The organism is Pseudomonas sp. FG98, assembly GCF_057808595.1.
In genome coordinates this window covers 52615-164495 of record NZ_JBMDIJ010000007.1, presented here as the reverse complement: position 1 = coordinate 164495, position 111881 = coordinate 52615, and the positions used below count along the sequence as shown (strand labels likewise).

General features: G+C 63.8%; 110 protein-coding genes and 1 riboswitch (2 of these 111 only partly in view). Of the genes, 61 read left to right on the top strand and 49 right to left on the bottom strand.

Annotated elements, in window-relative coordinates:
• The 4 genes in view from ACODSK_RS07985 to glnT are tightly spaced (at most 40 nt apart) and all read right to left on the bottom strand, a layout consistent with a single transcriptional unit that may run on beyond the window.
• Positions 1-153, bottom strand: the 5' portion of a protein-coding gene (locus ACODSK_RS07985) for an FMN-binding glutamate synthase family protein (RefSeq protein WP_489015147.1). It extends 1170 nt beyond the left edge of the window; 153 of the gene's 1323 nt are visible here — the first part of the coding sequence; it begins with the start codon at positions 151-153; its stop codon lies beyond the left edge, outside the window.
• A gap of 21 nt (positions 154-174) precedes the next feature.
• On the bottom strand, positions 175-849 hold the full coding sequence (locus ACODSK_RS07980; RefSeq protein ID WP_330073127.1) for a GltB/FmdC/FwdC-like GXGXG domain-containing protein: 675 nt from the start codon (positions 847-849) through the stop codon (positions 175-177).
• A gap of 11 nt (positions 850-860) precedes the next feature.
• Positions 861-1760 (bottom strand): class II glutamine amidotransferase, encoded by a 900-nt coding sequence (locus tag ACODSK_RS07975; protein WP_489015145.1) that lies wholly within the window; start codon positions 1758-1760, stop codon positions 861-863.
• Between the two features lie 40 nt (positions 1761-1800).
• Positions 1801-3135, bottom strand: coding sequence for a type III glutamate--ammonia ligase (glnT, locus tag ACODSK_RS07970; RefSeq protein WP_489015143.1), 1335 nt, complete (start codon positions 3133-3135; stop codon positions 1801-1803).
• Between the two features lie 297 nt (positions 3136-3432).
• Between glnT and ACODSK_RS07965 the strand changes: the two genes are divergently transcribed.
• The 10 genes from ACODSK_RS07965 to ACODSK_RS07920 all read left to right on the top strand — a co-directional run bounded on the left by ACODSK_RS07965 (position 3433) and on the right by ACODSK_RS07920 (position 15353).
• Positions 3433-4026 (top strand): helix-turn-helix domain-containing protein, encoded by a 594-nt coding sequence (locus tag ACODSK_RS07965; protein ID WP_489015141.1) that lies wholly within the window; start codon positions 3433-3435, stop codon positions 4024-4026.
• Positions 4027-4349: 323 nt separating this feature from the next.
• Positions 4350-5216 carry a formyltetrahydrofolate deformylase gene (purU, locus tag ACODSK_RS07960; protein WP_489015139.1) on the top strand — a complete coding sequence of 289 codons (867 nt, stop codon included), beginning with the start codon at positions 4350-4352 and terminating at the stop codon, positions 5214-5216.
• The gene (gene folD, locus ACODSK_RS07955) at positions 5213-6106 is read left to right on the top strand and encodes a bifunctional methylenetetrahydrofolate dehydrogenase/methenyltetrahydrofolate cyclohydrolase FolD (protein ID WP_489015137.1); all 894 of its coding nucleotides are present in this window, start codon (positions 5213-5215) and stop codon (positions 6104-6106) included. The genes purU and folD overlap by 4 nt, the downstream gene beginning before the upstream one ends.
• Positions 6088-7329, top strand: a complete 1242-nt coding sequence (locus tag ACODSK_RS07950) for an FAD-dependent oxidoreductase (RefSeq protein WP_330073133.1) — start codon at positions 6088-6090, stop codon at positions 7327-7329. Before folD ends, ACODSK_RS07950 begins: the two co-directional genes overlap by 19 nt.
• A 10-nt stretch (positions 7330-7339) precedes the next feature.
• On the top strand, positions 7340-7642 hold the full coding sequence (locus ACODSK_RS07945; protein ID WP_489015135.1) for a sarcosine oxidase subunit delta: 303 nt from the start codon (positions 7340-7342) through the stop codon (positions 7640-7642).
• A complete protein-coding gene (locus tag ACODSK_RS07940; RefSeq protein ID WP_489015133.1) occupies positions 7639-10536 on the top strand; it encodes an FAD-dependent oxidoreductase in 2898 nt (965 codons plus the stop codon). The genes ACODSK_RS07945 and ACODSK_RS07940 overlap by 4 nt, the downstream gene beginning before the upstream one ends.
• Positions 10537-10539: 3 nt before the next feature.
• Positions 10540-11109 carry a sarcosine oxidase subunit gamma gene (locus ACODSK_RS07935; protein WP_489015131.1) on the top strand — a complete coding sequence of 190 codons (570 nt, stop codon included), beginning with the start codon at positions 10540-10542 and terminating at the stop codon, positions 11107-11109.
• 116 nt (positions 11110-11225) lie between these two features.
• The gene (locus ACODSK_RS07930) at positions 11226-11996 is read left to right on the top strand and encodes an IclR family transcriptional regulator (protein WP_489015129.1); all 771 of its coding nucleotides are present in this window, start codon (positions 11226-11228) and stop codon (positions 11994-11996) included.
• A gap of 284 nt (positions 11997-12280) precedes the next feature.
• Positions 12281-13633: an APC family permease gene (locus ACODSK_RS07925; protein ID WP_489015127.1), complete on the top strand. Its 1353-nt coding sequence runs from the start codon at positions 12281-12283 to the stop codon at positions 13631-13633.
• A gap of 193 nt (positions 13634-13826) precedes the next feature.
• On the top strand, positions 13827-15353 hold the full coding sequence (locus ACODSK_RS07920) for a Fic family protein (protein ID WP_489015125.1): 1527 nt from the start codon (positions 13827-13829) through the stop codon (positions 15351-15353).
• A 16-nt stretch (positions 15354-15369) separates the two neighbouring features.
• Here ACODSK_RS07920 and hrpB read toward each other — a convergent pair whose 3' ends face one another.
• Positions 15370-17889 carry an ATP-dependent helicase HrpB gene (gene hrpB / locus ACODSK_RS07915; RefSeq protein ID WP_489015123.1) on the bottom strand — a complete coding sequence of 840 codons (2520 nt, stop codon included), beginning with the start codon at positions 17887-17889 and terminating at the stop codon, positions 15370-15372.
• 119 nt (positions 17890-18008) lie between these two features.
• Between hrpB and ACODSK_RS07910 the strand changes: the two genes are divergently transcribed.
• Positions 18009-18428, top strand: a complete 420-nt coding sequence (locus ACODSK_RS07910; protein WP_489015121.1) for a polyribonucleotide nucleotidyltransferase — start codon at positions 18009-18011, stop codon at positions 18426-18428.
• A gap of 1 nt (position 18429) precedes the next feature.
• On the top strand, positions 18430-19302 hold the full coding sequence (locus ACODSK_RS07905) for a cation diffusion facilitator family transporter (protein ID WP_489015119.1): 873 nt from the start codon (positions 18430-18432) through the stop codon (positions 19300-19302).
• A gap of 116 nt (positions 19303-19418) precedes the next feature.
• On the opposite strand, the gene ACODSK_RS07900 is transcribed toward ACODSK_RS07905, so the two are convergent.
• A complete protein-coding gene (locus ACODSK_RS07900) occupies positions 19419-20237 on the bottom strand; it encodes a DUF6515 family protein (protein ID WP_489015117.1) in 819 nt (272 codons plus the stop codon).
• 398 nt (positions 20238-20635) lie between these two features.
• Between ACODSK_RS07900 and ACODSK_RS07895 the strand changes: the two genes are divergently transcribed.
• On the top strand, positions 20636-21112 hold the full coding sequence (locus ACODSK_RS07895) for an Lrp/AsnC family transcriptional regulator (RefSeq protein ID WP_489015115.1): 477 nt from the start codon (positions 20636-20638) through the stop codon (positions 21110-21112).
• A 44-nt stretch (positions 21113-21156) separates the two neighbouring features.
• The gene (locus ACODSK_RS07890) at positions 21157-21363 is read left to right on the top strand and encodes a DUF2788 domain-containing protein (RefSeq protein WP_489015113.1); all 207 of its coding nucleotides are present in this window, start codon (positions 21157-21159) and stop codon (positions 21361-21363) included.
• A 3-nt stretch (positions 21364-21366) separates the two neighbouring features.
• On the opposite strand, the gene ACODSK_RS07885 is transcribed toward ACODSK_RS07890, so the two are convergent.
• From ACODSK_RS07885 to ACODSK_RS07870, 4 genes are all read right to left on the bottom strand, one after another.
• Complete coding sequence (locus ACODSK_RS07885; protein WP_489015112.1) at positions 21367-21996, bottom strand: rRNA large subunit pseudouridine synthase E; 630 nt, start codon at positions 21994-21996, stop codon at positions 21367-21369.
• Positions 21997-22002: 6 nt separating this feature from the next.
• The gene (amn, locus tag ACODSK_RS07880) at positions 22003-23475 is read right to left on the bottom strand and encodes an AMP nucleosidase (RefSeq protein WP_489015110.1); all 1473 of its coding nucleotides are present in this window, start codon (positions 23473-23475) and stop codon (positions 22003-22005) included.
• A gap of 67 nt (positions 23476-23542) precedes the next feature.
• Positions 23543-25195: an acyl-CoA dehydrogenase family protein gene (locus ACODSK_RS07875; protein WP_489015108.1), complete on the bottom strand. Its 1653-nt coding sequence runs from the start codon at positions 25193-25195 to the stop codon at positions 23543-23545.
• An 81-nt stretch (positions 25196-25276) separates the two neighbouring features.
• Positions 25277-27247, bottom strand: a complete 1971-nt coding sequence (locus ACODSK_RS07870) for a sensor histidine kinase (protein ID WP_489015106.1) — start codon at positions 27245-27247, stop codon at positions 25277-25279.
• A gap of 260 nt (positions 27248-27507) precedes the next feature.
• Between ACODSK_RS07870 and ACODSK_RS07865 the strand changes: the two genes are divergently transcribed.
• The 4 genes from ACODSK_RS07865 to ACODSK_RS07850 all read left to right on the top strand — a co-directional run bounded on the left by ACODSK_RS07865 (position 27508) and on the right by ACODSK_RS07850 (position 31009).
• Positions 27508-28305: a hydroxymethylpyrimidine/phosphomethylpyrimidine kinase gene (locus ACODSK_RS07865; protein ID WP_489015105.1), complete on the top strand. Its 798-nt coding sequence runs from the start codon at positions 27508-27510 to the stop codon at positions 28303-28305.
• Positions 28306-28332: 27 nt separating this feature from the next.
• Complete coding sequence (gene thiE / locus ACODSK_RS07860) at positions 28333-28959, top strand: thiamine phosphate synthase (protein ID WP_489015103.1); 627 nt, start codon at positions 28333-28335, stop codon at positions 28957-28959.
• A 16-nt stretch (positions 28960-28975) separates the two neighbouring features.
• Positions 28976-30259: a glutamate-1-semialdehyde 2,1-aminomutase gene (gene hemL / locus ACODSK_RS07855; RefSeq protein ID WP_489015101.1), complete on the top strand. Its 1284-nt coding sequence runs from the start codon at positions 28976-28978 to the stop codon at positions 30257-30259.
• Positions 30260-30457: 198 nt separating this feature from the next.
• Complete coding sequence (locus ACODSK_RS07850) at positions 30458-31009, top strand: tetratricopeptide repeat protein (protein WP_489015099.1); 552 nt, start codon at positions 30458-30460, stop codon at positions 31007-31009.
• A gap of 3 nt (positions 31010-31012) precedes the next feature.
• Here the strand turns inward: ACODSK_RS07850 and ACODSK_RS07845 are convergent, their stop codons facing one another.
• The gene (locus tag ACODSK_RS07845; protein WP_009394940.1) at positions 31013-31339 is read right to left on the bottom strand and encodes a DUF1820 family protein; all 327 of its coding nucleotides are present in this window, start codon (positions 31337-31339) and stop codon (positions 31013-31015) included.
• A gap of 276 nt (positions 31340-31615) precedes the next feature.
• Here ACODSK_RS07845 and ACODSK_RS07840 point away from each other — a divergent pair, with 276 nt between their 5' ends.
• From ACODSK_RS07840 to lnt, 4 genes are read left to right on the top strand one after another with little or no spacing between them, the layout of a single operon-like run.
• Complete coding sequence (locus ACODSK_RS07840) at positions 31616-32614, top strand: PhoH family protein (protein WP_489015097.1); 999 nt, start codon at positions 31616-31618, stop codon at positions 32612-32614.
• A complete protein-coding gene (gene ybeY, locus ACODSK_RS07835; RefSeq protein WP_489015095.1) occupies positions 32607-33101 on the top strand; it encodes an rRNA maturation RNase YbeY in 495 nt (164 codons plus the stop codon). The genes ACODSK_RS07840 and ybeY overlap by 8 nt, the downstream gene beginning before the upstream one ends.
• Positions 33102-33106: 5 nt before the next feature.
• A complete protein-coding gene (locus tag ACODSK_RS07830; RefSeq protein ID WP_489015093.1) occupies positions 33107-33946 on the top strand; it encodes a CorC family transporter in 840 nt (279 codons plus the stop codon).
• Between the two features lie 8 nt (positions 33947-33954).
• Positions 33955-35472, top strand: a complete 1518-nt coding sequence (gene lnt / locus ACODSK_RS07825) for an apolipoprotein N-acyltransferase (RefSeq protein WP_489015091.1) — start codon at positions 33955-33957, stop codon at positions 35470-35472.
• 354 nt (positions 35473-35826) lie between these two features.
• Here the strand turns inward: lnt and ACODSK_RS07820 are convergent, their stop codons facing one another.
• Together ACODSK_RS07820 and ACODSK_RS07815 are read right to left on the bottom strand one after the other, a co-directional pair.
• Positions 35827-36588 carry a YdcF family protein gene (locus tag ACODSK_RS07820; RefSeq protein WP_489015089.1) on the bottom strand — a complete coding sequence of 254 codons (762 nt, stop codon included), beginning with the start codon at positions 36586-36588 and terminating at the stop codon, positions 35827-35829.
• A gap of 123 nt (positions 36589-36711) precedes the next feature.
• Positions 36712-37029 carry a hypothetical protein gene (locus ACODSK_RS07815; RefSeq protein ID WP_489015087.1) on the bottom strand — a complete coding sequence of 106 codons (318 nt, stop codon included), beginning with the start codon at positions 37027-37029 and terminating at the stop codon, positions 36712-36714.
• A 239-nt stretch (positions 37030-37268) separates the two neighbouring features.
• Here ACODSK_RS07815 and leuS point away from each other — a divergent pair, with 239 nt between their 5' ends.
• The 5 genes from leuS (at position 37269) to ACODSK_RS07790 (ending at position 43232) form a co-directional block, all read left to right on the top strand.
• Complete coding sequence (leuS, locus tag ACODSK_RS07810; RefSeq protein WP_489015084.1) at positions 37269-39875, top strand: leucine--tRNA ligase; 2607 nt, start codon at positions 37269-37271, stop codon at positions 39873-39875.
• Positions 39876-39941: 66 nt separating this feature from the next.
• A complete protein-coding gene (locus ACODSK_RS07805; protein ID WP_489015082.1) occupies positions 39942-40547 on the top strand; it encodes an LPS-assembly lipoprotein LptE in 606 nt (201 codons plus the stop codon).
• Between the two features lie 35 nt (positions 40548-40582).
• The gene (holA, locus tag ACODSK_RS07800; RefSeq protein WP_489015080.1) at positions 40583-41620 is read left to right on the top strand and encodes a DNA polymerase III subunit delta; all 1038 of its coding nucleotides are present in this window, start codon (positions 40583-40585) and stop codon (positions 41618-41620) included.
• Positions 41621-41695: 75 nt separating this feature from the next.
• Positions 41696-41860 carry an alternative ribosome rescue factor ArfA gene (gene arfA / locus ACODSK_RS07795; RefSeq protein ID WP_489015078.1) on the top strand — a complete coding sequence of 55 codons (165 nt, stop codon included), beginning with the start codon at positions 41696-41698 and terminating at the stop codon, positions 41858-41860.
• Between the two features lie 61 nt (positions 41861-41921).
• Complete coding sequence (locus ACODSK_RS07790) at positions 41922-43232, top strand: lytic murein transglycosylase (protein WP_489015076.1); 1311 nt, start codon at positions 41922-41924, stop codon at positions 43230-43232.
• Between the two features lie 531 nt (positions 43233-43763).
• On the opposite strand, the gene lipA is transcribed toward ACODSK_RS07790, so the two are convergent.
• The 12 genes from lipA to ACODSK_RS07730 all read right to left on the bottom strand — a co-directional run bounded on the left by lipA (position 43764) and on the right by ACODSK_RS07730 (position 55025).
• Entirely contained in the window at positions 43764-44762 is a 999-nt protein-coding gene (gene lipA / locus ACODSK_RS07785; RefSeq protein WP_489015074.1) for a lipoyl synthase, read from the bottom strand.
• A gap of 2 nt (positions 44763-44764) precedes the next feature.
• Complete coding sequence (gene lipB, locus ACODSK_RS07780; protein ID WP_489015221.1) at positions 44765-45412, bottom strand: lipoyl(octanoyl) transferase LipB; 648 nt, start codon at positions 45410-45412, stop codon at positions 44765-44767.
• Positions 45409-45684, bottom strand: a complete 276-nt coding sequence (locus ACODSK_RS07775) for a DUF493 domain-containing protein (RefSeq protein WP_489015072.1) — start codon at positions 45682-45684, stop codon at positions 45409-45411. Before ACODSK_RS07775 ends, lipB begins: the two co-directional genes overlap by 4 nt.
• A gap of 74 nt (positions 45685-45758) precedes the next feature.
• On the bottom strand, positions 45759-46919 hold the full coding sequence (locus ACODSK_RS07770; protein ID WP_489015070.1) for a D-alanyl-D-alanine carboxypeptidase family protein: 1161 nt from the start codon (positions 46917-46919) through the stop codon (positions 45759-45761).
• 148 nt (positions 46920-47067) lie between these two features.
• Positions 47068-48066 carry a septal ring lytic transglycosylase RlpA family protein gene (locus ACODSK_RS07765; RefSeq protein ID WP_489015068.1) on the bottom strand — a complete coding sequence of 333 codons (999 nt, stop codon included), beginning with the start codon at positions 48064-48066 and terminating at the stop codon, positions 47068-47070.
• Positions 48066-49076, bottom strand: a complete 1011-nt coding sequence (gene mltB, locus ACODSK_RS07760) for a lytic murein transglycosylase B (RefSeq protein WP_489015066.1) — start codon at positions 49074-49076, stop codon at positions 48066-48068. Before mltB ends, ACODSK_RS07765 begins: the two co-directional genes overlap by 1 nt.
• Positions 49077-49093: 17 nt before the next feature.
• Positions 49094-50197 carry a rod shape-determining protein RodA gene (gene rodA / locus ACODSK_RS07755; RefSeq protein ID WP_489015219.1) on the bottom strand — a complete coding sequence of 368 codons (1104 nt, stop codon included), beginning with the start codon at positions 50195-50197 and terminating at the stop codon, positions 49094-49096.
• 38 nt (positions 50198-50235) lie between these two features.
• Entirely contained in the window at positions 50236-52131 is a 1896-nt protein-coding gene (gene mrdA / locus ACODSK_RS07750; protein ID WP_489015064.1) for a penicillin-binding protein 2, read from the bottom strand.
• A gap of 17 nt (positions 52132-52148) precedes the next feature.
• Complete coding sequence (gene rlmH / locus ACODSK_RS07745) at positions 52149-52616, bottom strand: 23S rRNA (pseudouridine(1915)-N(3))-methyltransferase RlmH (RefSeq protein ID WP_009397919.1); 468 nt, start codon at positions 52614-52616, stop codon at positions 52149-52151.
• Positions 52617-52625: 9 nt separating this feature from the next.
• Positions 52626-53048: a ribosome silencing factor gene (rsfS, locus tag ACODSK_RS07740; RefSeq protein WP_489015062.1), complete on the bottom strand. Its 423-nt coding sequence runs from the start codon at positions 53046-53048 to the stop codon at positions 52626-52628.
• 50 nt (positions 53049-53098) lie between these two features.
• Positions 53099-53752, bottom strand: coding sequence for a nicotinate-nucleotide adenylyltransferase (gene nadD / locus ACODSK_RS07735; RefSeq protein ID WP_489015060.1), 654 nt, complete (start codon positions 53750-53752; stop codon positions 53099-53101).
• A 1-nt stretch (position 53753) separates the two neighbouring features.
• Positions 53754-55025 (bottom strand): glutamate-5-semialdehyde dehydrogenase, encoded by a 1272-nt coding sequence (locus tag ACODSK_RS07730; RefSeq protein WP_489015058.1) that lies wholly within the window; start codon positions 55023-55025, stop codon positions 53754-53756.
• Positions 55026-55316: 291 nt separating this feature from the next.
• Between ACODSK_RS07730 and ACODSK_RS07725 the strand changes: the two genes are divergently transcribed.
• Positions 55317-56009 carry a DNA-3-methyladenine glycosylase gene (locus tag ACODSK_RS07725; protein ID WP_489015056.1) on the top strand — a complete coding sequence of 231 codons (693 nt, stop codon included), beginning with the start codon at positions 55317-55319 and terminating at the stop codon, positions 56007-56009.
• Between the two features lie 4 nt (positions 56010-56013).
• Positions 56014-57330, top strand: coding sequence for a bifunctional DedA family/phosphatase PAP2 family protein (locus ACODSK_RS07720; protein ID WP_489015054.1), 1317 nt, complete (start codon positions 56014-56016; stop codon positions 57328-57330).
• A gap of 3 nt (positions 57331-57333) precedes the next feature.
• Here the strand turns inward: ACODSK_RS07720 and ACODSK_RS07715 are convergent, their stop codons facing one another.
• Genes ACODSK_RS07715 through ACODSK_RS07705 form a run of 3 tightly spaced genes read right to left on the bottom strand, consistent with a single transcriptional unit; the run spans position 57334 to position 59009 of the window.
• Positions 57334-57924, bottom strand: coding sequence for an LON peptidase substrate-binding domain-containing protein (locus ACODSK_RS07715; RefSeq protein WP_489015052.1), 591 nt, complete (start codon positions 57922-57924; stop codon positions 57334-57336).
• Between the two features lie 9 nt (positions 57925-57933).
• Positions 57934-58650, bottom strand: a complete 717-nt coding sequence (locus ACODSK_RS07710) for an LrgB family protein (protein ID WP_489015050.1) — start codon at positions 58648-58650, stop codon at positions 57934-57936.
• Positions 58647-59009: a CidA/LrgA family protein gene (locus ACODSK_RS07705; RefSeq protein WP_489015048.1), complete on the bottom strand. Its 363-nt coding sequence runs from the start codon at positions 59007-59009 to the stop codon at positions 58647-58649. Before ACODSK_RS07705 ends, ACODSK_RS07710 begins: the two co-directional genes overlap by 4 nt.
• Before the next feature lie 171 nt (positions 59010-59180).
• Between ACODSK_RS07705 and ACODSK_RS07700 the strand changes: the two genes are divergently transcribed.
• From ACODSK_RS07700 to ACODSK_RS07690, 3 genes are all read left to right on the top strand, one after another.
• Positions 59181-59636 carry a MaoC family dehydratase gene (locus ACODSK_RS07700; RefSeq protein ID WP_489015046.1) on the top strand — a complete coding sequence of 152 codons (456 nt, stop codon included), beginning with the start codon at positions 59181-59183 and terminating at the stop codon, positions 59634-59636.
• Between the two features lie 89 nt (positions 59637-59725).
• The gene (locus tag ACODSK_RS07695) at positions 59726-61447 is read left to right on the top strand and encodes a C13 family peptidase (RefSeq protein WP_489015044.1); all 1722 of its coding nucleotides are present in this window, start codon (positions 59726-59728) and stop codon (positions 61445-61447) included.
• A 26-nt stretch (positions 61448-61473) separates the two neighbouring features.
• Positions 61474-62115: an oxidoreductase gene (locus ACODSK_RS07690; RefSeq protein WP_489015042.1), complete on the top strand. Its 642-nt coding sequence runs from the start codon at positions 61474-61476 to the stop codon at positions 62113-62115.
• Between the two features lie 37 nt (positions 62116-62152).
• Here ACODSK_RS07690 and ACODSK_RS07685 read toward each other — a convergent pair whose 3' ends face one another.
• The gene (locus ACODSK_RS07685) at positions 62153-62440 is read right to left on the bottom strand and encodes a YceK/YidQ family lipoprotein (protein ID WP_489015040.1); all 288 of its coding nucleotides are present in this window, start codon (positions 62438-62440) and stop codon (positions 62153-62155) included.
• 602 nt (positions 62441-63042) lie between these two features.
• On the opposite strand from ACODSK_RS07685, the gene ACODSK_RS07680 reads away from it, so the two are divergent.
• The 6 genes from ACODSK_RS07680 to ACODSK_RS07655 are packed head-to-tail and all read left to right on the top strand — an operon-like array spanning position 63043 to position 67572.
• A complete protein-coding gene (locus ACODSK_RS07680; protein ID WP_489015038.1) occupies positions 63043-63216 on the top strand; it encodes a hypothetical protein in 174 nt (57 codons plus the stop codon).
• Positions 63217-63270: 54 nt separating this feature from the next.
• A complete protein-coding gene (locus ACODSK_RS07675) occupies positions 63271-64152 on the top strand; it encodes an McbB family protein (protein ID WP_489015037.1) in 882 nt (293 codons plus the stop codon).
• Positions 64133-64927: a nitroreductase family protein gene (locus ACODSK_RS07670; RefSeq protein ID WP_489015035.1), complete on the top strand. Its 795-nt coding sequence runs from the start codon at positions 64133-64135 to the stop codon at positions 64925-64927. The genes ACODSK_RS07675 and ACODSK_RS07670 overlap by 20 nt, the downstream gene beginning before the upstream one ends.
• 1 nt (position 64928) lies before the next feature.
• Positions 64929-66131, top strand: a complete 1203-nt coding sequence (locus ACODSK_RS07665) for a YcaO-like family protein (protein ID WP_489015033.1) — start codon at positions 64929-64931, stop codon at positions 66129-66131.
• Positions 66128-66868, top strand: a complete 741-nt coding sequence (locus tag ACODSK_RS07660; protein ID WP_489015031.1) for an ABC transporter permease — start codon at positions 66128-66130, stop codon at positions 66866-66868. Before ACODSK_RS07665 ends, ACODSK_RS07660 begins: the two co-directional genes overlap by 4 nt.
• Positions 66868-67572, top strand: coding sequence for an AAA family ATPase (locus tag ACODSK_RS07655; RefSeq protein ID WP_489015029.1), 705 nt, complete (start codon positions 66868-66870; stop codon positions 67570-67572). The genes ACODSK_RS07660 and ACODSK_RS07655 overlap by 1 nt, the downstream gene beginning before the upstream one ends.
• A gap of 50 nt (positions 67573-67622) precedes the next feature.
• On the opposite strand, the gene ACODSK_RS07650 is transcribed toward ACODSK_RS07655, so the two are convergent.
• The 4 genes from ACODSK_RS07650 to ACODSK_RS07635 form a co-directional block, all read right to left on the bottom strand.
• Positions 67623-67910 (bottom strand): YceK/YidQ family lipoprotein, encoded by a 288-nt coding sequence (locus ACODSK_RS07650; RefSeq protein ID WP_489015027.1) that lies wholly within the window; start codon positions 67908-67910, stop codon positions 67623-67625.
• The gene (gene ubiX, locus ACODSK_RS07645; RefSeq protein WP_489015025.1) at positions 67907-68536 is read right to left on the bottom strand and encodes a flavin prenyltransferase UbiX; all 630 of its coding nucleotides are present in this window, start codon (positions 68534-68536) and stop codon (positions 67907-67909) included. Before ubiX ends, ACODSK_RS07650 begins: the two co-directional genes overlap by 4 nt.
• Positions 68533-69885: a UDP-N-acetylmuramate:L-alanyl-gamma-D-glutamyl-meso-diaminopimelate ligase gene (mpl, locus tag ACODSK_RS07640; RefSeq protein WP_489015023.1), complete on the bottom strand. Its 1353-nt coding sequence runs from the start codon at positions 69883-69885 to the stop codon at positions 68533-68535. The genes ubiX and mpl overlap by 4 nt, the downstream gene beginning before the upstream one ends.
• A 66-nt stretch (positions 69886-69951) precedes the next feature.
• Complete coding sequence (locus ACODSK_RS07635; protein WP_489015021.1) at positions 69952-71874, bottom strand: sigma-54-dependent Fis family transcriptional regulator; 1923 nt, start codon at positions 71872-71874, stop codon at positions 69952-69954.
• 267 nt (positions 71875-72141) lie between these two features.
• Here ACODSK_RS07635 and exaC point away from each other — a divergent pair, with 267 nt between their 5' ends.
• From exaC to ACODSK_RS07590, 9 genes are all read left to right on the top strand, one after another.
• On the top strand, positions 72142-73662 hold the full coding sequence (gene exaC / locus ACODSK_RS07630; protein ID WP_489015019.1) for an acetaldehyde dehydrogenase ExaC: 1521 nt from the start codon (positions 72142-72144) through the stop codon (positions 73660-73662).
• A gap of 174 nt (positions 73663-73836) precedes the next feature.
• Complete coding sequence (gene eat, locus ACODSK_RS07625; protein WP_489015017.1) at positions 73837-75285, top strand: ethanolamine permease; 1449 nt, start codon at positions 73837-73839, stop codon at positions 75283-75285.
• Between the two features lie 48 nt (positions 75286-75333).
• Positions 75334-76728: an ethanolamine ammonia-lyase subunit EutB gene (locus tag ACODSK_RS07620; protein ID WP_489015015.1), complete on the top strand. Its 1395-nt coding sequence runs from the start codon at positions 75334-75336 to the stop codon at positions 76726-76728.
• Positions 76729-76740: 12 nt separating this feature from the next.
• Positions 76741-77559 carry an ethanolamine ammonia-lyase subunit EutC gene (eutC, locus tag ACODSK_RS07615; RefSeq protein WP_489015013.1) on the top strand — a complete coding sequence of 273 codons (819 nt, stop codon included), beginning with the start codon at positions 76741-76743 and terminating at the stop codon, positions 77557-77559.
• 109 nt (positions 77560-77668) lie between these two features.
• On the top strand, positions 77669-78121 hold the full coding sequence (locus tag ACODSK_RS07610; protein ID WP_489015011.1) for a GNAT family N-acetyltransferase: 453 nt from the start codon (positions 77669-77671) through the stop codon (positions 78119-78121).
• Between the two features lie 281 nt (positions 78122-78402).
• Complete coding sequence (locus ACODSK_RS07605) at positions 78403-79053, top strand: DedA family protein (RefSeq protein ID WP_489015010.1); 651 nt, start codon at positions 78403-78405, stop codon at positions 79051-79053.
• A gap of 9 nt (positions 79054-79062) precedes the next feature.
• Positions 79063-79878, top strand: coding sequence for a M90 family metallopeptidase (locus ACODSK_RS07600; RefSeq protein WP_489015009.1), 816 nt, complete (start codon positions 79063-79065; stop codon positions 79876-79878).
• A 91-nt stretch (positions 79879-79969) separates the two neighbouring features.
• On the top strand, positions 79970-80497 hold the full coding sequence (ppa, locus tag ACODSK_RS07595) for an inorganic diphosphatase (protein ID WP_489015008.1): 528 nt from the start codon (positions 79970-79972) through the stop codon (positions 80495-80497).
• A gap of 211 nt (positions 80498-80708) precedes the next feature.
• Positions 80709-81422, top strand: coding sequence for a LexA family transcriptional regulator (locus ACODSK_RS07590; RefSeq protein WP_489015007.1), 714 nt, complete (start codon positions 80709-80711; stop codon positions 81420-81422).
• A gap of 255 nt (positions 81423-81677) precedes the next feature.
• Here the strand turns inward: ACODSK_RS07590 and ACODSK_RS07585 are convergent, their stop codons facing one another.
• From ACODSK_RS07585 to ACODSK_RS07575, 3 genes are read right to left on the bottom strand one after another with little or no spacing between them, the layout of a single operon-like run.
• Complete coding sequence (locus ACODSK_RS07585; RefSeq protein WP_489015006.1) at positions 81678-81965, bottom strand: HigA family addiction module antitoxin; 288 nt, start codon at positions 81963-81965, stop codon at positions 81678-81680.
• A 55-nt stretch (positions 81966-82020) separates the two neighbouring features.
• Positions 82021-82494: a DUF6882 domain-containing protein gene (locus ACODSK_RS07580; RefSeq protein WP_489015004.1), complete on the bottom strand. Its 474-nt coding sequence runs from the start codon at positions 82492-82494 to the stop codon at positions 82021-82023.
• 45 nt (positions 82495-82539) lie between these two features.
• Positions 82540-82821: a hypothetical protein gene (locus ACODSK_RS07575; protein ID WP_489015003.1), complete on the bottom strand. Its 282-nt coding sequence runs from the start codon at positions 82819-82821 to the stop codon at positions 82540-82542.
• 155 nt (positions 82822-82976) lie between these two features.
• Here ACODSK_RS07575 and ACODSK_RS07570 point away from each other — a divergent pair, with 155 nt between their 5' ends.
• The 3 genes from ACODSK_RS07570 to ACODSK_RS07560 all read left to right on the top strand — a co-directional run bounded on the left by ACODSK_RS07570 (position 82977) and on the right by ACODSK_RS07560 (position 85734).
• Positions 82977-83888: a LysR family transcriptional regulator gene (locus ACODSK_RS07570; protein ID WP_489015002.1), complete on the top strand. Its 912-nt coding sequence runs from the start codon at positions 82977-82979 to the stop codon at positions 83886-83888.
• A gap of 139 nt (positions 83889-84027) precedes the next feature.
• The gene (locus ACODSK_RS07565; protein WP_489015000.1) at positions 84028-85227 is read left to right on the top strand and encodes an NAD-dependent formate dehydrogenase; all 1200 of its coding nucleotides are present in this window, start codon (positions 84028-84030) and stop codon (positions 85225-85227) included.
• Between the two features lie 6 nt (positions 85228-85233).
• Positions 85234-85734: an HPP family protein gene (locus ACODSK_RS07560; RefSeq protein WP_489014999.1), complete on the top strand. Its 501-nt coding sequence runs from the start codon at positions 85234-85236 to the stop codon at positions 85732-85734.
• Here ACODSK_RS07560 and ACODSK_RS07555 read toward each other — a convergent pair.
• From ACODSK_RS07555 to ACODSK_RS07540, 4 genes are all read right to left on the bottom strand, one after another.
• Positions 85722-86903: a PepSY-associated TM helix domain-containing protein gene (locus tag ACODSK_RS07555; RefSeq protein WP_489015217.1), complete on the bottom strand. Its 1182-nt coding sequence runs from the start codon at positions 86901-86903 to the stop codon at positions 85722-85724. The genes ACODSK_RS07560 and ACODSK_RS07555 overlap by 13 nt on opposite strands.
• 62 nt (positions 86904-86965) lie before the next feature.
• The gene (locus ACODSK_RS07550) at positions 86966-89440 is read right to left on the bottom strand and encodes a TonB-dependent siderophore receptor (protein WP_489014998.1); all 2475 of its coding nucleotides are present in this window, start codon (positions 89438-89440) and stop codon (positions 86966-86968) included.
• Positions 89441-89553: 113 nt separating this feature from the next.
• Positions 89554-90492: a FecR domain-containing protein gene (locus ACODSK_RS07545; protein ID WP_489014997.1), complete on the bottom strand. Its 939-nt coding sequence runs from the start codon at positions 90490-90492 to the stop codon at positions 89554-89556.
• 4 nt (positions 90493-90496) lie between these two features.
• Positions 90497-91009 carry a sigma-70 family RNA polymerase sigma factor gene (locus ACODSK_RS07540; RefSeq protein ID WP_489014995.1) on the bottom strand — a complete coding sequence of 171 codons (513 nt, stop codon included), beginning with the start codon at positions 91007-91009 and terminating at the stop codon, positions 90497-90499.
• A gap of 296 nt (positions 91010-91305) precedes the next feature.
• On the opposite strand from ACODSK_RS07540, the gene ACODSK_RS07535 reads away from it, so the two are divergent.
• The gene (locus ACODSK_RS07535; protein WP_489014993.1) at positions 91306-91962 is read left to right on the top strand and encodes a TetR/AcrR family transcriptional regulator; all 657 of its coding nucleotides are present in this window, start codon (positions 91306-91308) and stop codon (positions 91960-91962) included.
• Here ACODSK_RS07535 and ACODSK_RS07530 read toward each other — a convergent pair.
• From ACODSK_RS07530 to ACODSK_RS07515, 4 genes are all read right to left on the bottom strand, one after another.
• Entirely contained in the window at positions 91948-92814 is an 867-nt protein-coding gene (locus ACODSK_RS07530; RefSeq protein ID WP_489014991.1) for an SMP-30/gluconolactonase/LRE family protein, read from the bottom strand. The genes ACODSK_RS07535 and ACODSK_RS07530 overlap by 15 nt on opposite strands.
• A gap of 3 nt (positions 92815-92817) precedes the next feature.
• The gene (mntP, locus tag ACODSK_RS07525; protein WP_489014989.1) at positions 92818-93384 is read right to left on the bottom strand and encodes a manganese efflux pump MntP; all 567 of its coding nucleotides are present in this window, start codon (positions 93382-93384) and stop codon (positions 92818-92820) included.
• A gap of 9 nt (positions 93385-93393) precedes the next feature.
• A riboswitch (yybP-ykoY riboswitch) is annotated at positions 93394-93558 on the bottom strand.
• 137 nt (positions 93559-93695) lie between these two features.
• The gene (locus ACODSK_RS07520; protein WP_489014988.1) at positions 93696-94595 is read right to left on the bottom strand and encodes a proline iminopeptidase-family hydrolase; all 900 of its coding nucleotides are present in this window, start codon (positions 94593-94595) and stop codon (positions 93696-93698) included.
• 97 nt (positions 94596-94692) lie between these two features.
• Entirely contained in the window at positions 94693-95454 is a 762-nt protein-coding gene (locus ACODSK_RS07515; protein ID WP_489014987.1) for a LuxR family transcriptional regulator, read from the bottom strand.
• 204 nt (positions 95455-95658) lie between these two features.
• On the opposite strand from ACODSK_RS07515, the gene ACODSK_RS07510 reads away from it, so the two are divergent.
• The 6 genes from ACODSK_RS07510 to ACODSK_RS07485 are packed head-to-tail and all read left to right on the top strand — an operon-like array spanning position 95659 to position 101877.
• Positions 95659-96546 (top strand): proline iminopeptidase-family hydrolase, encoded by an 888-nt coding sequence (locus tag ACODSK_RS07510; RefSeq protein ID WP_489014986.1) that lies wholly within the window; start codon positions 95659-95661, stop codon positions 96544-96546.
• A gap of 3 nt (positions 96547-96549) precedes the next feature.
• The gene (locus ACODSK_RS07505; protein ID WP_489014984.1) at positions 96550-97497 is read left to right on the top strand and encodes an ABC transporter permease; all 948 of its coding nucleotides are present in this window, start codon (positions 96550-96552) and stop codon (positions 97495-97497) included.
• Complete coding sequence (locus tag ACODSK_RS07500; RefSeq protein ID WP_489014982.1) at positions 97494-98351, top strand: ABC transporter permease; 858 nt, start codon at positions 97494-97496, stop codon at positions 98349-98351. Before ACODSK_RS07505 ends, ACODSK_RS07500 begins: the two co-directional genes overlap by 4 nt.
• Positions 98348-99334, top strand: coding sequence for an ABC transporter ATP-binding protein (locus tag ACODSK_RS07495; protein ID WP_489014980.1), 987 nt, complete (start codon positions 98348-98350; stop codon positions 99332-99334). The genes ACODSK_RS07500 and ACODSK_RS07495 overlap by 4 nt, the downstream gene beginning before the upstream one ends.
• The gene (locus tag ACODSK_RS07490) at positions 99331-100305 is read left to right on the top strand and encodes an ABC transporter ATP-binding protein (RefSeq protein ID WP_489014978.1); all 975 of its coding nucleotides are present in this window, start codon (positions 99331-99333) and stop codon (positions 100303-100305) included. Before ACODSK_RS07495 ends, ACODSK_RS07490 begins: the two co-directional genes overlap by 4 nt.
• 30 nt (positions 100306-100335) lie before the next feature.
• A complete protein-coding gene (locus ACODSK_RS07485) occupies positions 100336-101877 on the top strand; it encodes an ABC transporter substrate-binding protein (protein WP_489014976.1) in 1542 nt (513 codons plus the stop codon).
• A 130-nt stretch (positions 101878-102007) separates the two neighbouring features.
• Here the strand turns inward: ACODSK_RS07485 and ACODSK_RS07480 are convergent, their stop codons facing one another.
• The 3 genes from ACODSK_RS07480 to ACODSK_RS07470 are packed head-to-tail and all read right to left on the bottom strand — an operon-like array spanning position 102008 to position 105594.
• On the bottom strand, positions 102008-103147 hold the full coding sequence (locus ACODSK_RS07480; RefSeq protein ID WP_489014974.1) for an SGNH/GDSL hydrolase family protein: 1140 nt from the start codon (positions 103145-103147) through the stop codon (positions 102008-102010).
• 10 nt (positions 103148-103157) lie between these two features.
• Positions 103158-104243: an SGNH/GDSL hydrolase family protein gene (locus ACODSK_RS07475; RefSeq protein WP_489014972.1), complete on the bottom strand. Its 1086-nt coding sequence runs from the start codon at positions 104241-104243 to the stop codon at positions 103158-103160.
• Positions 104230-105594: an MBOAT family O-acyltransferase gene (locus tag ACODSK_RS07470; RefSeq protein WP_489014971.1), complete on the bottom strand. Its 1365-nt coding sequence runs from the start codon at positions 105592-105594 to the stop codon at positions 104230-104232. The genes ACODSK_RS07475 and ACODSK_RS07470 overlap by 14 nt, the downstream gene beginning before the upstream one ends.
• Positions 105595-105782: 188 nt before the next feature.
• Between ACODSK_RS07470 and ACODSK_RS07465 the strand changes: the two genes are divergently transcribed.
• The 4 genes from ACODSK_RS07465 to ACODSK_RS07450 all read left to right on the top strand — a co-directional run bounded on the left by ACODSK_RS07465 (position 105783) and on the right by ACODSK_RS07450 (position 110950).
• Complete coding sequence (locus ACODSK_RS07465) at positions 105783-106025, top strand: exodeoxyribonuclease VII small subunit (RefSeq protein ID WP_064302083.1); 243 nt, start codon at positions 105783-105785, stop codon at positions 106023-106025.
• Entirely contained in the window at positions 106022-106909 is an 888-nt protein-coding gene (ispA, locus tag ACODSK_RS07460; RefSeq protein ID WP_489014969.1) for a (2E,6E)-farnesyl diphosphate synthase, read from the top strand. The genes ACODSK_RS07465 and ispA overlap by 4 nt, the downstream gene beginning before the upstream one ends.
• A 167-nt stretch (positions 106910-107076) precedes the next feature.
• Positions 107077-108975, top strand: coding sequence for a 1-deoxy-D-xylulose-5-phosphate synthase (dxs, locus tag ACODSK_RS07455; RefSeq protein ID WP_489014967.1), 1899 nt, complete (start codon positions 107077-107079; stop codon positions 108973-108975).
• A gap of 97 nt (positions 108976-109072) precedes the next feature.
• Entirely contained in the window at positions 109073-110950 is a 1878-nt protein-coding gene (locus tag ACODSK_RS07450) for a TonB-dependent receptor domain-containing protein (RefSeq protein WP_489014965.1), read from the top strand.
• Here the strand turns inward: ACODSK_RS07450 and ACODSK_RS07445 are convergent.
• Both ACODSK_RS07445 and ACODSK_RS07440 read right to left on the bottom strand, forming a co-directional pair.
• On the bottom strand, positions 110928-111734 hold the full coding sequence (locus tag ACODSK_RS07445; RefSeq protein ID WP_489014964.1) for a cobalamin-binding protein: 807 nt from the start codon (positions 111732-111734) through the stop codon (positions 110928-110930). The two genes, ACODSK_RS07450 and ACODSK_RS07445, sit on opposite strands and share 23 nt — an antisense overlap.
• Positions 111734-111881, bottom strand: partial view of an MFS transporter gene (locus ACODSK_RS07440; RefSeq protein ID WP_489014962.1) — the 3' end only. 272 nt of this gene lie beyond the right edge of the window; the window shows 148 of its 420 coding nt (coding positions 273-420); the start codon falls outside the window, past its right edge; the stop codon is at positions 111734-111736. Before ACODSK_RS07440 ends, ACODSK_RS07445 begins: the two co-directional genes overlap by 1 nt.

Genomic DNA, 111881 nt, shown 5'->3' with positions numbered 1-111881 from the left:
CAGCAGCAGGTCGTCGAAGTGCGGCAGCTTGCGCTTGGTGCCGCCGCCACGGATGTCATAGATGCCGGTTTCGGCAGCGCGCTGGATTTCCTGGATGGTCAGGCGGTCGAAGGTGGCCGACTCGCGCAGCACGGGGGTGTGTTTTTCGCTCATGGGAATACTCCTGGCCGCGGATCAGTAGGCGGACGCGTTGTCGACTTTGAAGTTGTACAGCTGGCGTGCCGAGCCGTAGCGCTTGAAGCTGGCCGGGTCTTCGTCGAAGCCGGCGCGGTTGAGCAGCTCGGCGACCTCGGCGATATGCTCGGCGCGCATCTCTTTCTCGATGCAGTCCGAGCCCAGCGACTTGACCGTGCCCTTCACGTAGATACGGGTCTCGTACAGCGAGTCGCCCAGCGCATCGCCGGCATCGCCGCAGACCACCAGGCGCCCGGCCTGGGCCATGAAGCAGCTCATGTGGCCGATGCTGCCGCCAACCACGATGTCGACGCCCTTCATGGAAATCCCGCAACGGGCACCGGCATCGCCGTCGATCACCAACAGGCCGCCATGGGCGGTGGCACCGGCGGCCTGGGAGGCGCTGCCCTTGACCCGCACCGAGCCGGACATCATGTTTTCCGCCACGCCGACGCCGACGTTGCCGTGCACGGTGATGCTCGCCTTCTGGTTCATCCCGGCGCAGTAGTAGCCGGCATGACCCTGGATATCGATGCTCACGGCCTGGTTCAGGCCTACCGCCAGGTTGTGCTTGCCGTCGGGGTGGGTGACCACCCACTCGCGGTCCTGCACTTCGCCGTGCAGGGTCTGGTTCAGTTCACGCACCGAGGCGCTGGACAGGTCGATGGTTTTCATATGAATGCTCCTCAGGCACGTTCCCAGATGTACATGGTGGCGGGTTCGGGTTCCCAGACTTTCGCCTTGTCGATGCCCGGCAGGCTGGCCAGTGCCTGGTATTCGGAGGCCATGGCGACGTAGTCCTCGGTTTCGGCGAGGATCGCCGGCTTGCACGCGATCGGGTCGCGGATCACGGCAAAGCCGTTGCGGGTGCCGATGGCGAAGGTGAAGAAGCCGTCGAGGTCTTCCAGCGACTTGTCCAGGGCTTCCTTGAGGCTGTCGCCCTGGCGCAGGCGCCAGGTCAGGTAGCCGGCGGCGACTTCGGTGTCGTTGTCGGTCTCGAAGGTGATGCCTTCGCGCTTGAGTTCCTGGCGCAGGCGGAAGTGGTTGGACAGCGAGCCGTTGTGCACCAGGCACAGGTCGGCGCCGGTGGAGAACGGGTGGCTGCCTTCCATGGTCACGGCGCTTTCGGTGGCCATGCGGGTGTGGCCGATGATGTGGCTGCCCTTCATGCCTTTGAGGCCGAAGCGCTCGGAGATTTCTTTCGGCAAGCCCATGCCCTTGAGGATTTCGATGCTCTGCCCGGCGCTCATGATGCGCACGTCCGGGGCCAGTTCGGCGAGGGCGGCACGTACCGGCTCTTCGGCGCTGTGGGCCTTGAGCACGGCGGCGCTGGCGTTCTGGAACCAGTCCAGCGAGCAGCCCAGGCGGCCTTCCAGCGCGCCCATCAGGGCTTTCCAGTCGTAGCCGATGTCGCTGGCCTGCAGGGTCAGCTTGACCCAGCCGTCGGCCACTTCATCGCCGTAGATGGCGAAGCCGGCGCTGTCCGGGCCGCGATCGGTCATGGCTTCGAGCATGGGTTCGAACAGTTTGCCGAGCTGGCTTTCGAGCTCGGGCTTCTTCAGGTAAAGACCAACGATTCCGCACATGGGATGTCTCCTTGGGGCAGATGAAACGGGAATAGGTTTGTCAGAAGAATTCGGTGTAGCGCTGGATCTCCCAGTCGGAGACATGCCGGCTGTACTCCACCCACTCCATGCGTTTCTGGCGGATGAACTCGTCGACGATCTCGGCGCCCAGCACCTCGCGGAACAGCGGGTTGGCGGCCAGGGCGTCGGTGGCTTCCTTGAGCGACTGCGGCAGGGTCTTGATGCCGCGCGCGGCGATCTCTTCGAGGCTGAGGGTGTAGAGGTTTTCGTTGCAGACGAAGTCCGGCTCCAGTTGGCGCTCGATACCGTCGAGGCCGGCGGCGATGATCGCGGCGGTCACCAGGTACGGGTTGCAGCCGGCGTCCGGCAGGCGGAATTCAAGGCGGCCATAGGGCACGCGGACCATGGCCGAGCGGTTGTTGGAACCGAAGGCGACGAAGGCCGGGGCCCAGGTCGAACCGGACAGCGAGCGGCCCACCACCAGGCGCTTGTAGGAGTTGACGGTCGGCGCGGCGAAGGCGCACAGGGCCGGGCCATGGGCCAGCAGGCCGGCGGCGAAGTGGTAGGCCATCTTCGACAGGCCCATGCCGCTCGGGTCGCTGGCGTCATGGAACAGGTTCTTGTTGGTGGCGCTGGCGATCGACAGGTGGAAGTGCATGCCGTTGCCGGCGCGCTTCGGATCAGGCTTGGGCATGAACGAGCAGATCATGCCCATGTCGTTGGCGATCTCGCCGGCGGCCATGCGGAAGAAGGTGAAGCGGTCGGCCGACTCCATGGCGTCGCTGTAGGTGTAGTTGATCTCGAACTGGCCGTTGGCGTCCTCGTGGTCGATCTGGTAGATGTCGAAGCCCACCGGTTGCAGGGCTTCGGTCAGGCGTTCGAGGAATTCGCGGGAGCGCGACAGGCCCTTGTAGTCGTAGCAGGGCTTGTCGAGGTTGTCGGAGGCGTCCACCAGTTGCAGCTTGCCCGCGGCATCGCGGCGGAACAGGCTGAATTCGGGCTCCAGGCCGGTGTTCAGGGTCCAGCCCTTGTCCTTCAGGCGCTGTACCTGCTGTTGCAGGACGTAGCGGGTGTCGTAGGGCCATGGCTGGCCGTTGACGTGGCCGATGCAGACGATGCGGCCGTAGCCTGGCTGCCATGGCACCGGAATCAGCGTGGAGAGATCGCCGCGGGCCATGAAGTCCGGGCCGTGGGGTTCCATGCCCATGCCGCAGATGGCGAACCCGGCAAAGCCGGCACCATCCTCGGCGACCGCCTTGAGCCCGTTGACCGGCACCGACTTGGTCTTCGCGGCGCCATGGATATCGACGAACTGGGCGAGCACGTACTTGATGCCGTGCTGTTCGATGATGCGCTGCGTTTCAACTGGCAACATGTTTCTTCACTCCTGGAAAAGGGCAAGGCGGTCGAATAAGGCAGGAGAACAAGGTGGTCAGGTACGTCTAATTCCATCAAGGAAATTTAGTTTCCTGACAGGAATGCAAGGCGCTTGCCAGTTTTCAAGACACAGGAAGAAATGGCCCCGGCATTGCACCGGCCTGCTGTTTATATGGGAAACTCTCTTTCATCCGAGGAAAGTCCCGACCTTGATCCACCCCAGGTCGGGATTTTTTGCACTTTCTCAGTGCGAAATTAATTTTCCTGAACCGAAAACAAGCAGGATTGACCGACCGTGACCACCGACACCCCTCCCCGCCTGCGCCTGGAGCAGTACCTGGGCATGCAGATCCGCCGCGAGCGCCAGGCCCAGGAACTGAAACTGGCCGATGTGGCGCGCATCGCCGGGATCAGCCAGGGCATGCTGAGCAAGATCGAGAACGCCCAGGTCTCCACCAGCCTGGATATCCTCAGCCGCCTGTGCGACGTGCTGGGCATGCCCATGTCCAAGCTGTTCAGTCAGTACGACCAGCCGGACGGCAGCGCCATCCTGGTCAAGGGCGGCGAAGGCATGGAAGTGGTGCGCCGCGGCACCGAGAAGGGCCACACCTATCACCTGCTCAACCACACCCGCGGGCCGAAGAAGAACTTCGAGGCATACATGGTGAGCATGGATGACGCCAGCGAGGAGTTTCCGACCTTCGCCCATCCGGGCACCGAGTTCCTGCATCTGCTGGAGGGTGAACTGGTGTACCGGCATGGCAACCAGCTCTATCACATGCAGGCGGGCGACAGCCTGACCTTCGACGGCGATGTGCCCCATGGGCCGGAGAAGCTGGTGCAGGTGCCGATCAAGTTGTTGTCGATCATGAACTATGGGAATGACTGAAGTTCTCTAGTGCTCTTCAGGGCCCTATCGCTGGCAAGCCAGCTCCCACAGGATGCACATGGCTCAAGACCTGCGCTGACCTTGTGGGAGCTGGCTTGCCAGCGATGAAGCCATCAGCCTCCCCCCAAAATCCCCTGCCCTGAAGTTTCCTCCCAAGATAAAAATTTTCCCCACAGGCTAGACCTGCACCTTCCTTTCGCCTATAAAAGCGCAAAAGGAATATTTTATTCCCACCAATAAATAATCTTCACCGACAAAACATCGCTTCACCGCTGAAATTTCCGCCTTGCGACCGCTGCCGCCACTTCATCCGAGGACCCGAAATGCATCACGCCACCAGCCACTACATCCTCAAGATCAGCTGTCCGGCCACCTCCGGCATCGTCGCGGCGGTAACCACCTACCTGGCGGAAAAAGGCTGCTACATCAGCGAGATGTCGCAATTCGACGACGACACCAGCGGGCGCTTCTTCATGCGCGCGGTGTTCCGCTTCAACGACCACTACGAAGGCGACATCGACGAAGTCGAGCAAGGTTTCGACGCCGTGGCCAAGCGCATGGCCATGGACTGGAGCCTGCACGGCAGCAACCAGCCGATGCGCGTGCTGCTGATGGTCAGCAAGTACGACCACTGCCTGGCCGACCTGCTCTACCGCCACCACAAGGGCGAGATGGACATGCAGATCACCGCCATCGTCTCCAACCACCTCGACCTGCGGCCCATGGCCGAGCGCGAGGGCATCCGCTTCATCTACCTGCCGGTGACCAAGGACACCAAGTCCCAGCAGGAGTCGGCGCTGCTGCAGATCGTCGAGGAAACCGGCACCGAACTGGTGGTGCTGGCCCGCTACATGCAGATCCTCTCCGATGACCTGTGCAAACAGCTTGCCGGCCGCGCCATCAATATCCACCACTCGTTCCTGCCCGGCTTCAAGGGCGCCAAGCCGTACCACCAGGCCTATGCCCGTGGCGTGAAACTGATCGGCGCCACCGCCCACTACGTCACCTCCGACCTCGACGAGGGCCCGATCATCGAGCAGGAAGTGCAGCGCGTGGACCACGCCTACCTGGCCGACGATCTGGTCAGCGTCGGCCGCGATACCGAAACCGTAGCCCTGTCCAAGGCGGTGAAATACCACCTCGAGCACCGGGTATTCCTCAATGGCGACCGCACGGTGATCTTCCGGTGAATACTCCAGCCCCCATCAAGTTGATCGACGGCAAGGCCGCCGCCGCCCGCGTGCTCGCCGAAGTGAAGGCCCAGGTCGCGGACATGAAGACCCAGGGCATCGCCCCGGGCCTGACCGTGGTGCTGGTCGGCGACGACCCGGCCAGCCATGTCTACGTGCGCAACAAGGTGCTGCGCGCCGAGGAATGCGGCATCCAGTCCCGCGAACACCGCCTGCCGGCGGACACCAGCGAGGCCGTGTTGCTCGGCCTGATCGGCGAACTGAATGCCGACGCCAGCGTCCACGGCATCCTCGTGCAGTTGCCGCTACCGGGCCATATCAATGAAACCCGCGTGCTCCAGGCCATCGACCCGCTCAAGGATGTCGACGGTTTCCACGCCGAGAACGTCGGCGGCCTGAGCCAGGGCCGCGATGTACTGACGCCCTGCACCCCCGCCGGCTGCATGCGCCTGCTGGAAGACTGCATGGGCGATATCAGCGGCAAGCACGCGGTGGTGATCGGCCGCTCGAACATCGTCGGCAAGCCGATGGCCGCCCTGCTGCTCAAGGCCCATTGCACGGTGACCGTGGTCCACTCGCGCAGCGCCAACCTGAAAGAGCTGTGCCGCCAGGCCGACATCGTCATCGCCGCCGTCGGCCGTCCGCGCCTGGTGGATGCCGACTGGCTCAAGCCCGGTGCGGTGGTGATCGATGTCGGCATCAACCGCATCACCGAAGGAGAGCGTTCGCGCCTGGTCGGCGACGTGGACTTCGACAGCGCCCTGCCCAAGGTCGCGGCCATCACCCCGGTGCCCGGTGGCGTCGGCCCGATGACCATCGCCTTCCTGATGAAAAACACCCTGACCGCCGCGCGCCTGCAACAGGAGGCCACATGCCCTTCAATCTCCTGAAATACGGCCTCAGTTCCGAGTATCCGGCGGAAGTCGACCTGCCGCCGCCGACCGAACTGAAGTCCTCCTACGACGTGGTGATCATCGGCGCCGGCGGCCATGGCCTGGCCATCGCCTACTACCTGTCGAAGTACCACGGCATCACCAATGTCGCGGTGCTGGAGAAGTCCTACCTGGGCGGCGGCAACACCGCGCGCAACACCGCGGTGATCCGCTCCAACTACCTGACCAGCGAAGGCGTGCGCTTCTATATCGAGTCGGTGCGGATGTTCCAGGAGCTGTCCAACGAGTTCGATTTCAACATCATGTATTCCGAGCGCGGCCAACTGACCCTGGCCCACACCGACGCCACGGTGCGCGCCTTCCGCCAGCGCGCCGAAGTGAACAAGCACTTCGGCGGCCGTACCGAGATGATCGACCGCCAGCAGATCCGCGAACTGGTGCCGACCCTCAACCTCGACCCCGGCCACATCCCGGTACTCGCCGGGCTCTGGCACATCGACGGCGCCACCGCCCGCCACGACGCCGTGGCCTGGGGCTACGCCAAGCAGGCGGCCAAGCGCGGGGTGGAGATCCACCAGCTCACCGAGGTGCAGGACCTGGTGATCGAGAACGGCCGCATCACGGCGGTGAAGACCAACCGCGGTACGGTGAAATGCGGCTGCGCGGTCCAGGCCATCGCTGGCGCCAGCTCGCTGATGCTGAAGAAGGCCGGGATCCGCGCACCGATCCACACCTACCCGCTGCAAGCCATGGTGACCCAGCCGTTCAAGCCGTTCCTCGACCCGCTGGTGAGCTCGTCGGCCCTGCACTGCTACGTGCAGCAGACCAGCCGCGGCGAGATCGTCTTCGGCGGCGGCTCCGACCCGTACCCGCTGTACAACACCCGCTCGACCCTGGACCTCAAGGAAAGCCTGCTGGCTCACGCCATCGAGATGTTCCCGTTCATGGCCAACGCCAAGCTGATGCGCCAGTGGGCCGGGATCACCGACATGACCCCGGACTACAGCCCGATCATGGGCCTGTCGCCGGTGAAGAATTACTACCTCGACGCCGGCTGGGGCACCTGGGGCTTCAAGTCGACGCCGATCTGCGGCAAGACCATGGCCGAGCTGGTCGCCAGCGGCGGCCGCGTGCCGGAGCTGATCAAGCCGTTCGCCCTCGAACGCTTCAGCACCTTCCAGCAGGTCAACGAGATGGGCGCCACGGCGGCCAGCCACTAAGGGGAATGCCATGAAGATCATGAATTGCCCGCTCAACGGGCCGCGCAATATCAGCGAGTTCACCTACGGTGGCGAGTTCAAGGTGATGCCCGACCCGGCCACCTGCACCGACGCCGAATGGGCCGACTACGTATTCAACAGCGACAACGAGGCCGGGGTGGTCCGCGAGTGGTGGATGCATAACGCCTCCAGCTACTGGTTCCTCGCCGAGCGCCACACCGTCACCGACCAGATCCTGCGCACCTTCGATGCCAAGGAAATCTTCAACCAGCGCGTCGACTTCGCCGCCCCCGTCCAGGAGATCGCCGGATGAGCCGCCTTCCCGCCCCCATGGGCCTGCTGATCGACCGCCAGCAGCCCCTGCGTTTCAGTTTCGACGGCAGCGATTACCAGGGCTTTGCCGGCGACAGCATCGCCAGCGCCCTGCTCGCCAACGGCCGCTGGCTGCTTTCGCGCTCGTTCAAATACCACCGCCCGCGCGGCCCGCTGACCATGGCCGGGCAGGATGCCAACACCCTGGTGCAACTGCCGGACGAACCCAACGTGCTGGCCGACGCCCAGGTGCTTGCCGCCGGCATGACCGTCACCGGGCAGAACTTCAACGGCTCGCTGGACAGCGACCGCGACGCCTACCTCGGCAAGTTCTCGCGCTTCATGCCGGTGGGTTTCTACTACCGCTCGTTCTTCAAGCCCAAGGGCATGTGGAAGATCTGGGAACCGCTGATCCGCAAGAAAGCCGGCCTCGGTGTGCTCGACCTGAACTTCAAGCCGCAGTACTACGACAAGGCCTACCTCTTTGTTGATGTGGCAGTGATCGGCGCGGGCCCGGCCGGTCTCAGCGCCGCCCTCACCGCCGCCAATGCCGGCGCACGGGTGCTGCTGATCGAACAGCAGACGGTACTCGGCGGTTCGCTGACCTACGCCCGCTTCGATATCGAAGGCCAGCGCGCCGACGCCCTGCGCCGCGAACTGCTCGCCGCCGTGCAAGGCCACGCCAATATCCAGGTGCTGACCCAGGCCACCTGCAACGCCTGGTTCACCGACAACTACCTGCCGGTGATCCAGGGCAAGCGCATGTACAAGGTGCGCGCCACACAGTGCATCGTCGCCGCCGGCTCGTTCGATCAGCCTGTGGTGTTCCGCAACAACGACCTGCCGGGGGTGATGCTGGCCAGCGCCGCGCAGCGCCTGATGAAGCTGTACGCGGTGAAACCGGGCAAATGCGGCGTGGTGCTGACCGGCAACGACGACGGCTACCTGGCCGCCCTCGACCTCGCCGACCAGGGTGTGCAGGTCGCGGCGCTGGTGGACATGCGCCAGCAGCCGGCCGACATGGCCCTGAAAGTCGCCCTGGAAAAGCGCGGAGTCCCGGTTCATCTCGGCAGCACCGTGTACGAGGCGCTGCACGAGAAAGGCATGCGCCATGTCAGCGGCGTGGAGATCCGCCGCATCACCGCGCAAGGCAAGGTGGCCGAGCAGGGCCTGACCCTGGCTTGCGACCTGCTGTGCATGTCCGCCGGCTACATGCCGGTGTACCAGTTGCTGTGCCAGGCCGGGGGCAAGCTGGCCTATGACGAGCAGCGCGCCGAGTTCGCCATCAGCGGGCTGCCGGAGGGGCTGCGGGTCGCCGGCTCGGTGAACGGTCGCCATCAGTTGGATAACGTGCTGCTCGATGGCAGCCGGGTCGCCGCTGCCGCCGTGCAGGCGCTGGGACTGGAGCCGGGTGTCGGCGCCGTCGAGTTCGCCGGCGAGGCGCGGGTCAACTTCGAATGGCCGATCTTCGCCCACCCGAAAGGCAAGGATTTCGTCGACTTCGACGAAGACCTGCAGGTGCGCGATATCGTCAACGCCACCCGCCATGGCTATCGCGACGTGCAACTGGTCAAGCGCTTCTCCACCGTCGGCATGGGGCCGTCGCAAGGCCGTCACTCGGCACTGCCGACCGCGCGCCTGGTCGCCCAGGCGACTGGCCGCAGCATCAGCGAAACCGGGGTGACCACCGCGCGTCCGCCGTTCGAGGCGGAGAAGCTGGCGCATGTCGCCGGACGTGCCTTCGACCCGTATCGGCAGACCGCCATGCACAGCCGCCATGTCGCCGCCGGCGCCAAGCTGATGCCGGCCGGCATCTGGCAGCGCCCGGCCTACTACGGCAAGCCGGATGAGCGTGAGCGCTGCATGCAGGAAGAGGTTCTTCATGTGCGGGAGAAGGTCGGCATCATCGATGTCTCGACCCTCGGCGGCCTCGACGTGCGCGGGCCGGATGCCGCCGAACTGCTGGAGCGCATGTACACCATGCCGTTCGCCAAGCAGCCGGTGGGCCGTACCCGCTACGGCCTGATGACCAACGAACACGGCGTGGTGATCGACGATGGCGTGATCGCCCGCCTGGCCGAGCGGCACTTCTACGTGACCGCCACCACCAGCGGCGTCGACCGCATCTACCAGCAGATGCTCAAGTGGAACGCGCAATGGCGCCTGGACGTGGATATCGCCAACGTCACCGCAGCGCTGGCGGCGGTGAACGTGGCCGGACCGCTGTCGCGCAAGGTGATGGAGAAGGTGTGCAGCGACGTCGACCTGTCCGCCGAGGGCTTCCCTTATCTCGGTGTGCGCACCGGCAGCGTGGCCGGGATTCCGGCGCGGCTGATGCGGGTCGGTTTCGTCGGCGAGCTCGGCTATGAAATCCACGTGCCTGCGCGGCACGGCGGCAAGCTCTGGGATGTGCTGATGGAGGCCGGGGCCGAGTTCGGTATCCGCCCGTTCGGCGTGGAAAGCCAGCGCCTGCTGCGTCTGGAAAAAGGCCACGTGATCATCAGCCAGGACACCGACGGCATGACCCACCCGGGCGAGATCGACATGCAATGGGCGATCGGTCGCAAGAAGCCGTTCTTCGTCGGCAAGCGCTCCATCGAGATCCTCGAACGCCAGCCGCTCAAGCGCAAACTGGTGGGCTTCAGCCTGCCCAAGGGCAGCAGCCAACCGCTGGAAGGACATCTGGTGCTCAAGGGTGCGGACATCAGCGGCAACGTCACTTCCTGCGAGTACTCGGCGACCCTCGGCCAGATCATCGGCCTGGCCTATGCCGGCGCCGACCAGGCCGAGCCGGGCACGCGCATTCCGATCCGCGTCGAAGGCGGTGAAATAGTGCAGGCCACGGTGGTGAAACTGCCGTTCCTCGATCCCGACAACCAGCGCCAGGAGCTGTGAGCCATGACCAGTCTCAATCCTATCGAGCGCTGTGCGCTCATCGACCTGACCGACCTGCCACGGGTCGGTTTCCGTGGCGTGGACGCCGCCGGCTGGCTGACGGCGCGCGGTTATGCGCTGCCGGAGGCGCCCAACCGGGCGGTGCTGGGTGACGACGGCACCCTGGTGGCGCGGTTGTCGCAGACCGAGTATTTCCTGCTGGGCAGCCTGGCGGATCGGGGGCAGCGGATTGCCGCCGAAGAAGCCGGCTGGGAGCTCGGCGAGCAACGCAACTATCTGCTGCCACGGCAGGACAGTCATGCCTGGGTGCAGTTGTCCGGCCGGCATATTGCCGAGGTGATGGCCAAGGTCTGTGGCGTGGACCTGCGCCCGCAGGCCTTCCCCGTCGGCAGCGTGGCGCAGACTTCGGTAGCGCGGCTGAATGCCATCGTGATCAATGCCGGGAGCGCCGAGTTGCCGCGCTTCCACATCCTGTTCGACCGGGCGTCGCTGGAGTACTTCCAGGCGGCGCTGCTGGATGCCATGGGCGAGTTTGGCGGGTTGCCGGTGAGCCTGGAGACCTTGCTCGCCTGACCCGGCCCCATCGCCGGCAACGCCGGCTCCCACAAGGATCGCGTACACCGCAGAACCCTGTGGGAGCTGGCATTGCCAGCGATAGGGCCGTCCCAGCCACCACAGGACTTCAATCCATGACCGCCATCGAACCCCTCGACTACCGCGTCCCCGCCCTCCAGCGCGGCCTGACCATCCTCGGCATGTTCAACGCCCGCCAACGCAGCCTGAGCATGCAGGACATGGCCGAGCGCCTGGAGATCAGCCCGTCCGCGGTCTACCGCATCGTCCAGACCCTGGTCGACATGGGCTACCTGCGCAAGGCCGGGCGCAGCGATTTCGAGCTGGGCAGCCGGGTCATCTCCGACGGCTTCGCCTACCTCGCCAGCCGTGACATCGTCGAAGTGGCCATGCCGCACCTCAACGACCTGCGCGACCGCACCTCGCTGTCCTGCCACCTGAGCATCCGCGAACAGACCGACAGCCTCTACGTCTACCGCGCCTTCGCCCCGCAACGGCTGACGGTGAATATTCCCATCGGCACCCGCCTGCCCTGCCACGGCACGGCGCTGGGCCGGGTGTTGCTGACGGGGTTGAGCGAGGGCGCCTTGAGCCAGCTGTACCAGCATGTGCGCCTGGATGATTACCCACCGCCCGCACCGCGTACCTTGCCGGAGTTGCAGCAGCTGATTGCCGAGGACCGCCAGCGTGGCTGGGTGCTGCACCGCTCGGACTACTCAACGGCGATTGCCGCCGGGATTCGTGATCACAGTGGCGCGATCACCGCGGCGATCAACCTGTCCGGGCCGGATGCGGTGATGGATACGCCGGTGGCGCAGGAGGCATTCCTGCAGGCATTGCTGGCGGCGAGCCGGGAGATCTCGGCGGCGTTGGGTTATCGAGACTGAGATTGCTCTTTCGGGCCCTATCGCTGGCAACGCCAGCTCCCACAGGTACCGAGTACACCGCCAATGCATGTGGGAGCTGGCGTTGCCAGCGATGAGGCCCGAAAGAACAACATCCAGGAGAGCCAATCTGGCAATTCGGCAATAACACCTTGCAGCGCTGCAATGTTCTTTCCCCGTCCACCCCGCTAGCCTAGGCCGCAAACACGGACCCACCGGCAGGTATCGCCACCTCATCCATTCGCGATTCGCGCGTGCAGCCCTATAAAAAATACAAAGGGACATCCATGACCAAGCAGCACTCCACGACAGCGGCCGCTGGCGACGATCAACTTCGCCGCGTGCTCGGCCTTCCGGCCCTGGTTTTCTTCGGGCTCGTCTACATGGTCCCGCTGACCATCTTCACCACCTACGGCATCGTCACCGAAACCACCGGTGGCCGTACCGCCGGGGCCTACCTGGTGACCCTGCTGGCGATGCTGTTCACCGCCGCGTCCTACGGGATCATGGTCAAGCGCTTTCCGGTGGCCGGCTCGGCGTACTCCTACACCAACATCGCCTTCGGCCCGAATGTCGGCTTTCTCGCCGGCTGGTCGTTGCTGCTCGATTACCTGTTCATCCCGATGATCAACTACCTGTTGATCGGGCTGTTCCTCAATATCGCCTTCCCCGCCATCCCGGCCTGGGTCTTCGTGCTGGCGTCGATCGCCCTGGTGACGGTGCTCAACGTGATGGGCATCCGCTCGGTGGCCAAGGCCAGCAACCTGATCGTCGGCGCGCAGATCATCTTCATCGTGGTGTTCGTCGCGCTGTCCTGCCAGACCCTGGGCAGCGGCCCGATCGACTGGCTGGCGCCCCTGCGCGGCGATGGCAGCCAGCCAGGCTTCAACCCGCTGATGGCCGGCGCGGCGATCCTGTGCCTGTCGTTCCTCGGCTTCGATGCGGTGTCCACCCTCGCCGAGGAAACCCGCGACGCGCGCCGCACCGTGCCACGGGCGATCATGCTGACCACCCTGGCCGCCGGCGTGCTGTTCACCCTGCTCGCCTACCTCAGCCAGCTGGCCTACCCCGGCAGCCATTTCGACAACACCGACACAGCCGCAAACGAAGTGATGGTCAGGATCGGCGGGCAGTTCCTCGCCAACTTCTTCACCGCCGCCTATGTCGCCGGCAGCCTCGGCTCGGCCCTGGCCTCGCAGGCGGCGGTATCGCGGATCATCTACAGCATGGGCCGCGACCGGCTGCTGCCGGAGCGTTTCTTCGGCACCCTGTCGCCGCGCTTCGGCACGCCGGTCAATGCCACCCTGCTGGTCTCGCTGATTTCCCTGGTGGCGCTGGTCATCGACCTCGGCACCCTGGCCTCGCTGATCAGCTTCGGCGCGCTGGTGGCCTTCTCGGCGGTGAACATGGCGGTGCTGCGCACCCACCTGCTGGCCAAGGTCGAAGGCAAGAGCCTGCTGCTGCACGGCCTGGTGCCGCTGGTCGGCCTGGGCCTGACCCTGTGGCTGTGGACCAGCCTGTCGGCCCTGACCCTGAGCATCGGCCTGGGCTGGTTCGCCATTGGCCTGGTGTACCTGCTGGTGCTGACCGGCGGGCTGCGTCGCAACGTCAAGGTTGCCGACTTCTCCGAAGCGGGCTGACACCTGCTCAACCCCCTCAGCCTCTTCCGAGCTTTACTTTTCGTTCATGCTATCTGGCGGATCACCTGGTCCGCCCCTCTTCACAGCCTTGCTGGAAAGTGAAGAAAAAGTAGGCACAATCGCCATAACTGAAGATTTTCTTCGCTCAGTGAAGAAAATCCTGGCGAAAAAGAACAAATGAGAGGAAAAGCTCATGCGATATGCAGGGTATGCAGTGCTGCGGGATCGACCGGGTATCACGGCATTGCCGGTAAGACGCCCGGCCATTGTGCAGCCAGTTACCCGAATCAAGGAAATCGGGCTTACCCTGGCAGTACCATCGAAAATGGCGCCAGATCCGGACGACCTGCTTGGAAACTCCCTCTTCGCCCTGAAACATGAAGGCGTGAATCTCTCGCTTCTCGCTCAAGTGCTGCCGCAGATACCTGCTGCCGAGCTCGAAACAGCTCTTGCTCATTCTCCGAACGGGGTCTATATCCGCAAAGCCTGTTATCTCTGGGAAACCTTCACGGGCCAGGAGATAACACAGCACGCTCCTGTACAAGGACGATTCGTCCAGCTTTTCGACCCCAAGCACTACATCACACGCCCCGGCAACCGGAACTCGAAATGGCGGGTCGAGTTCAATGGCCTTGGAGAACCGGGTTACTGCGTCACTGTCGAGCGCACAGTAGCGATTACCGATTTGCTGACCCACGACATCCTCGGCAGAGCCAAGGCATTCATTGCCTCACTACCTCCGCTGATGATGGACCGGGCGATCAACTGGGCCTATCTGCACGAGACCCAGGACTCGTTCGCAATCGAACGCGAAGCCCCAACGCAAGACAAGTCCAAGCGCTTTATCCAGTTACTTCGGCAAGCCCATGACCGCCAGCCGCTGACCGAGGACTATCTGGTCGGGTTGCAAAACTCCACCGTAACGAACCCCTTTGATCTGGCGGCGACCTTCCGTCACCAACAAAACCATCTCGGAACCAATGGAATGCGGGGGGCAGCGGGAATCACCTATGTGCCGCCGCCTCCCGAGCTATGCCGGGAGCTCATGGAAAGCCTGATGCGCTTTGCCAATGACGCGCCCTCTCAAATCGACCCGCTGATCGCAGCCGGTATCATTTCATTCGGCTTCGTCTTTCTTCATCCATTCATGGATGGCAATGGGCGCTTGTCCCGCTTTCTCATCCATCAGGCCCTATGTCGAGCTGGCGCCCTCGAAAACGGCTTGCTTCTGCCCGTCTCGGTAGCAATGAAAAATGCCGAGTTGCTCTATCTCGAAACACTGCAAAGCTTCTCGCGACCGACAAGGGAGTTCTGGGATGTGCGCTGGATCGATGCCGACACCGTTACCCTCGACTTCAAGGGATCCAGTGCCCTTTACCGGTATTGGGACGCTACACCGTGCGTGCTGTTTACACTCCAGATGGCCAGACAGGCTCTGGAGGTCGACATGCGTGAAGAAACCGCGTTTCTGGAGGCTTTCGACGTGGTCTACAAAATGACCGACGAGCGATTTGACGTACGCGGTAGCGAGCTTTCGAGATTAGTGATGATGTGTCTGTCGAATGACGGCGTCATTTCGAAAAACCGTCGCAAGCAGTTCCAGTACGTCACCAGCGAAGAGGTCTTCGACTACATCGAACAGACGGCTCGACATGTGCTGGAAACTCGAAACACCGGTGTCTCGGACGGTTCTGCCAAAGAACCGCCCTTGAGTGACTGAGCCCATCGAATCGAGATCAGGTCCCGCGTGGCTTGGCCCGCGCGGTGGCCTCCGCCACCAGCGGGTCATCGGGCCAGTAGTGCTTCGGATAGCGCCCCTTCAGATCCTTCTTCACCTCCGCATAGGTACTGCGCCAGAAGTTGGCCAGATCCTGGGTCACCTGCACCGGCCGCCGCGCGGGCGAGAGCAGGTGCAGCAGGACCTTCTGCCGGCCCTGGGCGATGCGCGGGGTGTCGGCCAGGCCGAACAGCTCCTGCATGCGCACCGCCAGCACCGGCGGGTGCTCGCTGTAGTCGACGCGGATATTCGAACCCGACGGCACGCCGATATGCACCGGCGCCCATTCGTCGAGACGCTGGGGCAGCGGCCAGGGCAGCAGGTTGCGCAGGATCGAGGAGAGGTCGAGGTTGGCGAAGTGGCTGAGGCGGGTGACCTTGCCCAGATAGGGTTGCAGCCAGTCCGGCAGGGTCGCCAGCAGGGCCTCGTCGCCAAGGTCAGGCCATTCGCTGTCGCCGCCCTGGGCCAGGTCGAGCTGCCGCAGCAGGGCGACCCGCGCCTGCCATTGGCGCAGCTCCGGGGTCCACGGCAGCAACGCCAGGCCCTTGCGCCGCACCAGGTCGAGCAAGGCCCGGGCGCGGGCGTCGTCATCGAGGCCGGTCAGCGGCTCACGAGAGAGGATCAGCTCGCCGACCTTGCGCTGGCGCTCGGCGCGCAGGACGTTTTCCTTTTCATCCCATTCAAGCTGTTCGATCAGGCTGACCTGCTCGGCCAGCACCTCGTCGAACAACGCCGGGTCGAGTTCGGCAGCCAGGTAGATGCGCTCTTCGCGCTGGCCCTGGCGGCTGCCGAGATCGGCCACCACCAGCCACGCTTCCTTCATCAATGCGTCGACCTCGCCGAACTGCGCGGCGCGACCATTGGCCAGGCGGTATTCGGCGCCGCCAGCACGACGTTGCTGGGCGACGCGGTCGGGATAGGCCAGCGCCAGCAAGGCGCCGAGCCAGCGCGGATGATCCGCGTCAGCGACTGCCGCGCCGGGCTTGCCACGCAGATAGCCGCGGTACTGGCGCGACAGTTGCCGCGCCCGCTGCACGCCACCCTGGCTGCCGCGGTTGGCACGGGTCTCGCCACTGAGCAGGCTGAGGCGGCTGTGCAGGTCGGCGCCGGCACCGCGCAGGATGTCGCGCTCGCCGAGCAAGGCGGCGACATCGCAGGCCATGGCGGCGAGGCCAAGGTCCTGGCCGCGCAACAGCAGGTGGGCGATGCGTGGATGGGCCGGCAGTTCGGCCATGGCCTGGCCGTGGGCAGTGAGGCGCTCGTCGTTCAGCGCGCCGAGCCGGCGCAGCAGGTCCTGGGCCTGGCTGTAGGCCGCCGCCGGCGGTAGATCGAGCCAGCTCAGCTGCTCCGGGGTCACGCCCCAGCGATTCAATTGCAGGGCCAGCCCGGCCAGGTCGGCCTGGATGATTTCCGCCGTGCCGTAGGCGGCGAGCTGTTCATGCTGGGCCTCGGACCATAACCGGTAGCACACGCCGGGCTCCAGGCGCCCGGCCCGACCGGCACGTTGGGTGGCACTGGCGCGGGAGATGCGCTGGGTGTCGAGACGGGTCATGCCGCTGCCGGGATCGAAACGCGGCACCCGCGCCAGCCCGGCGTCGATCACCACGCGCACGCCGTCGATGGTCAGGCTGGTCTCGGCGATATTGGTCGCCAGCACCACCTTGCGCGTGCCGGTCGGCGCCGGTTCGATGGCGGCGCGCTGGGCCGACAGGTCCAGTTCGCCATGCAGCGGGCAGAGCAGGATGTCACGGCGCTCGCCGAGGGCGTCCTGCAACGACTGGTGCACCCGGCGGATCTCCGCCTGGCCGGGGAGGAACACCAGCAGGCTGCCGCTCTCTTCATCGAGCGCCTGCAACACCGTGTCGGTGACCCGCGGCTCGATGTACTCGCCCGGCTGGAACGGCCGCCCCCAGCGCATCTGCACCGGGAACATGCGGCCCTGGCTGCTGATGACCGGAGCGTCGTCGAGCAGCGCGGACAGGCGCTCGCCTTCGAGGGTGGCGGACATCAGCAGGATTTTCAGCGGCGGTTCGTCGCGCAGCAGTTCGCGGCCATTGAGGCTGAGGGCCAGGGCCAGGTCGGCGTCGAGGCTGCGTTCGTGGAATTCGTCGAAGATCAGCAGGCCGACGCCGTCCAGCGCCGGGTCGTCCTGCAAGCGTCGGGTGAGGATGCCTTCGGTGACCACCTCGATCCGCGTGCGCGGGCCGACCTTGCTGTCCAGGCGGATGCGGTAGCCCACGGTTTCGCCGACCTTTTCCCCCAGCTCGCTGGCCAGCCGCTCGGCCGCAGCACGGGCGGCCAGGCGGCGAGGTTCGAGCATGAGGATGGTCTGCCCGGCCAGCCACGGCTCGTTCAACAAGGCCAGCGGCACGCGGGTGGTCTTGCCGGCGCCAGGCGGTGCTTCGAGCACGGCTTCATTGCGTTCGACCAGGGCTTCGCGCAATGCTGGCAGTACGGCATCAATCGGTAAGGAAATCATGGTAGCCCTCAAACAGTGGGGCGAGTATAACGGCGAACCCGGCCTGCCCTATCATGGTCTTATCCACTGAAGCCGGCCTTTTGCCGGTATCGTTGCGGCTATCCTTGCGGAGACTTTCAATGCGTATTCCTTCCCGTGTCACTGGCGGCATCCTGGTCACTGCCCTGCTGACCCAGCTCACGGCCTGCGGCACCCTGTTCTATCCGGATCGCCGTGGCCAGATCGAAGGCAAGATCGACCCGGTGATCGTCGCCCTCGACGCCGTCGGCATCCTCTTCTACGTGATCCCCGGCCTGATCGCCTTCGGCATCGACTTCGCCTCCGGGGCCATCTACCTGCCGGGCGGCAGCACCGCGCAAGTGGCTCCGGAAAAACTCCAGCAAGCCATCGGCGCCGACGGCAAGGTGGACAACGTACGTCTGCAGGCCATTCTCGAAAGCGAACTGGGCCAGCGCCTGCCGCTGAACGATCCACGCCTGATCCAGCACAAGGGCAGCAGCGAGCAACTGGCCATGTACGGTCTGGTTCCTGCCGCCTGATATGAGCGCCCCCTCCGCCGAACACGCCCGCCTCCTGCGCCTGGCCACCCGCGCCTCGCTGGCGGTGGCCTGCGTGCTGATCGTCAGCAAGGCGATCGCCTGGTGGTGGAGTGGCTCGGTCAGCCTGCTGGCCGGGCTGACCGACTCTTTACTGGATGGCGCCGCGTCGCTGCTCAATCTGCTGGCAGTGCGCTATGCGCTGCGGCCGGCGGATGAGGATCATCGCTACGGTCACGGTAAGGCCGAGTCGCTGGCGGGCATGGCGCAGGCCTTGTTCATCGGCGTCAGTGCGGTGCTGATCGCCAGCCAGGCGGTGGAGCGTCTGCGCGATCCGCAGCCGCTCGGCGATACCGGGCTGGGGATCGCGGTGATGGTGCTGTCACTGGCGCTGACCGTGGCACTGCTGATGGTCCAAGGCCGGGTGATTCGCATCACCGGCTCGACGGCGGTGCGCGCCGATTCCCTGCATTACCGTTCCGACCTGCTGCTCAACGGCAGCATCCTGGTTGCACTGCTGCTGGCGGCCTTTGGCTGGCCGCAACTGGATGCGTTCTTCGGGCTGGGGATTGCCCTGTATATCTTCTGGAGCGCGCTGACGATTGCCCGGGAGAGTTTCTCGACCTTGATGGACGAGGAACTGCGGCCGGAGGTCAGCGAGCGGATGATGGCGTTGGTCTGCGCGGTGCCGGGGGTGGTCGGGGCGCATGATCTGAGGACCCGGGTTTCGGGAGATCGCTGGTTCGTCCAGGTGCATCTGGAGTTGCCCGGGGATCTGCCGCTGACCCGGGCGCATGCGCTGTGTGTGGAGGCTTCGGCGGCGATCAGCCGGGAGTATCCGCGGGCTGAAGTGCTGGTGCATGCAGACCCGGTTTGAGGGTGATCTTCAGGGCCCTATCGCTGGCAAGCCAGCTCCCACAGGGCCCGCGGTGCATGCGATACCTGTGGGAGCTGGCTTGCCAGCGATGAGGCCCTGAAGGCCACAGCAAATCCTCAGTTGACGCTATACCCCCGCCCCGCCATGCAAGCCCCCATCGCCCGGCGATAGGTGTCGGCCACCTGCGCCGGCGGTGCCTGGTTGGCGTAGGACGGGTCGAAGCCACTCTGATCCACCGCCCAGCGATGGCACTGATAACGGTCCTGCTCCACCTGCTGCGGCGACTGCCCCTGCATCGGATAGGCGATCACGTCATAGCCACTGCCCTGCTGTACCGGTACCGGCTGCTGCACTTGCGGCGGGTTGACCACCACGTATTCGCGGCTGTCCTGCTGGTACTGGTAATAGGTGTCGGCAACGAGGAAGAACAGCGCCCCGCCAATCCACATCTCCCGGGCATAGTCCGGCAGGTAGCTGACCCGCACGCCGTAGGGCGGCGTCACGACCACGTAGCCACCACCATGGGGGCGATACCAGTAGCCACCCGAGTAGAAGTAGTCCTGCCCGCGATACGGCACTTTCCAGTAGCGATCAGGGAAACGGTCGATGGCGTGACCCGGTCGGTATTGCGGGCCGGGGCCCCAGCCATTTCCGCCAGACGGCCGCCCCGCCCAGTTCGGCTGCTCGCCGCGCGGGCCGGTCTGCCAGTGCTGGTTGCCGTCGTTGCGTCGGGGAATGTCCTGGTAGTGCCCCTGACGCGGCTGCTGGGTCTGTCGCACTTCATCGGGACGCTGCCCCAGCGGCGATCCTGGCTGGCGCTGCTCGCCACCCCGGGATTCCTGGGGACCACGGTGGTCCCGCTCGTCATCGGCATGGACGCCCAGGCTCAGGCAGAGCACGCCGACACCTACCAATGGCCAGATACGCAAGGTCATGCTGCTCCTCGTTCAATGTAGGAATATTCACTGCGCCACTCTAGCAGGCAGGATTCCGCTCGCCAGATGAAACTTCAGACATTAAAAAAGGGCGACCATTAGGCCGCCCTTCGAGAATTTTGTCCTGGCTCGACGCTTGTGACGCCGGCTCACCTCACACCTGTCTTGTGGACCGTGTGTAGCCCGGGGGCCGAGCACAACCCTGTGGGATTGCTGGCCGCGACCCTCCTGATTGGGGAGGTCGCCGTGGACATGTGTCCGGGCAGTGATTCTGGAAACAATAATAGGAAAACCGTGCCGGCAGAGGATTGCGAAGATTGCGGATATAAACACCACTTGCGCAATTTTTTGCTAAATATTAATAATTGTCAGCAATTCATACAGAAAAGGCCTGATCCATGAGCAAGCTGGACCGCTACGACCTGAGCATCCTCGCCGAATTGCAGCGCGATGCGCGCATCTCCAACCAGGAACTGGCCGAGCGTATCGGGTTGTCACCGTCGCCCTGCTCGCGACGGGTCAAGCAACTGGAGGACGACGGCTTCATCTCGCGCCAGGTTGCCCTGCTCGATCGCAAGAAGCTCGGCCTGAGCCTGACCGCCTACGTGCTGATCGGCATGGACCGGCATACCCCCGAGCGCTTCGAAACCTTCGAGGCGGCGATCCGCACACTGCCACAGGTGCTGGAGTGCAGTCTGGTGACCGGGATGGACGCCGACTACCAGCTCAAGGTGGTGGTGCCGGACATGGATCACTACCAGAAGCTGCTGCTCGGCCACCTGACCCGCATCGAGGGTGTCACAAGCGTACGCTCGAGTTTTGTCCTGAATCAGGTTTTGGCCAGTACGGAACTGCCGTTGACCCACCTGCGCTGAGACGCGGCGTATAATCCCGCGCCTCACGCTGCCGGAGAAAACCGATGGATCCTGTGCTGTTCGAAGAGTGGATGATGACCATCCTGGTCACCGTCCTGATTGGTTTCATGGGCTTCATCGTCTATGACCTGGCGAAGAAGTCCAAGGCCGGCAAGTTCGGCACCTTCATCCTGTTTTTCGTGCTCGGCCTGGGCATCCTGGCGTTCATCATCAAGAGCGTGGTGATCACCTGGATCGAGATGAACAAGTAGGCGTCAGCGCCTGGCAGGCACTTCCTTCCACTGGCCCGGCTCCAGCCCGTCCAGTGTCCAGTCGCCGATCCTGACCCGCACCAGGCGCAGGGTCGGCAGCCCGACCGCCGCAGTCATGCGCCGCACCTGGCGGTTGCGCCCTTCCTTGATGATCAATTCCAGCCAACTGGTCGGCACGCTTTTGCGAAAACGCACGGGCGGGTTGCGCGGCCAGAGTTCCGGCTCGTCCAGTTGGCGGGCCTGGGCCGGTAGGGTCGGGCCGTCGTTCAGTTCGACACCGTCGCGCAGGCGCTGGATCTGCTCCGCGCTCGGCTCACCTTCCACCTGCACCCAATAGGTTTTCGGCAGCTTGTGCTTGGGGTCGGCGATACGCGCCTGCAACTGGCCATCGTTGGTCAGCAGCAATAGGCCTTCGCTGTCGCGGTCGAGGCGGCCGGCGGGATAGACGCCGGGCACGTCGATGAAATCCTTGAGGGTCGCCCGCCCCTCGCCGTCGCTGAACTGGGTCAGCACGTCGAAGGGCTTGTTGAACAGGATCAACCGCGGCTCGGCCGGCGGCGCCTTGGGCGGGCGTCGCGGACCGGCGGGTTTGGCCGCGGGGCGGCGCGGCGGCTTGCGTGGGGGTAACGGCATGAAACCTCAGCGGAACGGCGGCTCGTCGAAACTGCGCAGTTTACGCGAGTGCAGCGAGTTCAGTTCGGTGCGCAGCAGGTCGAGGGCGGCGATGCCGATCTTCAAATGCTGGCTGACCGCCCGGTTGTAGAAGGCGTTGGCCGAACCCGGCAGTTTGATCTCGCTGTGCAGCGGCTTGTCCGAGACGCACAGCAGCGTGCCGTAGGGCACCCGCAGGCGATAGCCCTGGGCGGCGATGGTGCCGCTTTCCATGTCCACCGCCACGGCGCGGGACAGGTTGATCAGCGGTCGCTCCTGGGCCCAGCGCAGTTCCCAGTTGCGGTCGTCGTAGGTCAGCACGGTGCCGGTGCGCAGGCGCTTCTTCAGCTCGTCGCCACGCTCGCCGGTGACCTGCGCCGCCGCTTCCTGCAGCGCCAGCTGGACTTCCGCCAGGGCCGGGATCGGGATATTCGGCGGCACCACGCGATCGAGGATGCCGTCGCGGCGCATGTAGGCGTGGGCCAGCACGTAGTCGCCGATGGTCTGCGACTGCCGCAGGCCGCCGCAGTGGCCGATCATCAGCCAGCAGTGCGGACGCAGCACCGCCAGGTGGTCGGTGATGTTCTTGGCGTTGGACGGGCCGACGCCGATGTTGACCAGGGTGATGCCGTCGCCATCGGCGGCGATCAGGTGGTAGGCCGGCATCTGGTAGCGGTGCCAGACCACCCCGGCCACCAGCGCCTGGGCTTCGCCGTTGTCCATGGCCTTTTCGATGATCACGTTGCCCGGCAGGACCATGCGCACGAACCGCGGGTCATCGCGCAGTTGCTCCAGGCCGTGGCTGATGAATTGGTCGACATAGCGGTGGTAGTTGGTCAGCAGGATCCATGGCTGCACATGGCGCCAGTCGCTGCCGGTGTAGTGGACGATGCGGCGCAGCGAGAAATCCACCCGCGCCGCGTCGAACAGCGCCAGCGGCAGGGTCTCGGCAGTGCCCCAGTCGTACAGGCCGTCGGCGATGCCGTCAGTGGCGGCGGACAGGTCGGTGCTGGGGAATACCCGCGCCAGCGCCGCAGCGGTGATGCCGGAGCCAGCCAGTTCGTCGCCCTGCTCGACCACGTAGGGATAAGGAATGTTCTGCTCGCTGACGCCCACTTCGACGCTGACGTTGAAGTCCTTCATCAGCGGCTGCAACTGCTCCAGCAGATAACCGCGGAATGCCGCCGGATGGGTCACGGTCACGCTGTAGGTGCCCGGCAGTTGGACCTTGGCGTAGGCCCGGGTGGTCGCCGGGACTTCACCGTTATGGTGATAGTGCAGGCGCAGCTCGGGATAACGGAACAGCGAACGCTCGTCGGCGTCCGGCTCGGTGCGGTCCTTGAGGTAGCGCTTGAGCGCCTGGCTCAGGGCGGCGGTCGCGGTTTCGTGCAGGGCCGCCAGGCGATCGACGGCTTGCTCGGCGGTTTCTACGACAACGAAGGCTTCATCAAAACGGGTCACTGGTTACTTCCTGTCTGACATGCAGGTTTCCATCTTGCCTACATCCGATGACAAAGGCACGCGCCGTTCAGAAGCCGTGGGCCGGCGTCGAGCGTTGCACCAGCGCGGCCACGTCCAGCCCGCGCGGCAAGGTGCCGTAGACGCGTCCGCCCTGGCCCAGGCGACTGGCGATGAAGGCATCGCTGACCGTGGCATTGCCCGCCTCCAGCAGCAGCTTGGCCTGCAGGCCGACGGCGATGTCCTCGGTCAGTTGCCGGGCGCGGTACTGGATATCGCCGGTGTCGGCGAAGGCAGCCTTGAGCGCGTTGATATGAGCAGCCAGGCGGCGGTCGCCATGGCCGTCACCCAGCTCGATGAACAGGCTGTCGAGCACACCCGGCTCCTTGGACAGGGCGCGCAGCACATCCAGGCACTGCACGTTGCCGGAGCCTTCCCAGGTGGAGTTCACCGGCGCTTCGCGGTAGAGCCGCGGCAGGATGCTGTCCTCGACATAGCCGGCGCCGCCCATGCATTCGGCGGCCTCGTTGATCATCGCGGGGGCGCGCTTGCAGATCCAGTACTTGCCCACCGCCGTCACCAGCCGCGAAAAGTACGCCTGCTGCGGATCATCGAGGTGATCCAGGGCCTGGCCCATGCGCAGGCTCAGGGCCAGCGCCGCCTCGCTTTCCAGGGCCAGGTCGGCAAGCACGTTCTGCATCAGCGGTTGCTCGGCCAGCACCCGACCGCCGACCTGACGGTGAGCGCAGTGGTGTGCAGCCTGGGTCAGGGCCTGGCGCATCAGCGCGCTGGAGCCGACCATGCAATCGAAGCGGGTCATGGCGACCATCTCGATGATGGTCGGCACGCCGCGGCCTTCCTCGCCGATCATCCAGGCCAGGGCGCCACGGAACTCCACTTCGCTGGAGGCATTGGACCAGTTGCCCAGCTTGTTCTTCAGGCGCTGGATATAGAACTGGTTGCGCTGGTCGTCCGGGCGGTGGCGCGGCAGCAGGAAGCAGCTCAGGCCCTTGTCGGTCTGGGCCAGGGTAAGGAAGGCATCGCACATCGGCGCCGAGCAGAACCACTTGTGACCGACCAACTCGTAGGCCTGGCCCGGCCCCGGCGCGCCTACAGGGTAGGCCCGGGTGGTGTTGGCGCGCACGTCGGTGCCGCCCTGCTTCTCGGTCATGGCCATGCCGATGGTCACCCCGGCCTTGTGCCGGTCGCCGATATTGCGCGGGTCGTATTCGGTGGCGAGGACCTTCGGCAGCCAGTACTGCGCCAGCTCGGGTTGCAGCCTGAGGGCGGGCACGGCAGCGAAGGTCATGGTCAGCGGGCAGCCGCTGCCAGCTTCGGCCTGGCTGTGCAGGTAGGTCATGCAGGCCCGGGCGACATGGGCGCCTTCGCGGGGATCGGTCCAGGGCAGCGAGGGCAGGCCATGTTCGATGGCCGTGCGCATCAGCTGGTGATATGCGGGATGAAATTCCACCAGGTCGACGCGATGACCGAAGCGGTCATGACTGCTGAATTGCGGCTTGTTCTGGTTGGCCAGGAAACCCGCCTCCATCAGCGGCCCACCAGCCAGCGCCCCGTACGCCTCGATCCGCGCCTCGGCCCAACCGGCTCCGTACCGCCGGCCCCACTCCTGCAATGGCAGGTCGAGGCGGTAGAGGTTGGCGCCATCGAGGGACGGCGGCTGGTTGGTCACTTCGTGGGTTTCAGCGTACTGATGCAGGTTCATCCGAGGGCTCCTGATCGATAGGACGTGTCTGAAAAATCCAGTGAATCACGCCCCGCCCCCGACACAAAGTGACAAAAATGCCTAACGCGGCGCGATATATCCCTGCTCCAGAGGGACGGCCACTGCCAGGGCGATGCTCAGTTCGAAACTGCTGCCCTGCCCCGGCACCGAGTTGTGGCTCAGGCGCGCGCCCATCAATTCGGCGAGCTTGCGGCAGATCGCCAGGCCGATGCCCAGGCCGCCGTATTCCCGGCTCATCGAGCCATCGACCTGGAAGAAGCGCTGGTACAGCAGCGCGTCGTCGATAGCGACAAAGCCGATGCCGCTGTCGCGCACGGTGAAGGTCAGCATCAGCAGGTGCTGGCTGGCGTGTCCGCGGACCTGGAGATTGACCCCGCCGCGATGGGTGAACTTGATCCCGTTGTCCAGCAGGTAGCCCAGGCACAGCGCCAGCTTGTGGCGATCACCGAGCAGGCGGTCGGCGAGATCGTCGGCCACATCCAGGTGCAGCAGCAGGTCCTTGTCCATGGCCGGGGTGATGAAGCGCGTGCGCAGCTCCTGGACCAGGCCGCGCAGGCTGAACGATTCGACCCGGGCCACCAGGTGCCCGGCCTGCAGCTCACTGAGGATGAGGATGTCGTCGACCATGCGCAGCATGTTCTGCGCCGCGATACTGGCGGTGTGCTGGTACTGGCCCAGCTCGGCGCTCATGGGCTGGGTCTGCATCAGTTCGAGAGAGCCGATCACGCCATTCATCGGCGTACGCAACTCGTGGGTGACGGTGGCGAGGAACTGGTCCTTGAGCTGATTGCTGTGGGCCAGCTGGCGGTTGAGCAGCTCCAGCTTCTGCCCGGCTTCGCGCAGCACTGCGGCCTTTTCCTCGCGCATGGCATTGATCCGGTCAGCCAGGGCCAGGGACAGCAGGCAGACCTCCAGCGCCGCACCGATCTGGCTGGCGTACATGGTCAGGAACACATTGGGCAAATGGCCGAGCACCATCAGCGTGTTGACCAGCCCGCCCAGCAGAAACGCCGACCAGGCGATGATGAAGTAGCGCGCCACCCGCAGCCCGCGCCACCAGGCGAACAGGCCGGCGGCAAAGATGCACAGGGTGAAGGCCAGGGCCAGCAGGGTCGCCAGGCGCAAGGCCAGGCCATAGCTGGAAGACAGCGCCATCAGCATGACCAGCCCCGAGCAGAACACCAGCCCCTGCAACAACCGATCGAAGGCCCGGCTGTGACTGGCCAGGCGCAGGAAGCTGCGGGCGAACAGGCAACCGAACAACCCCGCCGCGCCGATGAACAGCGGCGTCGAGGCGTTCGCCCACCAGGGACTGTCCGGCCACAGGTAGGCCACTGCGGCGCCATTGACCGAGAGCTGGTAAAGCCCGAAGGAGGCGATATAGAGGATGTACCAGAGATAGCTGATATCGCGCACGCTGATATAGATGAACAGGTTGTAGACCAGCATGCCCAGCAGCACGCCGTAGATCAGCCCGAGCACATAGATCTTCGCCGGCAGGGCTTCGATGTAGGCCTGGGTCGACCACAGGCTCAGCGGCGCCTGCACCGAACCTTCGCTTTGCAGGCGCAGGTAGACGGTCAGGGCCTGGTCCGGCTGCATCGGCAATTCGAAGACGTAGTTGGCCTGTTCGATCTGCCGGCTGGCGTAAGGCAGGGCGTCGCCGGTGCGCTGGACCAGGCGGTAGCGACCCGAGGCGTCCGCCAGGTACAGCTCAAGGTGGTCGAGCGGTGGGTAGGCCAGCTCCAGCAGCCAGGTACGCGGTGCGGCCAGGGGCATGGCGACGTAGCGCAGATCGACCTTGAGCCAGAACGCCGAGGTCGAATAACCGGCGTTGAGCACATCGGCAGCATGCGGCTTGAAGGAGGCAAAGGAAGGTGAACTGACCTGGTCGATGGAGGCGCTGCCATCGACATCCTCGAACACCTGCATGACGCGGCCAAGAGGCAGGTTTCGGGTCGAGTCGTCGAAGTCGACGGCTCCGGCCAGCAAGGGCAGGCAGCCCAGCAGAACGATCAGCAAATAGCGCATACAGCCCCAGCATGGCCTGTACGGTCGCGTCGTGGTGCCCCAGTCCTTGTGAGACGACGAGATCCGGCAGAGCCTGATGTCATTTTCGAAGCACTCTAGCATAGCGGTATTGAACTGCCAGCGGCGAGGTCAAATTCGACAAGAAAGGCTCTAGAACGGCACTTTCAGCATATATGAGACAAATTCCTGATCACCTGGACAGAAAACTCCCGCGCGGCGGTCGTTCCGCCAAAAGCGTTTGGTGGTAAGCTCGCGCACCTATGAATACCTACAGCTCCCGCCCCGTTGTCCTCTGTCTCTCCGGCCACGACCCCAGTGGCGGCGCCGGCCTGCAGGCAGATATCGAAGCCCTGATCGCGCAAGGCTGCCACGCCGCTCCGGCCGTGACCGCTCTGACCGTGCAGGATACCGTCAATGTCCAGGACTTCCGCGTGCTCGACCGCGAGTGGGTACTGGCCCAGGCCAATATCGTCCTGGCCGATTCCGAGGTGGCCGCGGTCAAGCTCGGCATGCTCGGCTCGCTGGAAATGGTCGATACCGTGGTCGAACTGCTCAGTGCCCATCCGCACTTGCCGCTGGTCTGCGACCCGGTGCTGCGCGCTGGCGGCGGTGGCCGCCTGGGCAAGGACGAAGTCGGCTACGCCATGCGCGAACGCCTGCTGCCGCTGGCCACCATCGCCACGCCGAACCTGCCGGAAGCACGCATCCTCGCCGAGCTGCCGGAAGGCACGGCCGATGAATGCGCGGAGAAACTGCTGCCCTACGTCGAGCACCTGCTGATCACCGGCGGCCATGGCGACGAAACCGAGATCCACAACCGCCTGTACAGCCGCGATGGCCAGCGCCACACCTGGACCTGCCAGCGCCTGCCGGGCAGCTACCATGGATCCGGTTGCACCCTGGCCAGCGCCCTGGCCGGTCGCCTGGCCCTCGGCGAGCAACTGCACAGCGCGGTGCGCACGGCGCTGGACTACACCTGGCGGACCCTGCGCGACGCCGAACAACTGGGCAAGGGCCAGTATGTGCCCCGTCGCCTGCCCCTGGACTTCTGCTCCTGAAGCACGATTCGCTGTGAGGCCCCTGTAATGAAGCTACGCGGTTTGTATGCCATCACCGACAGCCAGTTGCTGGCCGGACGGTTTCTTCCTTATGTCGAGGCCGCACTGGAAGGCGGGGTGACCCTGCTGCAATACCGCGACAAGAGCGACAACCAGGCCCAGCGCCTGCGCGAGGCCGAGGCGCTGCGCGACCTGTGCGAGCGCTACAAGACCCGCCTGATCATCAACGACGACGCCGAACTGGCCGCGCGCCTGGGCGTCGGCGTACACCTGGGGCAGACCGATGGCCCGCTGACCCCGGCGCGCACCTTGCTGGGCAAGGACGCGATCATCGGCTCCACCTGCCACGCACAACTCGAGCTGGCCGAACAGGCCAGCCAGGAAGGCGCCAGCTATGTCGCCTTCGGTCGCTTCTTCAATTCGCTGACCAAGCCCGGCGCCCCCGCCGCCGACCTCGCCCTGATCGGCCAGGCCAAGGCACGGATCAAGCTGCCGGTGGCAGTGATCGGCGGCATCACCCTGGACAACGCCGCGCCGCTGGTCGAGCACGGTGCCGACCTGCTGGCGGTGATCCACGGTCTGTTCGGTGCCGACAGCACGCAAGAAGTGACGCGCCGCGCCCGTGCCTTCAACGCCCTTTTTTCCAGTCTCTGATTTACGAGGAACTTCCATGTCCCGTTCCGAAAGCCTGTTCGCCAGCGCCCAGAAACATATTCCCGGCGGTGTGAACTCGCCCGTGCGCGCCTTCCGCAGCGTTGGCGGCACCCCGCTGTTCTTCAAGCATGCCGAGGGCGCCTACGTTACCGACGAAGACGACAAGCGCTATGTCGACTACGTCGGTTCCTGGGGCCCGATGATCCTCGGCCACAGCCACCCGGACGTACTGGAGTCGGTCCGCAAGCAACTGGCCCACGGCCTGTCCTACGGCGCCCCGACCGCCATGGAAACCGAGATGGCCGACCTGGTCTGCTCGCTGGTGCCGTCGATGGAAATGGTGCGCATGGTCAGCTCCGGCACCGAGGCGACCATGAGCGCCATCCGTCTGGCCCGTGGCTTCACCGGTCGCGACAGCATCATCAAGTTCGAAGGCTGCTACCACGGCCATTCCGACAGCCTGCTGGTGAAAGCCGGTTCCGGCCTGCTGACCCAGGGCGTACCGAGCTCCGCCGGGGTTCCGGCCGACTTCGCCAAGCACACCCTGACCCTGCCGTTCAACGACATCGATGCAGTTGCCGAAATGCTCGGCAAGGTCGGCCAGGAAGTGGCGTGCATCATCGTCGAGCCGGTGGCCGGCAACATGAACTGCGTGCCGCCGGCGCCAGGCTTCCTCGAAGGCTTGCGCAGCCTGTGCGACCAGCACGGCGTGGTGCTGATCTTCGACGAGGTGATGACCGGCTTCCGCGTCGCCCTCGGCGGTGCCCAGGCCCACTACGGCGTGACCCCGGACCTGTCGACCTTCGGCAAGATCGTCGGCGGCGGCATGCCGGTCGGCTGCTTCGGCGGCAAGCGCCATATCATGGAGCAGATCGCTCCGCTGGGCCCGGTCTACCAGGCCGGCACCCTGTCCGGTAACCCGCTGGCCATGGCCGCCGGCCTGACCACCCTGAAGCTGATCAGCCGTCCGGGCTTCCATGACGAGCTGAGCGCCTTCACCAGCCGCCTGCTGGATGGTCTGCAACAGCGCGCCGATGCCGCTGGCGTACCGTTCGTCACCACCCAGGCCGGTGGCATGTTCGGCCTGTACTTCACCGGTGCCGACGATATCGTCACCTTCGACGACGTGATGGGCAGCGATGTCGAGCGCTTCAAGCGCTTCTTCCACCTGATGCTGGAAGGCGGCGTGTACCTGGCGCCAAGCGCCTTCGAAGCCGGCTTCACCTCGATCGCCCACGGCGAGACCGAGCTGAAGATCACCCTGGACGCCGCCGAGCGGGCTTTTGCCGCCCTGAAATAAGGCGTTGCAGATAAAAGAAGGGGCGTCAGGCTTGTAAGCCTTTCGCCCCTTCTTTGTAGGAAAGCTCCACAGCCTTATGACCGAATTGCGCCTCATTGGCAGAAATTCTGGTAAAGACTTTGTAAGGTGGACGCTGCTTAACCCATAATGTGCCACCAGACACATTGGCCGCAGCTTTGCAGAGGTAAGTCGATCACCATGAACCGCGCCGGCCGCGCCCTCGCCCTGGGCTGCCTGTTGCTACTTCAGCCCCTGCTGGCCATCGCGGCAGGCGGTAACTCGTTGCTGATCCCCACCACGGGCCGCTGCACCCTGAACACGTCCCCCGAAGAACTCGCCGACGCCGTGACCCGCTGCAAGCAGGTCGCCCAGTCCGGTGATGCCCAGGCCCAATACGAGCTGGGCGAGTTCTACTACGACGGCAAGAACACCACCCGCGACCTCAACCAGGCGCTGAGCTACTTCGAGCAGGCCTCGCTGCAGGGCCACGCCGATGCGCAATACAAGCTGGGGATGATGTTCTCTCGCGGCGAAGGTGTTTCGGCCAACAACGTGCAGGCCTACATCCTGCTGAAGATGGCCGCGGTCAACGGCGCCGAGGATGCGCTGGACGAGGCCGACGAAGTCTCTGCGCGGATGCAGCGCGACGAACTGGAAAACGCTACCCAGGTACTGGGCCAGATCTTCCGCAAATACCTGCTGGAGCTGCAGTCCGCCGACGGACGCACACCCTTCTCGCCACTTCCCTGAAACTTACCGCTCCGGCATCGGCATGGGGAACGGCATGACATTGCCGCCGCCCTTGGCCTCGCTGATCTTTGGCGTGCCCAGGCGCTCCACCTCATCGATCCGCACGATGGAATGCATCGGCACGAAACTGCGGGTCACGCCTTCGAACTGCGCCTTCAGCTTTTCTTCGCTGGGATCGACCACGACCTGGGTGCGTTCACCGAAGACGAATTCCTCGATTTCCAGGAAACCCCACAGATCGCTCTGGTAGATCTGTTTGGCGTACATCTCGAACACCTGGCCCTGGTTGAGGAAGATCACTTTGTAGATGGGGGCTTCGCGCTTGGTCATGTTCGGCAGGAGCAATGGCTGTGAAAAAGGTCGCGAATCATAGCACAGCCCCCTCGGCAGGCAGTGCCCGGGGCACTCGCCAGGCATCACCGTATCGTCAACTTCCGCTGCGACAATCCCCGACAGACCGGCGCTGCATGGCCGCGCTTGCCGCTCGACTCGACCCAGGCCGGTGACGGACCCGCCACCCATTGATCGTTTCAGCGCTTTCGCGGCCCCGCAGTCGGGGTTATTCTTTAAGACATATTTCTTGCCCAAGGGCGGCTTAAAACAACCTTGAACGCACCCATCGAACCCCATCGTTTCATTCTCGAGCCTTTCGAAGCTCACCGTTTCGCCAATCTGTGCGGCCAGTTCGACGAGCACCTGCGCCTGATCGAACAACGCCTGGCCATCGAGATCCGCAACCGCGGCAACCAGTTCGAACTGATCGGCGAGCCCCGGGTCACTTCCACCGCCGAACAGTTGCTGCGCCGTCTCTACCGCGAGACCAAGGCCACCGAACTGTCGCCGGAAATGGTTCACCTCTATCTTCAGGAATCCTCCGTCGAAGCGCTGGAAAACCCGGCGGTCAACGAAGTCAGCGTTTCGCTGCGCACGCGCAAGGGCGTCATTCGTCCGCGCGGGCTCAACCAGCAGCGCTACGTCAAGGAAGTTCTGGGCAACGACATCAACTTCGGCATCGGCCCCGCCGGTACCGGCAAGACCTACCTGGCCGTGGCCTGCGCGGTGGACGCGCTGGAGCGCGAACAGGTGCGACGCATCCTGCTGGTGCGCCCGGCAGTCGAGGCGGGTGAAAAGCTCGGCTTCCTGCCCGGCGACCTGGCGCAGAAGATCGACCCCTACCTGCGCCCGCTGTACGACGCGCTGTATGAAATGCTCGGCTTCGAACACGTGGCCAAGCTGATCGAGCGCCAGGTGATCGAGATCGCTCCGCTGGCCTACATGCGCGGCCGCACCCTGAACAACAGCTTCATCATCCTCGACGAAAGCCAGAACACCACCGTCGAGCAGATGAAGATGTTCCTCACCCGCATCGGTTTCGGCTCCACCGCCGTGATCACCGGCGACATCACCCAGGTCGACCTGCCGAAAGGCACCAAGTCCGGCCTGGCCCATGTCATCCAGGTGCTCAAGGATGTGCCGGGCATCAGCTTCACCCACTTCCAGCCCAAGGACGTGGTGCGCCATCCGCTGGTGCAGCGCATCGTCGAGGCCTACGAGCGTTTCGATGGCCAGCAGGCCAATGCCGAAGGCACCCGACGCGATGCTTGAACTGGACCTGCAGATCGCGACCGAAAAGTCCGCGCCCGATGAAGCCCTGTTCCGCCAATGGTGCGAGCTGGCCCTGCGCCAGCGCACGGCGGATTCGGAAATGACCATCCGTCTGGTGGATGAAGCCGAAGGCCGGGAACTGAATCACACCTACCGGCACAAGGACTACGCCACCAACGTACTGTCCTTCCCCGCCGACGTTCCCGACGACATGCTGGATATCCCGCTGCTGGGGGATCTGGTGATCTGCGTCGCGGTGGTCGAGCGCGAGGCTGCCGAGCAAGGCAAGGCCCTCGAGGCCCACTGGGCGCACCTGGTTATCCACGGTTGCCTGCACCTGCTCGGCTACGACCACATCGACGACGATGAGGCCGAGGAAATGGAAGCACTGGAACGAACGTTGCTAGCTGAACTGGGTCATCCGGACCCATACGCCGACGACGAAGACGACACCCCACACACTGATATCAGCAAGGATCACGAGTAACCGCCATGAGCGAAGATCGATCGAGCAACGGGCAAAAGTCATGGCTTGGCAAGCTGACCCAGGCTTTTGCCCATGAGCCGAAAAACCGCCAGGAGCTTCTTGAGCTGCTGCGCGAAGCCCACCAGAACAAGCTGCTCGACAGCGAAGCCCTGACCATCGTCGAAGGCGCCATCCAGGTCGCCGACCTGCAGGTGCGCGACATCATGGTGCCGCGCTCGCAGATGATCAGCATCAAGGCCTCGCAGTCGCCGCGGGAATTCCTCCCGGCGATCATCGATGCCGCGCACTCGCGCTATCCGGTGGTCGGCGAAAGCCATGACGATGTCCTCGGCGTGCTGCTGGCCAAGGACCTGTTGCCGCTGATCCTCAAGGAGAACGGCGACAGCTTCAGCATCAAGGACCTGCTCCGCCCGGCCACCTTCGTGCCGGAGTCCAAGCGCCTCAACGTGCTGCTGCGCGAATTCCGCGCCAACCACAACCACATGGCCATCGTCATCGACGAATACGGCGGCGTGGCCGGCCTGGTGACCATCGAGGACGTACTGGAGCAGATCGTCGGCGACATCGAGGACGAGCACGACGTCGAGGAAGACAGCTACATCAAGCCGCTGCCCAGCGGTGACTTCCTGATCAAGGCACTGACGCCGATCGAGAACTTCAACGAGTTCTTCGACAGCGAGTTCTCCGACGACGAGTTCGACACCGTTGGCGGCCTGGTCATGAGCGCCTTCGGCCATCTGCCCAAGCGCAACGAAACCACCGAGATCGGGCCGTATCGCTTCCGTATCCTCAATGCCGACAGCCGGCGGATACACCTGCTGCGCCTGACGCCCATCACCCGCTAAGGACAACCATGCGCTGGATCACCCGCCCCGGCTGGCCCGGTAACCTGCTGGCCGTGGCGGCCGGCGCCCTGACCACCCTGGCCCTGGCCCCGTTCGACATCTGGCCCCTGGCCCTGGTGGCGCTGGGCCTGTTCTACCTCGGCCTGCGCGAGCTTAGCCCGCGCCAGGCGCTGTGGCGCGGCTGGCACTACGGCTTTGGCCTGTTCGCCGCCGGCACCTGGTGGATCTACGTCAGCATCCACGACTACGGTGGTGCCTCGGCCCTGCTGGCCGGCGGACTGATGCTGGCCTTCTTCGCCGCCATTGCCTGGTTCTTCGCCCTGCCTGCCTGGGTCTGGGCACGCTGGCTGCGGCGCAACGAAGCGCCACTGGCCGACGCCCTCGGCTTCGCCGCCCTGTGGCTGGCCCAGGAGGCGTTCCGCGGCTGGTTCCTCACCGGTTTCCCCTGGCTCTACGCCGGCTACAGCCAGCTCGACGGCCCACTGGCCGGGCTCGCACCGCTGGGCGGCATGTGGCTGGTCTCCTTCACCCTGGCACTGACTGCCGCACTGCTGTGCAACCTGCACCGCCTGCGCCAGCGCAAGGCCTTCCTTGCCGCTGGCGTGATCCTGCTGATCGGCCCCTGGGCGCTCGGCATCGCCCTCAAGGGCCATGCCTGGACCGTACCGTCCGGCGAACCGCTGCGGGTCGCGGCGTTGCAGGGCAATATCGAGCAGAGCCTGAAGTGGGAGCCCAGCGAACTGCGCCGCCAGCTGGAGCTGTATCGCGACATGAGCTTCAGCAGCAAGCCGGTGGACCTGATCGTCTGGCCGGAAACCGCCGTGCCGGTGTTCAAGGACAGTGTCCAGGGTTACCTGGACATGATGAGCGGCTTTGCCGCCGATCGGCATTCGGCGCTGATCACCGGGGTTCCGGTACGGCTGTTCGAACACGGGCAACGCCGCTACTTCAATGGCATCACCGCCATCGGCGAAGGTGACGGCACTTACCTGAAGCAGAAACTGGTGCCGTTTGGCGAGTACGTACCGCTACAGGACCTGTTGCGCGGCGTGATCGAGTTCTTCGACCTGCCGATGTCCGACTTTGCCCGCGGCCCCGCCGACCAGGCGCTGCTCCAGGCCAAGGGTTACCAGTTGGCGCCGTTCATCTGCTACGAAGTGGTCTACCCGGAACTGGCCGCCAGCCTTGCGGCGCGCAGCGACATTCTCCTGACCATCAGCAACGACACCTGGTTCGGCAAGTCCATCGGCCCGCTGCAGCACCTGCAGATGGCGCAGATGCGTGCCCTGGAAGCCGGGCGCTGGATGATCCGCGCCACCAACAACGGCGTTACCGGGCTGATCGACCCGTTCGGCCGCATCACCGCGCAGATCCCGCAGTTCGAGCGGGCCATCCTCTACGGCGAAGTGGTACCGATGCAGCAACTGACGCCGTATCTGCAATGGCGTTCATGGCCGCTGATCATTCTGTGCACCTTGCTGCTGGGCTGGGCACTGGTTACCAGCCGGATCGCCAAGACAGTCTGATTGGTGCTGTATTCAAGGGCCTCATCGCTGCATGGGTATCTACATATCTCTGCCATGCCCAACGCGGACCTTGTGGGAGCGGCTGTTAGCCGGGACGCCGGACCGCGCGATCGGCGGCGAAGCCGTCGCAAAACCTGAGTCCCAGGTCTGACTGACACACCGAGTGCACAGGTTTTATGGCCGCTTTGCGGCCAATCGCGGCTAACAGCCGCTCCCACAGGGGGTCGTGTTGTGCTTGATCGAGATGTGTAGATACCCATGCTCATCGCTGGCAAGCCAGCTCCCACAGGTATTGCATACACCGCGAATCCTGTGGGAGCTGGCGTTGCCAGCGATGAGGCCATCAGCTACAGCTCAATAGAACAGCCGATAACCGATCAAGCCGGCCACCTCATTGAATAGCTGACCGTTCTGCCACATCGCCTTGCTGTCCGGCAGCCAGCCACCGAACGGGCGCCCACTGTCGATCCCCATGAAGCCCACCGGCGCCGCCACCACCTCGAAGCCGGCACGCTGGAAGCTCCACACCGACCGCTGCATATGCCAGGCCTGGGTGACCACCACCACCCGCTTGACGCCCTGCGGCAACAGGATCGCCGCGCTCAGCTCGGCATTCTCCCAGGTGGTGCGGCTCTCTTCTTCCAGCCAGCGGACCGGGACACCGAAATCCCGTTGCAGCGAATCCGCCATCAGCCGCGCTTCGCTCGGTGGCGAGCCATAGTGCAGCCCGCCAGTGGTCAGCAGCGGCAATCCGGAGGCCTTGGCCAGTTGCGCCGCATAGCGCATGCGCTCCAGGGCCACGCCAGTGGGCTGGTCCTGCCCGCCCCAGGCCGGGTCACCACGTTCGCGCCCCGAACCCAGCACAACGATGGCATCCGCCCGCCCCGCCAGGCTCGCCCAGTCATTCATCGCCAGCGGCGCTACAGTCTCGATACGTGCCGCCAGGTGCTGCACCACCACCGGCAGACTCATCAGCCAGAGCCCGCCCAGGCCCGCGACAAAGCACAGGCGCGCGGTGCGCGGCCAGGACCGGCGCAACCACCAGGCAGCGATCAGCAGCAGAAACAGGACACCGGGCGGCATCAGCCATTGCTTGATGAAAAAACGGAAGGGCATCGGGCATCTCCATGAAAGTGCCGGAAGCCTAATGAAAAACGGCGCCTGGTAAAACCAGGCGCCGGTCAGAGCAAGGAATCCCGCGTGGCGCACTCCATCCTGCGCCGTTGATATCCCGAACGGTTATTTGCAGTGCAGCGTTCTGGATTTGAGCGCTGTGGCGGAACGTTTCCGATCCTTGAGCCAGACGACCCGGCCAGGGGTGGGCGTTTCTACCGGGGGTAATGCCACGGAAATCTTCTGGCCCCGTGCCGGAGCGGCTTCCAGCCAGGCCTTGATGACGTCGAACTCGGCCCGGCTGAGGCCGCGCAATTCCAGTTCGGCGGGCATTTCATCGCGCAATCGCGACGAGGTACGGGCCACATCCAGGGCCAATCCCAGGCGGTCGATCAGGCGTTCGTAGATTTCCGGTTGCGATGCATGTTGCTGCGACTCTCCCATCCGTTCACCTCATTGAAGATAAAATTCATCTCCCCCACGAATGAGCTTAGCGTCACCCGCAAAACCGGCCGGACGCCGCGACCAACGGCCCCTGGCGCCACCTGGCGATGCAATCAGGGTTTCCCACGACCGTTGGGGGTCATGTATGCTACGGCGTTCACTCTTGACACCGGATTGCCGGGCGAAACGGCGTAACGCCAGCCTGGATAAGGTCTCCCATTTCTCAGCGCAAAGTAGCCATGCACGAACACTATCAGCCCCGCGAAATCGAAGCCGCCGCCCAGTCCTACTGGGACGAGCACAAGTCTTTTGAAGTCAGTGAACAGCCAGGCAAGGACACCTACTACTGCCTGTCGATGTTCCCGTACCCGAGCGGCAAGCTACACATGGGCCACGTGCGCAACTACACCATCGGCGACGTGATCGCGCGCTACCAGCGCATGCAGGGCAAGAACGTCCTGCAGCCGATGGGCTGGGACGCTTTCGGCATGCCGGCGGAAAACGCCGCGATGAAGAACAACGTCGCACCGGCCAAGTGGACCTACGAGAACATCGCCTACATGAAGGCCCAGCTCAAGAGCCTGGGCCTGGCGATCGACTGGTCCCGCGAAGTCACCACCTGCAAGCCGGACTACTATCGCTGGGAGCAGTGGCTGTTCACCCGCCTGTTCGAAAAAGGCGTGATCTACCGCAAGAACGGCACCGTGAACTGGGACCCGGCTGACCAGACCGTACTGGCCAACGAGCAAGTCATCGACGGCCGTGGCTGGCGTTCGGGCGCGCTGATCGAGAAGCGCGAAATCCCGATGTACTACTTCAAGATCACCGACTACGCCGACGAGCTGCTGGAAAGCCTCGACGAACTGCCGGGCTGGCCCGAGCAGGTCAAGACCATGCAGCGCAACTGGATCGGCAAGTCCCGCGGCATGGAAGTGCAGTTCCCCTACGACGAGGCCAGCATCGGTCAGTCCGGCGCACTGAAGGTCTTCACCACCCGTCCTGACACCCTGATGGGCGCCACCTACGTTGCCGTGGCTGCCGAGCACCCGCTGGCCACCCTGGCCGCCCAGGGCAATCCGGCGCTGCAAGCCTTCATCGACGAATGCAAGAGCGGCAGCGTCGCCGAAGCCGACATCGCTACCCAGGAGAAGAAAGGCGTCGCCACTTCCCTGCTGGTTCGCCACCCACTGACCGGCGAGAAGCTGCCAGTATGGATCGCCAACTACGTGCTCATGCACTACGGCGACGGCGCGGTCATGGCCGTTCCGGCCCACGACGAACGTGACTTCGAGTTCGCCAGCAAGTACCAGCTGCCGATCAAGGCCGTGGTCCGCACCAGCGCCGGCGACGAAGTCGGCAGCGAGTGGCAGGCCGCCTACGGCGAGCATGGCCAACTGATCAACTCCGGCGAGTTCGACGGCCTGGACTTCGCTGGCGCCTTCGACGCCATCGAAGCCGCCCTGATCAAGAAAGAGCTGGGCAAATCCCGTACCCAGTTCCGCCTGCGCGACTGGGGCATCAGCCGCCAGCGCTACTGGGGCTGCCCGATCCCGATCATCCACTGCCCGTCCTGCGGCGACGTACCGGTGCCGGAAGACCAGTTGCCGGTCACCCTGCCGGAGAACGTGGTGCCGGACGGCGCCGGCTCGCCACTGGCGCGCATGCCCGAGTTCTACGAGTGCACCTGCCCGAAATGCGGCACCGCGGCCAAGCGCGAAACCGACACCATGGACACCTTCGTCGAATCGTCCTGGTATTTCGCCCGCTACGCCTCGCCAAACTACGAGGGTGGCCTGGTCGATCCGAAAGCGGCCAACCACTGGCTGCCGGTGGACCAGTACATCGGCGGTATCGAACACGCCATCCTGCACCTGCTCTACGCGCGCTTCTTCCACAAGCTGATGCGTGACGAGGGCCTGGTCAGCTCCAACGAGCCGTTCAAGAACCTGCTGACCCAGGGCATGGTGGTCGCCGAGACCTACTACCGCGTCGCCGCCAACGGTGGCAAGGACTGGTTCAACCCGGCCGACGTCGAGATCGAACGCGATGCCAAGGCCAAGATCATCGGTGCACGCCTGAAGACCGACGGTCTGCCGGTGGAGATCGGCGGCACCGAGAAGATGTCCAAGTCGAAGAACAACGGCGTCGACCCGCAAGCCATGATCGATGCCTACGGCGCCGACACCTGCCGCCTGTTCATGATGTTCGCCTCGCCGCCCGACATGAGCCTGGAATGGTCCGATTCCGGCGTCGAGGGTGCCAGCCGCTTCCTGCGCCGCGTCTGGCGCCTGGCCCAGGCCCACGTAGGTCAAGGCCTGCCGGCCAAGGCCGACTTCTCCGCGCTGAACGATGCGCAGAAGGCCGTGCGCCGCGCCACCCACTCGGCGATTCGCCAGGCCAGCATCGATGTCGGCCAGCACCACAAGTTCAACACCGCCATCGCCCAGGTGATGACCCTGATGAACGTGCTGGAAAAGGCCTCGCAAGAGACCGAAACCGACCGCGCCCTGATCCAGGAAGGCCTGGAGGCCGTAACCCTGATCCTCGCGCCGATCACTCCGCACATCAGCCATGGCCTGTGGCAGAGCCTGGGTCATCAGGGCGCGGCAATCGATGCCGGCTGGCCGAGCGTCGACGAAAGCGCGCTGGTCCAGGACAGCATTCAGCTGGTCATCCAGGTCAACGGCAAGCTGCGTGGCCAGATCGAAATGCCGGCCGGCGCCAGCCGCGAGGAAGTCGAGGCCGCCGCACGCAGCAACGAGAACGTGCTGCGCTTCACCGAGGGCCTGAGCATCCGCAAGGTCATCGTGGTTCCCGGCAAGCTGGTCAACATCGTCGCCAACTGACAGGAGCGAGCGCCCTGCGGGGCGCTCGCACAGACAAGTCCCCCAAGGTTTCCAGGGAGCAACAAGATGATCAAACGCAATCTGCTGGTGATGGGCCTGGCCGTAATGCTCAGCGCCTGCGGTTTCCACCTGCGCGGTACTGGCACCAATGAGCTGGCGATCAAGGAACTCGATCTGAACGCCCGCAACGCCTACGGCGAAACGGTCAACCAACTGCGCGACGTGCTGCGCAGCAGCGGCGTCGATGTCCACAGCGGCGCGCCGTACAAGCTGGTCCTGACCAACGAAGCGGAAACCCAGCGCGCAGCCAGCTACGGCGGGTCCGCCCGCTCGGTAGAGTATGAGCTGACCACCCAACTGTCCTATGACATCCAGGGTCGCAACAACATGCCGCTGCTCAGCGACAAGCTGGAAGTCCGCAAAATCTACTTGCACGACAGCAACAACGTGACCGGCTCGGGTCAGGAAGCCGAGCAGCTGCGCAAGGAAATGCGCCGTGACCTGGTGCACAACTTGGTACTGCGCCTGCAACTGCTGACTCCGAGCCAGCTCGAAGAGCTGCAAGCCAAGGCTGACGAACGCGCCAGGGCAGAAGCCGCGGCCCTGGAAGCCGCACAACGTGCCCAGGACGCTCAACCCCAGCAATCGCCGCTGGAAATCCCGGCCAAGTGAGACCGGACGGGGCGCTCAGGCGCCCCGACTTCTTTATGAAACTCGCACCAGCCCAACTCAACAAGCATCTGCAAGGCGCCCTCGCCCCCGTCTATGTGGTCAGCGGCGACGACCCGCTGCTGTGCCAGGAAGCTGCCGACGCCATTCGCCTGGCCGCACGCCAGCAAGGCTTCGACGAGCGCCAGGTATTCAGCGCCGACGCCAACTTCGACTGGGGCACCCTGCTCCAGGCCGGCGCCAGCCTCTCGCTGTTCGCTCAGAAACGCGTGCTCGAACTGCGCCTGCCGTCGGGAAAACCCGGCGACAAGGGTGCAGCAGCACTGATCGAGTACTGCTCGCGCCCTGCCGACGACACCCTGCTGCTGATCAGCCTGCCCAAGCTCGACGGCAGCGCGCAGAAAACCAAGTGGGGCAAGGCGCTGGTGGAGGGCTCGCAGGTCCAGTTCATCCAGATCTGGCCGGTGGACACCCAGCAATTGCCGCAATGGATCAACCAGCGCCTGGCCCAGGCCGGACTGGCCGCGCAACGGGATGCGGTGGAACTGATCGCCGCCCGGGTCGAAGGCAACCTGCTGGCCGCAGCCCAGGAAATCGAAAAGCTCAAGCTGCTCGCCGATGGCAACACCATCACCGTGGAAACCGTGCAGGGAGCCGTGGCCGATAGTGCTCGATTCGATGTGTTCGGCCTGGTCGACGCGGTCCTTAATGGCGAAGCAGCCCATGCCCTGCGCATGCTCGAAGGGCTGCGCGGCGAAGGGGTCGAACCACCGGTGATTCTCTGGGCCCTGGCCCGCGAACTGCGGGTACTGACCGGACTGGCCCAGCAATACAGCCAGGGCGTACCGCTGGAGAAGGCCTTCAGTCAGGCCAAACCGCCGGTATGGGACAAGCGTCGTCCGCTGATGAGCAAGGCGCTGCAGCGCCACTCGGCGCAACGCTGGGGCCAACTGTTGCACGACGCCCAGCGCATCGATGCACAGATCAAAGGCCAGGCCCAGGGCTCGCCGTGGACCAGCCTGAGTCATCTGTCGCTGCTGATGGCAGGACAACGCCTGGCGCTGCCTGCCGAGTAGGGAGTCGACGCTCTTGCAGTGGGCGTTCGCCGGTCCTATAGTGCCCGGCAAATCCACCCAGGCAGGATCCCCGCCATGAGCAAGAAACCGGCAAAATCCCGGCCCAACAAGGCCAAGTCCATCGTCGCCCAGCCACTGTTCCGCTGCCGCCAGGAACGACCTAACAAGGGCAAAGGCAGTTACCGCCGCGAAGCCTTCCAATCGAGAGATTGGGAGGCTTCTTCCTTTATGGCCGCATGAAAGCAGGAAAACCGCAGGCATGGTATGGTCGTCACCTGACCCGTAATACCTGGATTAGTGCATGCCTTTCCGCCTTCCCCGCCGCCGGCAATTCCGCCAGTTGAGCGCTGCTTCCAGCCTCATCCTGCTCGTCGCCTGTGCCGAACACCCCACCGCCGCCGATGCCCTGCCCATCGCACCGGTGCAGCCCGCTCCAGCCGTCACCCAGGCCACCCCGTCCGCCGAGATCGAGATCCTGCCACAGCAGACCTTCGCCCAATGGCAGGCCAGCTTCCGCCAGCAGGCCCTGCAGGCCGGCGTTTCGGCAAACCTGTTCGACCGCGTGTTCGCCGGCATCACTCCGGACATGGACGTGATCAAGGCCGACCGCAGCCAGCCCGAATTCACCCGCCCGGTGTGGGAATACCTGGATGGCGCCCTGTCGCCGGTACGGGTGCGCAATGGCAAGGCCCTCCTGGCCCAGAACAGTGAGCTGCTGGGGCGTATCGAGCAACGCTATGGCGTCGAGCGGGACGTGCTGGTGTCGGTATGGGGCATGGAAAGCAACTTCGGCCAGTTCCAGGGCAGCAAGTCGGTGATCCGCTCCCTTGCTACCCTGGCCTACGAAGGCCGCCGCCCGGTCTTTGCCCAGGAGCAACTGCTGGCCGCGCTGAAGATCCTGCAGAACGGTGATATCGCCCCCGAAGCCATGCGCGGCTCCTGGGCCGGCGCCATGGGCCAGACCCAGTTCATCCCGACCACCTACAACACCCACGCGGTGGACTTCGACGGCGATGGCCGCCGCGATATCTGGAACAGCTCGGCCGACGCCCTCGCCTCCACCGCTCACTACCTGCAAAGCTCAGGCTGGAAACGTGGCGAACCGTGGGGCTTCGAAGTGACGGTACCGCAAGGTTTCGACTACTGGATCGCCGATGGCAGCCTGCGCAAGCCCGTCTCCGAGTGGCTGCGCCTGGGCGTGCAATTGCCTCCCGGCAGCCGTGTCCCGGCCGGCAGCGAGCAGCTTTCCGCCGCCCTGTTGCTGCCCGCCGGCTATCGTGGTCCGGCCTTCCTGGTCCTGGACAACTTCCGCGCCATCCTCAAGTACAACAATTCGTCGGCCTATGCCCTGGCCGTCAGCCTGCTGAGCGAGCGCTTCGAAGGCTCCGGCTTCATCCGCGGCGCCTGGCCGAAGGATGACCTGCCACTGAGCCGCAGCGAGCGCATCGAATTGCAGGAACTGCTCAATGCAAACGGGCACGAAGCGGGCAATGCCGACGGGATCATTGGCGCCAATACCCGCAAGGCCATTCGCACTGCCCAGCAGCAGCGTGGCTGGCCGGCGGATGGGTATCCAACTCATAGGTTGCTGGATAGCCTCAGGACTCGCTGAGTTCTTCAGGGCCTCATCGCTGGCAAGCCAGCTCCCACAGAGACCGCTTCGAGCACAAATACTGTGACTGGCCCAGAACCCTGTGGGAGTCGGCATTGCCGACGATGAGGCCATCCGCCTCGACATCGATCCTGCTGGTCTGTGTTTTTCTTGCGGGCCTCATCGCTGCACGGGTATCTACACATCTCCAGCGAAGGCCGACACGGTCCAGGTAGGAGCTGCTTTAGCTGCGATGGACCGCGATAGCGGTCCTGAAGCCATCCCGCACGATTCCCGGGTCAAGTCTTGTTTCGGATTCACAGTGCCTGATCTGGTGCGTTTCTCCAGGCTTATCGAGCTGACAGGTTTTGGGACCGCTGTGCGGTCCATCGCAGCTAAAGCAGCTCCAATTACCTGGACCGCGCTGCATGGGTAGTCTGGGTAAACCGGAAAATGTGTAGATACCCATGCTCATCGCTGCGGTTCGGCCCGGACAGACAAAGAAAAGCCCCCGACCTTCACAGGTACGGGGGCTTTTTCATGGGCTGGCGATCAGAGCTTGATCTTGGCCTCATGGGCCTGCTGGTCGGCGTGGTACGAGGAACGCACCAACGGCCCGGACGCAACGTTCTTGAAGCCCATCTTGTAGCCTTCCTCGGCGAACCAGGCGAAGGTGTCCGGGTGCACGAAACGCTGCACCGGCAGGTGGCTGCGCGACGGTTGCAGGTACTGGCCGAGGGTCAGCATGTCGATGTTGTGCTCGCGCATGCGGTGCATCACTTCGATCACTTCGTCGTCGGTCTCGCCCAGGCCCAGCATCAGGCCGGACTTGGTCGGTACGTGCGGCACCAGTTCCTTGAACTTCTCCAGCAGGGTCAGCGACCACTGGTAGTCCGAACCCGGACGCGCGGCCTTGTACAGGCGCGGTACGGTTTCCAGGTTGTGGTTGAACACATCCGGCGGCTCCTGGGCGGTGATGGCCAGGGCCACGTCCATCCGACCACGGTAGTCCGGCACCAGGGTTTCCAGCTGGACGCCCGGGGACAGCGCGCGGATTTCGCGGATGCAGTCGGCGAAGTGCTGGGCACCGCCGTCGCGCAGGTCGTCGCGGTCCACCGAGGTGATCACCACGTACTTCAGGCGCAGGTCGGCGATGGCGATTGCCAGGTTCTTCGGCTCATCGACATCCAGGGGTTTCGGACGACCATGGCCAACGTCGCAGAACGGGCAGCGACGGGTGCAGATGTCGCCCATGATCATGAAGGTCGCGGTGCCGCCGGAGAAGCACTCGCCCAGGTTCGGGCAGGACGCTTCTTCGCAGACGCTGTGCAGCTTGTGCTTGCGCAGCAGTTGCTTGATCCGGTCGACTTCCGGGGAAACCGGGATGCGCACGCGGATCCAGTCAGGCTTCTTCGGCAGTTCTTCGGTGGGGATGATCTTGACCGGGATCCGCGCGACCTTTTCGGCGCCACGCAGTTTCACACCGGCTTCAACCTTCGGCCGTGGGGCCGGGGTGGCGGTGCTTTGCACCGGCTCTTGCACAATAGTCATATTCAGTCGATTCCGCCCGCAAGGGTCGTCTGCTCAGCATAATCGAGGTGCTTGACCAGCTGTCCGCGCAGCCTTGCCCTTACCTCGGAGAGTTCGATTGGCCCGGCCTGGTCGCGCAGCTGGGTCATGGCCAGCCCCGCATACCCGCAGGGGTTGATTCGGCGAAAAGGCGCAAGGTCCATGTCCACGTTCAGGGCCAGGCCATGAAAGGAACAGCCATTGCGAATCCGCAGGCCGAGGGAGGCGATCTTCGCTCCATCGACGTAGACACCCGGCGCATCGGGCTTGGCCGCCGCCTCCACGCCATAACTGGCGAGGAGTTCGATCAGGCAATGCTCCATGCGCGTTACCAGGTCGCGCACACCGAAACCAAGGCGACGCACGTCCAGCAGCAGGTAGGCGACCAACTGGCCAGGGCCATGGTAGGTCACCTGGCCGCCGCGATCGGTCTGCACCACCGGGATATCCCCCGGTACCAGCAGGTGCTCGGCCTTGCCGGCCTGGCCCTGGGTGAATACCGGCGGATGCTCCACCAGCCAGATTTCGTCACCACTGCCAGGCTTGCGCTCGGCAGTGAAACGACGCATCGCCTCGAGTACCGGCTCGTAAGGCAGCACTCCGAGGTCGCGAAAGCCGATGCAGGACATCAGAGCACCATGTGCACGATACCGGTCGCGCGCAGGGCGCTGTTGATATCGCGCAGTTGGTCTTCGCTGGTCGCTACGATGTGCAGTTGCACGGTGGTGTACTTGCCGTTGGTGCTCTGGCGCTCGGCCAGGGTACCCATGTCGACCTCGGCATGCTTGCGGAGGATCTCGATGACGGTGTCCTTGAAATGCACCACGGTATCGCCGATCACCTTGATGGCGTAGTCCGGGCAGGGAAATTCGATTTTTGGCGACTTGACGTCAGCTTCGCTCATGGCAGTAACGGCCTCGTAAGCCGTGGCAGCAACAACGCCCCTGCTGGATGGCAGGGGCGTGGCAGGTCACGTTATCAGTTGAACAACCCGTAGAAGAACAGGCGGATGCTATCCCACACCCGACGGAAGAAACCACCTTCCTCGACCGCGTCCAGCGCGATCAGGTCAGCACTGTGAACCACGTTGTCATCCAGTTTGACTTCGACTTTACCGATCACGTCACCTTTGGCGATCGGTGCCATCAGTTGCGGGTTCATGGTCATGCTGGCAGCCAGTTTCTTCAATTGGCCTTTAGGCAAAGTCATGGTCAGGTCGTCTTTCAGACCGGCCTTGACCTGGCTGGTGGTGCCTTTCCAGACCGGCGCCTGGGCCAGTTCGGTGCCCTTCTGGTAGAAGGTCTGGGTTTCGAAGAAGCGGAAACCGTAGGTCAGCAGCTTCTGGGTCTCGGCGGCGCGGGACTGCTCGCTGTTGGTACCGAAGACCACGGCGATCAGACGCATGCCGTCACGTACGGCGGAGGACACCATGCAGTAGCCGGCTTCCTCGGTGTGGCCGGTTTTCAGACCGTCGACGGTCTTGTCGCGCCACAGCAGCAGGTTGCGGTTCGGCTGCTTGATGTTGTTCCAGAAGAACTCCTTCTGCGAGTAGATCGCGTAGTGCGCCGGGTCTTCGTGGATGATCGCGCGGGCCAGCAGGGCCATGTCGTGAGCCGAGGAATAGTGCTCGGGGTTCGGCAGGCCGGTCGGGTTCATGAAGTGGCTGTTGCTCATGCCCAGGTCGCCGGCGGTCTTGTTCATCATGTCGGCGAAGGCGTCTTCGCTGCCGGCGATGTGCTCGGAGATGGCGACGCTGGCGTCGTTGCCGGACTGGATGATGATGCCGTGCAGCAGGTCGCTGACGCTGACCTGGGTGCCGACCTTGATGAACATCCGCGAACCGCCGGTACGCCAGGCGTTTTCACTGACGGTCACCGGATCGTTCTCGCCGATCTGGCCGCGACGGATCTCCAGGGTCGCGATGTAGGCGGTCATCAGCTTGGTCAGGCTTGCCGGCGGCAGGCGCTGGTCGCCATTGTTCTCGACCAGGATGTTGCCGCTGGAGGCTTCCATGAGCACGTAGGACTTGGCTGCCAGTTGCGGCGGCGACGGCATCATCTGCTCGGCGGCGAAGGCAGCCGGAGCGATCAGCAGCGGAACAAGCAGGCAAAGGCGTTTGGCAAAGGTGGTGATGTTCATCCGTCTCTCGAAATCGCTAATGGGCTCATGCCCCCGGAGGGGCAAAACGTTAAAACGGGCTGCGGCAAAGGGTCGCGCCCTGGAGCAAAACCGCCATTGTACATGGCTGTTCGCCCCCGCTACATGACAAACCGACCAGTCCCCCCGGTCAGTCCGCCGTAACTACCTTGGCCTGTCCAAGATTGGCCAGGCGTACGCTGTCCTGGGTCTGCTGCACCTCGCCCTGACTGCGGATCGGGCCGAGGCGCACCCGGTGCAGGGTCTGCTGGTTGCGCACGATGGAACTGATGAACACCGGCGCGCTGACCATGCCGCTCAGTTTGGAGCGTAGCAACTCGGCGGCATCCGGGTTGGCGAATGCACCGACCTGCAGGTAGGTGCCGCCATTGGCCGGCAGGCTGTTGCTGGCCACCTGCACCGGCAGGACTGCCGCGGCGTGCTGCTGCGGAGGCGGCGTCCACTGTTCGACCGTCCCGGTGCTGGCCGGGATCGAGGTGGTCTGGGCCACTTGTGGCTGATCCAGAACCATCGGCGGCTGGCGGCCACGCTGGGCCCACCATTGCTGTGGATCGATGCCTTCGACGCGCACCCGGGCGGTACCGGTCTCGGCGTAGCCGAGCTTCTTCGCCGCCGCGTAGGACAGGTCGATGATGCGGTCGGAATAGAACGGGCCACGGTCGTTGACCCGCAGGATCACGCTGCGCTTGTTGTCCAGGTTGGTCACCCGCACATAGGCCGGCAACGGCAGGGTCTTGTGCGCCGCGCTCATGCCGTAGAGGTCGTAGACCTCGCCGTTGGCGGTGTTCTGCCCGTGAAACTTGGTGCCGTACCAGGACGCGGTGCCCTCGGCGACGTAGTTGCGCGAGTCAGGAATCGGGTAGTAGGTCTTGCCCAGCACCGTGTACGGGTTGGCCTTGTAGTTGCCGGTGTGCACGGTCGGGGTGGCGTCGGGGATCTTCGACACGTCGACGTCCCACCAGGGCGCGCCGTCCTTGTGAGCCCGGTTGATGTCCAGGCCCGGCTGGGAACGGATGACGTTGCCGCCGCTGCTTTGCGTCGGACGGCTGGAGGTACAGCTGACCAGCAGTACGCCAACGGCGACGCAGCCCAGCAGTTTCAGGGATGTTGCAGAGAACAGTTCGCGCATTACCGGGCGCCCCTTGCCTGAACCAGCAGGTCGGAAAGTTGATGTACCGCCATGGCGTACATCACGCTGCGGTTGTAGCGAGTGATCGCGTAGAAGTTCTTCAGGCCGATCCAGTATTCGGGGCCATTGTCGCCTTCGAGCCGGAAAGCGGTGACCGGCAGATCATCGCGCAGCGCATCATGACTCGACCAGCCCAGTGCCCGCAACTCCCCCACCGTCTTGACCGGCTCGATGCCCGGGCTCAGGCCCTCGTCGACCCGCTCGCCACGGACCATGGCACGGCTGACCACCGGCTCGCCGGCGACCCAGCCATGACGCTTGAAGTAGCTGGCGACACTGCCGATGGCGTCGTCGGGGTTGTTCCAGATATTGATATGGCCGTCACCATCGAAGTCGACGGCGTAGGCGCGGAAGCTGCTCGGCATGAACTGCGGCAGGCCCATGGCCCCGGCGTAGGAGCCTTTCAGGGTCAGCGGATCGACCTGCTCCTCGCGGGACAGCAGAAGGAATTCGCGCAGTTCCTTGCGGAAGAACGGCGCCCGCGGCGGGTAGTCGAAGGCCAGGGTCGACAGCGCGTCGATCACCCGGTAGTTGCCGGTATTGCGGCCAAAGAAGGTCTCGACGCCGATGATCGACACGATCACCTGGGCCGGCACCCCGTATTCCTGCTCGGCACGGGCCAGGGCAGCCTCGTGCTGGCGCCAGAAGTCCACGCCACGGGCAACCCGGGCGTCGGTGAGGAACATCGGGCGATATTCCTTCCACGGCTTGACCCGCTCCGCCGGACGGGAAATCGCGTCGAGGATCGCCTGCTTGCGCTGCACCTCGCGGAACACGCCCATCAGTTGCTCGCCAGCGAAACCGTAGTCGCGGGTCATCTCCCCGACGAACTCGGCCACCTGCGGCGAGCCATCATAGTCGCCGGCGCTGGCCTGCTGGGCACCACCGAACAGGCCGAGAAGCCCCGCCAGGGGAACATAACGGGCCATCCAGCCCCGTACTGCTTGCATCGAGAAATTCACCTTGATCAAACCTGCGCGATCCATTTGCGGTGGGTATGGATCGACATGAGAACGCCAAACGCTGACAGCAGCGTCACCAGCGAAGTTCCACCATAACTAATGAAGGGCAGCGGCACGCCCACCACGGGCAGCAGGCCACTGACCATACCGATATTGACGAAGACATAGACGAAGAAGGTCATGGTCAGGCTGCCGGCCAGCAGCTTGCCGAACAGGGTCTGGGCCTGGGCGGTGATCACCAGCCCGCGGCCGATCAGCAGCAGGTAGATCAACAGCAGGGCGCAGATGCCCACCAGACCGAACTCTTCGCCCATCACGGCGATGATGAAGTCGGTATGGCTTTCTGGGAGGAAGTCCAGGTGTGACTGGGTGCCCAGCAGCCAACCCTTGCCGAAGACGCCGCCGGAGCCGATCGCCGCCTTGGACTGGATGATGTTCCAGCCGGTACCCAGCGGGTCGCTTTCCGGGTCGAGGAAGGTCAGCACGCGCTGCTTCTGGTAGTCGTGCATGACGAAGAACCACATGGCCACCGCCACCGGCACCGCCGCCGTGACCACGCTGATGATCCAGCGCCAGCGCAGGCCGCCCATGAACAGGACGAAGGCACCGGAAGCGAGAATCAGCAGCGCCGTACCCAGGTCCGGCTGGCGAACGATGAGGATGAAGGGGATGCCGATCAGGATCAGGCTGATCAGCACATGCTTCAGATGCGGCGGCAGGGTGCGTTTGGACAGGTACCAGGCGATCGTCGCCGGCATGATGATCTTGAGGAATTCCGAGGGCTGGAAGCGGATCACCCCGGGAATGTTGATCCAGCGCGTCGCGCCCATGGCGTTGTGGCCCATGACGTCCACCACCACCAGCAGGATCACCCCGGTCACGTAGGCCAGCGGCACCCAGCGCGCCATGAAGCGCGGCTCCAGCTGGGCAATGATGAACATCGAAACCAGGCCGATACCGAACGAGGACGCTTGCTTGAGCAGCAGGTCCCAGTTCTTGCCGCTGGCGGAATAGAGGACGAACAGGCTGCCGGCGGCCAGGGTCAGCAGCAGGATCAGCAGGGGACCGTCGATATGGATGCGCTGCAGGAAGCTGGCGCGGCGGCGCATCACGTCCTCGCTGGAGAGCATGCGGTCGAAATTACTCTTCACTGGACCGTTTCCTGGGCAACAGAGGCATTGGGGGCAGCGTATTCGGATTTGAGGCGACCGTTTTCGTCCAGCAGCCAGGCGTCCATCACCTGGCGCAGGACCGGCGCAGCCACGCCCGAACCGGACTCACCGTTCTCCACCATCACCGAGATGACGATCTTCGGATCTTCGGCCGGGGCAAAGCCAACGAACAGGGCGTGGTCGCGGTGGCGCTCCTGGACCTTGCTGCGGTCGTACTTCTCGCCCTGCTTGATCGCCACGACCTGGGCGGTACCGCTCTTGCCGGCGATGCGATATTGCGCGCCGATGGCGGCCTTGCGCGCGGTGCCGCGAGCGCCCTGCATCACCTGCTCCATGCCGTGGGTGACCCGGGCCCAGTCGGCCTTGTCGCGCAGGACGATGTCTTCCATCGGGTTCGGGTCCACCGGCGGCTGGCCTTCGATGGTCTTGGCCAGGTGCGGACGGTTCCACTTGCCCTTGCTGGCGATCAGCGCCGTGGCCTGGGCCAGTTGCAGCGGGGTGGCCTGCATGTAGCCCTGGCCGATGCCGAGGATCAGCGTCTCGCCGGGGAACCAGGCCTGACGGCGGGTGGCACGCTTCCACTCGCGGGACGGCATCAGGCCCGGGGATTCCTCGAACATGTCGAGGGCGACCTTCTGCCCGATGCCGAAGCGGTTCATGTAGCTGGACAGCTTGTCGATGCCCATCTTGTGCGCGAGGTCGTAGAAATAGGTGTCGTTGGAACGCATGATCGCCGTGTCGAGGTCGACCCAGCCGTCACCGGTGCGGTTCCAGTTACGGTATTTGTGATCGTAGTTGGGCAACTGGTAGTAACCCGGGTCGAACACCCGGGTAGACGGCGTTACCACCTGGGAATCCAGGCCGGCGATGGCCACCGCCGGCTTGATGGTCGAGCCCGGCGGGTACAGGCCGCGCAGCACGCGGTTGAACAGCGGCCGGTCGATGGAGTCACGCAGTTCGGCATAGGCCTTGAAGCTGATGCCGGTGACGAACAGGTTGGGGTCGAAGCTCGGCTGGCTGACCATCGCCAGGACCTCACCGGTACGCGGGTCGAGGGCGACGATGGCACCGCGGCGCCCGCCCAGGGCCTGCTCGGCCGCTTCCTGCAACTTGATGTCGAGGCTGAGGACGATGTCCTTGCCGGGAATCGGGTCGGTGCGCTTGAGCACCCGCAGTACACGACCGCGAGCGTTGGTCTCGACTTCCTCGTAACCCACCTGGCCGTGCAGCTCGGGCTCGTAGAAGCGCTCGATGCCGGTCTTGCCGATATGGTGGGTGCCGCTGTAGTTGACCGGATCGAGGGTCTTCAGCTCTTTCTCGTTGATCCGCCCGACATAGCCGACCGAGTGGGCGAAATGCGCACCCTGGGGATAATGCCGCACCAACTGCGCCACCACTTCCACACCGGGCAGGCGGAACTGGTTCACCGCAACCCGGGCGATCTGCTCCTCGGTCAGCTCGAACAGGATCGGCACCGGCTCGAACGGCCGACGCCCCTGCTTCATGCGTTTCTCGAACAGCGCGCGGTCATCCGGGGTCAGCTCCAGCACCTCGACGATCACGTCGAGCACATGCTGCCAGTCGCCGGAGCGCTCGCGGGTCATGCTCAGGCTGAAGCTGGGCCGGTTGTCGGCAATGATCACGCCATTGCGGTCGAAGATCAGCCCACGGGTCGGCGGAATCGGCTGCACATGCACCCGATTGTTCTCCGACAGCGTGGAGTGATAGTCGTACTGGATCACCTGCAGGTAGTACAGGCGAGCGATCAGGACGCAGACCAGCAAAATGATTGCCACGGCACCGACCACGACGCGGCTACGCACCAGGCGGGCGTCTTTCTCGTGATCCTTGAGGCGAATCGGCTGCGACATTGAAAGGGCTTACAGGCTTATTTGTGATAAGGGTGCCCGGACAAAACCGTCCAGGCGCGATAAATCTGTTCGCCGATCAGTATCCGTACCAGGGGATGCGGCAGGGTCAGCGGCGACAGCGACCAGCGCTGCTCGCTGCGCGCACAGACCTCGGGCGCCAGCCCTTCCGGGCCACCGACCATGAGGTTGACGGTGCGCGAATCCAGCCGCCAGCGGTCCAGCTCGACCGCCAGTTGCTCCGTGCTCCAGGGCTTGCCATGGACCTCCAGGGTGACGATCCGTTCACCCGGCTGGACCTTGGCCAGCATCGCCTCGCCCTCCTGGCGGATCAGGCGGGCGACGTCGGCGTTCTTGCCCCGGGTGTTCAGCGGGATTTCCACCAACTCCAGGGACAGCTCCGACGGCAGGCGCTTGGCGTACTCGTGCCAGCCTTCCTCGACCCACTTGGGCATGCGCGAGCCGACCGCAATCAGACGCAGACGCACGACGCTACCTCAGTCCAGGTCTTTGTTGAGCTTGGCGAAATGCTCGTGGGTGTTTTCCGGGCTGTGGTGCTTGCCATCGGCGGCACGGCTCTGCTCGGCACCCAGCCACAGGCGTTCCAGGTCGTAGAACTGGCGGGCAGCGGCGGTCATCATGTGCACGATGACGTCGTTCAGGTCGAGCAGGACCCAGTCGCTGTCGCCCTTGCCTTCTTCACCCAGGGGCATCACGCCTTTCTGCTTGACGATCTCGCGGACCTTCTCGGCCATCGCGTTGATCTGCCGGTTGGAGGTACCGGTGGCGATGATCATGTAGTCGGTCAGGCTGTGCTTGTCGCGCACGTCGATGACCTGGATGTCCTGGGCCTTGACTTCTTCCAGGGCCAGTTTGGCCAGCTGGACCAGCTCTTCGCCGGTGATTTTCTGCTTGGTCATAAAAAACTCGTTCAACTCATTGAAAGCGGCGCCCGTGGGCGCCTGCCGTTCTACGCACGGTACAGCCCGTGCGTCTCGATATAGGCCAGTACTGCGTCCGGCACCAGGAACCGCACCGACTTGCCGCTGGCCAGCAGCTGTCGGATCTGTGTGGCGGACACCGAAAGCGGCGTCTGCCAGACGAACGAAATGTTCCCCGCCGGGCCGGACATGGCGGTGGGATCGCTCTCCGAGCGCGCAGCCAGCAGGTTGCGCAGCTCGTCTGGGGGTTCTACGTCGGCATCCGGGCGTTGCAGGACCAGGATGTGACAGTGTTTCAGCAGCTCTTCCCAGCGATGCCAGCCGGGCAGCCCGCAAAAGGCGTCCCAGCCCATCAGCAGATACAACTGGTCGCTGGCACCGAGCTCGGTGCGCAGCGACTCCAGGGTGTCGATGGTGTACGACGGTTTGTCCCGGGACAGCTCGCGGTCATCCACGCTCAGCCGTTCGACGCCGTCTACCGCACAACGGACCATGGCCAGGCGATCCTGCGCAGCCACCTGCGGGGTATCGCGGTGTGGCGGGCGGGCGTTGGGCAGCAGGCGCAGCTCGTCGAGGCCCATGAACTCGGCCACTTCCAGCGCGCTGCGCAGGTGGCCGATGTGCACGGGGTCGAAAGTGCCGCCAAGAATGCCGATCCGCCGGATCGCCGGGGCCTTGCTCAACTCAGCAGGACTCCTGGCCACGCAACTGGCCGTCGCCGACGACCACGTACTTCTCGCAGGTCAGGCCTTCCAGTCCGACCGGGCCGCGGGCGTGCAGCTTGTCGGTGGAAATGCCGATTTCCGCACCCAGACCGTACTCGAAGCCATCGGCGAAGCAGGTCGGGGTGTTGATCATCACCGAGGCCGAATCCACTTCGGCCACGAAACGCCGGGCCAGGCCCTGGTGCTCGGTGACGATGGAGTCGGTGTGGTGCGAACCATAGTGGTTGATGTGCTCGATCGCCGCGTCGACACCGTCGACGATGCGGATCGAGAGAATCGCCGCCAGGTACTCGGTACCCCAGTCTTCCTCGCTCGCCGGATTGGCATCGATGACCATGCGGGTGCGCTCGCAACCACGCAGTTCGACGCCTTTTTCCCGGAATTGGCGGGCCATTTCCGGCAGGAACTCGGCAGCGACGCTCGAATCCACCAGCAGGGTTTCCATGGCGCCGCAGATGCCGTAGCGATAGGTCTTGGCGTTGAACGCGATGCGCCGGGCCTTGTCCAGTTCGGCGTGCTCGCCAACGTAGACATGGCAGATGCCGTCCAGGTGCTTGATCACCGGTACCCGGGCATCACGGCTGATGCGTTCGATCAGGCCCTTGCCGCCGCGCGGAACGATGACATCGACGAACTCCGGCATGCTGATCAGTGCACCAACGGCTTCGCGGTCGGTGACTTCCACCACCTGGACCACTGCCGACGGCAGGCCGGCCTCGGCCAGGCCGCGCTGGATGCAGGCAGCGATGGCGCGGTTGGAATGGATGGCCTCGGAACCGCCACGCAGGATGGTGGCGTTGCCCGACTTCAGGCACAGGCTCGCGGCGTCGATGGTCACGTTGGGGCGCGACTCGTAGATGATCCCGATCACCCCCAGCGGCACGCGCATCTTGCCAACCTGGATGCCCGACGGCCGATAGCTCATGTCGCGGATCGCGCCCACCGGGTCCGGCAGGCTGGCGACCTGGCGCAGACCGACGATCATGCCGTCGATGCGGGCCGGGGTCAGGGCCAGGCGATCGAGCATGGCCGGCTCGAGGCCGTTGGCCCGGCCGGCGGCCAGGTCCAGCTCGTTGGCTGCGGACAGTTCGGCGCGAGCAGCGTCCAGGGCGTTGGCGGCGGCATGCAGGGCGCGGTTCTTCTGCGCGGTGCTGGCACGGCCGATGACGCGGGACGCCTCGCGGGCGGCGCGACCCAGGCGGGTCATGTAGTCAAGAACGGACTCAGTCATGGGGCTCAGTGTCTTGGCGGTGGGGAAAATCGGATGAGTATAACTGTCATGGGGTTGTACGCCCAGCGGAGACAGTCGGATGGTAGGAAGGGGATTACAGATTGAATGACCGACACGAACCTTGTGGGAGCGGGTTTACCCGCGATGGCGCCAGTGAATTCAATATCGCCATCGCGGGTAAACCCGCTCCCACAAGGTTCGTGTCTGCGGATCCTTTGGCTTGTATGTTCAGCTTGGGTAAAGGAAGAAATTGCTATCATCCGGGCTTCATTTCCCTCTTCCAGAGCCACGATGTCGCAACCCGCCCCCTGCCCGCCCCGGGTCCTGCCCAATGCCTTCTTCGACCGTGACGCACAGACTCTGGCCAAGGAACTGCTGGGCAAGATCATCCGCCATCGCCAGGGACCGTACTGGCTGTCGGCGCGAATCATCGAGACCGAGGCCTACTACCTCGACGAGAAAGGCAGTCATGCCTCCCTTGGTTACACCGAGAAACGAAAAGCCTTGTTCCTCGATGGCGGGCATATCTACATGTACTACGCCCGCGGTGGCGACTCGCTGAATTTCAGCGCCCAGGGCCCGGGCAACGCAGTACTGATCAAATCCGCATACCCCTGGGTGGACGCTGTCTCCGACAGCAACAGCCTGGCACAAATGCAGTTGAACAACCCCGACGCCAGTGGTGGCCTGCGCCCGCCAGAGCGCCTGTGCGCCGGCCAGACCCTGCTGTGCAAGGCCATGGGCCTGAAAGTGCCGAACTGGGACGCCAAGAGGTTCGATCCGGAACAGCTGTTCGTCGAGGATTGCGGAATCATTGTGCAACACATAATCCAGACCAGCCGGCTGGGCATTCCCCAAGGCCGCGACGAACATCTGCCGCTGCGTTTCGTCGATGCCGAATTTGCCCGCTACTGCACGCGGAACCCGCTGCGTCGCGGCCAAGTCGAAGGCCGCGACTTCTTCTTTCTGACACAAGGAAACTGACACGATGGGCCCATGGCTCGACAGCCTGACCGGCTGGCTGACCGCAAATCCGCAATGGCTGGGATTGGCGATTTTTCTGGTGGCCTGCATCGAGTGCCTGGCCATCGCCGGGATCATCGTGCCCGGCACCGTATTGCTGTTCGCCGTGGCCGTATTGGCCGGCAGCGGCGCGCTGTCATTGCATGAAACCCTGCTCCTGGGCTTCCTCGGCGGACTGCTGGGGGACGCGATCTCCTACACCCTGGGCCGCCGCTTCCATCAGAACATTCGCCGCTTGCCGTTGCTGCGCCACCACCCGGAATGGATCGGCAGCGCCGAAACCTACTTCCAGCGCTATGGCATCGCCAGCCTGCTGGTAGGCCGCTTCATCGGGCCACTGCGACCGATGCTGCCGATGGTTGCGGGGATGTTCGACATGCCGCTGCCGCGCTTTATCGCGGTCAGCCTGATTTCCGCCGCTGGCTGGTCGCTGGCCTACCTGCTGCCGGGCTGGGCAACCGGCGCGGCGATGCGCCTGCCACTGCCGGAAGGCTTCTGGCCGCAGGCTGGCGTGGTGGCAGCGGGCCTCGCCATCCTGGTTGGCGTGAGCATCAACAGTTCACTGCGTGCCCAGCCCCGTGGCACCCGACTGATCGCCGCAGTGAGCCTGGTGATGCTGGCCGCCACCTTCTTCGGCTGGCCCTACCTGACCCACTTCGACCAAGGCCTGATGGCGCTGGTCCAGGAGCATCGCAGCGACTACCTCAACGGCATCATGGTGCTGATCACCCGTCTCGGCGACTTCCGCACCCAGTTCACCGTCGCTGCCATGCTGGTCGCCATGCTCATGCTCGCCCGGCAATGGCGCCCGGCCCTGTTCGCCGCCGCAACCCTGGGCGGCACGGCGATCTGCAACGCCGGCCTGAAGTGGTTTTTTGCCCGCGCCCGCCCGGAAGTCCTGACCGATCCGCTGACCACCTACAGCATGCCCAGCGGCCACAGCTCGGCCTCCTTCGCCTTCTTCCTGACCCTGGCAATCCTCGCCGGCCGCAGCCAACCGCCGCGCATGCGCCTGACCTGGATCCTGCTGGGCTGCCTGCCGGCACTGTCGATCGCCATGTCGCGGGTCTATCTCGGCGTGCACTGGCCGACCGACATCCTCGCCGGCGGCCTGCTGGCCTGCTGTGTCTGTGCCATGAGCCTGACCCTGATCCAGTACCGCGAGCCGCTGACGGCCATGCCACTGCGAGTCTGGTGGCTGATCCTGCCGGCCTGCGTCGGCGTACTGGCGTTCTTCACCCTGCACGCCTTGCCTCACGCGCTGCTGCGTTATTCCTACTGAGGGTCAGGCGAAGAGTTCGCCCTGGATGCGGTCGAGCAACGACTGGATCGCAACCAGGCGCTGGGTGGGAGAGTCGATGGCCAGGAGCTTGAGCTTGTCCTGGTCGTCGAAGGGCAGCAGGTAGGCCAACTGATTGGCCAAGGCCTGCTTGCCGGTGACTCCGCTGGCCATGTCCAGCCCCGAGACCATCGGATGCTCGGCCAGGGCCATGAGCAGCGCCAGCAGGTCATCGTCTTCCTCGTCGAGCGGCTGGTCGGCCTGCTCGTCGAGCCAGCGCACATCGGCTACCAGCAGGTTGTCCTTGCGCACCTCGAAGTCGTCGACCATGAAGCGCCGCTCGCCCTTCACCCGGATCCCCAGCAGCCCGTTGTCCTGCTGCTGGAAATCCTCGATCAGGGCCTGGCAGCCGATTCCGGCAAAGGACTCCGGCGCCTTGCCGACCTGCTCGCCCTCAAGGATGCACACAACACCAAAGCCGCCGCCCTGCTTCATGCAGCGGCCGATCATATCCAGGTAACGCGCCTCGAAGATCTGCAAATCCAGGTTACAGCCAGGAAACAACACGGTATTCAGGGTGAACAGGGGCAAACTCATTGCAGTTCCTCAGGCAACCAGGCTGACCGCCAGCGGCAGGAACACCGCGGTGGCCACGCCCATCAGGCTCATGGCCAGGGCTGCGAAAGCCCCGCACTCTTCACTTTCCTGCAAGGCCACCGATGTCCCTACCGCGTGAGCGGTCAAGCCCAGGGCCATGCCGCGGGCCTCGGGGCTGCGCACGCCCAGGCCAGTCAACAGGGCTGGACCGAAGATCGCCCCGATCACCCCGGTGATCAGCACGAACACCGCCGCCAGGGCCGCCACCCCACCGATCTGCTCGGCTACCAGCATGGCGATGGGCGAGGTCACCGACTTCGGCGCCAGGGTCATCAGGATCATGTGCTCGGCACCGAACCACCAGCCCAGCAGCAGGCAGATGCCGGTGGCGAACACGCCTCCGACTACCAGCGTAGTAAATGTCGGCCAGAACAGTTGGCGGATGCGCCGCAGGTTGAGGTAGAGCGGCACGGCCAGGGCCACGGTAGCCGGGCCGAGGAGGATGTTCATGATCTCCGTGCTCTTGCGGTACTCGGCGTAGGTCAGGCCGCAACTCAGCAGCACGCCGACCACCACCAGCATCGACACCAGGACTGGCTGGAGGAAGATCCAGCGGGTTTTCTCGTAGGCGGCGATGACGATCTGATAGGCCGCCAGGGTAATGCCGATGCCGAACAGCGGATGATGGATCACCGCCTGGGTCGCGCCATGCCAATCGAGCATCATGGGCGCTCCCCGGAGTGCTTGCTGCGGTTGATCATCTTCTGCATCAGCACGCCACAGAAAGCCATGGCCAGGATCAGCGAAAGCACCAGCGCGCCGGCGATGGCCCAGAAATCGGCGACGATATCGGCGGCATAGACCATCACCCCCACCGCCGGCGGCACCAGCAGCAACGGCAGGTAACGCAGCAGGCTGGAGGAGGCTTCGCTCAGCGGCGCGCCGACTTCGCCGCGGACCATCAGGAACACCAGCAACAGCACCAGGCCGATGATCGGGCCGGGCAGGATGGGCACCAGCAGGTGATTGATCGCCGTTCCCAGCAACTGGAACAGCACGAGCCAGGTCAAACCACGCAACAACATCGCATCTCTCCCCTCTATACCGGCGGCCATTATAAGCACGCTATCGACCCGCCTATACCCCGACATTCGCCCGGGTCATGGGCACTTGACCGAGCCATCATCGCGTGCTGATCTTAGGCATTCGTATCTTCGCTGGTCACAAAGAATTCAAAGACAATCAGGAGAGTCGCGATGCCCTATGTACCCGTTGCAGAGCTGTCGCAGTACGTTGGAAAGGAACTGGGACGTTCCGAATGGCTGAAGATCGAACAAGAGCGTATCAACCTGTTCGCCGAAGCCACCGGGGACTTCCAGTTCATTCATGTGGACCCGGCGAAGGCGGCAAAAACGCCATTTGGCAGCACCATCGCCCATGGATTCCTCACCCTGTCGCTGATCCCCAAGTTGATGGAGGACATCCTGGTTCTCCCCGAAGGATTGAAGATGGTGGTCAACTACGGTCTGGACAGCGTGCGCTTCATCCAGCCGGTAAAGGTCGACTCGCGGGTGCGCCTGGCGGTCAGCCTCAGCGAGGTCACCGAGAAGAAACCGGGCCAGTGGCTGCTCAAGGCTACCGCCACCCTGGAAATCGAAGGTGAAGACAAGCCCGCCTATATCGCTGAACCGCTGTCCCTCGCCTTCGTCTGACTCCGCCCTACCGAAACGGCCTACGGGCCGTTTCACCCTCACCCGGCTTCTGCGGCATACTCGAGGACCTCGATCCCCCGGACCCCGTCATGCGCCCTATCGTTCCATTTGCCCTGGTTCTCCTGCTCGCCGCCTGTGGCGACGGGGAATCGCTGTCGCCACCCGACGCCCGTCTGCCCGATGGCGGCCGCTACCGGGGCGAAGTGGTGGATGGCCTGCTGCAAGGCGAAGGACGCATCGACTATCCCAATGGCAGCTGGTACGCCGGTCACTTCAGCAATGGCCAGTGGGATGGCCAGGGCGAATGGCACGGCAGCAACGGCGAGGTCTATACCGGCCAGTTCCAGCAAGGCCTGTTCCACGGCCAGGGCAAGCTGACCACCAACAACAGCAGCTACACCGGCGGCTTCAAGCTGGGGCGCCGCGATGGCGAAGGCACTCTTCGCGATGGCGCCCAACACTACAGCGGCCAGTTCAAGGACGATCAATACAGTGGCGCCGGCAAGCTGGTACTGGCTGACGGCAGCCAATACCAGGGCCAGTTCGCCAAGGGCAAACCCAACGGCGAAGGCGTGCGCAGCGACACCAGCGGCAACCAGTTCAGCGGACGCTTCGTCGATGGCGAACTGAATGGCACCGGCACCTTCAATAGCGCGGAAGGTGACCAGTACATCGGCGAATTCAGGGCCAATCGCCTGGAAGGTCGCGGTCGTTACGAGAATGCCGACGGCGATGTCTGGATCGGCGAATTCAAGGATGGCTCGCTGAGTGGGCCAGGCGAACTGTTCGCCGTCGATGGCAGCCATTACAAGGGCGGCTTCCGCGACTGGCGCTTCGCTGGCAAGGGCCGCCTGCAACTGGCGGACGGCAGCGTCTACAGCGGCGGCTTCGAGAACGATGCCTATCAGGGCACCGGGCGCCTGGTCCTGTCCGATGGCAAGGTCGAGGACGGCCATTGGATCAATGGCCTGAGGGTACGCGACAGCAAGGGCCGCCTGCTGCCCGATCCACTGGAACAGGCACTGCTCAACCAGGGCGGCCTGCTGGAGCAGGAACTGGCCAAGGTCCCCGCCTCCACCGCCGACATCGAACTGTACAGCCTGACCCTGGCCGGCGACGGCAACCAGAGCGTGTTCCTGCGCGAGGCCGACTATGTCAGCGAGATGCTCAAGACCCGCTTCGGCGCCGTCGGCCAGATCACCCTGGTCAATCACCGCGACCACCTGGCCGACCGCGCCATGGCCACCCGCGAGAACCTCGCCCGCTCCGCCCAGCGCCTGGCCGAGCGCAGCGGCCCGGAAGACCTGGTGTTCATCTACCTGACCACCCACGGCAGCCACGAACACGAACTGGTGCTCGACCAGCCGCGCCTGCAACTGGCCGACCTGCCCGCCGACGAGCTGGCTGCTGCCCTTGCCCCGCTCAAGGAGCGCGACAAGGTCATCGTCATCTCTGCCTGCTACTCCGGAGGCTACATCGATCCTCTCAAGGACGAACGCACCCTGATCATGACCGCCTCGCGGGCGGACCGGGTCTCGTTCGGCTGTTCCGAAGAGGCGGATTTCACCTACTTCGGCGACGCCTTGTTCGCCCAGGCGTTGAACCAGACCGATGATCTGCAACAGGCGTTCGAACTTGCCAGGGCCCATGTGGCCCAACGAGAACAAGCCGAGGACTTCGAGGCGTCCGAACCGCAGATCTGGGCCCCGAAAGGCGTACTGGCACATTGGCAAAAACTGCGCCAGCAACAAGCCCGGAAGGCCCTGCAAAGTACCGCTGCGGTTGAGGAAAAAAGCCCCGCCAGCCACTAAGCTGAGCGTATCAAGGGAGAAACATCATGTACCTGACGCCGCAGCACATCCTGCTTGCCGGAGCCACCGGCCTTACCGGTGAACACCTGCTTGATCGTCTGCTCAACGAGCCGACCATCAGCCGCGTGCTCGCGCCCACCCGCCGGCCACTGGCCGAACACCCGCACCTGGAAAACCCGGTCGGCGACCCGGCGGTATTCCTGCCGCAACTCAGCGGCCGGGTCGACACCGCCTTCTGCTGCCTGGGCACCACCATCAAGCAGGCGGGCTCGGAAAATGCCTTCCGCGCGGTGGACCTGGACATGGTGGTGGCCTTCAGCAAACGCGCCCGGGAAATGGGTGCGCGGCACTTGCTGGTAGTCAGTGCTATTGGCGCCGATCCCAAGTCGTCGGTGTTCTACAACCGGGTCAAGGGCGAAATGGAGCAAGCGCTGATCGCGCAGGACTGGCCGCAACTGACCATCGCCCGGCCCTCGCTGCTGCTCGGTGAGCGAGCCGAACCGCGACTGGCGGAAAAGCTGGCGGGGAGCCTGTCGAAACTGATCCCGGGCAAGTACCACGGTATCGAAGCCTGCCAACTGGCTCGGGCGCTTTGGCGGTTGGCGCTGGAAGAGAAGGATGGGGTGCGGATCGTCGAGTCGGATGAGTTGCGCAAGTTGGGGAAATGATCAAAGGGCCTCATCACCGTACGGCGGCGATGAGGCCCTAAAGCCCACCCGAGGCCTGAAAACCCACCCCCAGCACCGTCAGCACCGACAACGGCAACAACACCGTATCCAGCACCATGCTCCCAGGCAGGTCCAGCCCCGGATATTTCGGGGCCTCGGTGCCGAAGCGGTCTTCGGCGCAACAGCCGCCCTGCAACGCATACAGGTCCAACCGCGTGCCCGAGTACACCACCGGCGCCCCCGGCATGGCCGCATCCAGGGTGCGCACCGTGGCGCAGCCGGTGGCGCTCAGGACTACCAGCAGCGCGATGACGAGGGCCTTCATTCCTCGCCCCCGAAATGGTGCTCACCCCAGCGCGGCAGCATGTCCTGGGGAATGTTCAGCCGTCATCTACGCCCGCTCTCCTTCGTTCAAAGCCACTTATTGTTGACTCTACTGTCTAGATTTGCCGGATGAGAAAGTTAAGTTAGCTGCTCAGGTTTAGATATAACGCATTTCTTCTTGATGCCTTTGTAAAATCTGACCAGCACAGGTGGAAGTACCGGCAGCCAAAACGACCACTCGTCGCATACTTATAGAGAGCCATAAAAAATATAAATCCATATCACCCCTATTTAAAAACAAAACACTCAAACAGCACAGAAAATTTCTACGCCTCTTTCGGAAGCATCCTCTTTTCTGCGCCCAACCTTAGTAAGCACTAATATTTCTCACGCACAAACAAGAATTAACTGAAAGACTTTTCCTACAAAAGCCTCCTGTGCGGAGAACATTGTGAAAGTCTGCTCGCCGCCCCGCATTTGACACTGCCCAGCCTACCAGCTAATTATTTCCCACCTCTTACACAAGAGGAAATCACTTCAAAGGAGTTAAGAAAATGAACAACGACATGTGCGAAATGTTACTGCCGCTTAGTGACAAATTTAATGAGTATGAGTCAGCAAACAATGGTGGCTCAGGTGGTTCTGGTGGTGGCGGCGGAAGTGGCGGAAGCGGTGGCGGTGGCGGGTGCAGTGGTGGGAGTGGCGGAAGTGGTGGTTGCGGCGGCGGATGCAGCAGCATCAGCACGAAAACAAACAATGAACACTATAGTTAACTAAATCCAGAAGTAGGCAGTTAGCGGCCGCACTGCCTACTTTGAGGGAGTGAGAAAAATGCGAATAAAAATCCAAAACTATGAAATTCTCAACTTCGAAAACTACAGCCTGATCGGTTCAGAAAAAGGTATCTCACGGATAAATTCCAAAAAACTTATTACAGCACTTGAAGAGCTAAAACCGATCTGTGAAAAAACAATTGATCTCGAGACTCTTGAGTCAATTCTTGCCAAGTACGACCTTGAAAAACCCATATCAGAGCAACTACATCACCACCTAAAAATACAATATGATGTACCACCCAATTACTTTGACTCCGTTTATATATTTCACGACTGGAAAGAGCGAAAGCAACATACGATCAACCTCTTGGACAGTGAAATCCCTCTACCACTAACTCACTTGCCACTACATCTAAACGCGCTGAACAGCGTGACCCACGAAAGAAGCTTGATAATACTTCTTCCTGGATCACATAACACCAGCGAGTTGAAGCATATATATTTCGAAGCGTCAAACACACTACCAAAAAGCTTTATTATTTGCGGGTATTTCTCCCCCGCCACTTTCACTGTTACTCAACCCTACTCCGCCGACCTAGGGAATCCGTGCCTATTTTGTTCACTTAGCCGAGCAATCCACTTCGAAACCCAAGCTGATGGAGCCTGTGCATGGAGTGCCATGTTGAATTTCTGTACATCGAACTCAGCTGACTTTCAAAACCCAAAACTTTCTATGCTCCAACACTCAATGGTCGTCGGACTGATATCAAAAAAGATAAATACAATTTTATCAAGCACTAACCACAAACTATTTCAAGACAATATTCTTACCAACTCAACAGTGGATTTAAATAATGGACGCGTGGCAGAAGAAATCTTGCCACATTGGCACATGTGCGACTGTTTGAAGGCTAACCATGAAAACCATACCGCATGATAACTACCTCAGACTTACAGACCCTAAAACATACTACAAAACATTAAAATTTCATGCACAAGGTAATTTCTGTCTACACTCAGCCACCCAACACCTTACAAAGCTACACTCGTTATCCAACAAGGAAATCGAGCTACTTTCAGGCAATGAACTTAGATACAACCTTCTTGACGAAGGCATAATCTCAGGTCAAAAAATAAAAACACTTCCAGAAGACTCTAATTTATTGCGCGATCAATCTTGTGATTTCTTTTCCAGTAGACCAGTAGATTTCAGGACTCTTACGACACTGGTATCCCCACTGGTCGCAGTCAAGCCAGACACTTACCATCGTGGATACCCTAGCGGCGGGGCGCTTTATCCGATTGATGTGTTCTGCTGTCGTATAAACCCTACGAACGAATTCTGGCCAGAAGAATCAGACATACTCCATCTTCTTCCCAACTCATTAACATTCGAAGCGATCAAATCAAGTCGCCCTGCCAGTTACTTAAAAGAGGCAATACTACCTGTCGGCAGCACAATTGGCACCCCATACTGTGCTCTGATCTACATGGCTTATCTACCCAAAACACTATTCAAATACAAATCTCGCGGTTATCGGCTAGCCCTAATGGAAGTAGGCTCAATGTATATGCTGATTGACCTGCACTGCAAGAAACTCGGCCTTAAAAATAGGGTATGGTCAGGCTATACCGACCATATGGTGAGTAATGCCTTGTCGATAAACCCTGCGCTTTCACTACCGCTTTGCGTTCAGTTCATAGGACATTGAAATGAGATACTTCACGCGCTCTTTCAACATTGACCAACCCACAACGGCCCTTTTCCAGCCAGCGTTGCTTCGACATCATCCCCATGTCGTTGAGATTGGTGACTTTTGGGGAAGATACGGTTCTGGTATTGGTTTGGGTAACAGCGCAGCACTGTCCAGCCTAGGAGAGTATTATGAAAGAAGACACTTTTTCTCCGAAGTCTCATCACATAGAAAGTCTTTATTGAGCGACACATTGGAAGATCAAGAAACAACCAACTTCACCCGCGCTTTTCAACAGACCATGCTCAGTTCGAAAACTCCTGACTCTCTATATAGTCACATGTTTCACAAAACCTCCGTCAAGCGATTATCGGACTTTTCAAACTGTGAAATACCAACTGTCTGCATCTCGATAAGCCCAACTAATCTAGGGAATGACAATAGATTCCATCCTGTTCGCGACACCTGTGGCTGTAGCTTTCACTGGAACCTTGAAAACGCCATACTCGGCGCAATAAAAGAGTCGATTGAACGCCAGTTTCTACTGAAGTTCTGGCTAACAAAAAAATGCAACCATGAATTAAATTTGCCAGATTATCACAGCAGACTACCCCTATCAGGTGCTCTTCCAATACTTCAAGCATTAGCATCCAGCGGAAGCGTGACAGCTCTCGACATTAGCGATGAGAACTTCCCTGGCAAATGCATAATTGTCTTGTATGGCGCCAGCGCCCCAGAACATCACGTGCATTACTGCGCGGGAATGGCATATGGCGACTCTCAAGAGGCAGCTCTCGAAAAGTCTATATATGAGCTCTGGCAGACCTTTCGATTCATCAGGAACTTCCACACATTCAATAACGACATAGAAAGTATCAAAGATCCATATCTTCGTCACTTTCTGAATATCAACAACCATTCAACCTACCTCAACATAGCAAACAACCTAATCACATCAGATACCAAGAGCCAAACGCCGACCAAACCAATAAATACAAACACATTAGTCAGCGCAATTAAACAATCTGGCATATCAGGCTATATCTACATCAAGCCAACTAAAATCTCCCGTAGAACTTATTTTTTCTGCAAGTACGTATCACCAACAGCCTTTATGCACATGAACAACTCCTCACACCTAAACATCCAGAACAAGTACTCTGATAATTTCATCCACCAGATTGACGAAACCCGTCAAAGCTCGATGGTACCCTTCCCATGAAATTTGAAAAACCCACCAGAGCATTAAGACTCACTACCATATTCCTCCGCGAGCAGTTAAGAGAACCTATATCCCTGTTATGGACATTAATCTCTCCATGCGCCCTGTTCTATTTCATAACCTACAATAGTGCCGCAACAGGATTCAATAATGACAACTATGCCCAGTCCACAGCTGGATTTTATGCCTATGTCGCGTGCACCGTAGCGTTTTTTGGTGTCGCCTTCTATATTGTCGGACGAAGGGAAAGCGGCTTCATCAGGTCATTCATATATACTCCCGAAGCCAAAAACATATTCCTTATCTCGCATCTGGCCTGCTATTTAATATCAGCAACAGCCTACTGCATAACATTTTACATCATCACCAAACCCGCATTCTCCCCGTATAACCTTGCGGAACTGGTTAATATCCTCTACAGATTCCTAATTTGCTTCATAATATTTTGCTCTCCCGCACTTATTTTGGCCAACTGCAAACTTAAATTCCAAAGTGCGAACACCGCAATTTCAGTCTTGATGTTTACAATGATTCTCCTGGCATTACTCACACCCAAAGCCCACAGTCACACTCTCGAAGCAATAAACCATCTAAATATCTTTTCAACCTCAAAAAACATAATGAATGGCAGTACTCGCCCGGAACCCTTCCTGATAGGTGCCAGCCTGATACTCGCCCTCACCCTTGCCATGACCTCGGCAAAGCTAAGAATCAATCCTGTGTGGAGCAGATACTAATGGTCGCTATAAAAGCGGAATCCATGTCTTTAAAATTCAAAGACAAGATAATATTTGACAAAGCAACCATTTCTATTGAGAAGAATGAAATCACCGGAATCATAGGAAAAAACGGTGCAGGAAAAACTACATTTTTTGACTTGCTATGCTCCGTCCAATTTCCCGACCAAGGAAAACTGCTTAACTTTACGAAACAGCACTCTTACTTGTCACAAACACTCGGAATGCCTGCAGGATTGTCGATGAAAGAAATTTACGAAATGACCGGCGCTCTATTATGCCCCCAAATTCCGTCCCTCTCCCATACAACAAAACTATTTGAAGATTGGGATATACGTCTTGCAGAAAAATTCCGCGAAATGTTGAAGAAACGCCCCAGCCATTGCAGCTACGGAGAAATAAGGTTTTTCTTTACACTTTCACTAATTTCCTTCTCAAAGGAGTTACTGATTCTCGATGAACCCACCGCCGGCGTAGACCCCGAATATCGTCATTACATCTGGGAGTTCCTCAAAAAAGCCCGCGACAACGGCACTACGATTATCGTTTCATCACACAACATTCAAGAAATTTGTGAACATTGCGATAACTTTCATCTCATTCACCGGCACAACTTCTTAAAATTCAACAGTGCACAAGAATTCTTGAATACTTTTGGCGGTACAACGCTGGATGATGCTTTTATAGCAAGTACTTATCATTGAAATCTGCGGCTCCAAAATCCATGTAGATCAAGGAGCCGTCCGACCATGACCTAAATCCCACCCGAAGCCTGAACCCCCACCCCCAGCACCGTCAGCACCGACAACGGCAACAACACCGTATCCAGCACCATGCTCCCCGGCAGGTCCAGCCCCGGATACTTCGGGGCCTCGGCGCCGAAGCGGTCTTCGGCGCAACAGCCGCCCTGCAACGCATACAGGTCCAACCGCGTGCCCGAGTACACCACCGGCGCCCCCGGCATGGCGGCATCCAGGGTGCGCACCGTGGCGCAGCCGGTGGCGCTCAGGACTACCAGCAGCGCGATGACCAGGGCCTTCATTCCTCGCCCCCGAAATGGTGCTCACCCCAACGCGGCAGCATGTCCTGGGGAATGTTCAGCAGGTTGAGGATGCGCGCCACCACGAAGTCCACCAGGTCATCGATGGTCTGTGGCTGGTGGTAGAAGCCCGGCGCCGCCGGCAGGATCACCGCGCCCATCTGCGACAGCTTGAGCATGTTCTCCAGATGAATGGTGGAGAACGGTGCCTCGCGCGGAACCAGGATCAGCTGGCGGCGCTCCTTCAGGGTGACGTCCGCAGCCCGCTCGATCAGGTTGTTGCAGGCGCCGGTGGCGATCGCCGACAAGGTCCCGGTGGAACAAGGGACCACCACCATCGCCGCCGGGGCACCAGAGCCCGAAGCCACCGGCGACATCCAGTCTTCCTTGCCATAAACGCGGATCTGCCCGGCCGTGGCGCCGGTGTATTCGGTGAGGAACGCCTGCATCCCCTGGGGCTTGGCCGGCAATACCACGTCGGTTTCGGTGGACATCACCAGTTGCGCTGCCTTGGAGATAAGGAAGTGCACCTCACGGTCCTCGCGCACCAGGCAGTCCAGCAGGCGCAGGCCATACTGCGCCCCGGAGGCGCCGGTCATGGCCAGGGTGATGCGCTCCGGCCCGCTCATCCGCGCAGCGCCTCGGCCAGTTTGCCGTGCAGGCCGCCGAAGCCGCCGTTGCTCATGATCACCACCTGGGTGCCGGCCCGGGCCTGGCCCTTGACCCGTTCGATGATGGCTTCAAGGCTGTCGGCAACCACCGCTGGCACCGTGCACTCGGCAGCCGTGGCGGCCAGGTCCCAGCCAAGGTTCGGCGGTGCATACCAGATCACCTGGTCGGCGTCCTTGACGCTTTCCGGCAGGCCATCGCGGTGGGCACCGAGCTTCATCGAGTTGGAACGCGGTTCGATCACCGCGATCACCGGGGCATCGCCGACGCGCTTGCGCAAGCCGTCGAGGGTAGTGGCGATGGCCGTCGGGTGGTGGGCGAAGTCGTCATAGATGGTGATGCCGTCGACTTCGGCAACCTTCTCCATGCGCCGCTTGACGCTCTTGAACGCGCTCAGCGCAGCAATGCCCATGGCCGGCACGACGCCGACATGCCGCGCCGCCGCCAGGGTGGCCAGGGCGTTGGCGACGTTGTGCTGGCCGGTCAGCTCCCACTGGACCACACCCTGCACTTCGCCCTCGAAGCTGACTTCGAAGCGCGAGCCATCCTCGCTGAGCAGGCGCACCTGCCATTGGCCGCCAGCACCGGTGGTCTGCACCGGGGTCCAGCAGCCCATGTCGATCACGCGCTTGATCGCCGGCTCCGTGGTCGGATGGATGACCAGACCTTCACTCGGAATGGTCCGCACCAGATGGTGGAACTGCCGCTCGATCGCCGCCAGGTCAGGGAAGATGTCCGCGTGATCGAACTCAAGGTTGTTGAGGATCGCGGTGCGCGGACGGTAGTGGACGAATTTTGAGCGCTTGTCGAAGAAGGCGCTGTCGTATTCGTCGGCCTCGACCACGAAGAACGGCGTACCGCCCAAGCGCGCCGACACCGAGAAGTTCTGCGGCACACCGCCGATCAGGAAGCCCGGGCTCATCCCGGCATGCTCCAGGACCCAGGCCAGCATGCTGCTGGTGGTGGTCTTGCCGTGGGTGCCGGCCACCGCCAGGACCCAGCGGCCCTGCAGCACATGGTCGGCCAGCCACTGCGGGCCGGAGACGTAGGGCAGGCCCTTGTTCAGTACGTATTCCACCGCCGGGTTGCCCCGCGACAGCGCATTGCCGATCACCACCAGGTCGGGGGCCGGGTCCAGTTGCGCCGGGTCGTAGCCCTGGGTCAGGGCGATGCCCTGGGCTTCGAGCTGGGTGCTCATGGGCGGATAGACGTTGGCATCGGAGCCAGTGACATGGTGGCCGAGCTCCTTGGCCAGCACCGCCAGCGAGCCCATGAAAGTGCCACAGATACCAAGAATGTGAATGTGCATGGTCAACCTCGGGAAACGTGCAGGCAGGGTAGCCCAGGGGGGGAAAAATCTCACCCTGTGTTTGCCTCAGGCTCCCTTGGACAGCCCGTGTTTGCGCAGTTTCCGATACAAGGTGTTACGACTTACTCCGAGCTGAGCCGCCACCTGGGTCATGTGCCAGCGCTTGTCCTCCAGCACCGCCAGCAAGGCCCGGCGCTCGGCGTCATCCAGCGGGTGCTGGAGGTTATCCACAGGCACGGCGGACTCGACCTGCAACCGCGGCGCATTGCGCACCAGCGCCGGCAGATCCTGCACCCCGATACAGCCGTCCTCGCACAAGGCCACCAGCGTGCGCAGCACATTGCGCAACTGCCGAACGTTGCCCGGCCAGGAGAAATCCAGCAGCAGGCGGCGCGCCACCGGGTCGAGCTGAACCGGCTGCCGCCCGGCCTCCTCGGCCAGGATGAAATCGAGCAACTGCGCCTTGTCGCTGCGCTCGCGCAGGGCCGGCAAGGCGACTTCCAGGCCATTGAGGCGGTAATAGAGGTCTTCGCGGAAACTGCCGTCGGCGACCCGCTCCAGCAGGTTGCGGTGGGTGGCACTGATGATGCGCACATCGACGTCCTGCGGTTCGCCCCCGATCGGCACCACCTGGCGCTCCTCCAGCACCCGCAGCAGGCGGGTCTGCAAGGCCAGCGGCATATCGCCGATCTCGTCCAGCAGCAAGGTGCCGCCATCGGCCTGCTGCAGCTTGCCGCGCATGCCTTCCTTGCGCGCTCCGGTAAAGCTGCCGCCGCGATAACCGAACAGCTCGCTTTCGATCAGGCTTTCCGGAATCGATGCGCAGTTGAGCGCGACGAACGGCTTGCCGGCGCGCTGGCTGGCCTGGTGCACGGCCTTGGCGAAGGCCTCCTTGCCGGACCCGGTCTCGCCATTGAGCAACAGCGGGACATCGCGCTCGAACACCCGCAGGGCGCGGCGGAAGTCGTTTTGCAGGGCCGGGTCGAGCAGGCATATTTCCGCGCTTTTCGTCGGCACCGCAGGCGGGGCGACAACCTGGCGTGGCAACGCCCGCGCCAACTGTCCGCGGACACTGGCGAACAACAGCCGGCCATCGCGGCTACGCAGCGGCCAACTGGTGCTGGCCAGGGCGGTGGCACGGCCGAGCAGATCATCAAGACGGCAATCGAAAAACATCTCCACCGGCTGCCCCAGCAGCCCGCCGCGCCCGTTGCCCAGCAGATTCAGGGCGCTCTGGTTGACCGCACAGATCCGCCCTTCCCCGTCGAACGCCAGCAAGCCCTCGCTGAACAGCCCGACCGACTCGGCCTGCAGATGAAAGCGCAGCAACCAGTGATTCTCGAAACAGCGGAGGAAGTAGCAGCTCTCGATCATCTTCGCCGAGAGATTGACCAGGGCCATGGTGTGGAACTGGCTCTGCCGCGAGACATCGGCCCGCGCCGAGGACACGTCGAGCACCGCCAACAGGTCACCATGGGGATCGAACACCGGGCTCGCCGAGCAGGTCAGTCCGGTGTGGCGGCCACGGAAGTGTTCGTCCTGGTGGATGGTCAGGGCCTGGCGCTCCACCAGGCAGGTCCCGATGCCGTTGGTGCCTTCCCGCGCCTCGCTCCAGTCGGCACCGAGCCACAGCCCGGCGCGCTCGAAGATGCGCCGCTCGCTGGGCGCGGTGACGCAATTGAGGATGACCCCGCGGGCATCGGTGAGCAACACCGCATGACCGGCCCCGGAAAGCTGCTGGTGCAGGCTGTTCATCTCGCCATCGGCGATCTGCAGCACCTGGTGCAGGCGGTCGCGGCTCTCCAGCACGCGCTCGTGTTCGAGCACGGTCGGCGCCATGGCCTGGGCCGGATCGAGATGGTAGTCCTCCAGGCAGCGCAGCCAGGAGCGGGCGATCGACGGGTCACTGCCAGGGCCCTGCAAGCCGCCCTTGCCCTGTGTCACCGTCAGCACTTGCCGGGCGTGCCGGCTGAGATGGTTACCCTGCACTTTTTATTGTTCTCCGCGGGTCAGAGAAACCCAGCATCCTCCAGGCGCTGGCGCATTGCAATGCCAGCTTGACCGCCGGGTCACGGGCTGTACCGCCAGCGGCACAAAGTGTCACCCGGGCTGTACCGCTTCCCTCACAAGCTGCGCCGAAAACACCGGGAAAACTGCGCCAAATCATTGATCCAGCGCCTTCGCCGGGCAGTGGCCCGACCTTTGCTCTACGCTAGAAATCCTCCCCAACAAAACACATAAGCCAGGAGAGACACCATGCGTTACGCACATCCGGGTACCGAAGGCGCAAAGGTTTCGTTCAAGAGCCGCTACGGTAACTACATCAATGGCGAGTTCGTGGCTCCGGTCAAAGGCGCTTACTTCACCAATACCTCGCCGGTGAACGGCCAGCCGATCGCCGAATTTCCTCGCTCCACTGCCGAAGACATCGATAAAGCCCTGGACGCTGCCCATGCCGCGGCCGATGCCTGGGGTCGCACCTCGGTCCAGGACCGCTCCAACGTGCTGCTGAAGATCGCCGACCGCATCGAGCAGAACCTCGAAGTCCTGGCCATCACCGAAACCTGGGACAACGGCAAGGCCGTCCGCGAAACCCTCAATGCCGACATCCCGCTGGCAGTGGATCACTTCCGCTACTTCGCCGGCTGCATCCGCGCCCAGGAAGGCGGCGCCGCCGAGATCAACGAAGGCACCGTGGCCTATCACATCCACGAGCCGCTGGGCGTGGTCGGGCAGATCATCCCGTGGAACTTCCCGATCCTGATGGCCGCCTGGAAACTCGCCCCGGCCCTGGCCGCCGGCAACTGCGTGGTGCTCAAGCCGGCCGAACAGACCCCGCTGGGCATCACCGTGCTGGTCGAGCTGATCGGCGACCTGCTGCCGCCAGGCGTACTCAATATCGTCCAGGGCTATGGCCGCGAAGCCGGCGAAGCCCTGGCCACCAGCAAACGCATCGCCAAGATCGCCTTCACCGGCTCGACCCCGGTCGGCTCGCACATCATGAAATGCGCCGCCGAGAACATCATCCCGTCCACCGTGGAGCTGGGTGGCAAGTCGCCGAACATCTACTTCGAAGACATCATGAAGGCCGAGCCGTCCTTCATCGAGAAGGCCGCCGAAGGCCTGGTCCTGGCCTTCTTCAACCAGGGCGAGGTGTGCACCTGCCCGTCCCGCGCCCTGGTGCAGGAATCCATCTACGACGAGTTCATGAGCGTGGTGATGGAGAAGGTCAAGAAGATCAAGCGCGGCGACCCGCTGGACACCGACACCATGGTCGGCGCCCAGGCCTCGCAGCAGCAGTTCGACAAGATCCTGTCCTACCTGGAAATCGCCGAGAAGGAAGGCGCCCAGTTGCTCACCGGCGGCAAGGTGGAGAAGCTCGAAGGCAACCTGGCCACCGGCTATTACATCCAGCCGACCCTGCTCAAGGGCAACAACCGCATGCGCGTGTTCCAGGAAGAAATCTTCGGCCCGGTGGTCAGCGTCACCACCTTCAAGGACGAAGCCGAAGCCCTGGCCATCGCCAACGACACCGAGTTCGGCCTGGGTGCAGGCGTCTGGACCCGCGATATCAACAAGGCCTACCGCATGGGCCGCGGGATCAAGGCCGGTCGCGTGTGGACCAACTGCTACCACCTGTACCCGGCGCATGCCGCGTTCGGTGGCTACAAGAAGTCCGGTGTCGGCCGTGAAACCCACAAGATGATGCTCGACCATTACCAGCAGACCAAGAACCTGCTGGTGAGCTACGACATCAATCCGCTCGGGTTCTTCTAAACCCCAATCGCTGGCGAGCCAGCCCCCACAAGGATCGGTATGCACCGGACCTGTGGGAGCTGGCTTGCCAGCGATGGCCACGACGCACTACCACAGAAAAACCGGAGCAAACCGCTCTGGCCCGCTTCCTGCAGCGCATTCACCACTCAAAAAAAGACAACAGGTGACTTCCCCATGCCTAGCGATCATTCCGCCGGATCCCCGGCAGGCTCTTCCGTAGATTTCGAAAAGGTCGGTTCCGACTATTTCCAGCAACGTGAACTGAAAAAAGGTGCCGCCGGCTGGGTCCTGCTGGTCGGCCTCGGCGTCGCCTACGTGATTTCCGGCGACTACGCCGGCTGGAACTTCGGCCTGGCCCAGGGCGGCTGGGGCGGGATGTTCCTCGCCACCCTGCTGATGGCCACCATGTACCTGTGCATGTGCTTCTCCCTCGCCGAACTGTCCTCGATGATCCCCACCGCCGGCGGCGGCTACGGCTTCGCCCGCAGCGCGTTCGGGCCCTGGGGCGGCTTCCTGACCGGTACCGCGATCCTTATCGAATACGCCATCGCCCCAGCGGCCATCGCGGTGTTCATCGGCGCCTATTGCCAGTCGCTGTTCGGCATCGGCGGCTGGATGATCTACCTGGCCTTCTACATCATCTTCATCGGCATCCATATCTTCGGGGTCGGTGAGGCGCTGAAGCTGATGTTCATCATCACCGCCGTGGCAGCCATCGCCCTGGCCGTGTTCCTGCTGGCGATGGTGCCCCATTTCGATGCGAAGAACCTGTTCGATATCGTCCCGACCCAGGCCGTCGGCGCCAGCGAATTCCTGCCCTTCGGCTACGTCGGCGTGTGGGCGGCGATCCCCTACGCGATCTGGTTCTTCCTCGCCGTCGAGGGCGTACCGCTGGCTGCAGAAGAAACCAAGAATCCCAAGCGCGACCTGCCCCGCGGCCTGATCGGCGCCATGCTGGTGCTGCTCGCCTTCGCCCTGCTGATCCTGGTGATCGGCCCGGGCGGCGCCGGCTCCGAAGCCCTGAAAAGCTCCGGTAACCCGTTGGTGGAAGCCCTGGCCAAGGCCTACGGCGGCTCGACCTGGATGGGCAGCTTCGTCAATCTGGTGGGCCTCGCCGGCCTGATCGCCAGCTTCTTCTCGATCATCTACGCCTATTCCCGGCAGATCTTCGCCCTGTCCCGCGCCGGTTACCTGCCGCGCTCGCTGTCGCAGACCAACAAGAGCAAGGCACCGGTGCTGGCGCTGATCATCCCCGGGATCATCGGTTTCGCCCTGTCGCTGACCGGCCAGGGCGACCTGCTGATCCTGGTCGCGGTGTTCGGCGCTACGCTGTCCTATGTGCTGATGATGGCCGCGCATATCACCCTGCGCATTCGTCGCCCCAAAATGGAGCGTCCGTATCGCACCCCAGGCGGTATCTTCACTTCGGGCGTGGCCCTGGTGCTGGCCTGCATCGCCGTGGTAGCGGGCTTCCTGGTGGATCCGCGGGTGGTGATCGGCGCCGCGATCATTTATGGCGTCCTGATTGCTTACTTCGCCCTGTACAGCCGTCACCACCTGGTGGCCGGCACGCCGGAAGAAGAGTTCGCCGCGATCCAGAAGGCCGAAGAAGCCTTGCACTGACCGAAATACCGCGCTGCCGCCCCGGCGGCGGCGCTCTGGAGATTGCACATGGCAAGTTTCGTACACACGATAGGCCAGCAGACCTACCGTTTCGACAGCCTCAAGGACGTCATGGCCAAGGCCAGTCCTGCACGCTCCGGCGACTTTCTCGCCGGGGTCGCGGCCAGCAACGACGGTGAGCGGGTCGCTGCGCAGATGGCCCTGGCCGACATCCCCCTCAGCCATTTCCTCAACGAGGCGCTGATTCCCTACGAAGACGATGAAGTCACCCGGCTGATCATCGACACCCACGACCAGCAGGCATTCGCCCCGGTCAGCCACCTGACCGTCGGCGGCCTGCGCGACTGGTTGTTGAGCGACGCCGCCGACGAAGCCAGCCTGCGCGCCCTGGCCCCGGGCCTGACCCCGGAAATGGCGGCGGCAGTTTCCAAGATCATGCGCGTGCAGGACCTGGTCCTGGTGGCGCAGAAGATCCGCGTGGTCACCCGCTTTCGCGGCACCATGGGCCTGCGCGGGCGCCTGTCGACCCGCCTGCAGCCCAACCACCCCACCGACGAACCGGCCGGCATCGCCGCGAGCATCCTCGACGGCCTGCTCTACGGCAACGGCGACGCCATGATCGGCATCAACCCGGCCACCGACAGCATCGCCTCGATCTGCGCCCTCCTGGAGATGCTCGATGCCATCATCCAGCGCTACGACATCCCCACCCAGGCCTGCGTGCTGACCCACGTCACCACCTCGATCGAGGCGATCAACCGCGGCGTGCCGCTGGACCTGGTGTTCCAGTCGATTGCCGGCACCGAGGCGGCCAATGCCAGCTTCGGCATCAACCTTAATGTGCTGAAGGAAGGGTATGACGCGGGCCTCAGCCTCAACCGCGGCACCCTCGGCCAGAACCTGATGTATTTCGAGACCGGCCAGGGCAGCGCGCTGTCGGCCAACGCCAACTTCGGCGTCGACCAGCAGACCTGCGAAACCCGCGCCTACGCTGTGGCCCGGCACTTCAAGCCGTTCCTGGTGAACACCGTGGTCGGTTTCATCGGTCCCGAGTACCTGTACAACGGCAAGCAGATCATCCGTGCCGGCCTGGAGGACCACTTCTGCGGCAAGCTGCTCGGCGTGCCGATGGGCTGCGACATCTGCTACACCAACCACGCCGAAGCCGACCAGGACGACATGGACACCCTGCTGACCCTGTTGGGTGTGGCCGGGATCAACTTCATCATGGGCATCCCCGGCTCCGACGACATCATGCTCAACTACCAGACCACCTCCTTCCACGACGCCCTCTACGCGCGCCAGACCCTCGGCCTGAAGCCCGGTCCGGAGTTCGAGGCGTGGCTGGCGCGGACCGGGATCTTCACCCAGGCCGATGGCCGCGTGCGCTTCGGCGACAACCTGCCACCGGCCTTCCGCCAGGCCCTGGCGCAACTGGGATAAGCGAGCGAGTACATGGACAAGCAACCGACGCCCACCGACAACCCCTGGCTGGAGCTGCGCCGCCTGACCCCGGCGCGGATTGCCCTGGGCCGCACCGGCACCAGCCTGCCGACCCAGGCCCAGCTGGATTTCCAGTTCGCCCACGCCCAGGCCCGCGATGCGGTGCACTTGCCGTTCGATCATGCCGGTCTGCGCGAGCAGTTACAGGAACGCGGTCGCGACAGCCTGCTGTTGCGCAGCGCCGCCCAGGATCGTCACCAATACCTGCAACGCCCCGACCTGGGCCGGCGCCTGCACGAGGACTCCGCCGAACAGCTGCGCGAGCATGCGCGCAACAACCCGGGCGGCATCGACCTGGCCATCGTCGTCGCCGACGGCCTGTCGTCCCTGGCCGTGCACCGCCATACCCTGCCGTTTCTCAATCGACTGGAAGAACAGATCGCCGCCGATGGCTGGTCCACGGCACCGGTACTGCTGGTGGAACAGGGGCGGGTCGCGGTAGCCGACGAGATCGGCGAACTGCTGGGTGCACGGATGACCGTGATCCTTATCGGCGAACGCCCCGGTCTCAGTTCGCCGGACAGCCTTGGCCTGTATTTCACCTGGAATCCGAAGGTCGGCCTGACCGATGCCTACCGCAACTGCATTTCCAACGTCCGCCTCGAAGGCCTGAGCTACGGCATGGCTGCGCATCGCCTGGTCTACCTGATGCGCGAGGCCTGTCGCCGCCAGCTGTCGGGGGTGAACCTGAAGGACGAAGCGCAGGTTCAGACACTGGAAACGGAAACCAGTACGCAACAAAACGGAAACTTCCTGCTTGGAAAGTCCTGAATGACGGCTACTTTTTCGTCGATTGCGATTTTTTTCCGCTTTAGGCAGCATCTGGGGCGACGGCTGCCCGAGATTCGCCGCCAATCCCTACGAAACACGAGGCCTGCTTATGCGAATCATCCAAGCAACCCTTGAGCACCTGGACCTGCTCGCCCCGCTTTTCGTCAAGTACCGCGAGTTCTATGGCGAGCTGCCTTACCCGGATACGTCCCGTGCCTTCCTGCAAAAGCGCCTTGAGCGCGGCGAATCGATCATCTACCTGGCAATGCCGGACGATGACGACAGCAAACTGATGGGTTTCTGCCAGCTCTACCCGAGCTTTTCCTCGCTGTCGCTGAAGCGGGTGTGGATCCTCAACGACATCTACGTCGCCGAGGACTCCCGGCGCATGCTGGTGGCCGACCACCTGATGCGCGAAGCCAAGCGCATGGCCAAGGACACCAACGCCGTGCGCATGCGGGTTTCGACCAGCAGCGACAATGAAGTGGCCATGCGTACCTATGAGTCCATCGGCTTCCGCGAGGACACCGAGTTCAAGAACTACGTGCTGCCGATCAACTGATCAAGCCTCCAGGGCCTCATCGCTGGCAACGCCAGCTCCCACAGGAACCGCGTGCACCGCAGAACCTGTGGGAGCTGGCGTTGCCAGCGATGAGGCCCTGAAGAGCGCCGCAAATCTCCGCACATTCAGCTACAAACTGCGTAAGCAGAATCCCCTCATAGCCGTATAATGCGCCCTTCAGCCTGTGTGAATTCTTACCCAAGCCTGTGGGTATTTCCTCACATTCCGCAATGCCAGCCATCGCACGCCCGTGAATCCGGGTTCTGAACAAGGTGCTGTACATGGATTTCAACCCGCTGGACCTCATTCTGCATCTCGACGCCTATCTCGATTTGCTGGTCAACAATTACGGTCCGTGGATCTACGCGATCCTGTTCCTGGTGATCTTCTGTGAAACCGGCCTGGTGGTGATGCCCTTCCTGCCCGGCGATTCCCTGCTGTTCATCGCCGGCGCCGTGGCCGCGGGCGGCGGCATGGACCCGGTACTGCTCGGCGGCCTGCTGATGCTGGCGGCGATCCTCGGCGACAGCACCAACTACGTGATCGGGCGAACAGCCGGTGAACGCCTGTTCCGCAATCCCAACTCGAAGATCTTCCGCCGCGACTACCTGCAGCAGACCCACGATTTCTACGAACGCCATGGTGGCAAGACCGTGACCCTGGCGCGCTTCCTGCCGATCCTGCGGACCTTCGCACCGTTCGTCGCCGGTATCGCGAAGATGTCCTACCCACGCTTCTTCGGCTTCAGCGTGGCCGGCACCATCCTCTGGGTGGGCGGCCTGGTGACCCTCGGCTACTTCTTCGGCAACGTGCCATTCATCAAGCAGAACCTGTCGCTGATGATCGTTGCCATCATCGTCCTGTCGCTGGTCCCGGTGATCATCGGTGTGGTGCGTGGCCGCATGGGCCGCGGCGAGGCCAAGGCGCACTGACCGCCGCTTATGTGGAGCTTCAGCGCCTGGCGCCGGCGGCGCACCCTGGAACGCCATCCGGTCGATCCACAACTGTGGCAGCAGGTGCGCGAGCGCCTGCCGATGCTCGACGGCATCAGCGATGCCGAAGACCAATGGCTGCGCGACGCCTGCGTACTGTTCCTCAGCGACAAGCACCTGACCTGCCTGCCCGGAGTCGAACTGGATGATGGCGAGCGCCTGTTCCTCGCCGCCCAGGCCCAGTTGCCACTGCTGCACCTGGGTTCGCTGAACTGGTACCAGGGCTTCCACGAGCTGATCCTCTACCCCGACGACTTCCTCAGCCCGCAGCGCCATCGCGACAGCAGCGGCATCGAGCACGAATGGGACGCCGAGCACAGCGGCGAGGCCTGGCAGCAAGGCCCGGTGATCATGGCCTGGCCGGGCGTGCAGGCCAGCGGCGGTTGGGAAGGCTACAACCTGGTGATCCACGAGCTGGCGCACAAGCTGGACATGCTCAACGGCGACGCCAACGGCCTGCCGCCGCTGCACAGCGACATGCGCGTCAGCGATTGGGCCACGGCCATGCAGCAGGCCTACGACGATCTCAACCGCCAGCTCGACCGCAACCCCGACGCCGAGACCGCCATCGATCCCTACGCGGCGGAGAACCCGGCGGAGTTCTTCGCCGTCACCAGCGAGTATTTCTTCAGTGCCCCCGACCTGCTGGTCGAGGCCTACCCCGAGGTCTACGCCCAGCTTCGCGGCTTCTACCGCCAGGATCCCCTGGCGCGCCTGCAACAGTCGCAGGCCAGCCATCCCGGCTACAAAGAAGCGCAGGAGTGAATCGGTCAAGCATCGGAGCGAGCGTGGCAAGCATCTGCGAATGTGCCTATAATCGCGGCCAATTTTTGGTCAAACACGGGGGCAACGCCCAATGAGCTACAGCAAGATCCCGGCGGGCAAAGACCTGCCGAACGACATCTACGTCGCCATCGAGATCCCGGCCAACCACGCGCCGATCAAGTACGAGATCGACAAGGACAGCGACTGCCTGTTCGTTGACCGCTTCATGGCCACCCCGATGTTCTACCCGGCCAACTACGGCTTCATCCCGAACACCCTGGCCGACGACGGCGATCCCCTGGACGTGCTGGTCGTCACTCCGTACCCGGTTGCGCCAGGCTCGGTGATCCGCGCCCGTCCGGTCGGCGTGCTGAACATGACCGACGACGGCGGCGGCGACGCCAAGATCGTTGCCGTACCACACGACAAGCTGTCCCAGCTGTACGTCGACGTGAAGGAATACACCGACCTGCCAGCCCTGCTGCTGGAGCAGATCAAGCACTTCTTCGAGAACTACAAGGATCTCGAGAAAGGCAAATGGGTCAAGATCGATGGTTGGGGCAACGCTGACGCTGCCCGCGCCGAGATCAGCAAAGCGGCCGCTGCCTACAAAGGCTGAGCCCGCTTGCAGTGAAAAAGCCCCGCATTCGCGGGGCTTTTTTATGGGCGCTGGGCTGGAATCCATTCGAACAGAGTGAATTCTAAAAAAATTACGAAAATTCCTACAAAACTGTCGGCAACAGCCGTAATCACGCTTCCAACAGGCTCCTGAAACGTCTCAACTCAATGTTTATAGGAAGCCTTGCCCCGGCTCACTAGAATCGATGCCCATGAATACATCCGGTGATCGATTGAAGGCCTTGCTGAGCGAGTGCAACCTGAGCGCTTCGGACTTTGCCGCACAACGCAAGGTAACGCCCCAGCATGTAAACAACTGGTTCCATCGCGGCGTACCCCAGGCGCGCCTCGATGAAATCGCCGAACTCCTGTGCGTGCGGGCCAAATGGCTGCGTACCGGCGAAGGTCCCAAGCACAGCTCGCCACTGCCGCGGATCAACCGCAACCGCAACGGCCAGCCCCGCTGCGAACCGCCGGACCACAGCGCCCTCAGCAGCCATGGCGAACACGATGTCGTGCTGCCGTTCCACACCCTGCGCGCGCGCCAGCTCGAACCCATCGCCAAACGCCACCTGCGCCTGCCCGGCCACGCCCTAGACCGCCTTGGCGTCGACCCGAGCCAGGCCGTCGCCCTGTGCATGCCCGACTACAACATGACCCCGCTGATCCCCTACGGCGCGCCGCTGGCCATCGACCGCGGCATGACCCGGGTGGTCGACGGCGAGCTCTATGCCGTGGTCCACAACGGTCAGTTACGCGTCAACAGCCTGAGCAAGCGCAGCAACGGCGCCTTGCGCCTGCACAGCCACGACAGCGAGGGTTTTCCCTGCGAGAACTACAGCGTCGGTCACTCCCGTGGCCATGAGCTGGAAGTGCTGGGCTGGGTATTCTGGTGGGCGCAGTTTCGCAGCGAAAGGCCGGACTGAAGCATCTGGTGGCATTTTTTGCTGGGCATTGCGAGTCATTCCCAGTATGCTACGCGCCACCTCAGCCCTGACTGCCGTTTGCACGTCACGGGCCGGGCGAGGCCTCACACAGTCCTCGCTCATACGACGCCCCAGGGCATCGTCCAACGATTTGAAGGCGGTTGCGGCGCGCCAAAAGCCAGCCAAGACTGTCCCCGAGAAGCCGGCCACAAGCCGGCTTTTTAATGCCCGGAATTTGTCCTCACCCGCTCTGGCTCAGGCAATCGCCAATTTCCCTACTCGCTCCAGATCGACGTGCTGACGCGCGACCCACAAATCGTATGCATCCTGCATGGCCAGCCAGCTCTCGGGGGAGCGACCCAGCGCGACAGACAACCTCAGAGCCATTTCCGGAGTGACACGACTGGAACCTTTCAACACACGACCCAGGGTCGAAGGAGCGACGCCCAGTATCTCCGCCAGCCCACGACCGCTAACTCCATTGGGTTCCAGGTAGATCCCAGTAATGAACTCACCGGGATGGAGGGGGTTATGCATGTTCATCAGCAGTAATCCTCATAGTCCTGCAAGTAGGCGTTTCCATCGTAGAACCCCGACATCACCCCGCCACCCGCCTCACCCCCGTCAGCGCCAGAAACGAATTCAACTGCCCATACGGTGCCCGGTACACCCCCAGCGCATTGAGAAACTTCACGCAGATCGCCGCCAGCTCCCAGGCCATCGGTTCATCGTCGATCGAAAAGGCCTGCTCGGAGACGAACAGGTCCAGGCCTGTGAGATCCCCCAGGGCCTTGAGCGGTGCGGATTTTTCCCGGTGCCGCGGCAGCAGCGATTCGATGCTCCAGGCCCAGCGCCAGGTGTTGGCGTTGCCGGCGTGGCTGCCGAGGAAGATCACATCGGCCTCGCAGACCTTGCGCTCGTCGGCGTCGTACATCTGCAGCAGCCCCAGGTCCTGATCGAAGAACCAGCGAACATAGCTGCCGAAATGGTGTTCGGCTTCGAGCAGGCTTTGTTTTTTCTTGAGTTCATCCATCGCAGACCGCAGAAAGCGGTCGAAATTGTCGTTGATCATGGGTTGTCCTGAACGCTACGGGTGGCGTGACCAGAACGATCAAGACTAGCTGCAATTCGCCCGACGCTGGTCCGACAGTTCCTGGCGCCGCCGCGCCAGGGTCATCTGCCGTCGGGCAATGTCCGCTTCCACCGCTTGCAGGCGCCGTTCCCCTTCGGCAATCGCCTCGTCCTTCGACGCAAACAGCTCGCTGAGCGGGTAGCTATGCCCGGTCTGGGTGCGGTCATAGCCGCTGCCGTAGATGCCGCCCGCCACCAATTCGACCCGCAGGATCTGGAACGTCCGGGTCAGACGCCAGGCGATATAGGGATAGGTACGTTGCGTCATCAGGAAAGGTCCACGGCTCGGTTCGACTCCGCGAGCAGGCTACGCCCAACGCTATATAGTTTTCAATACAGCGTTCTGATCCGCTGTTTCGCCACGCTTCTGTATTGCGCTATATCTCTTCCCACATAACGACAATGACAGCAGGACCCTGCCCCATGCTTTTGCGCCAACTGACCTATCTGGTGACCCTCGCCCAGGAGCGGCATTTCGGCCGTGCCGCGGAAAAGTGCAATGTCTCCCAACCCGCCCTCTCCGAGGCGATCCGCTCGCTGGAGCAAGACCTGGGCGTCGCCGTGGTCCAGCGCAGCCGACGCTTCGAAGGTTTCACCGCCGATGGTGAAAAGGTCCTGGGCTGGGCCCGGCGGATCCTTGCCGACTGCGGGGCGATGCGCCAGGAGGCCCGCCAGCGCGAGGACGGCCATGTCGGCACACTGCGCCTGGGGGCGATTCCCACGGCGCTGTCGATGGTGCCGTTGATGACCGACCCCTGCCTCGCCGCCCACCCCAGGCTGAACCACGCGATCCATACCCTGGCCACCTCGCAGATCCTCCAGGGCATCGGCAATTTCGAGCTGGACCTGGGCATGACCTACCTGTCCGACGCCCGCCTGAAATCCTTCGAGACCTGGCCGCTGTTCCGCGAACGCTACGTGCTGATCACCCGCGACGACAGCAGCCTGCGCGGCCAGTCGACCCTGACCTGGGAGGACGCGGCGCGCCTGCCGCTGTGCCTGCTGACCCGCAACATGCAGTGTCGCCAGGGCATCGACGAAGCCTTCGCCCGCGCCGGGGTCGAGGTCACGCCACGGGTGGAAACCGACTCGATGATGGTGCTCTACGGCCATGTGCGCTGTTCCGGGCTATGCAGCGTAGTACCCCATAGCGCCCTGGCCCTGGCGGAACTGCGCGACGAGGTCTGCGCGATCCCGCTGGTGCCGGAACTGCAGCGGGAGATCGGCCTGGTCCTGCTGCGCCGCGATCCCCAGCCGCCGCTGCTGCAGGCGGCACTGCAACTGTTCACCTCGCTGGATCTGCAACGCCGGGTCGACGCCTTCCTGCACTGTTGATCGGTCTGCCTGATCACGAGATCGGAACAAGCGATTGGCCCGCTCCCGCCCCGCTCGCCGAGGATGGCGACGAGCGCGGACAGCGCTTGGGCAGCCCGCCGCAACGGCGCGCGCTCCTTCCAAGAATCAGGAGACTGCAATGGCGAAGATTGTTTGCGTTCTGTACGACGACCCGGTCACCGGCCAACCCCAGCGCTACGCCCGCGACGACCTGCCCCACCTGGAAAGCTACCCGGACGGCCAGTCGCTGCCCACGCCCAAGGCCATCGACTTCCAGCCCGGCACCCTGCTCGGCAGCGTGTCCGGCGAGCTGGGCCTGCGCAAATACCTTGAGGCCAACGGCCACGAACTGGTGGTCACCTCCAGCAAGGACGGCGCCGACAGCGTCCTCGACCGCGAACTGCATGACGCCGAGATCGTCATTTCCCAGCCGTTCTGGCCGGCCTACATGACCGCCGAGCGCATGGACAAGGCGCCCAAGCTGAAAATGGTCGTTACCGCCGGCATCGGCTCGGACCACACCGACCTGCAGGCCGCCATGGAACGCAACATCACCGTGGCCGAAGTCACCTACTGCAACAGCAACAGCGTGGCCGAACACGTGGTGATGACCACCCTGGCCCTGGTGCGCAACTACCTGCCGTCGTACCAGTGGGTGCTCAAGGGCGGCTGGAACATCGCCGATTGCGTGTCGCGTTCCTACGACCTCGAAGGCATGCACGTCGGCACCGTGGCCGCCGGGCGCATCGGCCTGCGCGTACTGCGTCTGCTCAAGCCATACGACGTGCACCTGCACTACATGGACCGCCATCGCCTGCCGGAAGCCGTGGAAAAGGAACTCAACCTGACCTACCACAGCACCCTGGAAAGCCTGGCCAAGGTCTGCGACGTGGTCACCCTGAACTGCCCGCTGCACCCGGAAACCGAGCACATGATCAACCAGGACTCGCTCAAGCACTTCAAGCGCGGCGCCTACCTGATCAACACCGCACGGGGCAAGCTGTGCGACCGCGACGCCATCGCCGGCGCCCTGGAAAGCGGGCAACTGGCGGGCTACGGCGGCGACGTGTGGTTCCCGCAGCCGGCGCCGGCGGACCATCCATGGCGGCACATGCCACACCACGGCATGACCCCGCACATCTCCGGCACCAGCCTCTCGGCCCAGGCGCGCTACGCCGCCGGCACCCGCGAGATCCTCGAGTGCTACTTCGAGAACCGGCCGATCCGCAACGAGTACCTGATCGTCCAGGGCGGCAAGCTGGCCGGGGTCGGCGCGCACTCCTACAGCGCCGGTAACGCGACCAAGGGTTCGGAAGAAGCCGAACGCTTCAAGCGGTAAAGCGCCATGAGCCAGTCTCCGCCGGGTACCTCGCTGAACACCGCGCTACCGGTCCGGACCCGTATCGGCCAGCTATTGCTGGCCGGTCTGGGGGCTTTCCTGGCCCTGGGCATCGTCGCCAGCCTCGCCGAGCGCAGTGGCCAGCCCTGGCTGATCGGCTCCTTCGGGGCCAGTTGCGTGCTGCTGTTCGGCTACACCAAGGCGCCGTTCTCACGGGCGCGCAACGTGATCGGCGGCCATCTGCTGAGCAGTTGCATTGGCCTGGCCTGCCTGCATGGCCTTGGCCCCGGCGTACTGCCGATGAGCCTGGCCTGCGCCCTGGCCCTGGTGCTGATGGGTATCAGCGACACCACCCATCCACCTGCGGGGGGCAACCCGATCATCGTGTTCATGATGCAACCTGACTGGAGCTTCGCCCTGGTACCGACGTTGGCAGGCGCGGTACTGCTGACCGCTTTCGCCTGGTTGTACGGGAGAACCCTGCAGGTCTTGCTTCAGCGTAACTGAGGGTCTACAAAGCGCCGGGCGGCAAACCGTCGTGCCCGGCGCTTGCGCCACCAGATCACCACACCGGTGACGCTGAGTACCGCGATGGCGACGCCCAGCACGGCAATCGCTATCCGTCCCGGAAGGCCGAGAATACGCCCGCCGTGGATCGGCAACTGCAATTGCCAGAAGCGCTCGCCGAGGCTGCCGACACCGGGAATCTCGCGGCCGATCACCCGCCCATCCTGGCCGTCGACGAACACCCAGGCATTGCCCTCGTCACTGGCATGGTCACCGAAGCCGGCGCCGAAGAAGTTGTATTCGAAGCTGTAGTAAAGCTCGGTGATCGGGGCGTGCAGGCCCAGGCGATCACCCTCCTCCCGCGCCAGCCGATAAGCCTGGCGGTAGTCCAGGCGCAGCGTGCCCAATTGCGCCTTGGGCAAGCGGCCACGCGCTTCATAGGTGCTCAGCGGCACCTCGGAGAACAGCGACACCACCGGTTTGAACACCTGGGCGGGAAGGTTCATCGCCACGCTGCTCAGCGCCACCGGCGTCAGCAGCAGCCATAGCCACAGGCCACCGGCGCGGTGCAGGTCATGGTTGAAGCGCTGGCGCTTGATCGTCCAGGCCTTGCCCCACTTGCGCCAGAACGACCGGCCACGCGGCAGGGTCAGCCACAGTGAAACCAGGCAGTCGAGAGTCCAGAGCATCGCGACGATGCCCATCAGCCAGATCCCCCAATTACCCGGCAGGCTGAGGCTGTAGTGAAACGTCAGGAGGAAGGGCACCAGGTTTTCCCGGGAGAAACAGCAGGCCCCCCACTCACGTTCGCCCAGGATCCGGCCATCCGCCGGATCGAGGTAGAATACCCGCGGTTGCAACGGGTACGGCTGGCCGGTGGCCGGATCGGTACGCGGCACCGTCGCCAGCAACGCCGAGTGCCCCGCCTCATCCGGTTGCTCCAGATACCAGACCAGGCGTTGCGGGTAGCGCGCCTCCAGTCGCTCGACCAGGTCGGGGCCATCCAGGCGCGGGGTTGCGCCAGGCTCGGTCTGGTAGAACTGTGGGTTGAGCCATTCGTCCAGCTCGTGCTGGAACGCCAGCACGCTGCCCGTGATACCGGCCAGGGCAAGAAACAGCGCCGTCGCCAGTCCCAGGTAGCGGTGCAGCAGCACCAGGAGGTTACGCAGCATGGTGTCGTCTCGTCGCTATACGGGGCCGCCACGCTTGAGCGGGTGGCCCCGTCGGGCCGTCAGAACTTCTGGGTGAGGGTCGCCACGACGCTGCGTTCCTCGCCGAGGTAGCAGGCGGTCGCCGAGTAGCAGGACGCAACGTAGTACTCGTCCGTCAGGTTGTTGGCATTGACCCGCAGCGAGGTGCCATGCAGGCCGAGGTTGCCGAAGTCGTAGCTGACGGAAGCGTCGAACAGGGTGTAGGACGGTACCTTGAAGTCGTTCAGGTCGCTGCCGTAGCTTTCGCCCACGTAGCGCGCGCCGGCACCGATGGTCAGGCCGGCCAGCAGGCCATCCTTGAAGGCGTAGTCGGCCCACAGGCTGGCCATCTGCCCGGGTGTCTGGTACGGCGTGTTGCCCTTGGCATCCACCACGTTGGTGTAGGTGTTGTCGGCAAAGATGTAGTAGGACTTGCTGTACTCCACATCGTTGTAGGTGTAGCTGCCCAGCAATTGCAGGTTATCGGTCAACTGCACCCGCGCCTCGAACTCCACGCCACGGGAATCGATGCCACCGACGCCCTTGTACTCGTAGCTGTCGGTAAAGCTGTTCTCCTTGGCGAACAGGTTCTCCATCTCGATGGTGAAGAACGACAGGGTGTACAGGTCCTCGGTGCCCGGCGGCTGGAACTTCAGGCCGAATTCCCATTGCTCGCCGGTGGTCGGTTCGAGGATCTGCGCGCCATCGGAATAGTTCGAGGTCGGGTTGAACGAGGTCGAGTAGCTGACGTAAGGCGACAGGCCGTTGTCGAACGCGTAGAGCACGCCAACATGGCCGCTTAGCTTGTTGCCGACGTTGGCGTCCTTGGTGCCCTGGCGGTAGTCGTCGATGGACACGTCATACCAGTCCTGGCGCAGACCGGCGCTGAAGTTCCAGCCGCCGAGCTGGATCAGGTCCTGCACATACAGGCCCGCCTGCTTCTGCCGGCGCAGGGCCTCGCTGACGGTGGTCAGCCCGGACAGGTCGTTGGCCGGGTAGCTCGGGTTGAACACGTCCAGCGGGGTGATCGAGGTGTAGTCGCGGTCGTAGCGCACTTTGTTCTTCGAATACTGGTAGTCCAGGCCGGTGACCACGGTGTGCTGGGCCGCTCCGGTGGCAAAGTCGGCCTGCAGCATGTTGTCGACGATCCAGCCATGCAGGTGCTCTTCGCCACCGCTGAAACCACGAGCCAGCTGATTGCTGCTGTCGCTCAGGTAGCCATTGCCCCAGACCTGGCTGTTCTCGGTGGTGGCATCCAGGTAGCGGAAGTTCTGCCGCGCACTCCACACATCGTTGAAGCGATGCTCGAACTCGTAGCCGACCATCTGCTGGGTACGCTTGAATTCTTCCTTGTCCGGGTCGCCCTCGAAGAAACTGGCGGAAATACGCTGGCCGTTGCGCTTGTGCAGGGTGCCCGAGGCCGGCACGCTGCCGTGGTAACCGCCATTGGGCTCGTGCTGCAGATAGGCGTAGAGGTTGAGCAGGGTGTCGTCGTCGAGGTTGATCGCCAGGCTTGGCATCAGGCTGTAGCGGGTTTCCTCGACATGGTCGACCTGCACATTGCTGTCCTTGGCCAGCCCGACCACGCGGTAGGCGATCTTGTCGCTCAGCGGGCCGGTGAAGTCGAAGGCCGTCTGCTTGTAGTCATGGCTGCCGAAGGACAGGTCGATGCGCCCGGCCTGCTGGAACTCGGGGCGCTTGGTGGTCAGGGCGGCGAGCCCGCCCGGGTTGCTGCGACCGTACAGGACCGAGGACGGTCCCTTGAGCACATCGATGCGCTCCAGGAAGTAGGGGTCGATCTGCAGGCTGGTGAACGACCCCGGGTCGCCCATGGACTTGAGGCCGTCGATGATGATGTTGTCCACCGAGCCGTCGTTGATCCCGCGCATGGCCAGGTAATCGTAGCGGTGGGTGCTGCCATAGGGGTTGGTCAGCACCCCAGCGGTGTAGCGCATGGATTCGGCCACGGTACGCGAGCCTTGCTCCTCGATCTGCGTGGCGGTGACCACGGACACGCTTTGCGAGGTTTTCGCCAGCTCCTTGCTGGTCTTGGTCGCCACGCTGCTATGGGTGGCGAGGTAGCCATCCATGCTGCCCAATGCGTTGCCCAGGGCGAACCCCTCGACCGTGGTCGCCGGCAAGGCCAAGCTGCCGGCTTCGTTCAGTTCCACCAGCGAATAACCGCCCTGGGCATCCCGAACCACCTGCAAACCGCTGCCTTGCAGCAGCGCCTGCATGCCGTCCTCGACGCCGTAGCGACCCTGCAGACCGCGGGTCTGCTTGCCGGCGGTGAGCTGCCCGTCCACCGCCAGCAGCACCTGGGCCTCACTGGCGAACTGGCTCAGGGCCGTGGACAACGGCCCCGCCGGGATGGCGTAGCTGCGCAGGGCCTGCTCGGCCTCGGCGGCGTGGGCGATGCCCACCAGCGCCGGTTGCAAGGCGGCCAGCGGCAAGGCCAGGACAGCCGCGCGGATGGCGCGGCGCATTGGGTGGTGAACAGGCGTGGAGGCAGACATGAAATTCCCCAAAGTCTGGTTGGCAATCGAAGCGGGCCGAATCGCCCTTCTGCCCTTGAAGCCAAGCGAGATCGAAAAAGGGGAACCGCACCGGACAGTTTTTTTGCGCGGGATCAGGCCGGCAGGCCAGCGCGAGGTTCGATGCTGATCCACCACGGCAGGCGTCGCACCACCCGCACCGGCAGGCTGGCCTCCAGGGCGGCGAAGATGCGTTCGCGATCGGCCAGCGGGAAAGCCCCCACCAGGCGCAGCCCCGCCACGCGGGGATCGCAGCCCAGGTGACCGCGCTGGTAGCGCGACAGCTCCGCGACGAACTCGCCAAGGGGCATGTCGTCGGCCTGCAGCACGCCATGGGTCCAGGCCTGCTGGGCAGGACGCAGCGCCACCGGAGGATCGATCCGGGCCCGGTCGAAGACGGCCTGTTGCCCCGCCACGAGGCGTTGCAGGCGCACGCCCTGCACCTCCAGCGAGCCGCTGTAGACGGCCACCCGGAAGCCGTCCTCCAACTGGCGCAGGCTGAATCGCCCTTCCGCCACGTGCAGGCGCGCGCCTTCGGTGTCCAGCCACAGCGGACGAGCATCGGCCGCCAGTTCGACCAGCGCCTCGCCGCGGTACAGCACCATGTGCCGGCGGGTACGGGTGAAATCCACGTCCAGCGCAGTGTCGGTGTTCAGCCACAGGCGGCTGCCATCGTCCAGCCGGCGCTCGGTCACCTCGCCCACCGAGGTCCGCTGGTTGGCCTGCCAACGCTGCCATGGCAGTTCGCGACCGCCCAGGCCGAGCAAGCCGATGCCACCGACGATCGCCAGGCTCTTGAGTACCTGGCGCCGCCCCGGCCCACGTGCCTGCAACGCCGTGCTCGCGGCCTGGCGCTGGGGCAGGCGCTCGAACTGGCCGCTGATGCTCTCGACCCGTACCCAGGCCTGGCGGTTTTGCGGGTGCGCCTCCAGCCACTGCTGCCAGGCGAGCCGCTCCGCCTCGCCGTGCTGGCCGCGCAATACCGCGAACCACTCGGCAGCTTGTTGCAACACCAGGAAATCGGGACTGCTCACCGCCTCAGTCCGCCGCCAGCAGCAGGCAATGCAGCATGGCCTGGGCCATGTACTTCTTCACCATGCGCTCGGAAACCCCGAGTTTCACGGCGATCTGCCCGTAGGTCAGGCCATCGAGCTGGGCCATGAGGAAGGCCGCGCGCACCTTGCCCGGCAGGCTGCGCAGCATCGCGTCGATCTGCAGCAGGGTGGCCATGATCAGTTCCCGCTCCTCCGGCGACGGTGCGTACTGCTCCGGCTGCAGGGCCAGGGACTCCAGGTAGGCGCGCTCGATGGCCTGCCGGCGCCAGTGGTTGACCAGCAGGGAGTGGGCGATGGTGGACAGGTAGGCACGCGGATTGCGCAGCGGCGAGAGGTCGCGCTCCTTGCTCAGCAGGCGCAGGAAGGTGTCCTGCATCAGGTCGGCGGCATTCTGGCTGCACCCCGTGCGCTGGCGCAGCCAGCCATGCAGCCAGCCGTGATGGCTGAGGTAGAGCTGCTGCAAGGCTTGCTGACGGGAAAGCGCGCTGGCGGCCATAGGAAGAACATCCACTATTCGCAGTCGAAGACGCGCGAATGGTAATGCCTCTCATATGCGATCCGCCAGAAAATTCTCAGCCGTGCCATCGCCATCCGCCGGGTTGCACCCGCTGCCCCAGGCAACTCACTCCGACCGTGATTCGCGTTGTCCGCAGCGCCCGGATTCACCTTGAGGAGACCGTTATATAGAAAACGATACAAGGCTCTTATGCCTACGCTATATAGTTTTGTATATTCCGAATCCCGACCCGCCGTGCATCCCCCGGCGCTGTCGGTAAAAACAAGGAATTCGCGATGTACATCATGCCTTTCGACCCGCGTCTCGATGCGCCGCGGACTGCCAGCAACACCCCCGCCGACGACTCCGTGCGCCGGACCATCCTCAACGCCGCCAGCGAAGCCTTCGCCGAGAAGGGCTACGCCGCGACCAAAATCGCCACCATCGCCGAGATGGCCGGGCTGCCGAAGTCCAACGTGCACTACTACTTCAAGTCGAAGGAGAACATCTACGCCAAGGTGCTGGAGGACATCGCACCGTCCTACCTGACCGCGTGCATGCCGGTGCTGGAGGACGACGAGACACCGATCGAAGCCCTGACCCAGACCCTGATCCGCATGATCCGCCTGTTCGAGCGCCAGCCATTCGCCTCCAAGGTGTTCATGGCCGAGTTGCGCGAAGGTGCGCGGCGCCTGCCCGGCGAGTTCTTCACCCGCTGGACGACGCAGACGCAAAGGAGCCTGGCCGGTATCCGCCAGTGGGTAGACCGCGGGCTGCTGGCCCCGGTGGACCCGGAGCACGCCCTGCTGACCATCTGGGCCATGGCCCAGTCATGCGTCAGCCGCGGCTGGCAGTTGCCCGGCCTGCGCGGCGAAGACATGGACTACGACGCAGCGGTCAGCAATGCCGCGCGCCTGATGCTGCGCGGCCTGATGCCTTCAGCCCCGCGGTGACGGCGGCGGCAGCAATTCGAGTACGCGGTCGCGACCACCCTCGGCCACCAGGTAGGTGCCACGGTCGGTCGGCACGATCGACTGCGGAGCCTTGAGGAACGACAACACGGTGCGCTGCTCGCCCTGGTGGTCCACCAGCAGCAGGCGCGCGCGGTGGGTCGAATCCTCGCTGATCCACAGGCCGCGCTGATCGCACATCAGGAAAGTGGGCTGGTTGAGGCCGCTGAGCACCACCGGGTCGCTGCGGTCCTCGGTCAACTGGCGTATCACGCCGGTTTCCTTCTCGCTGTAGAGCAGACGGCCGTCGCGGCAGCGTGTGATCGATTCGGTCTCGGTCAGGCCGTCGCGCAGCACGGTCAGCGAACCGTCGCTCCAGCGATAGCGCATCAGCCGGCCATCGCCCTTGCGGTCCTCGATGGCATACAGGTCCTCGCCATCGTTCCACAGGCCCTGGACGTTGTTGCCGGTGAACAGCGGCGTGACCTGGCCGTCCTTGAGCAGGCTCACCGGTGCATCGCCGACTTCCTGGCTGAACACCCAGCCGCCCAGGGCGGGGGTCATGCCGTCGGGCTTGGACAGGTTGCCCACCAGGGTTTCACGCTGACCATCGGGACGGATGCGCACGATGCTGCCTTTGCTGCCGCGCAGCTCCTGGCTGACCATCAGCGAGCCATCGGGCAACGGCACCAGCGACGCCGCCTTGGGCACTGCCCTGAAGGCCACCTGATAGCTCCACTCGCCCGACGCCTGCACCGGGTAGAAGCTCTGCCAGGCAAAGAAACCCAGCGCTGCAAGGATCAACGCGGCAACCGCCAGCAGCAGCTGATGCAACAAAGAAAAGCTTCGAGTCATGGGTCAGACCGCCGTCAGGTGTTCATAGAGAATGGTCGCGCCCACCAGCATCAGCACCACGCCGCCAACGATCTCGGCGCGCTTGCCCACAACCGCACCGAGCACCCGGCCGAGCATGACGCCGAGGGTGACCATCACGCAGGTAGCCATGCCGATCGCTGCTGCTGCGACCAGGATATTCACGTTGACGAAGGCCAGGCCGACGCCTACAGCCATGGCATCGATGCTGGTGGCAAAGGCGGTCACGGCGAGTATGAAAAAGGAATGCTGGGTGGCTTTCTCTTCGGTTTCGTCTTCGTGCTTGAGACCGTTGTAGATCATATGCAGGCCAAGTGCCAGCAGCAGGCCGAAGGCGATCCAGTGGTCCCAGTTTTCCACGTATTGCAGCGCGACCTGACCGATGCCCCAGCCGATGATCGGTGTCATGGCTTCGATCACGCCGAAGATCAGGCCGGTGCGCAGGGCTTCGCTGAAACGTGGTTTATGCAGGCTCGAACCTTTGCCGATGGCCGCTGCAAAGGCATCGGTGGACATCGCCATGGCGAGGAAGAAGAGGGAAATCGGGTTCACGGTTGCAATCCAGTCGGGCTATGAGTCAACGACGCAGCCACACGCCCGACTTCAGGCATGGATGCATCGTTGGTCTCGCCAACCCGAAAGGTGTTCACGCCACGGCTGCTGCCGAGAATGTTGACGCGAACGCTCATGACCGAGGGTCAGGAGCAGGCTACTCCCCAACTAAGGAGCGCCACTATAGGCAGCTGTTTGTGAAAAAAACATCAAAGAAAAAAGACGATTCCCACAAAAAATGCGGATCAGGTTGGGCCAAGGACTGCTCTGCAGCCGCTGGCCCTACCCGATACGCGAAGGGGAAATCGGGGTTACAGGTTCTCGTCGAGGAAATTCACCACGGTACCCATGCACGCCACCCGCTCCTCGACATGGGGCATATGACTGGAGTTCTCGAACAGCGCCCAGCGGATCCCGGGGATGATGTCGAGGAACGGCTTGACCACCAGCGGCGTGGCTTCGTCGTAGCGCCCGGAGATCAGCAGGCACGGCACGTCGATCTTGCCCAGGCAGTCGAGGACGCTGAGGTCCTTGGTGCTGCCGATGATGTGGAATTCGTTCGGGCCGGCCATGGCGTGGTACACGCTCGGATCGGCATCGACCTGCTCGAAGGTGCGTACCACTTCGTCCGGCCACGGCTCCAGGCGGCACACATGACGTTCGTAGAACACCCGGGTGGCGGCGATGTACTCGGGGGCGTTGTAGTCACCGGTCGCCTCGTGGCGCAGCAGGGTTTCCTGCACTTCCGGCGGCAGCTCGGCGCGCAGGCGATTGGCTTCCTCGACCCAGATACGCATGTCCACCGGCGAGTTGGCGATCACGAAGCAGCGCAGGCCGGCCGGACGCTTGGCCGCGTGCATGCTGCCGAGCATGCCGCCCCAGGACTGGCCGAGAATGGCGTAGCGCTCCTGGATACCCAGGTGGGCCAGCAGGTTGTCGAGTTCTTCGAGGAACAGCTCCGGCGTCCAGAACGACGCCGGCTTGTCCGGCAAGTGGGTGGAATGGCCGTTGCCCAACTGGTCGTAGTGGATGACCGGATAGCCTCCGGCGGCGACATCCTTGTAGGCATCGACGTAGTCATGGGTGCAGCCCGGACCGCCATGCAGGATGACCAGCGGGGTGCGCCCGCAGTCGAGGTCACCGGTGATGCGGTACCAGGTCTGGTAACTGCCGAAAGGGGCAAAGCCTTCACGCGATTTGATGAGTTCCATTTCATCGGGCTCCGTGCGAATTGTAGGGCACACCTTACCGGCCCCGTCGTGCGGACATAACTAGAGAATTCTCTAGGTTTTCGCGAAATTTCCGGTATCAGTCGTCCAAAAGCCGGTAATGCACGGCACGGGCTACCGCTTGTACGCGATTTTTTGCACCAAGCTTGTGCATGGCCGAGGTCAGGTGCAGGGATATGGTCGCCAGCGAGCGGTTCAGTTGCTCGGCGATCTGCCCTGCCGTCAGGCCTTCGGCAGCCCAGCGCAGGCATTCCAGCTCGCGGCGGGTGAGGCGGATGCTCTTGTTCGCGCCGTCCTTTATAAGCAACGGATGGGCGGCTTCCTGCAGGGCGTGGGCGAGCAGGCTGAAGTCGGCGAGATGATGGCGGGCCTCGGCCAGGTCGCGCTCGCTGGTATGGGCACGCAGGCCGGTCAGGGTGGCCAGGCCGCCCCGGGGCAGGTGCATGGGGATGGTCACCCCGCAGGTCAGCCGGGCATCCTGCAGATAGCCGCTGACCGGCGCGTGACGACGGTCGAGATAGCGCTGCAGGACGGTCTGGTCTTCCGGCCGATAGGACCAGACGAACGGCGAAATGGAGGAAATGGCCAGGTGCTGCACCGGGTCGATCTGGTAGTAGCCCTCGCCGCACCAGAGGTCTTCCCAGTCGCCGGGGGTGTTGCGCACGCTCACCACCGTCGGGGTCAGCACTTCGCCAACGTGGTCCAGCGGCACCGTCGTGTAATCGTAGGACAGGGCGTCGAAGCCCAGTTGCGCGGCCAGCTCCGTGGCAGCGTCCATCTGCTCGTCAAGGCTCCTGCCAGACAACAGACGGGTATTGAGATCAGCCAGTTTGGCCTGCATTCCTTTGCACTCCCTGTGTGTAACTCCCTGTTTGTAATTCCCTCTGTACAGCCCTGCCGGATTTCCATCTTGAAGTCCGCCACGTAGAATGCCACGGCTCGGCGCGGGACTGCCAGACGAAACCTATAGGAAATACTAGCTTGTAGGCGGAGCATTCTCCTGCGCAGGGTATAGCCGTATGCCATTGCCAACAGGAGAGTAGCGATGTGGCGTGAGATCCAACCGGACCAGCAGTTCAACGTATCGGTCGATGGCCATAATCTCGTGGCGTACAGCTACGGCGAAGGCGACGAGGTACTGCTGCTGCTCAACGGCGGGCCCGGCCTGCCCTGCGACTACCTGCGCGACGCCCATGCCTGGCTCAAGGACAAGGGCTACCGGGTGGTCACCTTCGACCAGCTCGGCACCGGCGCCTCCGACCGCCCTGAAGACCCGGCGCTGTGGACCATCACCCGCTACGTCGCCGAAGTGGAGACGGTGCGCCAGGCCCTCGACCTAGGCCGCGTGCACCTGCTCGGGCATTCCTGGGGCGGCTGGCTGGCGATCGAGTACGCCATCCATCACCCGCAGGCCCTGAAAAGCCTGATCCTGGAAAACACCGCCGCCGACATCCCGCACCTGACCAGCGAACTGGACCGCCTGCGCGCCGCCCTGGGCAGCGAAACCGTGGCGATGATGCAGCGCTTCGAAGCCCTCGGCCAGCTCGACCACCCGCAGTACCAGGCCGCCATCACCCTGCTCAACTACCGCCACGTCTGCCGCCTCGACCAGTGGCCGGCGCCGGTGCAGCGCTCGCTGGGCGACTGGAACATGGGCCCCTACGGCACCATCCAGGGCCCCAACGAGTTCCTCTACACCGGCAACCTCAAGGACTGGAACCGCCTCAAGGAGATGGGTGATTTCACCATGCCGGTGCTGATCACCACCGGCCAGCACGACGAACTGACCCCGGCCTGTGCCATGCGCATGCAACTGGCGGTAGGCCATGCCGAGCTGCAAGTGTTCCGCAACAGCAGCCATATGCCGTTCTACGAGGAACCCGAGGCCTACTTCCCGGTGTTGCTGGATTTCCTGCAACGCAACCGGGGCTGATCGATGAACCTGGCGCGCTACCGTTTCGTCCTCACCCGCCCGCTGCAACTGCTGCCCGTGCTGTTCGGCATCAGCCTGATCACCTTCGTGCTGGTGCGTTCGATTCCCGGCGACCCGGCGCGGGTGCTGCTCGGCTCGCGCAGCACGCCGGACGCGATCCAGAAGATCCGCACCCAGTTCGGCCTCGACGAGCCAATCTGGGTGCAATACCTGTATTTCCTGAAGAACCTGCTCAACGGCGACCTCGGCCAGTCGCTGCTGTACCGGGTCGATGCGCTGAAGCTGATTGCCACGCGGATCGAGCCGACCCTGATGCTGGTGGCCGGCAGCGTGATCCTCGCCCTGCTGATCGCCGTGCCGCTGGCGAGCATCGCCGCGCGCAACAAGGGCGGCTGGAGCGACAACCTGATCCGCCTGTTCACCACCGCCGGCCTCGGCCTGCCGGCGTTCTGGCTGGGGCTGATGCTGATCCTGCTGTTCAGCGTGCACTGGGGGCTGTTCCCCGTGTCCGGCTACGGCCGTGAATGGCCGGACAAACTGCACCACCTGGTGCTGCCCTGCCTGACCATCGCCCTGGCGCTGTCGGCGGTGCTGGTGCGCAACCTGCGCGCCAGCATGCTCGTGGAAATGCAGGCCGATCACGTCACCGCCGCCCGCGCCCGCGGCCTCTCGGAAAACGCCGTGTTCCGCCGCCATGTGCTGCCCAACTCGATGGTGCCCACGGTCAACCTGCTGGCGGTCAACATCGGCTGGCTGATCAGCGGCACGGTGGTGATCGAAAGCCTGTTCTCCCTGCCCGGCGTCGGCCAGTTGCTGGTGCGCGGGATCTTCACCCGCGACTACATGGTGGTGCAGGGCGTGGCCATGGTCCTGGCTTGCGCCACGGTGGCGGTGAACTTCATCGCCGACGTGGTCACCACCGCCCTCGACCCGCGGGTGAAGCTGCAATGAGCAGTTCCAGCCTTGCCGTTCCGGTCCGCTGGCGCCTGCGCTGGAACCTCGGCGACGGCCGCCTGACCCTGTTCTTCGGCCTCGCCATCGTCTTCGGCTGGGGCCTGCTGGCCCTGCTCGCCCCTTGGGTCGCGCCCTACGACCCGCTGTTGCAGAACAGCGAGCTGCGCCTGGTCGCGCCGAGCCTGGCGCACCCGTTCGGCACCGACAACTTCGGTCGCGACATCCTCTCCCGGGTGATCTGGGGCGCCCGCATCGACCTGCAGATGGCGTTGATCGGGGTGATCTTCCCGTTCCTGCTGGGCACCTGCATCGGCGCGATTTCCGGCTATGTCGGCGGGCGCCTGGACACGGTGTGCATGCGCCTGATCGATATCGTCCTGGCCTTCCCCTTCCTGGTGCTGATGCTGGCGATCATGGCCATCCTCGGCCCAGGACTGGGCAGCTTCTACATCGCCATGGCCCTGGTCGGCTGGGTGTCCTATGCCCGCTTGATCCGCTCGCAGATCCTTATCCTCAAGGAAAACGACTTCGCCCTGGCAGCCAAGAGCCTGGGCTTCAGTCACCGGCGCATCCTGTTCCGCCACCTGATGCCCAATGCGCTGTTCAGTTCGGTGGTGTTCTGCATGTCCGACGCGGTGCTGGTGCTGCTCAACGGCGCGGCGGTCAGCTACCTCGGCCTCGGCGTGCAACCGCCCACCGCCGAGTGGGGCACGATGGTTGCAGAAGGCCAGAGCTTCATCACCAGCGCCTGGTGGATCTGCACCTTCCCCGGCCTGGCCGTGGTGACCCTGGCCATGGGCTTCAGCCTGCTGGCCGACGGCGTCGCCGAACGTCTCGGAGACCGCTCATGAGCACAGCCCTGCTCCAGGTGGAAGACCTCAGCGTGATCGCCCGCGTCGGCCAGCGCGATATCGCCGTGGTCGATCGCCTGTCGTTCAGCCTCGACGAAGGCGAGATCCTCGGCCTGGTGGGCGAGTCCGGCTCGGGCAAGACCATGGCCTGCCGTGGCCTGATGCGCCTGCTGCCGTCGCCCACCTTGCGCCTCGAAGGCCGCGCCGTGCGCCTGGCCGGCAACGACCTGCTGCGCCTGGACGATGCCGGCATGCGCCGGGTGCGCGGCGGCCAGTTGGGCATGATCTTCCAGAACCCCAGCAGCCACCTCGACCCGCTGATGCGCATCGGCGAGCAGATCGCCGAGGGCATCCGCCTGCACCAGGGCGCCTCGCGCCGGGAAGCGCGGGCCGAGGCCATCGAGGTGCTGCGTCAGGTGGGCATCCCCGACCCGCAGTCCCGTGTGGATAACTACCCCCACGAATTCTCCGGCGGCATGCGCCAGCGGGCGATGATCGCCGTGGCCCTGGGCTGCAACCCCAGGGTGCTGATCGCCGACGAGCCGACCACCGCGCTGGACGTCACCGTGCAGGCGCAGATCCTCCGCCTGCTGCTGGACCTGCGCGACCGCCGCGGCCTGTCGATGATCCTCATCAGCCACGACCTCGGCGTGATCGCGCAGACCTGCGACAGCATTGCGGTGATGTACGCCGGGCGCCTGTGCGAGCACGGCAGCAAGGCCGAGATCCTCGGCCGCGCGCAGCACCCCTACAGTGCCGGCCTGCTCGCCTGCCACCCGGCGGCTGACAGCGGCGAGCGCCTGATGAACACCATCGGCGGCCAGCCACCGCTGCTCGGCGCCATGCCCGACGGATGTCGCTTCGGCCCGCGCTGCACCCAGGCCACGGCGATCTGCCGCGAGCGCCTGCCGGAGCTGCGCGAGACCATTCCCGGCCATCGCCTGGCCTGCCATACGCCCCTGCTGGCCGGAGAAGCCTCATGACCACGCTGTTGCAGGTCAAGGACCTGCAGGTGCAATTTTCCGCCGCCGGCAGCGGCCTGTTCGGCCTGCGTTCGCGCAAGGTCAACGCGGTCAACGGCGCATCGCTGCAACTGGCCGCCGGGGAAACCCTCGGCCTGGTCGGCGAGTCCGGCTGCGGCAAGAGCACCCTGGCCCGGGCTGTACTGCACCTGACCCCGGTGGCCGGCGGGCAGGTGCTGTTCGACGGCATCGACATGGCCCATGGCAGCCCGGTCGACATCGCCCGTCTGCGCCGGGAAACGGCGATGATCTTCCAGGACCCGTACAGCGCCCTGAACCCGCGCCAGCGTATCGGCGACATCCTCGCCGAGGTACTGCGGGTGCAACGCAAGGTACCGGAGGACAAGGTCGCGGCGCGGGTCGTCGAGCTGCTCGAACTGGTCGGCCTGCGCGCCGAACTGGCCGGGCGCAAGCCGCGCTCACTGAGTGGTGGCCAATGCCAGCGGGTGGGGATTGCCCGGGCCCTGGCGGTCGAGCCGCGGCTGATCATCGCCGACGAATGCGTCGCTGCCCTGGACGTGTCGATCCAGGGCCAGATCATCAACCTGCTGCTGGAACTGCGCGAGCGCATGAACCTGGCGCTGCTGTTCATCACCCATGACCTCACCGTGGTGCGCCGGCTGTGCGACCGGGTGGCGGTGATGTACCTGGGGCGGATCGTCGAGGAAGGCCCGGTGCAGGAAGTCTTCGACGCGCCGCGCCACCCGTACACCGCCGCGCTGATCCAGTCCATCGCCGACATCGATCCGGCCCGCCGCCTACCCGCGCAACCGCTGCCGGGCGAGCCACCGAGCCCGCTGCAACTGCCCGACGGCTGTGCCTTCCACCCGCGCTGCCGGCACGCCCTGCCCGCTTGCCGGGACGACGCGCCACCGACCCATTCCCTGGGCGCACGGCACTACACCTGCGTCCATGCGGAGCCGCTGTTCTGATTCAACGACAACATCAAATGGAGCTTGAGCATGAAACCCGGAGCATTGAAGTTACTCACCGCCGCCCTGCTGGCCGCCAGCGCCCTGACTGCGGGCATGGCCCAGGCCGCAGGCGTACTGACCATCGGTTGCCGTGAGGAAAGCACCACCTTCGACCCGATCAAGAGTGCGCAGAACCGCGACAGCTGGGTGTTCGGCAACGTCTACGACGTGCTGGTCCGGGTCGACAACAGCGGCACCAAGCTGGTGCCGGGCCTGGCGGAGAGCTGGAAGGTGTCCGACGACGGCCTGACCTACACCTTCAAGATGCGCGACGCCAAGTTCTCCGACGGCTCGCCGATCACCGCCGAGGATGGCGCCTTCACCCTGCTGCGTATTCGCGACAACCCGGGTTCCATGTGGTCCGACGCCTATAAGGACATCGCCGACGCCAAGGCCGTCGACGCCCACACCCTGGTGGTGACCCTGAAGAGCAAGTCGGTGCCGTTCCTCTCCCAGTTGAGCACCGCCAACCTGTCGATCGTGTCGAAGAAGGCCATGGAAAGCATGGGCGAGGAAGCCTACGCCCAGCAGCCGGTGACCTCGGGCGCCTTCCGGGTCAAGGAGTGGTTGCGTGGCGACCGGGTCATCCTGGAGAAGGACCCGAACTTCTGGGAAGCCGACAAGGTCAGCCTGGATGGCGTCGAGTGGATCTCCATTCCCGACGACAACACGCGCATGCTCAAGGTCCAGGCCGGCGAGCTGGACACGGCGATCTTCGTGCCGTTCTCGCGGGTAGACGAGCTGAAGAAAGACCCGACCCTGACCATCCACAGCGACCCGTCGACCCGCGAAGACCACCTGCTGATCAACCACTCCAAGGGCCTGCTGGGCAAGCAGGAAGTACGCGAGGCGATCGACCTGGCGATCGACAAGAAGGCGCTGGTCGACACCGTCACCTTCGGTCACGGCGAAGTCGCCTACTCGTACATTCCCAAGGGCGCGCTGTACCACAACGCCAATAACCTGCAGCGTCCGTTCGACCCGGCCAAGGCCCGCGAACTGCTGAAGAAGGCCGGCGCCGAGGGGCTCAAGGTCAACTACGTGGTCAACGCCGGCAACGAGGCCGACGAACAGATCGCCGTGCTGGTGCAGAAGCAACTGAAGGACGTCGGCATCACCGCCAACCTGCAAAAGGTCGACCCGACCCAGAGCTGGCAGATGCTGGTGGACGGCGACTACGACCTGTCGGTGATGTACTGGACCAACGACATCCTCGACCCGGACCAGAAGACCACCTTCGTGCTCGGGCATGACTCCAACGAGAACTACATGACCCGCTACAAGAACGACAAGGTCAAGGACCTGGTCGCCGCGGCGCGCCTGGAAAGCGATCCGGTCAAGCGGGGTCAGATGTACACCGAGCTGCAGAAACTGGCGAAGCAGGACGTCAACTGGATCGACCTGTACTACAGCCCGTACATCAATATCTCGCGCAGCAATATCGAGAACTTCACGCAGAACCCGCTGGGGCGCTTCACTCTGGAAGAGACGGTGAAGCTGGAGCCGGGGGTCAAGACCGCCAAGAACTGAGTCGCCACCGGGGACCGCTTTGCGGTCCTTTCGCCGGCAACGCCGGCTCCCACAGGGTCCGCGGCGCTCGCGATACCTGTGGGAGCTGGCCGGGCGGCGATCCGATTGCCAGCGATGAGGCCGCCTGGGCCTACCGCAATCCCATCTGCCCGCGCAGGAAGCCATACAACCCCGCCGCACTCTTGCGATACCCTTCCGCCGTCAGGTGGATCAGATCCCCCTGCGCCAGCCCCTGGCCCTGCCATTGCTCGATCGAGCACGCCCCGCCCATGAACGCCTGCCAATCCCAGAACAGCGCGCCCACCGTCTTCGCCACTTCGCGCTGGCTAGTGACGATTCCCTCCAGCGCCTGCGGCACCCGGGCCGCGCAGCCCTGGGCGCCGCGCTGGCGAATCGAGTCCGGCGGCCCGACCAGCACGATCACCGCCCGCGGCAATTGCCGGCGCAGCTCACCCAGGGTCTGGGCCAACTGCTCACGGTATTGCGCCTGGTCGAACGCAGGATCGAAGGCTTCATTGGTGCCATAGGCCAGCAACAGCAGGTCCGGGCGCAGCCCTTTCAGGCTTTCCTGCCAACCCGCCTGCCACTTGTCCATCACCCCGAGTTGCGCGCCATTGATACCCAACGCCGACAGGGTCACCCCGGCGTTCTTCTGCCCCTGGATAAACCAGCCGCCCAAGGCCAGCCCGACGGGCGCTTCCACCGAGAGCTCCAGCGGCAGTTGCGCATTGTTCAACAGCGGGCTGAAGCGCCACTCGCCACCCGTGGCGGCGAGCATCACCCGACGATCCGGGTTCTGCCCGTCACGGGCATGCAGGCCGCTGTGCTGCGTGGCCTGGTACAGCGCGGACACCCGATAGCGCTGCTCGCTCGGCTGGCGCGCTTCGATCCGCACACTGGCCTTGTCCACCTGCGGCAGTGCCAGGTAGCCGCCCAAGGGAAACTGCTCGCTCTGCTGATTGCGCGCCGATACCAGCTTCCACTGCGCCTCGGCAGCCTTGAGCACGATCTGCTCGTAGCGCGTCCCCGGCACCGGCAACGCCGAGACCAGGCCGATCCCGCCATCGCCGTAGTCCTTCTGGAACAGCCGGCGCAACTCGCCGCTGAACAGGTCGGCGGCGGTATGCGAGTCGCCGAACTGGACGATATTCACTGGCGCCCGCGCCGCTACCCGCAGCTTGCCGGCGAGCAGGCCGAGGTTGCCGTCGCGGCTGACGGCCTCGACCGGCCCCGCCGCCAACAGACAGCCCAGCAACAGAAGGGAAAACATTCGACGCATCTCAATGCCCCGTCACGGTTGGGCCGGGGAAGCTGATCAGGGCCAGCACCTGGTTGGCGATCAGCTTCTGCCCGGGAATGGTGAAATGGATGCCATCGTCGGCTCGGATGCGCAGTTGCCCGCCCTGGCCGTTGTCAACGGTAGAGGAAAACTCGCCGGCCCGGTAACCGAGCACCGCGTTGGCCGACACATAGTGCTGGCCGTGCCTCTGCGCCTGCTGGCGGTACAACTCGCCCAGGTAGGCCATGGCCGTCGACAGCCGCTCCTGTCGCATGTTCGGCGGGCCGACCCAGATCACCTGCACGCCGCGTGCCTGGGCGTGCTCGAGTACGGCATCGATACGCTGGCGGTAGGCCTGTTCCCAGGCCGGGGTGCGGAAGCGCAGGAATGGCTTGCCCTTGCCCTGAGGCATGTCCCACGGGTCGTTGGGCCCGAGGAAGACCACCATCAGGCGGATCCTCGGGTGTTCGCGCAGGGTCTTCTCCACAGTCCGCGGCCAGTCGAAGAAGCCTGGATAGGCCAGTCCCGTGCTCTGCCGGCTGAGGTTGGTGGTGCGGATGCCGTAGCGCTTGAGCAGGGTATTGGCCAGATGCGGGGCTACGCCTTGCATCATCGAATCGCCGACCAGGAAGACTTCATCGCTGCTGTTCAGGGTGACCTGTGGCGAGGCCTGGACGACCGGCAGCACAGGCGCCGGTTTCGCTACCGCTGCAACAGGCTTGGGTTTCACCGGGGCGGGACTCGGGGTATCGAGAGTCACCGTCACCACCGGGATATTCGGTGCCAGCTCAACCATCGGAGGCGGTGCGGGCTCCGGCGTTTCAGCGACGGCCGCCTGCTGCCCGTCGAGGCTGTCGAAAAAGCGCTCGCGAGCATCGACCAGCGCCTGGTTGAGCTTGCCGCCCAGACGCCACAGCGGGTTGTCGCCCAGCATCGGCAGTTCGCAGCTCTGGTGGTAACGCTGCTGGCAATACAGGTTGAGCGATTGCTGGTTCAGCCAGGCCAGCAGCACGGCGCTGAACAGCAGCGCATAGAGCACCCGCGCCGCGCCCAGTTGGGTGCGCGACAACTGATCAGAACCCGGCATAGATGAACCCCGGCACCCCGGACGGCGCAGCAAAGATGGCCAGGGCCAGGAACAGCGCGAACGGCAGCGGATAGAACTGCCAGGGCAAGTGCGTCGTGGCGGCGAAACCACCGCGCAGCAGCGCGACCGTCTGTGGATAAAGCGCCAGGGCCAGGCTGCATGCCAGCAGCAGCAGGCCGCTGTCGCCGAGCAGGTCCGTGGCGGACAGGCCGTTCAGCATGTCCAGAGCCCCCTCCAGGCTGGTGCTGCGGAAGAAGATCCAGGCAAGGGCCACGTAATGGAACGTCAGCACCCGCGCCAGCCACGCCGGTCCCGTCCAGCCCAGCCGGGCATACAGCTTGTACGCCGCCAGGCCGGCACCGTGTAGCGCACCCCAGATCAGGAAATTCACGCTCGCCCCGTGCCACAGCCCGGACACCAGCATGGCGAGGAACATGTTCAGGGTCGCCAGCCAGGCCCCACGGCGATTGCCGCCCAGGGGGATATACACGTAGTCGCGGATGAACGTGGACAGGCTGATATGCCAGCGCATCCAGAACTCGCGCAGGTTGCGCGCGACATAGGGCACATCGAAATTGACCGGCAGGCGAAAGCCCAGCAACAGGGCGATGCCGGTGACCAGATGGGTATAGCCGCTGAAGTTGAAGTAGATCTGCAGGCTGTAGCCATACACCGCCAGGAGGATCTGCGCCGGGGTGAAGTTGCCCGGCGTTTCGAACACCGGATCGACCCACTGGCTGCCCAGCCAGCCGCTGAGCAGGAACACCTTGACCAGCGCCAGGGCGATCAAGCCCAGCGCCCGCTGCGGCTCCAGCACCTGGCGCATGGCCGTGGTGCGGATCTGCGGCAGCATCTCGCCGGCACGATTGACCGGCCCGGCGACCAGGCTGGGGAAGAACGCCAGGTACAGGGCCAGGTCCAACGGCGGCACCGGGTCCAGTTCGCGGCGGTTGATCGACACCAGGTAGCTGACCGAATGGAAGGCATAAAAGGAAAAGCCGATCGGTACCAGCAGCTGCAATACCGGCGGCGACAGGCCCAGCGTCGCCTGGACCCCGGCGGCGAACAGCTCCTGGTACTTGAACAGATAGAAACCGCCAAGCACCAGCGCCAGCACCGCCGCCGTCACCCACCAGCGCCCCGGCCAGATCGCCGCGGCCAGGCCGAGCAGGTACACCAGCAGGGTGTAGCCGAACAGCACGTACAGGGCCCACGGGCTGAAACTGGCGACCAGCCCGTAGCTGCCCGCCAGCAACAGGATGTTCTGCAGGCGCGGGCTCCAGCACAGGCTCCAGTAGACACTGAAGAAGAGGATGAAACACAGGCCGGATTCGATCGAGAGAAGGCTCACAGCCTGATCCATGTGGCAAACGAAAGAAGGAATGCCCCCGGACGCTGAGCGGGCGCGATTATGGCAGAGGGCCATAAGTGGCGACAACGCAGGCCCCGGAATACGACCGGCAACCCGCCGCTGATTTGCCCCGACTGCCCTGCTCTGCTAGTGTCGCGCCGTTCCGAACCGCCACCGAGACAGACGCCATGGCCCGAAAAAAAGCCGCCATCGATTTCGAACAATCCCTCGCCGACCTGCAAGCCCTGGTCGAGCGCCTGGAGAACGGCGAGCTGTCGCTGGAAGACTCGCTGACCGCCTTCGAGCAAGGCATCCGCCTGACCCGTGACTGCCAGGGTGCCCTGACCCAGGCCGAGCAGAAAGTGCAGATCCTGCTGGAGCGTGACGGCGAACTGGCCGCCGAGCCCTTCGACGCGGAACAGGCCGAATGATCCGCGCCTACCAGACTGCTTGCCAGGCGCGCGTCGATGCCGCCCTGGAGCCGCTGTTCCAGGCGCCCTCGGTGGAACTCACCCGGCTCTACGAAGCCATGCGCTACAGCGTGATGAACGGCGGCAAGCGGGTCCGTCCGCTGCTCGCCTACGCCGCCTGCGAGGCCCTCGGCGGCACTGCCGAACAGGCCAACGGCGCGGCCTGCGCGGTGGAGCTGATCCACGCCTACTCGCTGGTGCATGACGACCTGCCGGCCATGGACGACGACGATCTGCGTCGCGGCCAGCCGACTACCCACAAGGCCTTCGACGAAGCCTGCGCGATCCTTGCCGGTGACGGCCTGCAGAGCCTGGCCTTCAGCGCCCTGCTCGATCCGCGCCTGAGCCAGCAGGGTGACGCCACCCGCCTGGCCATGGTCCAGGTCCTGGCCAAGGCGGCGGGCCCTGCCGGCATGGTTGGCGGCCAGGCCATCGACCTCGGCTCGGTGGGCCTCAAGCTCGACCAGAAAGCTCTTGAATTCATGCACCGGCACAAGACCGGCGCGCTGATCGAAGCCAGCGTGCGCCTCGGCGCCCTGGCCAGCGAGCGTGCTGGCGAAGCCGAACTGGCGGCCCTGCAACAGTACGCCCAGGCCATCGGCCTGGCGTTCCAGGTGCAGGACGACATCCTCGACGTGGAAAGCGACACCGAGACCCTGGGCAAGCGCCAGGGCGCCGACATCGCCCGTGACAAGCCCACCTACCCGGCCCTGCTCGGCCTCGACGCAGCCAAGGCCTACGCCCTGGAACTGCGCGACCAGGCCATCGAAGCAGTGCGGCCGTTTGACGCAGCCGCCGAACCGCTGCGGGCGCTGGCGCGCTATATCGTCGAACGGCGTAACTGATTTGTAGGTCCTAATCGCTGGCAAGCCAGCTCCCACAGGTACTGCATGCACCGGACCTTGTGGGAGCTGGCTTGCCAGCGATTAGGACCTCACGGTTACCCCAAAATGGGCAGTCTCTCCCCAATGGGGTAAACTGCCGCGTCTTCAAACCTATAACGACTCGCCTGATGCCCACGACGTTTCAAGAGATCCCCCGCGAACGCCCGGTCACGCCATTGCTGGACCGTGCCGCCACGCCCGCCGGCCTGCGGCGTCTGGCCGAAGCCGACCTGGAGAACCTGGCTGACGAACTGCGCCAGGAGCTGCTCTACAGCGTCGGCCAGACCGGCGGCCACTTCGGTGCCGGCCTGGGCGTCATCGAGCTGACCATCGCCCTGCACTACGTCTTCGACACCCCGGACGACCGGCTGGTGTGGGACGTCGGGCACCAGGCCTATCCGCACAAGATCCTCACCGGCCGCCGCCAGCGCATGAACACCCTGCGCCAGAAGGACGGCCTGGCCGCCTTCCCGCGGCGCAGCGAGAGCGAATACGACACCTTCGGCGTCGGTCACTCCAGCACCTCGATCAGCGCTGCGCTGGGCATGGCCATCGCCGCCCGCCTGCGCAACGAGTCGCGCAAGTCGATCGCAGTGATCGGCGACGGCGCCCTCACTGCCGGCATGGCCTTCGAGGCGTTGAACCACGCCCAGGAAGTCAACGCCGACATGCTGGTGATCCTCAACGACAACGACATGTCGATCTCGCGCAACGTCGGCGGCCTGTCCAACTACCTGGCCAAGATCCTCTCCAGCCGCACCTACGCGAGCATGCGCGAAGGCAGCAAGAAAGTGCTGTCGCGCCTGCCCGGCGCCTGGGAGATCGCCCGTCGCACCGAGGAATACGCCAAGGGCATGCTGGTTCCCGGCACCCTGTTCGAAGAGCTGGGCTGGAACTACATCGGCCCCATCGACGGCCACGACCTGCCGACCCTGATCGCCACCCTGCGCAACATGCGCGACCTCAAGGGCCCGCAGTTCCTGCATGTGGTGACCAAGAAGGGCAAGGGCTTCGCCCCGGCCGAGGTCGACCCGATCGGCTACCACGCGATCACCAAGCTGGAACCCGTGGACGCCCCCGCCGCCGCGCCGAAAAAGGCCGGCGGACCGAAGTACTCCGCAGTGTTCGGCCAGTGGCTGTGCGACATGGCTGCCGCCGACGAACGCCTGGTCGGCATCACCCCGGCGATGAAGGAAGGCTCCGACCTGGTGGCCTTCAGCGAACGTTATCCACAGCGCTACTTCGACGTGGCGATCGCCGAGCAGCACGCCGTGACCCTGGCCGCCGGCATGGCCTGCGAGGGCTCCAAGCCGGTGGTGGCGATCTACTCGACCTTCCTCCAGCGCGCCTACGACCAGCTGATCCACGACGTCGCGGTGCAGAACCTCGACGTGCTGTTCGCCATCGACCGCGCCGGCCTGGTCGGCGAAGACGGTCCGACCCATGCCGGCAGCTTCGACCTGTCGTACCTGCGCTGCATCCCCGGCATGCTGGTGATGACTCCGAGCGACGAGAACGAGCTGCGCCGCATGCTCAGCACCGGCCACCTGTACAACGGCCCGGCCGCCGTGCGCTACCCACGTGGCAGCGGCCCCAACGCGCCGATCGAGGACAGCCTGGAACCACTGGAAATCGGCAAGGGCGTGATTCGCCGCCAGGGCAGCAAGGTCGCCCTGCTGGTGTTCGGCGTGCAGCTGGCCGAGGCGCTGAAGGTCGGCGAAAGCCTCGACGCCACCGTGGTCGACATGCGCTTCGTCAAGCCGCTGGACGAAGCCCTGGTGCGGGAACTGGCTGGCAGCCACGAGCTGTTGGTGACCATCGAAGAGAACGCGATCATGGGCGGTGCCGGTGCGGCGGTGGGTGAGTTCCTCGCCGCTGAAGCCGTGCTCAAGCCGCTGCTGCACCTGGGCCTGCCGGATGTCTATGTCGAGCATGCCAAGCCGGCGCAGATGCTTGCCGAGTGCGGGCTGGATGCTGTCGGCATCGAGGCTTCGGTGCGCAAGCGCATGGAATTGCTGGGGCTGTAAGGGCCTCATCGCCGGCAACGCCGGCTCCCACAAGGTTCGGCGGTGCATGCACAACCTGTGGGAGCCGGCGTTGCCGGCGATAGCAATGGAACAGTCAATGAAACTCCTCCGCCTTACCCCGATTCTTCTCACTCTCCCGACTCCTCTGCTCGCCGACCCCATCGACCGCGACAGCGCCCTGACCCTCCCCGATGTAGTGATCAGCGCCAACCGCCAGGTCGAGGACCGCAGCCAGTCCAGCGCCGCCAGCACGGTATTCACCCGCGACGATATCGAGCGCCTGCAGCCCGGCAGCGTCGAAGAACTGCTGACCCGCGTCCCGGGCGTCCAGGTGGCTCGCACCGGCGGGCGCGGCAGCCTGCCGGGGATCTTCATCCGCGGTACCAAGTCGGCCCAGAGCCTGGTGCTGGTGGACGGTCAGCGCATCGCCAATACCTCCTCCGGCGACAGCGGCCTGCAATACCTGCCCATCGAGCAGATCGAACGAGTGGAAGTGCTGCGCGGTTCGCGTTCGGCCATCTACGGCAGCGATGCCATGGGCGGGGTGATCCAGATCTTTACCCGGCGCGGCGCCGAGCAGGGCCTGCAAGCGCGCATGCGCCTGGCCGCCGGCAGCCAGCAGAACTTCGAGCGCAGCCTCGGCCTGTCCGGCGGCGATGGCCGTACCCGCTTCAGCCTCGGCGCCAGCCTGGATGAAAGCGCCGGGATCGACGATACCCGCCAGTCCTATCCCAGCGACCAGGACCACGACGCCTGGCGCAATCGCTCGCTGAGCCTGAACCTGTCGCACCAGTTGAGCGACAGCGTGGAGATCGGCGCCAACGTCCTGGACAGCCGCGGCCGCCGCGAATTCGACAACCCCTACGGGCTGTACGACATGGATAGCGGCCTGCTCCAGCCACAGGCCCCCTACACCGACTTCACCGTGAGCAGCGTCAGCACCCACGTCGCAGCGCAGCTCACCGAGCAATGGCATTCGCGGCTGGAACTGGGCCACAGCGAAAACCGCGACCGTAGCCGCGACAAGCTGAGCAACGCCGAGGATGTCTACAACACCTACCGCGACTCGCTGACCTGGCAGAACGATATCGACCTCGACGAGCACCACAGCCTGCTGCTGGGCGGCGACGCCTGGGTCGACCGCCTGCGCGCCAGCACCGATTTCAGCGAGGACAGCCGCTGGAACCGCGCGGTGTTCGTCCAGCACCGTTACCAGGGCGAGCAGTTCTCCACCGAGCTCGGCCTGCGCCGCGACCGCAACCAGCAGTTCGGCGGGCAGAACACCTGGAGCGGCAGCCTGACCCTGCCGCTGAATGCCGACAACGACCTGCTGCTGTCCTACAGCGAAGGCTTCCGCGCACCGACCTTCAACGACCTGTACTACCCCTTCGCGGCCAACCCGGACCTCAAGCCCGAGCATTCGAAGAGCTACGAAGTGCAGTGGCGCAGCCAGTTGAGCGATAGCAGTCGCCTGGAAACCTCGCTGTACCGCACCGACCTGCGCGACGCCATCGTCTTTCGCGATACCGCGCCGTACAACGTGAGCAAGGCCCGCATCATCGGTTTCGAGAGCAGCCTGAGCCAGGACTGGTGGGGCTGGCAGAGCCGTCTGGGCCTGGCCGTGATGGACCCGCGCGACCGCGACAACGGGCACACACTAGAACGCCGTGCGCGGCGCACCCTGAGCCTGGATCTGGACCGGCAGTTCGATCGCCTCGGCCTCGGCGCTTCGTGGCAGGCGGTGAGCAGCAGCTACGCCGATGCCACCAACCAGCGTCGCCTCGGCGGCTACGGCCTGCTAGGCGCCCGCGCCAGCTGGGCACTGACTCCGGAACTGCGCCTGGAACTGAAGGCCGAGAATCTGCTGGACAAGGACTACGCCCGTAGCCAGTACAACCATGATGGCCGCTACTATGGCTATCGCGAGGAAGGCCGCACCTGGCTGTTCGCGATCAACTGGACGCCGGAGCTTTAGCCAGCGCTTCGCAGAGCTTCGCGGTGGCCTCGATCATCTGCCCGCTGGGGCGTTCGAGGCCCTTGTCCGGCACTCGCAACAGCTGACCATCACGCACTGCGCTGACCTGGGACCAGGTCTTCCAGGCCTCCAGCTGTGCCTGGTCGCCCGCCAGGATCACCTGCGGATCCCGCTGCAACACGCTTTCGATACTGACCTGCGGTGCCGGCAAGGCGAGGTCATCGAACAGATTGCGCGCACCGCACACCTTCAGCGCATCGCTGATGATCTGCCCGCCGCCGACCGTGTACAGCGGCTTGTCCCAGACCTGATAGAACACCCGCAGCGGCTGCTCGCGGCGATAGCGCGTGCGCAGCTCGTCCAGCCGCGTGCGCAATTGCCCGGCGTAGCGCTGCCCGGCGTCGGCACGCCCGAGTCGTTCGCCAATAACGGCGATCTGCGTGATCAGGCTGTCGAGATCATGGGGTTCGGCGCTGACCAGTGCGATCCCCAGGCGCTCCAGTTGGGCGCGCTGGGCCGGCGGCACACTGGCGGGCCAGAGCAGGATCAGGTCGGGCTTGAGGCTGAGCAGGCGCTCCAGGTCGAGCTGGCCGTAGCGGCCTACCGAAGGTAGCTGGGCAATGGCGGCCGGCCGTTCTCCGCCATCGAGCACGCCCACCAGCAGATCGCTGGCTTGCAACTCGACGACGATTTCCGACAGTGAGGGCGCCAGGCTGACCACCCGCGGCGCCGCGGCCAAGGTGCCGGCGCAGGCCAGCAGCACCAGCAGCACGAGGGCGCGCATCAGGCCAACTGGCGAGGGATGCGGTAGAGGTAGAGGATCACCACGCTGGAGATCGCCAGGAGGATCTGCGGCACCGCCTCCAGGCCGACGAACACCGACAGCGCGGCAACCCAGGCCGGCAGGCAGGCGAACAGCATGCCGAGGCGG

What these genes read in the sequence shown, in the direction of transcription:
- ACODSK_RS07980 (WP_330073127.1), bottom strand. Translation starts at nt 849, where the DNA reads ATGAAAACCATCGACCTGTCCAGCGCCTCGGTGCGTGAACTGAACCAG.
- ACODSK_RS07975 (WP_489015145.1), bottom strand. Translation starts at nt 1,760, where the DNA reads ATGTGCGGAATCGTTGGTCTTTACCTGAAGAAGCCCGAGCTCGAAAGC.
- glnT (WP_489015143.1), bottom strand. Translation starts at nt 3,135, where the DNA reads ATGTTGCCAGTTGAAACGCAGCGCATCATCGAACAGCACGGCATCAAG.
- purU (WP_489015139.1), top strand. Translation starts at nt 4,350, where the DNA reads ATGCATCACGCCACCAGCCACTACATCCTCAAGATCAGCTGTCCGGCC.
- ACODSK_RS07950 (WP_330073133.1), top strand. Translation starts at nt 6,088, where the DNA reads ATGCCCTTCAATCTCCTGAAATACGGCCTCAGTTCCGAGTATCCGGCG.
- ACODSK_RS07945 (WP_489015135.1), top strand. Translation starts at nt 7,340, where the DNA reads ATGAAGATCATGAATTGCCCGCTCAACGGGCCGCGCAATATCAGCGAG.
- ACODSK_RS07940 (WP_489015133.1), top strand. Translation starts at nt 7,639, where the DNA reads ATGAGCCGCCTTCCCGCCCCCATGGGCCTGCTGATCGACCGCCAGCAG.
- ACODSK_RS07935 (WP_489015131.1), top strand. Translation starts at nt 10,540, where the DNA reads ATGACCAGTCTCAATCCTATCGAGCGCTGTGCGCTCATCGACCTGACC.
- ACODSK_RS07930 (WP_489015129.1), top strand. Translation starts at nt 11,226, where the DNA reads ATGACCGCCATCGAACCCCTCGACTACCGCGTCCCCGCCCTCCAGCGC.
- ACODSK_RS07925 (WP_489015127.1), top strand. Translation starts at nt 12,281, where the DNA reads ATGACCAAGCAGCACTCCACGACAGCGGCCGCTGGCGACGATCAACTT.
- ACODSK_RS07920 (WP_489015125.1), top strand. Translation starts at nt 13,827, where the DNA reads ATGCGATATGCAGGGTATGCAGTGCTGCGGGATCGACCGGGTATCACG.
- hrpB (WP_489015123.1), bottom strand. Translation starts at nt 17,889, where the DNA reads ATGATTTCCTTACCGATTGATGCCGTACTGCCAGCATTGCGCGAAGCC.
- ACODSK_RS07910 (WP_489015121.1), top strand. Translation starts at nt 18,009, where the DNA reads ATGCGTATTCCTTCCCGTGTCACTGGCGGCATCCTGGTCACTGCCCTG.
- ACODSK_RS07905 (WP_489015119.1), top strand. Translation starts at nt 18,430, where the DNA reads ATGAGCGCCCCCTCCGCCGAACACGCCCGCCTCCTGCGCCTGGCCACC.
- ACODSK_RS07900 (WP_489015117.1), bottom strand. Translation starts at nt 20,237, where the DNA reads ATGACCTTGCGTATCTGGCCATTGGTAGGTGTCGGCGTGCTCTGCCTG.
- ACODSK_RS07895 (WP_489015115.1), top strand. Translation starts at nt 20,636, where the DNA reads ATGAGCAAGCTGGACCGCTACGACCTGAGCATCCTCGCCGAATTGCAG.
- ACODSK_RS07890 (WP_489015113.1), top strand. Translation starts at nt 21,157, where the DNA reads ATGGATCCTGTGCTGTTCGAAGAGTGGATGATGACCATCCTGGTCACC.
- ACODSK_RS07885 (WP_489015112.1), bottom strand. Translation starts at nt 21,996, where the DNA reads ATGCCGTTACCCCCACGCAAGCCGCCGCGCCGCCCCGCGGCCAAACCC.
- ACODSK_RS07875 (WP_489015108.1), bottom strand. Translation starts at nt 25,195, where the DNA reads ATGAACCTGCATCAGTACGCTGAAACCCACGAAGTGACCAACCAGCCG.
- ACODSK_RS07870 (WP_489015106.1), bottom strand. Translation starts at nt 27,247, where the DNA reads ATGCGCTATTTGCTGATCGTTCTGCTGGGCTGCCTGCCCTTGCTGGCC.
- ACODSK_RS07865 (WP_489015105.1), top strand. Translation starts at nt 27,508, where the DNA reads ATGAATACCTACAGCTCCCGCCCCGTTGTCCTCTGTCTCTCCGGCCAC.
- thiE (WP_489015103.1), top strand. Translation starts at nt 28,333, where the DNA reads ATGAAGCTACGCGGTTTGTATGCCATCACCGACAGCCAGTTGCTGGCC.
- hemL (WP_489015101.1), top strand. Translation starts at nt 28,976, where the DNA reads ATGTCCCGTTCCGAAAGCCTGTTCGCCAGCGCCCAGAAACATATTCCC.
- ACODSK_RS07850 (WP_489015099.1), top strand. Translation starts at nt 30,458, where the DNA reads ATGAACCGCGCCGGCCGCGCCCTCGCCCTGGGCTGCCTGTTGCTACTT.
- ACODSK_RS07845 (WP_009394940.1), bottom strand. Translation starts at nt 31,339, where the DNA reads ATGACCAAGCGCGAAGCCCCCATCTACAAAGTGATCTTCCTCAACCAG.
- ybeY (WP_489015095.1), top strand. Translation starts at nt 32,607, where the DNA reads ATGCTTGAACTGGACCTGCAGATCGCGACCGAAAAGTCCGCGCCCGAT.
- ACODSK_RS07830 (WP_489015093.1), top strand. Translation starts at nt 33,107, where the DNA reads ATGAGCGAAGATCGATCGAGCAACGGGCAAAAGTCATGGCTTGGCAAG.
- lnt (WP_489015091.1), top strand. Translation starts at nt 33,955, where the DNA reads ATGCGCTGGATCACCCGCCCCGGCTGGCCCGGTAACCTGCTGGCCGTG.
- ACODSK_RS07820 (WP_489015089.1), bottom strand. Translation starts at nt 36,588, where the DNA reads ATGCCCTTCCGTTTTTTCATCAAGCAATGGCTGATGCCGCCCGGTGTC.
- ACODSK_RS07815 (WP_489015087.1), bottom strand. Translation starts at nt 37,029, where the DNA reads ATGGGAGAGTCGCAGCAACATGCATCGCAACCGGAAATCTACGAACGC.
- leuS (WP_489015084.1), top strand. Translation starts at nt 37,269, where the DNA reads ATGCACGAACACTATCAGCCCCGCGAAATCGAAGCCGCCGCCCAGTCC.
- ACODSK_RS07805 (WP_489015082.1), top strand. Translation starts at nt 39,942, where the DNA reads ATGATCAAACGCAATCTGCTGGTGATGGGCCTGGCCGTAATGCTCAGC.
- holA (WP_489015080.1), top strand. Translation starts at nt 40,583, where the DNA reads ATGAAACTCGCACCAGCCCAACTCAACAAGCATCTGCAAGGCGCCCTC.
- arfA (WP_489015078.1), top strand. Translation starts at nt 41,696, where the DNA reads ATGAGCAAGAAACCGGCAAAATCCCGGCCCAACAAGGCCAAGTCCATC.
- ACODSK_RS07790 (WP_489015076.1), top strand. Translation starts at nt 41,922, where the DNA reads ATGCCTTTCCGCCTTCCCCGCCGCCGGCAATTCCGCCAGTTGAGCGCT.
- lipA (WP_489015074.1), bottom strand. Translation starts at nt 44,762, where the DNA reads ATGACTATTGTGCAAGAGCCGGTGCAAAGCACCGCCACCCCGGCCCCA.
- ACODSK_RS07775 (WP_489015072.1), bottom strand. Translation starts at nt 45,684, where the DNA reads ATGAGCGAAGCTGACGTCAAGTCGCCAAAAATCGAATTTCCCTGCCCG.
- ACODSK_RS07770 (WP_489015070.1), bottom strand. Translation starts at nt 46,919, where the DNA reads ATGAACATCACCACCTTTGCCAAACGCCTTTGCCTGCTTGTTCCGCTG.
- ACODSK_RS07765 (WP_489015068.1), bottom strand. Translation starts at nt 48,066, where the DNA reads ATGCGCGAACTGTTCTCTGCAACATCCCTGAAACTGCTGGGCTGCGTC.
- mltB (WP_489015066.1), bottom strand. Translation starts at nt 49,076, where the DNA reads ATGCAAGCAGTACGGGGCTGGATGGCCCGTTATGTTCCCCTGGCGGGG.
- rodA (WP_489015219.1), bottom strand. Translation starts at nt 50,197, where the DNA reads ATGCGCCGCCGCGCCAGCTTCCTGCAGCGCATCCATATCGACGGTCCC.
- mrdA (WP_489015064.1), bottom strand. Translation starts at nt 52,131, where the DNA reads ATGTCGCAGCCGATTCGCCTCAAGGATCACGAGAAAGACGCCCGCCTG.
- rsfS (WP_489015062.1), bottom strand. Translation starts at nt 53,048, where the DNA reads ATGACCAAGCAGAAAATCACCGGCGAAGAGCTGGTCCAGCTGGCCAAA.
- ACODSK_RS07730 (WP_489015058.1), bottom strand. Translation starts at nt 55,025, where the DNA reads ATGACTGAGTCCGTTCTTGACTACATGACCCGCCTGGGTCGCGCCGCC.
- ACODSK_RS07725 (WP_489015056.1), top strand. Translation starts at nt 55,317, where the DNA reads ATGTCGCAACCCGCCCCCTGCCCGCCCCGGGTCCTGCCCAATGCCTTC.
- ACODSK_RS07720 (WP_489015054.1), top strand. Translation starts at nt 56,014, where the DNA reads ATGGGCCCATGGCTCGACAGCCTGACCGGCTGGCTGACCGCAAATCCG.
- ACODSK_RS07715 (WP_489015052.1), bottom strand. Translation starts at nt 57,924, where the DNA reads ATGAGTTTGCCCCTGTTCACCCTGAATACCGTGTTGTTTCCTGGCTGT.
- ACODSK_RS07710 (WP_489015050.1), bottom strand. Translation starts at nt 58,650, where the DNA reads ATGATGCTCGATTGGCATGGCGCGACCCAGGCGGTGATCCATCATCCG.
- ACODSK_RS07705 (WP_489015048.1), bottom strand. Translation starts at nt 59,009, where the DNA reads ATGTTGTTGCGTGGTTTGACCTGGCTCGTGCTGTTCCAGTTGCTGGGA.
- ACODSK_RS07700 (WP_489015046.1), top strand. Translation starts at nt 59,181, where the DNA reads ATGCCCTATGTACCCGTTGCAGAGCTGTCGCAGTACGTTGGAAAGGAA.
- ACODSK_RS07695 (WP_489015044.1), top strand. Translation starts at nt 59,726, where the DNA reads ATGCGCCCTATCGTTCCATTTGCCCTGGTTCTCCTGCTCGCCGCCTGT.
- ACODSK_RS07690 (WP_489015042.1), top strand. Translation starts at nt 61,474, where the DNA reads ATGTACCTGACGCCGCAGCACATCCTGCTTGCCGGAGCCACCGGCCTT.
- ACODSK_RS07685 (WP_489015040.1), bottom strand. Translation starts at nt 62,440, where the DNA reads ATGAAGGCCCTCGTCATCGCGCTGCTGGTAGTCCTGAGCGCCACCGGC.
- ACODSK_RS07680 (WP_489015038.1), top strand. Translation starts at nt 63,043, where the DNA reads ATGAGTATGAGTCAGCAAACAATGGTGGCTCAGGTGGTTCTGGTGGTG.
- ACODSK_RS07675 (WP_489015037.1), top strand. Translation starts at nt 63,271, where the DNA reads ATGCGAATAAAAATCCAAAACTATGAAATTCTCAACTTCGAAAACTAC.
- ACODSK_RS07670 (WP_489015035.1), top strand. Translation starts at nt 64,133, where the DNA reads ATGAAAACCATACCGCATGATAACTACCTCAGACTTACAGACCCTAAA.
- ACODSK_RS07665 (WP_489015033.1), top strand. Translation starts at nt 64,929, where the DNA reads ATGAGATACTTCACGCGCTCTTTCAACATTGACCAACCCACAACGGCC.
- ACODSK_RS07660 (WP_489015031.1), top strand. Translation starts at nt 66,128, where the DNA reads ATGAAATTTGAAAAACCCACCAGAGCATTAAGACTCACTACCATATTC.
- ACODSK_RS07655 (WP_489015029.1), top strand. Translation starts at nt 66,868, where the DNA reads ATGGTCGCTATAAAAGCGGAATCCATGTCTTTAAAATTCAAAGACAAG.
- ACODSK_RS07650 (WP_489015027.1), bottom strand. Translation starts at nt 67,910, where the DNA reads ATGAAGGCCCTGGTCATCGCGCTGCTGGTAGTCCTGAGCGCCACCGGC.
- ubiX (WP_489015025.1), bottom strand. Translation starts at nt 68,536, where the DNA reads ATGAGCGGGCCGGAGCGCATCACCCTGGCCATGACCGGCGCCTCCGGG.
- mpl (WP_489015023.1), bottom strand. Translation starts at nt 69,885, where the DNA reads ATGCACATTCACATTCTTGGTATCTGTGGCACTTTCATGGGCTCGCTG.
- exaC (WP_489015019.1), top strand. Translation starts at nt 72,142, where the DNA reads ATGCGTTACGCACATCCGGGTACCGAAGGCGCAAAGGTTTCGTTCAAG.
- eat (WP_489015017.1), top strand. Translation starts at nt 73,837, where the DNA reads ATGCCTAGCGATCATTCCGCCGGATCCCCGGCAGGCTCTTCCGTAGAT.
- ACODSK_RS07620 (WP_489015015.1), top strand. Translation starts at nt 75,334, where the DNA reads ATGGCAAGTTTCGTACACACGATAGGCCAGCAGACCTACCGTTTCGAC.
- eutC (WP_489015013.1), top strand. Translation starts at nt 76,741, where the DNA reads ATGGACAAGCAACCGACGCCCACCGACAACCCCTGGCTGGAGCTGCGC.
- ACODSK_RS07610 (WP_489015011.1), top strand. Translation starts at nt 77,669, where the DNA reads ATGCGAATCATCCAAGCAACCCTTGAGCACCTGGACCTGCTCGCCCCG.
- ACODSK_RS07605 (WP_489015010.1), top strand. Translation starts at nt 78,403, where the DNA reads ATGGATTTCAACCCGCTGGACCTCATTCTGCATCTCGACGCCTATCTC.
- ACODSK_RS07600 (WP_489015009.1), top strand. Translation starts at nt 79,063, where the DNA reads ATGTGGAGCTTCAGCGCCTGGCGCCGGCGGCGCACCCTGGAACGCCAT.
- ppa (WP_489015008.1), top strand. Translation starts at nt 79,970, where the DNA reads ATGAGCTACAGCAAGATCCCGGCGGGCAAAGACCTGCCGAACGACATC.
- ACODSK_RS07590 (WP_489015007.1), top strand. Translation starts at nt 80,709, where the DNA reads ATGAATACATCCGGTGATCGATTGAAGGCCTTGCTGAGCGAGTGCAAC.
- ACODSK_RS07585 (WP_489015006.1), bottom strand. Translation starts at nt 81,965, where the DNA reads ATGAACATGCATAACCCCCTCCATCCCGGTGAGTTCATTACTGGGATC.
- ACODSK_RS07580 (WP_489015004.1), bottom strand. Translation starts at nt 82,494, where the DNA reads ATGATCAACGACAATTTCGACCGCTTTCTGCGGTCTGCGATGGATGAA.
- ACODSK_RS07575 (WP_489015003.1), bottom strand. Translation starts at nt 82,821, where the DNA reads ATGACGCAACGTACCTATCCCTATATCGCCTGGCGTCTGACCCGGACG.
- ACODSK_RS07570 (WP_489015002.1), top strand. Translation starts at nt 82,977, where the DNA reads ATGCTTTTGCGCCAACTGACCTATCTGGTGACCCTCGCCCAGGAGCGG.
- ACODSK_RS07565 (WP_489015000.1), top strand. Translation starts at nt 84,028, where the DNA reads ATGGCGAAGATTGTTTGCGTTCTGTACGACGACCCGGTCACCGGCCAA.
- ACODSK_RS07560 (WP_489014999.1), top strand. Translation starts at nt 85,234, where the DNA reads ATGAGCCAGTCTCCGCCGGGTACCTCGCTGAACACCGCGCTACCGGTC.
- ACODSK_RS07550 (WP_489014998.1), bottom strand. Translation starts at nt 89,440, where the DNA reads ATGTCTGCCTCCACGCCTGTTCACCACCCAATGCGCCGCGCCATCCGC.
- ACODSK_RS07540 (WP_489014995.1), bottom strand. Translation starts at nt 91,009, where the DNA reads ATGGCCGCCAGCGCGCTTTCCCGTCAGCAAGCCTTGCAGCAGCTCTAC.
- ACODSK_RS07535 (WP_489014993.1), top strand. Translation starts at nt 91,306, where the DNA reads ATGTACATCATGCCTTTCGACCCGCGTCTCGATGCGCCGCGGACTGCC.
- ACODSK_RS07530 (WP_489014991.1), bottom strand. Translation starts at nt 92,814, where the DNA reads ATGACTCGAAGCTTTTCTTTGTTGCATCAGCTGCTGCTGGCGGTTGCC.
- ACODSK_RS07520 (WP_489014988.1), bottom strand. Translation starts at nt 94,595, where the DNA reads ATGGAACTCATCAAATCGCGTGAAGGCTTTGCCCCTTTCGGCAGTTAC.
- ACODSK_RS07515 (WP_489014987.1), bottom strand. Translation starts at nt 95,454, where the DNA reads ATGCAGGCCAAACTGGCTGATCTCAATACCCGTCTGTTGTCTGGCAGG.
- ACODSK_RS07510 (WP_489014986.1), top strand. Translation starts at nt 95,659, where the DNA reads ATGTGGCGTGAGATCCAACCGGACCAGCAGTTCAACGTATCGGTCGAT.
- ACODSK_RS07505 (WP_489014984.1), top strand. Translation starts at nt 96,550, where the DNA reads ATGAACCTGGCGCGCTACCGTTTCGTCCTCACCCGCCCGCTGCAACTG.
- ACODSK_RS07500 (WP_489014982.1), top strand. Translation starts at nt 97,494, where the DNA reads ATGAGCAGTTCCAGCCTTGCCGTTCCGGTCCGCTGGCGCCTGCGCTGG.
- ACODSK_RS07495 (WP_489014980.1), top strand. Translation starts at nt 98,348, where the DNA reads ATGAGCACAGCCCTGCTCCAGGTGGAAGACCTCAGCGTGATCGCCCGC.
- ACODSK_RS07490 (WP_489014978.1), top strand. Translation starts at nt 99,331, where the DNA reads ATGACCACGCTGTTGCAGGTCAAGGACCTGCAGGTGCAATTTTCCGCC.
- ACODSK_RS07485 (WP_489014976.1), top strand. Translation starts at nt 100,336, where the DNA reads ATGAAACCCGGAGCATTGAAGTTACTCACCGCCGCCCTGCTGGCCGCC.
- ACODSK_RS07480 (WP_489014974.1), bottom strand. Translation starts at nt 103,147, where the DNA reads ATGTTTTCCCTTCTGTTGCTGGGCTGTCTGTTGGCGGCGGGGCCGGTC.
- ACODSK_RS07475 (WP_489014972.1), bottom strand. Translation starts at nt 104,243, where the DNA reads ATGCCGGGTTCTGATCAGTTGTCGCGCACCCAACTGGGCGCGGCGCGG.
- ACODSK_RS07465 (WP_064302083.1), top strand. Translation starts at nt 105,783, where the DNA reads ATGGCCCGAAAAAAAGCCGCCATCGATTTCGAACAATCCCTCGCCGAC.
- ispA (WP_489014969.1), top strand. Translation starts at nt 106,022, where the DNA reads ATGATCCGCGCCTACCAGACTGCTTGCCAGGCGCGCGTCGATGCCGCC.
- dxs (WP_489014967.1), top strand. Translation starts at nt 107,077, where the DNA reads ATGCCCACGACGTTTCAAGAGATCCCCCGCGAACGCCCGGTCACGCCA.
- ACODSK_RS07450 (WP_489014965.1), top strand. Translation starts at nt 109,073, where the DNA reads ATGAAACTCCTCCGCCTTACCCCGATTCTTCTCACTCTCCCGACTCCT.
- ACODSK_RS07445 (WP_489014964.1), bottom strand. Translation starts at nt 111,734, where the DNA reads ATGCGCGCCCTCGTGCTGCTGGTGCTGCTGGCCTGCGCCGGCACCTTG.